The 111,928-nt window shown below is 61.0% G+C and carries 104 protein-coding genes, 1 tRNA gene and 7 pseudogenes (1 of these 112 cut by a window edge); 46 read left to right on the forward strand and 66 right to left on the reverse strand.

Translation table 11 applies throughout. The features are described 5' to 3' along the window. Positions 1 to 347: 347 nt before the first annotated feature. The 6 genes from V3W40_RS28850 to V3W40_RS28875 all read right to left on the reverse strand — a co-directional run bounded on the left by V3W40_RS28850 (position 348) and on the right by V3W40_RS28875 (position 6,290). Positions 348 to 1,679 (reverse strand): ABC transporter substrate-binding protein, encoded by a 1,332-nt coding sequence (locus tag V3W40_RS28850; protein ID WP_027608469.1) that lies wholly within the window; start codon positions 1,677 to 1,679, stop codon positions 348 to 350. A 28-nt stretch (positions 1,680 to 1,707) separates the two neighbouring features. Next, entirely contained in the window at positions 1,708 to 2,775 is a 1,068-nt protein-coding gene (locus V3W40_RS28855) for a branched-chain amino acid ABC transporter permease (protein WP_253490603.1), read from the reverse strand. Positions 2,776 to 2,797: 22 nt separating this feature from the next. Next, on the reverse strand, positions 2,798 to 3,679 hold the full coding sequence (locus V3W40_RS28860) for a branched-chain amino acid ABC transporter permease (RefSeq protein ID WP_065928064.1): 882 nt from the start codon (positions 3,677 to 3,679) through the stop codon (positions 2,798 to 2,800). A 2-nt stretch (positions 3,680 to 3,681) separates the two neighbouring features. Beyond that, positions 3,682 to 4,458, reverse strand: coding sequence for an ABC transporter ATP-binding protein (locus tag V3W40_RS28865; RefSeq protein ID WP_092485007.1), 777 nt, complete (start codon positions 4,456 to 4,458; stop codon positions 3,682 to 3,684). A 10-nt stretch (positions 4,459 to 4,468) separates the two neighbouring features. Further along, on the reverse strand, positions 4,469 to 5,524 hold the full coding sequence (locus tag V3W40_RS28870; protein WP_330216135.1) for an AMP-binding protein: 1,056 nt from the start codon (positions 5,522 to 5,524) through the stop codon (positions 4,469 to 4,471). A gap of 202 nt (positions 5,525 to 5,726) precedes the next feature. Further along, entirely contained in the window at positions 5,727 to 6,290 is a 564-nt protein-coding gene (locus tag V3W40_RS28875) for a TetR/AcrR family transcriptional regulator (protein WP_065928067.1), read from the reverse strand. A gap of 139 nt (positions 6,291 to 6,429) precedes the next feature. On the opposite strand from V3W40_RS28875, the gene V3W40_RS28880 reads away from it, so the two are divergent. Then, positions 6,430 to 7,122, forward strand: a complete 693-nt coding sequence (locus V3W40_RS28880; protein ID WP_330216136.1) for a glutathione S-transferase — start codon at positions 6,430 to 6,432, stop codon at positions 7,120 to 7,122. Here the strand turns inward: V3W40_RS28880 and V3W40_RS28885 are convergent. After that, positions 7,079 to 7,756 (reverse strand): aspartate/glutamate racemase family protein, encoded by a 678-nt coding sequence (locus V3W40_RS28885; RefSeq protein WP_065928069.1) that lies wholly within the window; start codon positions 7,754 to 7,756, stop codon positions 7,079 to 7,081. The two genes, V3W40_RS28880 and V3W40_RS28885, sit on opposite strands and share 44 nt — an antisense overlap. Before the next feature lie 74 nt (positions 7,757 to 7,830). Here V3W40_RS28885 and V3W40_RS28890 point away from each other — a divergent pair, with 74 nt between their 5' ends. Continuing rightward, positions 7,831 to 8,262: an HIT family protein gene (locus tag V3W40_RS28890; RefSeq protein WP_065948272.1), complete on the forward strand. Its 432-nt coding sequence runs from the start codon at positions 7,831 to 7,833 to the stop codon at positions 8,260 to 8,262. A 5-nt stretch (positions 8,263 to 8,267) separates the two neighbouring features. Here V3W40_RS28890 and V3W40_RS28895 read toward each other — a convergent pair whose 3' ends face one another. Further along, on the reverse strand, positions 8,268 to 9,134 hold the full coding sequence (locus V3W40_RS28895) for an aldo/keto reductase family oxidoreductase (protein WP_065942111.1): 867 nt from the start codon (positions 9,132 to 9,134) through the stop codon (positions 8,268 to 8,270). A 72-nt stretch (positions 9,135 to 9,206) separates the two neighbouring features. On the opposite strand from V3W40_RS28895, the gene V3W40_RS28900 reads away from it, so the two are divergent. Continuing rightward, positions 9,207 to 9,857 carry a TetR/AcrR family transcriptional regulator gene (locus V3W40_RS28900; protein WP_065942112.1) on the forward strand — a complete coding sequence of 217 codons (651 nt, stop codon included), beginning with the start codon at positions 9,207 to 9,209 and terminating at the stop codon, positions 9,855 to 9,857. Continuing rightward, on the forward strand, positions 9,850 to 10,305 hold the full coding sequence (locus tag V3W40_RS28905) for an NUDIX hydrolase (RefSeq protein ID WP_330216137.1): 456 nt from the start codon (positions 9,850 to 9,852) through the stop codon (positions 10,303 to 10,305). The genes V3W40_RS28900 and V3W40_RS28905 overlap by 8 nt, the downstream gene beginning before the upstream one ends. On the opposite strand, the gene V3W40_RS28910 is transcribed toward V3W40_RS28905, so the two are convergent. After that, complete coding sequence (locus V3W40_RS28910) at positions 10,295 to 10,858, reverse strand: cysteine hydrolase family protein (protein WP_092484984.1); 564 nt, start codon at positions 10,856 to 10,858, stop codon at positions 10,295 to 10,297. The two genes, V3W40_RS28905 and V3W40_RS28910, sit on opposite strands and share 11 nt — an antisense overlap. A 128-nt stretch (positions 10,859 to 10,986) precedes the next feature. On the opposite strand from V3W40_RS28910, the gene V3W40_RS28915 reads away from it, so the two are divergent. The 3 genes from V3W40_RS28915 (at position 10,987) to V3W40_RS28925 (ending at position 14,152) form a co-directional block, all read left to right on the forward strand. Next, a complete protein-coding gene (locus V3W40_RS28915) occupies positions 10,987 to 12,393 on the forward strand; it encodes an XAC2610-related protein (protein ID WP_330216138.1) in 1,407 nt (468 codons plus the stop codon). 130 nt (positions 12,394 to 12,523) lie between these two features. Then, positions 12,524 to 13,651 (forward strand): saccharopine dehydrogenase family protein, encoded by a 1,128-nt coding sequence (locus V3W40_RS28920; RefSeq protein ID WP_065928076.1) that lies wholly within the window; start codon positions 12,524 to 12,526, stop codon positions 13,649 to 13,651. 3 nt (positions 13,652 to 13,654) lie between these two features. After that, positions 13,655 to 14,152 (forward strand): DUF2269 family protein, encoded by a 498-nt coding sequence (locus V3W40_RS28925; protein ID WP_330216139.1) that lies wholly within the window; start codon positions 13,655 to 13,657, stop codon positions 14,150 to 14,152. A 124-nt stretch (positions 14,153 to 14,276) separates the two neighbouring features. Here V3W40_RS28925 and V3W40_RS28930 read toward each other — a convergent pair whose 3' ends face one another. The 6 genes and pseudogenes from V3W40_RS28930 to V3W40_RS28950 form a co-directional block, all read right to left on the reverse strand. Next, on the reverse strand, positions 14,277 to 15,614 hold the full coding sequence (locus V3W40_RS28930; protein WP_074846931.1) for an MFS transporter: 1,338 nt from the start codon (positions 15,612 to 15,614) through the stop codon (positions 14,277 to 14,279). Positions 15,615 to 15,762: 148 nt separating this feature from the next. Then, entirely contained in the window at positions 15,763 to 16,698 is a 936-nt protein-coding gene (locus V3W40_RS28935) for an EamA family transporter (RefSeq protein WP_137212574.1), read from the reverse strand. Between the two features lie 132 nt (positions 16,699 to 16,830). Further along, positions 16,831 to 17,451 carry a LysE family translocator gene (locus V3W40_RS28940; protein WP_137212575.1) on the reverse strand — a complete coding sequence of 207 codons (621 nt, stop codon included), beginning with the start codon at positions 17,449 to 17,451 and terminating at the stop codon, positions 16,831 to 16,833. Between the two features lie 482 nt (positions 17,452 to 17,933). Then, positions 17,934 to 19,031, reverse strand: coding sequence for a methyl-accepting chemotaxis protein (locus tag V3W40_RS28945; RefSeq protein WP_419790228.1), 1,098 nt, complete (start codon positions 19,029 to 19,031; stop codon positions 17,934 to 17,936). Positions 19,032 to 19,226: 195 nt separating this feature from the next. Further along, positions 19,227 to 19,523, reverse strand: a pseudogene (locus V3W40_RS34935) (PAS domain-containing protein); the annotation flags it as partial. Between the two features lie 82 nt (positions 19,524 to 19,605). Continuing rightward, positions 19,606 to 20,760, reverse strand: coding sequence for a GGDEF domain-containing protein (locus tag V3W40_RS28950; protein WP_065925184.1), 1,155 nt, complete (start codon positions 20,758 to 20,760; stop codon positions 19,606 to 19,608). 266 nt (positions 20,761 to 21,026) lie between these two features. On the opposite strand from V3W40_RS28950, the gene V3W40_RS28955 reads away from it, so the two are divergent. After that, on the forward strand, positions 21,027 to 23,225 hold the full coding sequence (locus V3W40_RS28955; protein ID WP_330216141.1) for an OsmC domain/YcaO domain-containing protein: 2,199 nt from the start codon (positions 21,027 to 21,029) through the stop codon (positions 23,223 to 23,225). A 63-nt stretch (positions 23,226 to 23,288) separates the two neighbouring features. Here the strand turns inward: V3W40_RS28955 and V3W40_RS28960 are convergent, their stop codons facing one another. Together V3W40_RS28960 and V3W40_RS28965 are read right to left on the reverse strand one after the other, a co-directional pair. Beyond that, complete coding sequence (locus V3W40_RS28960) at positions 23,289 to 24,455, reverse strand: cystathionine gamma-synthase (protein WP_065925186.1); 1,167 nt, start codon at positions 24,453 to 24,455, stop codon at positions 23,289 to 23,291. Continuing rightward, on the reverse strand, positions 24,452 to 25,828 hold the full coding sequence (locus tag V3W40_RS28965; RefSeq protein WP_027608450.1) for a pyridoxal-phosphate dependent enzyme: 1,377 nt from the start codon (positions 25,826 to 25,828) through the stop codon (positions 24,452 to 24,454). The genes V3W40_RS28960 and V3W40_RS28965 overlap by 4 nt, the downstream gene beginning before the upstream one ends. A gap of 246 nt (positions 25,829 to 26,074) precedes the next feature. On the opposite strand from V3W40_RS28965, the gene atzF reads away from it, so the two are divergent. Then, the gene (gene atzF / locus V3W40_RS28970) at positions 26,075 to 27,871 is read left to right on the forward strand and encodes an allophanate hydrolase (RefSeq protein WP_330216142.1); all 1,797 of its coding nucleotides are present in this window, start codon (positions 26,075 to 26,077) and stop codon (positions 27,869 to 27,871) included. 2 nt (positions 27,872 to 27,873) lie between these two features. Next, the gene (locus tag V3W40_RS28975; RefSeq protein ID WP_065925188.1) at positions 27,874 to 28,566 is read left to right on the forward strand and encodes a GntR family transcriptional regulator; all 693 of its coding nucleotides are present in this window, start codon (positions 27,874 to 27,876) and stop codon (positions 28,564 to 28,566) included. A 402-nt stretch (positions 28,567 to 28,968) separates the two neighbouring features. On the opposite strand, the gene dapA is transcribed toward V3W40_RS28975, so the two are convergent. The 7 genes and pseudogenes from dapA to V3W40_RS29005 form a co-directional block, all read right to left on the reverse strand. Beyond that, entirely contained in the window at positions 28,969 to 29,832 is an 864-nt protein-coding gene (dapA, locus tag V3W40_RS28980; RefSeq protein ID WP_330216143.1) for a 4-hydroxy-tetrahydrodipicolinate synthase, read from the reverse strand. Positions 29,833 to 30,153: 321 nt separating this feature from the next. After that, positions 30,154 to 30,633, reverse strand: a complete 480-nt coding sequence (locus V3W40_RS28985; protein ID WP_330216144.1) for a VOC family protein — start codon at positions 30,631 to 30,633, stop codon at positions 30,154 to 30,156. Between the two features lie 33 nt (positions 30,634 to 30,666). Next, a complete protein-coding gene (locus V3W40_RS28990) occupies positions 30,667 to 31,059 on the reverse strand; it encodes an ester cyclase (protein WP_330216145.1) in 393 nt (130 codons plus the stop codon). A gap of 10 nt (positions 31,060 to 31,069) precedes the next feature. Next, entirely contained in the window at positions 31,070 to 31,690 is a 621-nt protein-coding gene (locus V3W40_RS28995; protein ID WP_330216146.1) for a LysE family translocator, read from the reverse strand. Between the two features lie 136 nt (positions 31,691 to 31,826). Further along, entirely contained in the window at positions 31,827 to 32,264 is a 438-nt protein-coding gene (locus tag V3W40_RS34940; protein ID WP_370671255.1) for a methyl-accepting chemotaxis protein, read from the reverse strand. A gap of 99 nt (positions 32,265 to 32,363) precedes the next feature. Then, positions 32,364 to 33,140 (reverse strand): annotated as a pseudogene (locus V3W40_RS34945) (PAS domain-containing protein); the annotation flags it as partial. 41 nt (positions 33,141 to 33,181) lie between these two features. Next, positions 33,182 to 34,036: an AraC family transcriptional regulator gene (locus V3W40_RS29005; protein WP_330216147.1), complete on the reverse strand. Its 855-nt coding sequence runs from the start codon at positions 34,034 to 34,036 to the stop codon at positions 33,182 to 33,184. 116 nt (positions 34,037 to 34,152) lie between these two features. Here V3W40_RS29005 and V3W40_RS29010 point away from each other — a divergent pair, with 116 nt between their 5' ends. The 4 genes from V3W40_RS29010 to V3W40_RS29025 are packed head-to-tail and all read left to right on the forward strand — an operon-like array spanning position 34,153 to position 37,409. Next, on the forward strand, positions 34,153 to 34,341 hold the full coding sequence (locus tag V3W40_RS29010; protein ID WP_065925194.1) for a DUF1656 domain-containing protein: 189 nt from the start codon (positions 34,153 to 34,155) through the stop codon (positions 34,339 to 34,341). Positions 34,342 to 34,351: 10 nt separating this feature from the next. Continuing rightward, positions 34,352 to 35,260, forward strand: coding sequence for an HlyD family secretion protein (locus V3W40_RS29015; protein ID WP_330216148.1), 909 nt, complete (start codon positions 34,352 to 34,354; stop codon positions 35,258 to 35,260). After that, on the forward strand, positions 35,260 to 37,215 hold the full coding sequence (locus V3W40_RS29020; protein ID WP_330216149.1) for an FUSC family protein: 1,956 nt from the start codon (positions 35,260 to 35,262) through the stop codon (positions 37,213 to 37,215). Before V3W40_RS29015 ends, V3W40_RS29020 begins: the two co-directional genes overlap by 1 nt. Beyond that, entirely contained in the window at positions 37,212 to 37,409 is a 198-nt protein-coding gene (locus V3W40_RS29025; RefSeq protein WP_065925197.1) for a hypothetical protein, read from the forward strand. The genes V3W40_RS29020 and V3W40_RS29025 overlap by 4 nt, the downstream gene beginning before the upstream one ends. Positions 37,410 to 37,494: 85 nt before the next feature. Here the strand turns inward: V3W40_RS29025 and V3W40_RS29030 are convergent, their stop codons facing one another. Further along, positions 37,495 to 38,079: a DUF6630 family protein gene (locus tag V3W40_RS29030; RefSeq protein ID WP_065948290.1), complete on the reverse strand. Its 585-nt coding sequence runs from the start codon at positions 38,077 to 38,079 to the stop codon at positions 37,495 to 37,497. Between the two features lie 74 nt (positions 38,080 to 38,153). Continuing rightward, complete coding sequence (locus V3W40_RS29035; RefSeq protein ID WP_065925198.1) at positions 38,154 to 38,792, reverse strand: hypothetical protein; 639 nt, start codon at positions 38,790 to 38,792, stop codon at positions 38,154 to 38,156. A 198-nt stretch (positions 38,793 to 38,990) separates the two neighbouring features. Between V3W40_RS29035 and V3W40_RS29040 the strand changes: the two genes are divergently transcribed. Beyond that, positions 38,991 to 39,473 (forward strand): DUF2867 domain-containing protein, encoded by a 483-nt coding sequence (locus tag V3W40_RS29040; protein WP_330216150.1) that lies wholly within the window; start codon positions 38,991 to 38,993, stop codon positions 39,471 to 39,473. Positions 39,474 to 39,527: 54 nt separating this feature from the next. Here V3W40_RS29040 and V3W40_RS29045 read toward each other — a convergent pair whose 3' ends face one another. Then, on the reverse strand, positions 39,528 to 40,457 hold the full coding sequence (locus V3W40_RS29045) for a LysR family transcriptional regulator (protein ID WP_330216151.1): 930 nt from the start codon (positions 40,455 to 40,457) through the stop codon (positions 39,528 to 39,530). Positions 40,458 to 40,594: 137 nt separating this feature from the next. On the opposite strand from V3W40_RS29045, the gene V3W40_RS29050 reads away from it, so the two are divergent. Continuing rightward, positions 40,595 to 40,987 carry a RidA family protein gene (locus V3W40_RS29050; protein WP_065941717.1) on the forward strand — a complete coding sequence of 131 codons (393 nt, stop codon included), beginning with the start codon at positions 40,595 to 40,597 and terminating at the stop codon, positions 40,985 to 40,987. A 95-nt stretch (positions 40,988 to 41,082) separates the two neighbouring features. Beyond that, complete coding sequence (locus tag V3W40_RS29055; RefSeq protein ID WP_065925202.1) at positions 41,083 to 41,952, forward strand: AraC family transcriptional regulator; 870 nt, start codon at positions 41,083 to 41,085, stop codon at positions 41,950 to 41,952. A 58-nt stretch (positions 41,953 to 42,010) separates the two neighbouring features. On the opposite strand, the gene V3W40_RS29060 is transcribed toward V3W40_RS29055, so the two are convergent. Continuing rightward, on the reverse strand, positions 42,011 to 42,367 hold the full coding sequence (locus V3W40_RS29060; protein ID WP_330216152.1) for a VOC family protein: 357 nt from the start codon (positions 42,365 to 42,367) through the stop codon (positions 42,011 to 42,013). Positions 42,368 to 42,470: 103 nt separating this feature from the next. On the opposite strand from V3W40_RS29060, the gene V3W40_RS29065 reads away from it, so the two are divergent. Continuing rightward, the gene (locus tag V3W40_RS29065) at positions 42,471 to 43,214 is read left to right on the forward strand and encodes a class I SAM-dependent DNA methyltransferase (protein WP_330216198.1); all 744 of its coding nucleotides are present in this window, start codon (positions 42,471 to 42,473) and stop codon (positions 43,212 to 43,214) included. A gap of 179 nt (positions 43,215 to 43,393) precedes the next feature. Here V3W40_RS29065 and V3W40_RS29070 read toward each other — a convergent pair whose 3' ends face one another. Further along, on the reverse strand, positions 43,394 to 44,041 hold the full coding sequence (locus tag V3W40_RS29070) for a hydrolase (RefSeq protein WP_065941713.1): 648 nt from the start codon (positions 44,039 to 44,041) through the stop codon (positions 43,394 to 43,396). A gap of 175 nt (positions 44,042 to 44,216) precedes the next feature. On the opposite strand from V3W40_RS29070, the gene V3W40_RS29075 reads away from it, so the two are divergent. Together V3W40_RS29075 and alaE are read left to right on the forward strand one after the other, a co-directional pair. Further along, entirely contained in the window at positions 44,217 to 45,140 is a 924-nt protein-coding gene (locus V3W40_RS29075) for a LysR family transcriptional regulator (protein WP_065941712.1), read from the forward strand. Between the two features lie 113 nt (positions 45,141 to 45,253). Continuing rightward, the gene (gene alaE, locus V3W40_RS29080) at positions 45,254 to 45,715 is read left to right on the forward strand and encodes an L-alanine exporter AlaE (protein ID WP_092484909.1); all 462 of its coding nucleotides are present in this window, start codon (positions 45,254 to 45,256) and stop codon (positions 45,713 to 45,715) included. Positions 45,716 to 45,792: 77 nt separating this feature from the next. Here alaE and V3W40_RS29085 read toward each other — a convergent pair whose 3' ends face one another. Then, positions 45,793 to 47,409: an ATP-binding response regulator gene (locus V3W40_RS29085; protein ID WP_442962872.1), complete on the reverse strand. Its 1,617-nt coding sequence runs from the start codon at positions 47,407 to 47,409 to the stop codon at positions 45,793 to 45,795. 96 nt (positions 47,410 to 47,505) lie between these two features. Between V3W40_RS29085 and V3W40_RS29090 the strand changes: the two genes are divergently transcribed. Then, positions 47,506 to 48,144 (forward strand): response regulator transcription factor, encoded by a 639-nt coding sequence (locus tag V3W40_RS29090; protein WP_330216153.1) that lies wholly within the window; start codon positions 47,506 to 47,508, stop codon positions 48,142 to 48,144. Positions 48,145 to 48,165: 21 nt separating this feature from the next. Here V3W40_RS29090 and V3W40_RS29095 read toward each other — a convergent pair whose 3' ends face one another. Then, positions 48,166 to 48,573, reverse strand: a complete 408-nt coding sequence (locus tag V3W40_RS29095; RefSeq protein ID WP_027608114.1) for a hypothetical protein — start codon at positions 48,571 to 48,573, stop codon at positions 48,166 to 48,168. A gap of 459 nt (positions 48,574 to 49,032) precedes the next feature. Between V3W40_RS29095 and V3W40_RS29100 the strand changes: the two genes are divergently transcribed. Together V3W40_RS29100 and V3W40_RS29105 are read left to right on the forward strand one after the other, a co-directional pair. Beyond that, positions 49,033 to 49,428 carry a hypothetical protein gene (locus V3W40_RS29100; RefSeq protein WP_092485590.1) on the forward strand — a complete coding sequence of 132 codons (396 nt, stop codon included), beginning with the start codon at positions 49,033 to 49,035 and terminating at the stop codon, positions 49,426 to 49,428. Positions 49,429 to 49,531: 103 nt separating this feature from the next. Continuing rightward, positions 49,532 to 51,166, forward strand: a pseudogene (locus V3W40_RS29105) (ATP-binding response regulator). 13 nt (positions 51,167 to 51,179) lie between these two features. On the opposite strand, the gene V3W40_RS29110 reads toward V3W40_RS29105, so the two are convergent. Both V3W40_RS29110 and V3W40_RS29115 read right to left on the reverse strand, forming a co-directional pair. Then, positions 51,180 to 51,800 (reverse strand): LuxR C-terminal-related transcriptional regulator, encoded by a 621-nt coding sequence (locus V3W40_RS29110; RefSeq protein WP_074846917.1) that lies wholly within the window; start codon positions 51,798 to 51,800, stop codon positions 51,180 to 51,182. Between the two features lie 230 nt (positions 51,801 to 52,030). Continuing rightward, complete coding sequence (locus V3W40_RS29115) at positions 52,031 to 52,744, reverse strand: hypothetical protein (RefSeq protein WP_442962873.1); 714 nt, start codon at positions 52,742 to 52,744, stop codon at positions 52,031 to 52,033. Between the two features lie 267 nt (positions 52,745 to 53,011). On the opposite strand from V3W40_RS29115, the gene V3W40_RS29120 reads away from it, so the two are divergent. Beyond that, a complete protein-coding gene (locus V3W40_RS29120; RefSeq protein WP_330216155.1) occupies positions 53,012 to 53,980 on the forward strand; it encodes an OmpA family protein in 969 nt (322 codons plus the stop codon). Between the two features lie 82 nt (positions 53,981 to 54,062). Here the strand turns inward: V3W40_RS29120 and V3W40_RS29125 are convergent, their stop codons facing one another. The 3 genes from V3W40_RS29125 to V3W40_RS29135 form a co-directional block, all read right to left on the reverse strand. Further along, positions 54,063 to 55,556, reverse strand: a complete 1,494-nt coding sequence (locus V3W40_RS29125; protein WP_065925211.1) for a methyl-accepting chemotaxis protein — start codon at positions 55,554 to 55,556, stop codon at positions 54,063 to 54,065. A 231-nt stretch (positions 55,557 to 55,787) separates the two neighbouring features. Then, entirely contained in the window at positions 55,788 to 57,950 is a 2,163-nt protein-coding gene (locus V3W40_RS29130; protein WP_330216156.1) for a TonB-dependent siderophore receptor, read from the reverse strand. Between the two features lie 186 nt (positions 57,951 to 58,136). Next, complete coding sequence (locus V3W40_RS29135; RefSeq protein ID WP_027606753.1) at positions 58,137 to 58,628, reverse strand: Lrp/AsnC family transcriptional regulator; 492 nt, start codon at positions 58,626 to 58,628, stop codon at positions 58,137 to 58,139. 121 nt (positions 58,629 to 58,749) lie between these two features. On the opposite strand from V3W40_RS29135, the gene V3W40_RS29140 reads away from it, so the two are divergent. Both V3W40_RS29140 and V3W40_RS29145 read left to right on the forward strand, forming a co-directional pair. Next, positions 58,750 to 59,784, forward strand: coding sequence for a histone deacetylase family protein (locus V3W40_RS29140; protein WP_330216157.1), 1,035 nt, complete (start codon positions 58,750 to 58,752; stop codon positions 59,782 to 59,784). Between the two features lie 67 nt (positions 59,785 to 59,851). Beyond that, on the forward strand, positions 59,852 to 61,258 hold the full coding sequence (locus tag V3W40_RS29145) for an amino acid permease (protein WP_330216158.1): 1,407 nt from the start codon (positions 59,852 to 59,854) through the stop codon (positions 61,256 to 61,258). A 12-nt stretch (positions 61,259 to 61,270) separates the two neighbouring features. On the opposite strand, the gene V3W40_RS29150 is transcribed toward V3W40_RS29145, so the two are convergent. The 20 genes from V3W40_RS29150 to V3W40_RS29245 form a co-directional block, all read right to left on the reverse strand. Further along, positions 61,271 to 63,814 carry an autotransporter family protein gene (locus V3W40_RS29150; RefSeq protein ID WP_330216159.1) on the reverse strand — a complete coding sequence of 848 codons (2,544 nt, stop codon included), beginning with the start codon at positions 63,812 to 63,814 and terminating at the stop codon, positions 61,271 to 61,273. A gap of 249 nt (positions 63,815 to 64,063) precedes the next feature. Continuing rightward, a complete protein-coding gene (locus V3W40_RS29155; RefSeq protein ID WP_141606504.1) occupies positions 64,064 to 64,825 on the reverse strand; it encodes a PIG-L deacetylase family protein in 762 nt (253 codons plus the stop codon). Positions 64,826 to 65,002: 177 nt separating this feature from the next. Further along, positions 65,003 to 65,662 carry a glycosyltransferase gene (locus tag V3W40_RS29160; protein WP_330216160.1) on the reverse strand — a complete coding sequence of 220 codons (660 nt, stop codon included), beginning with the start codon at positions 65,660 to 65,662 and terminating at the stop codon, positions 65,003 to 65,005. Next, positions 65,659 to 66,258 (reverse strand): SAM-dependent methyltransferase, encoded by a 600-nt coding sequence (locus V3W40_RS29165; protein WP_115487433.1) that lies wholly within the window; start codon positions 66,256 to 66,258, stop codon positions 65,659 to 65,661. Before V3W40_RS29165 ends, V3W40_RS29160 begins: the two co-directional genes overlap by 4 nt. Further along, positions 66,255 to 67,013 carry a PIG-L deacetylase family protein gene (locus V3W40_RS29170; RefSeq protein ID WP_330216161.1) on the reverse strand — a complete coding sequence of 253 codons (759 nt, stop codon included), beginning with the start codon at positions 67,011 to 67,013 and terminating at the stop codon, positions 66,255 to 66,257. The genes V3W40_RS29165 and V3W40_RS29170 overlap by 4 nt, the downstream gene beginning before the upstream one ends. Next, positions 67,010 to 68,008, reverse strand: a complete 999-nt coding sequence (locus V3W40_RS29175) for an acyl-CoA dehydrogenase family protein (protein ID WP_065948302.1) — start codon at positions 68,006 to 68,008, stop codon at positions 67,010 to 67,012. Before V3W40_RS29175 ends, V3W40_RS29170 begins: the two co-directional genes overlap by 4 nt. A gap of 1 nt (position 68,009) precedes the next feature. Next, positions 68,010 to 70,169: a glycogen debranching protein GlgX gene (gene glgX / locus V3W40_RS29180; RefSeq protein ID WP_065948303.1), complete on the reverse strand. Its 2,160-nt coding sequence runs from the start codon at positions 70,167 to 70,169 to the stop codon at positions 68,010 to 68,012. 130 nt (positions 70,170 to 70,299) lie between these two features. Next, positions 70,300 to 70,569, reverse strand: coding sequence for a DUF2934 domain-containing protein (locus tag V3W40_RS29185; RefSeq protein ID WP_065925222.1), 270 nt, complete (start codon positions 70,567 to 70,569; stop codon positions 70,300 to 70,302). A gap of 24 nt (positions 70,570 to 70,593) precedes the next feature. Continuing rightward, complete coding sequence (locus V3W40_RS29190; protein ID WP_074846906.1) at positions 70,594 to 73,344, reverse strand: malto-oligosyltrehalose synthase; 2,751 nt, start codon at positions 73,342 to 73,344, stop codon at positions 70,594 to 70,596. Then, positions 73,341 to 75,425 carry a 4-alpha-glucanotransferase gene (gene malQ / locus V3W40_RS29195; RefSeq protein ID WP_330216162.1) on the reverse strand — a complete coding sequence of 695 codons (2,085 nt, stop codon included), beginning with the start codon at positions 75,423 to 75,425 and terminating at the stop codon, positions 73,341 to 73,343. The genes V3W40_RS29190 and malQ overlap by 4 nt, the downstream gene beginning before the upstream one ends. Next, positions 75,422 to 77,167 carry a malto-oligosyltrehalose trehalohydrolase gene (gene treZ, locus V3W40_RS29200; protein ID WP_092484858.1) on the reverse strand — a complete coding sequence of 582 codons (1,746 nt, stop codon included), beginning with the start codon at positions 77,165 to 77,167 and terminating at the stop codon, positions 75,422 to 75,424. The genes malQ and treZ overlap by 4 nt, the downstream gene beginning before the upstream one ends. Before the next feature lie 19 nt (positions 77,168 to 77,186). Further along, positions 77,187 to 78,743, reverse strand: a complete 1,557-nt coding sequence (gene glgA, locus V3W40_RS29205) for a glycogen synthase GlgA (RefSeq protein ID WP_074846904.1) — start codon at positions 78,741 to 78,743, stop codon at positions 77,187 to 77,189. A 467-nt stretch (positions 78,744 to 79,210) separates the two neighbouring features. Continuing rightward, a complete protein-coding gene (locus tag V3W40_RS29210; RefSeq protein ID WP_330216163.1) occupies positions 79,211 to 80,164 on the reverse strand; it encodes a D-2-hydroxyacid dehydrogenase family protein in 954 nt (317 codons plus the stop codon). 24 nt (positions 80,165 to 80,188) lie between these two features. Further along, positions 80,189 to 81,190 (reverse strand): alpha/beta fold hydrolase, encoded by a 1,002-nt coding sequence (locus V3W40_RS29215; RefSeq protein ID WP_065948307.1) that lies wholly within the window; start codon positions 81,188 to 81,190, stop codon positions 80,189 to 80,191. Positions 81,191 to 81,234: 44 nt separating this feature from the next. Beyond that, positions 81,235 to 81,672, reverse strand: coding sequence for a YqaA family protein (locus V3W40_RS29220; RefSeq protein ID WP_027606736.1), 438 nt, complete (start codon positions 81,670 to 81,672; stop codon positions 81,235 to 81,237). A 9-nt stretch (positions 81,673 to 81,681) separates the two neighbouring features. After that, a complete protein-coding gene (locus V3W40_RS29225; RefSeq protein ID WP_065927328.1) occupies positions 81,682 to 82,128 on the reverse strand; it encodes a DUF411 domain-containing protein in 447 nt (148 codons plus the stop codon). 81 nt (positions 82,129 to 82,209) lie between these two features. After that, the gene (locus V3W40_RS29230; RefSeq protein WP_065948308.1) at positions 82,210 to 82,668 is read right to left on the reverse strand and encodes an SRPBCC family protein; all 459 of its coding nucleotides are present in this window, start codon (positions 82,666 to 82,668) and stop codon (positions 82,210 to 82,212) included. Between the two features lie 78 nt (positions 82,669 to 82,746). After that, positions 82,747 to 84,741, reverse strand: coding sequence for a methyl-accepting chemotaxis protein (locus V3W40_RS29235; protein WP_092484838.1), 1,995 nt, complete (start codon positions 84,739 to 84,741; stop codon positions 82,747 to 82,749). A gap of 293 nt (positions 84,742 to 85,034) precedes the next feature. After that, positions 85,035 to 86,492, reverse strand: coding sequence for a M91 family zinc metallopeptidase (locus tag V3W40_RS29240; RefSeq protein ID WP_330216164.1), 1,458 nt, complete (start codon positions 86,490 to 86,492; stop codon positions 85,035 to 85,037). A gap of 164 nt (positions 86,493 to 86,656) precedes the next feature. Next, positions 86,657 to 87,652, reverse strand: a complete 996-nt coding sequence (locus tag V3W40_RS29245) for an aldo/keto reductase (protein WP_065927331.1) — start codon at positions 87,650 to 87,652, stop codon at positions 86,657 to 86,659. Positions 87,653 to 87,768: 116 nt separating this feature from the next. Between V3W40_RS29245 and V3W40_RS29250 the strand changes: the two genes are divergently transcribed. Then, positions 87,769 to 88,680 carry a LysR family transcriptional regulator gene (locus V3W40_RS29250; RefSeq protein ID WP_065927332.1) on the forward strand — a complete coding sequence of 304 codons (912 nt, stop codon included), beginning with the start codon at positions 87,769 to 87,771 and terminating at the stop codon, positions 88,678 to 88,680. On the opposite strand, the gene V3W40_RS29255 is transcribed toward V3W40_RS29250, so the two are convergent. Further along, positions 88,677 to 89,582 (reverse strand): AraC family transcriptional regulator, encoded by a 906-nt coding sequence (locus V3W40_RS29255; RefSeq protein ID WP_065927333.1) that lies wholly within the window; start codon positions 89,580 to 89,582, stop codon positions 88,677 to 88,679. The two genes, V3W40_RS29250 and V3W40_RS29255, sit on opposite strands and share 4 nt — an antisense overlap. Before the next feature lie 101 nt (positions 89,583 to 89,683). On the opposite strand from V3W40_RS29255, the gene V3W40_RS29260 reads away from it, so the two are divergent. The 6 genes from V3W40_RS29260 (at position 89,684) to V3W40_RS29285 (ending at position 94,465) form a co-directional block, all read left to right on the forward strand. Beyond that, complete coding sequence (locus tag V3W40_RS29260) at positions 89,684 to 90,244, forward strand: carboxymuconolactone decarboxylase family protein (RefSeq protein ID WP_065927334.1); 561 nt, start codon at positions 89,684 to 89,686, stop codon at positions 90,242 to 90,244. A 40-nt stretch (positions 90,245 to 90,284) separates the two neighbouring features. Further along, a complete protein-coding gene (locus V3W40_RS29265; protein WP_092484821.1) occupies positions 90,285 to 91,346 on the forward strand; it encodes an acyl-CoA dehydrogenase family protein in 1,062 nt (353 codons plus the stop codon). Beyond that, positions 91,343 to 92,146: an ABC transporter ATP-binding protein gene (locus V3W40_RS29270; RefSeq protein WP_330216165.1), complete on the forward strand. Its 804-nt coding sequence runs from the start codon at positions 91,343 to 91,345 to the stop codon at positions 92,144 to 92,146. Before V3W40_RS29265 ends, V3W40_RS29270 begins: the two co-directional genes overlap by 4 nt. Next, complete coding sequence (locus V3W40_RS29275) at positions 92,133 to 93,332, forward strand: ABC transporter substrate-binding protein (protein ID WP_065927337.1); 1,200 nt, start codon at positions 92,133 to 92,135, stop codon at positions 93,330 to 93,332. The genes V3W40_RS29270 and V3W40_RS29275 overlap by 14 nt, the downstream gene beginning before the upstream one ends. Beyond that, complete coding sequence (locus V3W40_RS29280) at positions 93,329 to 94,096, forward strand: ABC transporter permease (RefSeq protein WP_065927338.1); 768 nt, start codon at positions 93,329 to 93,331, stop codon at positions 94,094 to 94,096. Before V3W40_RS29275 ends, V3W40_RS29280 begins: the two co-directional genes overlap by 4 nt. A 180-nt stretch (positions 94,097 to 94,276) precedes the next feature. Further along, positions 94,277 to 94,465 (forward strand): hypothetical protein, encoded by a 189-nt coding sequence (locus V3W40_RS29285; protein ID WP_330216166.1) that lies wholly within the window; start codon positions 94,277 to 94,279, stop codon positions 94,463 to 94,465. Positions 94,466 to 94,473: 8 nt separating this feature from the next. Here the strand turns inward: V3W40_RS29285 and V3W40_RS29290 are convergent, their stop codons facing one another. After that, complete coding sequence (locus V3W40_RS29290) at positions 94,474 to 94,854, reverse strand: fe2+ zn2+ uptake regulation protein (RefSeq protein ID WP_074846870.1); 381 nt, start codon at positions 94,852 to 94,854, stop codon at positions 94,474 to 94,476. 236 nt (positions 94,855 to 95,090) lie between these two features. On the opposite strand from V3W40_RS29290, the gene pvdQ reads away from it, so the two are divergent. Both pvdQ and V3W40_RS29300 read left to right on the forward strand, forming a co-directional pair. After that, the gene (gene pvdQ, locus V3W40_RS29295) at positions 95,091 to 97,379 is read left to right on the forward strand and encodes a bifunctional acylase PvdQ (RefSeq protein ID WP_330216167.1); all 2,289 of its coding nucleotides are present in this window, start codon (positions 95,091 to 95,093) and stop codon (positions 97,377 to 97,379) included. 211 nt (positions 97,380 to 97,590) lie between these two features. After that, positions 97,591 to 97,664, forward strand: a tRNA-Cys gene (locus tag V3W40_RS29300). 156 nt (positions 97,665 to 97,820) lie between these two features. Here the strand turns inward: V3W40_RS29300 and V3W40_RS29305 are convergent. The 4 genes and pseudogenes from V3W40_RS29305 to V3W40_RS29320 form a co-directional block, all read right to left on the reverse strand. Then, a pseudogene (locus V3W40_RS29305) lies at positions 97,821 to 98,562 on the reverse strand (tyrosine-type recombinase/integrase). A 3-nt stretch (positions 98,563 to 98,565) separates the two neighbouring features. Next, positions 98,566 to 98,802 carry a DUF4224 domain-containing protein gene (locus tag V3W40_RS29310; protein WP_003207583.1) on the reverse strand — a complete coding sequence of 79 codons (237 nt, stop codon included), beginning with the start codon at positions 98,800 to 98,802 and terminating at the stop codon, positions 98,566 to 98,568. Beyond that, on the reverse strand, positions 98,802 to 99,122 hold the full coding sequence (locus tag V3W40_RS29315) for a hypothetical protein (RefSeq protein WP_330216168.1): 321 nt from the start codon (positions 99,120 to 99,122) through the stop codon (positions 98,802 to 98,804). The genes V3W40_RS29310 and V3W40_RS29315 overlap by 1 nt, the downstream gene beginning before the upstream one ends. Beyond that, positions 99,119 to 99,661, reverse strand: coding sequence for a phosphohydrolase (locus V3W40_RS29320; RefSeq protein ID WP_330216169.1), 543 nt, complete (start codon positions 99,659 to 99,661; stop codon positions 99,119 to 99,121). The genes V3W40_RS29315 and V3W40_RS29320 overlap by 4 nt, the downstream gene beginning before the upstream one ends. Positions 99,662 to 99,726: 65 nt before the next feature. Here V3W40_RS29320 and V3W40_RS29325 point away from each other — a divergent pair, with 65 nt between their 5' ends. The 8 genes and pseudogenes from V3W40_RS29325 (at position 99,727) to V3W40_RS29355 (ending at position 105,311) form a co-directional block, all read left to right on the forward strand. After that, entirely contained in the window at positions 99,727 to 100,062 is a 336-nt protein-coding gene (locus V3W40_RS29325; protein ID WP_330216170.1) for a hypothetical protein, read from the forward strand. Then, on the forward strand, positions 100,062 to 100,187 hold the full coding sequence (locus V3W40_RS29330) for a hypothetical protein (protein WP_330216171.1): 126 nt from the start codon (positions 100,062 to 100,064) through the stop codon (positions 100,185 to 100,187). The genes V3W40_RS29325 and V3W40_RS29330 overlap by 1 nt, the downstream gene beginning before the upstream one ends. Before the next feature lie 74 nt (positions 100,188 to 100,261). Beyond that, positions 100,262 to 100,771 (forward strand): glycoside hydrolase family 24 protein, encoded by a 510-nt coding sequence (locus V3W40_RS29335; protein ID WP_330216172.1) that lies wholly within the window; start codon positions 100,262 to 100,264, stop codon positions 100,769 to 100,771. Next, complete coding sequence (locus V3W40_RS29340; RefSeq protein WP_330216173.1) at positions 100,768 to 101,082, forward strand: DUF6527 family protein; 315 nt, start codon at positions 100,768 to 100,770, stop codon at positions 101,080 to 101,082. The genes V3W40_RS29335 and V3W40_RS29340 overlap by 4 nt, the downstream gene beginning before the upstream one ends. Continuing rightward, positions 101,079 to 101,558, forward strand: coding sequence for a lysis system i-spanin subunit Rz (locus tag V3W40_RS29345; protein ID WP_330216200.1), 480 nt, complete (start codon positions 101,079 to 101,081; stop codon positions 101,556 to 101,558). Before V3W40_RS29340 ends, V3W40_RS29345 begins: the two co-directional genes overlap by 4 nt. A 969-nt stretch (positions 101,559 to 102,527) precedes the next feature. Then, positions 102,528 to 103,067, forward strand: a pseudogene (locus V3W40_RS34950) (MCP four helix bundle domain-containing protein); the annotation flags it as partial. A 30-nt stretch (positions 103,068 to 103,097) separates the two neighbouring features. Then, a complete protein-coding gene (locus V3W40_RS34955; protein WP_442962874.1) occupies positions 103,098 to 104,165 on the forward strand; it encodes a methyl-accepting chemotaxis protein in 1,068 nt (355 codons plus the stop codon). Between the two features lie 351 nt (positions 104,166 to 104,516). Then, the gene (locus V3W40_RS29355; protein WP_330216175.1) at positions 104,517 to 105,311 is read left to right on the forward strand and encodes a DNA adenine methylase; all 795 of its coding nucleotides are present in this window, start codon (positions 104,517 to 104,519) and stop codon (positions 105,309 to 105,311) included. A 195-nt stretch (positions 105,312 to 105,506) separates the two neighbouring features. On the opposite strand, the pseudogene V3W40_RS29360 reads toward V3W40_RS29355, so the two are convergent. Next, a pseudogene (locus tag V3W40_RS29360) lies at positions 105,507 to 105,692 on the reverse strand (SOS response-associated peptidase family protein); the annotation flags it as partial. A gap of 163 nt (positions 105,693 to 105,855) precedes the next feature. On the opposite strand from V3W40_RS29360, the gene V3W40_RS29365 reads away from it, so the two are divergent. Then, the gene (locus V3W40_RS29365) at positions 105,856 to 107,481 is read left to right on the forward strand and encodes a methyl-accepting chemotaxis protein (RefSeq protein WP_330216176.1); all 1,626 of its coding nucleotides are present in this window, start codon (positions 105,856 to 105,858) and stop codon (positions 107,479 to 107,481) included. A gap of 11 nt (positions 107,482 to 107,492) precedes the next feature. Here V3W40_RS29365 and V3W40_RS29370 read toward each other — a convergent pair. Beyond that, positions 107,493 to 107,873: pseudogene (locus V3W40_RS29370) on the reverse strand (aminotransferase class I/II-fold pyridoxal phosphate-dependent enzyme); the annotation flags it as partial. 331 nt (positions 107,874 to 108,204) lie between these two features. On the opposite strand from V3W40_RS29370, the gene V3W40_RS29375 reads away from it, so the two are divergent. Continuing rightward, positions 108,205 to 108,852, forward strand: a complete 648-nt coding sequence (locus V3W40_RS29375) for a hypothetical protein (protein ID WP_330216177.1) — start codon at positions 108,205 to 108,207, stop codon at positions 108,850 to 108,852. Between the two features lie 381 nt (positions 108,853 to 109,233). Further along, positions 109,234 to 109,569 (forward strand): hypothetical protein, encoded by a 336-nt coding sequence (locus tag V3W40_RS29380; RefSeq protein ID WP_330216178.1) that lies wholly within the window; start codon positions 109,234 to 109,236, stop codon positions 109,567 to 109,569. Positions 109,570 to 110,083: 514 nt separating this feature from the next. Here V3W40_RS29380 and V3W40_RS29390 read toward each other — a convergent pair. Together V3W40_RS29390 and tnpC are read right to left on the reverse strand one after the other, a co-directional pair. Continuing rightward, entirely contained in the window at positions 110,084 to 110,797 is a 714-nt protein-coding gene (locus V3W40_RS29390) for a sulfite exporter TauE/SafE family protein (protein WP_063321015.1), read from the reverse strand. Positions 110,798 to 110,879: 82 nt separating this feature from the next. Then, positions 110,880 to 111,928, reverse strand: partial view of an IS66 family transposase gene (gene tnpC / locus V3W40_RS29395; RefSeq protein WP_330216179.1) — the 3' portion only. It continues 478 nt past the right edge of the window; 1,049 of the gene's 1,527 nt are visible here — the last part of the coding sequence; its start codon lies beyond the right edge, outside the window; it ends in the stop codon at positions 110,880 to 110,882.

The following is a 111,928-nucleotide window of genomic DNA, read 5'->3' on the forward strand; positions in this document are numbered from 1 at the left end:
AGGCGGCTGCCAAAAGTCGCGTGTTGGAAGTAGGCATGGGCTGACACACCTCGGTCTGAATGTGGGAGGGGGCTTGCTCCCGATAGCAGTGTGTCAGCTAACAGATTCACTAGCTGACCCACCGCCATCGGGAGCAAGCCCCCTCCCACAGTTGAGCCGTTTACATCCGGCAGATTTCGGTCGCATGGGCGGCTGCCAAAAGTTGCTTGTTTGAAGTAGGCATGAGCTGACACACCTCGGTCTAAATGTGGGAGGGGGCTTGCTCCCGATAGCAGTGTGTCAGCCAACAGATTCACTAGCTGACCCACCGTCATCGGGAGCAAGCCCCCTCCCACAGTTGGGTCGTTTTACTGCTCTTTGCTGCAATCCCGCGGCGTGATGCCTTTCTCCTTGGCGTACTGCGCCGCCGAGGCTTCGATGATCGGCCGCAGCAAGGCGCGGTCGGCCTGTACCCAGTCGCTGATCAGGTTCCAGCGTTGGCCATCCCATTGCTGGAAGCGCACGGCGCCGCCGCCTTCGTGGTCGGCGCAGGAGAGTTTCAGCGGTTGCACCAGGCCCTTGGCGCCCAGGGCCTGCAGGCGTGCGTCGTCGAGGTTCAGGTGTTCGAAGCCCCAGCGTACCTGCTCGCCGGTCAGTGGTTTTTGCCCGTATTTTTCCTGGGCCAGGCGCAGGGCTTCGACGTTGAGGATGCCGTTGACCACGCCCAGGTTGTAATACACGGTGCCGAAACGCTTGGGGTCGGCCAGGTTGCCCTTGCCGGCGTCTACCACGCTTTGCTTGATACCTTGCAGCACCGGGAAGTCGGTGCCCGACGGGTGGGTGGTGATCGAGATAAAGCCCTTGGCGGCGGCACCGGCCGGTACCACGTCTTCTTCGGAGTTGCTCCAGATATTGCCGATGATGTGATCGGCCGGGTAGCCGACTTTCTGCGCGGACTTGAGCGCCACCGGGTTCATCACACCCCAGCCGCGCAGGATCACCCAGTCAGGCTTGAGACGCCGGATGTTCAGCCACTGCGATTGCTGCTCGTTGCCGGGGTGCGGCACTTCCAGCAGGGTCAGTTCGAAGCCGGCGTTTTTCGCCAGGGTTTCGAGCACGCCATTGGTTTCCTTGCCGTAGGGCGAGCCGTGGTAGAGCACGGCGATTTTCTTGCCCTTGAGCTTGTCGGCGCCGCCTTCGCGTTGGCCGATGTAGTTGATGATCGCCGAGACTTCCGAATAGGGGTTGAGCTGCAGCGGGAACACGTAGGGGAACACGCTGCCATCGGTGGAATCGGTGCGGCCATGGTTGATGGTGATCAGCGGCAGCTTGTCGGCGGTGGAGCGGTCCAGGGTGGCATAGGCGATGCCGACTGACAGCGGGTTGGTGGCGGCGGCCGGTGCACCGTTGAGCCCACCCTTGAGGCGCTCGTAGCATTCGACGCCTTTTTCCACCACGTACTCGGTCTCGCACTCGCTCCAGGTCAGCTTGACGCCGTTCACCCCGCCCTTGGCATTGATGTATTGCAGGTAGTCGATAAAGCCACCGAAGAAACCGGTGCCGCCGGCGGCGTACGGGCCGACCCGGTAGCTCTGCAACGGGAAGTATTGTTCGTTGGCAGCCTGGGCGCCGGCCGTGAGCCCGGCGGTGATCAGGGCCAGGCCCAAGGCCAGGCGGCGCAGCGATAAGCGGTGTGTCATGGAGGTCATTCCTGGGGGGTTATTGAGTTCAGTAACGCAGCGGCCAAACCCTGGCCCGTTGACGAAAGCGCTGCCACAGACGGGCCAGCCCCTCCGGTTCCTTGATCAAAAACGCGATGATCAGCGCGCCAAACAGCATCTTCTGGATGTTCTCCAGCTGTCCGGCATCCATCAGTCCAGCGGGCAACAGCGCGAAGAGATTGGCCAGCAGGATCGGGAACAACACGATGAATGCCGCGCCAAGGACGTTGCCGAGCACGCTGCCCAGGCCGCCGATAATGATGATGAACAGCACCTGGAACGAGCGGCTCAGGTCAAAGCCGTGGGGCTCGACCGTGCCGAGGTAGGCGAACGCCCACAGTGAACCGGCGACGCCCAGGTAGAAGCCGCTGATGGCAAACGCCAGCAGCTTGGCCTTCAACAGGCGAATGCCGATGACGGCAGCGGCGGTGTCCATGTCGCGCACCGCCATCCAGTTGCGGCCCAGTTCGCTGCGCACCAGGTTCTTGCCCAGCCAGAACAGCGTCACCACCACGGCCAGCGTCAGCACGTAGCGGCCGCGCGGTGAGCTGAAATCCAGCCCGGCAATCAGCAGCGGCGGTGAGGTGATCACGCCCGAGGCGTTGTCGTTGGTAAACCAGCTGAAGCGGGTGAGCACCCACTCCACCACGAACTGCGCGGCCAGGGTCGCCACCAGCAGGTAAAAGCCCTTGATGCGCAGGCTCGGCAAGCCGAAGAACACCGCCACCGCGGCGGCGATCACGCCACCCAGGGCAAAGCTCACCAGCAGCGGCAGGCCGGGCACCCGCAACTGCAGGTTGTAGGCGGCAAACGCGCCCACCGCCATGAACGCCGCCGAGCCGAGTGAAAGTTGCCCGGCGTAGCCCGTCAGCAGGTTGAGCCCAAGCCCTGCCAGCGACAGCACCAGCAGCGGCACCAGGATTGCGCTGAACCAGTAGTCATTGCCCAGCCAGGGCACCGCAAAAAACGCCACGCCCAGTAGCAGCCACAGCGCGACGCGGTCCTGGCGCAGGCGAAAGGTGCGGCGCTCGGCCGCGTAGGAGGTGCTGATTTGACCGACTTCTTGATACAACATGCAGGCATTTCCCCAAGGACAATCAAACCCGTTCGATGGCGCGCTCGCCGAACAACCCGGCAGGCCGCACCAGCAGGAACAGCAAGGCGAGGACGTAGGGCACCCAGTTCTCGATGCCGCTGCCGATGATCGGGCCGAGGTAGATCTCGGCGATCTTCTCCGCTGCGCCGATGATCAAGCCACCGACAATCGCCCCGCCGATGGACGAGAACCCGCCGATGATCAGCACCGGCAGGGCCTTGAGCACCACCAGCGAGAGCGAGAACTGCACCCCCAGGCGTGCGCCCCAGAGCAACCCGGCCACCAGCCCGACGAACCCGGCCACCGCCCACACCAACGCCCAGATGCGCGGCAGGCGAATACCGATGGCCATGGACGCCAGCGGGTCATCGGCCACCGCACGCAACGACAGGCCCGCCCGGGTCTTGTTGAACAGCAGCGACAGCACGATCACCAGCGCGGCGGCGGTGCCGGCGGCAAACAGGTCGAATTGCGAAAGCAGCATGCCGCGGATTTCCAGCGGCTCGTCGGCGATGCCCAGGTCGAGCCCGTGCACCTGCGCACCCCACAGGAACTGCGCAAAGCCCTCGATCATGTAGGACAGCCCGAGGGTGGCCATGAAGAGGATGATCGGTGGACGATTGACCAAGGGCCGCAGCACCACTTTTTCGATCAGCAGCGCCAGTACCACCATGCTCGCCAGGGTGATCAGGAACGCCCAGGCAAACGGGAAGCCGCGCTCCAACAAACTGACAAACGTCAGCGCGGCGAACAGCACCATGGCGCCCTGGGCAAAATTGAACACGCCGGAGGCCTTGTAGATCAGCACAAAACCAATCGCCACCAGGGCATACATCACGCCCGCCAGCAGCCCGCCGATCAGCACTTCGAAGAAAAATTCCATGTTCAGGTACCCAGGTAGGCGGCGATGACATCGGGGTTGGCGCGCACCTGTTGCGGGGTGCCGTCGCCGATCTTGCGACCGTAGTCGAGGACCACCACGTGGTCGCACAAGCCCATGACCACGCCGATGTCGTGTTCGATCAGCACCACGGTGGTGCCGAACTCGCGGTTGATGTCGCGGATGAACTGGCTCATCTGGGCTTTCTCCTGGGCGTTCATGCCGGCCATGGGTTCATCCAGCAACAGCAGGGTCGGTTCGGCGGCCAGGGCGCGGGCCAGCTCGACACGTTTTTGCAGGCCATAGGGCAGGGTGCCCACCAGCACGTGGCGCCAGGGATGGATCTGCAGGAAGGCAATCACCTTTTCCGCGTGCAGGCGGTGGGCGTCGTCCTCCCGTGGCGCGCGGCCCAGGCGCAGCATCTGTTCCAGCCAACTGCTGCGGCGCTTGAGGTTGCGCCCGGTGAGTACGTTGTCGAGCACGCTCATGCCCTTGAACAGCGCGATATTCTGGAAGGTCCGCGCAATCCCGCCTTCGGCCGCCTGGTGCGCGCGCATGCGCCGCCGGGTCTGGCCGGCGTAGCGGATGCTGCCGCCCTGGGGGTGGTAGACCCCGTTGATCACATTGAGCAGCGAGCTTTTACCCGCGCCGTTGGGGCCGATCAGGCCGCAGATGTCACCGGCCTTGACCTCGAAACTGATGGAGGTGATGGCCTTGATACCCTTGAACGACAGGGAGATGTCATCGAGCCGCAGTAATACCGCTTCAGTGGGTGTGTGCATGGAAGGCTCGTCAGGCAGATTGAGACAGCAAGTGGTCGCTGGGTTCGTGGCGGGTGGACGGCTCTTGCCAATGGCCGGGACGAATGCCCAGGGCCGCAAAGAAGGCGGCACTTTCCGGATGCAGTGGCGGCCCGACCAGCAAGGGCACGCGCAGGCGGCTCATGCCCAGCACATCCAGCAACGGCCGACGCACCAGCCAATGGCCCAGCCAGCGGCGCACGGGGGAGGGGGTCGGCTGCATGGCCCAGTCGTATAAACGATGGCTGAAGCTGCCCGGCAGTGGCAGGCGTTCACGCACCCATTGCTCCAGGCGCCCATAGGATTCGCGGGTGCCCAGCACCAGGGTCGGGCCCAGCTCGCGGCGGTCGGTGTCGCGGGTGGCGAGGGCCTCGGGGAAGTTCAGCCGAAAGCCGGCGTGCAGCCAGGGCGCGAGCAGGTAGCGTGCCTGCCCGCTGGCGGCAAACACCCGTGCGGCGAGGGCTTCGTCGTCGGCGCCGAGGTGTTCGCGGTCGACCAGCGTTCGGGCGCCCGCGAGCAGTTGCCCATGGGTCAAGTGCAGGGAGGTGTCGGCATGAAAGACGAAGGCGGTGTCGCTCGGCTGCGGGGCGTGGGCGGGTGGCGGTGCATCGGCACGCAGCTCGGCATAGTCGATCAAATCGGCGTCTGCGAACTGGCTCAGGCCACGCCCGTCAAGAAACACCACCACCCCGCGTTCACCGAGTTGTTGCAGCGCTTCCAGGTCTTGCACGAGCACAAAGCGCGGTCGCAGCCCGGCCAGCAGCGCCCGGTTGTCGCGGTCCGGGTCGAGCAACGTGACGTTGGCGCCCAGCCATTGCGCGGCCAGCGCCAGCAGCAACGCTTCGGGGCGCGCCTGGCTGAGGATCAACAGGTTATCGTCAGGCCCGAAGCGGCGCTGATGCAAGGCGGCGGCGAGCTGGCTGACCTCGTGCGCCACCGCGCTCCAGCTGCGCTCGTGCCAGATACCCAGGCGCTTGAAGCGCAAAGCAATTGCCGACCCTCGGGTGTGGGCTTGGCGCAACAGCGCTTGGGGCAGTGTCTGGGGCATGGGGGTATCCTTCGTCAGTATGCGAAGGCGATTGCACGCGTCATGCCAGAGGATTAAATGCTTTTATTTCAAGGGGATATGTGGATTTTTGGGGGAGGAGGCGTGTGTTGATTCAGCACAAGCTGTCCAAGCAGTGTTGTTGGGCCAACAGCGATGGGGCCATTGCTGGAGCGCTACCTGTCGCCGACAGGGCTCCAGCTTGTCACGCCGGGATAAGCCCCGCGTCCCGATAACTCTGGACCAGTTCGTCGTACAAACCGAGATCGGCCCGGGTGCGGGCAATCAACTGCGCGCCGGCAATGGCGGTGTAGATGGCACGCGCGCGACGCTCGCAGGCCTCTGTATTGCCGGGTTCGATCTCGGCAAGCAGCGCCGCCAGCCAGGCTACGTTGATATTGGCAAACGTCAGTATCTCTTCCTTCACCGGCTCCGGCAGGTCCTTATATTCGGCCGCCATAAAACTGGACAGGCACAAGCGGTTGCCGTCTTCGAGTGATTTTCGAAAGATGCTCGGATAAGCACGCAGGCATTGCAGCGGATCCGGGTTCTCGCTGCGTATCGCCGCGAGGGCGCTGGCGGCGTCTTCCCAATAGCGCCTGGCGACGGCCGCGCCGAGATCGGCTTTGCTCGGGAAGTGGTAATAGATACTGGCGTTCTTGATCCCCACCGTTTCGCCGATGCTGCGGAAGTTGATGCCACTGTAGCCGTAGTGCTGAGCGGCGAGTCTGGCGGCTTCCAGAATCGCTTCGCGGGCATTTTCACTCACGTGGGGATTGCTCTTCAGTGGGGGGAGGGGCGAATTCTACGCTGATAAGGTTTTACCTGCCAACTGGTAGGTAATGCTTGACGGCTTGAAATAATGCCTTCAGTCTTTACCTACCATTTGACAGGTAGGCGAGCAGATCATGACGTTCCAACAACCACAACCCGACGTATCCCAACCTCAGTTGATGCGGATTTATGATTGGTACAACGGCCCCTATCCAGCGCGTGTTCGTATCGCGCTGGCCGAGAAAAATATGTTGCCGCGCGTTGAGTTCGTGTCGGTCAACCTCTGGAAAGGGGAGCACAAACAACCTGAGTTCCTGGCCCTCAACTACTCCGGCACCCTGCCAGTGCTGCAACTGGAAGACGGCACGTTCATCGCTGAATGCACGGCTATCACCCAGTACCTGGACACGCTCGATGGCAACCCGACCCTCACCGGCAGGACGCCGACCGAGCAAGGCTTGATCCACATGATGACCAAGCGCGCAGAGATTGAATTGATGGATGCGGTCAGCGTGTATTTCCATCATGCCACCCCTGGGCTTGGGCCTGAGGTAGAGCTTTACCAGAACGCCGAATGGGGCATGCGCATGCGGGACAAGGCGGTCAGGGGGATGCACTATTTCGATAAGGTGCTCAAGACCCGCGCCTTTGTGGCTGGCGATGCCTTCTCAATGGCCGATATCGCGTTACTCGGCGGCATGATCTTCGCGGACCTGGTGCAATTGCCGCTGCCGCAGACGTGTGAAGCCCTGCGCGCCTGGCAGGCCAGGGTCGACGAGCGACCTAGCGTTCAAGCCTGGCGTGCAATGGTTGCACAACCGCACTGAGGGCAACGGCCCGCATAGCTGCCGCCAGCCCGGCCGCTGCGCTGGTGAGGGGCAGCGGGCCGGCCGTTACCTGCACGGCGGCCGCGCTCATCGACGCCTGGCCCAGCGCAACCCGTGTCATTCCGTCCCGATAGGCGGCATCGGCAGCTTTGGCGATTGTCGCCAGGTAGCCGTCGATGTCACCCGCCTTGAACAAGCGCCATGCCCCCGGAACCAGCCGCACTTCGACGACCGCGTTCGATTGCAGCGCGGCCTTGTGAAACAGCCGCGCGGTCGGTTCGAGGGTGGTTTCCACCGCGCACAGCACCGCAATTTTTCCGCCCGCCTGCACCGCCGAGGCGGCCAGCGCTTCGTCTGTTCTCAGGATCGGGACACTGCTGGAGATACCTTCAACGGCCGGGCCCAGGGTCGAACAGGTGAGCACCACGGCGTCGGCCTGTTCAGCCAGTGCAAGCAGGGCTGATGCGGTGGATGCGCAGATCTCGGCGCTTAGATGACCGGCGTTTTCGGCAGCAGCCAACAGGTCGGCGCGCACTTCATGACGTAGCACATCAGCGCCGATACCCAGTGCTTTCGCGGCGGTTTCAAACACGCTGATATTGCTGGCGGCGGTATGAAGGCAGGCAATGCGCATGGGCTGTTTCCAGTGCTGAAAATGTCGACGATGGTTAAGATGCAGCCCGCACTCACCTAACGCAAGGACAGGGTATGCCGCTGATCATGGAACGCGTAGAGCAGGCCCGCAACGGCACCAACCACAAGATCATCTGTCGCATGCCCTCAGGCTGGGCAGTGATGGGCGATGTGCAATTCCTGCCTGGCTACTGCCTGCTATTGCCCGACCCGGTGGTCGCCAGCCTGAACGACCTGGATGCCGACGCCCGCGCGATCTACCTGCTCGATATGGCGCGCATCGGCGACGCGGTGCTGCAAGCCAGCGGTGCGTCGCGCATTAACTACGAGATCCTGGGCAATTCGGAGCCGGAGTTGCATTGCCATATTTTTCCGCGCTACGCCTCGGAGCCGGATGACAAGCGCAAGATGCCCGTCTGGTTTTATGACTGGAAAAATGCGTTGCCGTACGCGGAAGACGTGCATGGGGATCTGCGTAAGGCTATCGCGCAATTACTGGCAGGCTGATGCGTTTACCCTGCGATGTCGTTCAGTTCTGCCAGCACGTCGTCCGTCAGGTCCAGTTCGGCTACGGCGAGGTTTTCTCGCAAATGAGCGACCGATGAGGTCCCCGGAATCAGCAGGATATTCGCTGAGCGACGCAGCAACCACGCCAGGGCCAGTTGCTTTGGCGTAACGCCCAGGCGCTGGGCAACGTTGGTCAGTGTCGATGATTGGACCGGGGTAAATCCGCCTAGGGGGAAGAACGGTACATAGGCGATGCCGTCCCTGGCCAGCTCATCGATCAAGGCGTTGTCGTGTTGGTGGGCGATGTTGTACAGGTTCTGCACGCAGACGAACTCAATCAGGCCACGGGCTTCGGCCACTTGCGTCGGCGTGACGTTGCTGATGCCGATATGGCGTACCAGGCCCTGCTGTTGCAGTTCGGCGAGTGCGGCCAGGGGCGCTGCGATCGAGCCTTCTGCCGTGCCCATCAGGTTGTGGGTGCAACGGAAATTGACCACATCCAGCACGTCCAGGCCCAGGTTACGCAAGTTGTCATGCACGGCCTGGGTCAGTTCCGCCTTCGATGCTGCGCCATGCCATCCACCTTGATCGTCGCGACGGGCGCCGATCTTGGTGACGATCGTGAGGTCGTCCCGGTAAGGATGCAGCGCCTCGCGGATAATTTGGTTGGTGACGTGCGGTCCGTAGAAATCGCTGGTATCGATATGGTTCACACCGGCTGCGACGGCCTCACGCAGTACCGCCAGGGCCGCATCCCGGTCCTTGGGCGGGCCGAATACACCCGGCCCAGCCAGTTGCATTGTGCCGTAGCCGATGCGGTTGACCTTATGGTCGCCAAGGGTGAAGGTGCCGCTGCTTGCCAGGTTGCTCATGACTGCTGCTCTTGCTTGAACTGAATAAGGCCCTAATATGAAGGATCCTTCAGATTTTGGAATTCGCATTCTATGAGCACCGTCAAAGCGTCATTGAAACCAAGAAAATCAGCGGTTCAAGCACGCTCTGCGGCAACCGTCGAAGCATTGCATGAGGCAACCCTTCAGGTTTTGACCCAGCAGGGCCTGGTGCGCTGCACCACTACGCGGGTGGCGGAGCGCGCGGGAATGTCGGTGGGCAGTCTCTACCAGTACTACCCAAATCGCGATGCGTTGCTCGCCGCCATTCTGGAAAAACACCTGGTGCGCGTGGCCGATAGCGTCGAGCTGGCGTGTTCCGGGCTTCAGGGCGCGTCGGTTGCGGAGATGGCGGGCGGCCTGGTCAAGGCATTACTCACCGCAAAATTGCGCGAACAGGCGGTATCCAAGGCGCTGTATGCGATCGCAGCCGAACGCGGCGGGCCGGAGTTGGTCGCACGTATCAACCTGCGCATGGTGGGCGCGATTGCAGCCATGCTGGCAACGGCGTCCGACGCCCACTTTGACGACCCAGGCCTGGTCGCGGCGATCTCGCTGAGTGCCATCGTCGGCCCGGTGCGCACCCTGCTTGAGGGGAACGCCGCGCCTGCGTTCGAGGCTGCGCTGGAGCAGCAAACCACCTTGATGCTGAGGGCGTATCTGCAGGCTCATCAACCCCCGACCCCAAGGAAGACCCATGCGTGAACGAAAGGCCGCACGACTGCTGGTGATCAACCCCGCGCACGAGGTGCTGTTGTTCAGGTTCATCCATAAAGACGGCGCATTGGCCGGTAAAAATTACTGGGCTACCCCTGGCGGCGGTGTCGAACCGGGGGAGACTTTCGAGGCCGCTGCCATCCGCGAGCTGCGCGAGGAAACCGGTATCCAGGTGCAGGCCGTTGCCGCGCCTATCGCCGAGCGCCGGTTTGCGCTGATGCTGCCCAGCGGTGAAACGGTGTCGGCCGTCGAGCACTACTTTGTGGTGCGCACCGCCAGCACCGAACTGTCCAGGGCAGAATGGACGCTGGAAGAAACCCAGGTAATGGCGGACCATCATTGGTGGTCGGCTCAGGCGTTGCGCGCCACCGAGGAAACGGTCTGGCCTGAAGCGCTGGTTGACATGCTGGTGCAAGCCGGCGTGTTCAGCGCATAGCGCCGATAATTCCGGCCGTCTCGACCACCCTGGCGTAGTCCATGGCCAGGTTGCTCAGCGACAGCGCGTGCACGTCCTCCGCCGGCCACAGGCGCCCGGACCCATCGGTTTGATCGAAGGTGTAGCAGGCGTCTGCGGCGACGAGCACGTCAAAGCCCAGGTTGCCGCCTGTGCGTGCCGTTGCTTCGACGGAGTTGTTGGTGATCACCCCGGCGATCACCAGTTGCTTGATCGAACGCGCGTGCAGCCAGCGTTCCAGCCCGGTGGCGATGAAGGCACAGGGTACGTTCTTTTCCACCACATGTTCGTGGGCCAGCGGTTGCAGCGCAGGCTGAAATTCGCAGCCCGGCTGGCCCGGCCAGAATACCGAACCGGGGGTACGGGAGATGTGCCTGACGTGCACCACAGGTCGCCCCGACTGCCGCCAGGCGCCGAGCAACTGCTGCAACTGCTGCTCGGCCTGCGGATTATTGCGGCGCCCGAGCTTGGGGTCATTCATGCCCTGCTGCATGTCGATGAGCACCAGTGCAGCGTTGGTGGCTAAGGGTTCCATGGCACATCCTTTGGCTCGTGAGGCACAAAACATAGCAGCCATTGAGTGGGCCTAAACAGCGATTTGTTCGAAGCCTTCGCCGTTTGCCTTTACACTGCCGCCCCCGAATTTCAGCAAGGATGCGTTGGATGCGTACGCGACTCAGCGGTGTACTCCTCTCCCTGGCCCTGGCCGCTCCCGTCATGGCCGAGCCCCGTTCGTTCTCGGTCAATGACCCCAGCGGTCAATACCTGGTCGAAGTGTTGTTCCCGGACGTGCCGCAGGACTTGCAGCACCTGGCGCCGGCGCTCATCACCCTGCGCGACAAACGCTCCCTCGAAATCCTTCAGCAATTGCAGACCCCGGATGCCCAGGTGCCGCTGGACCAGCAAGGCAGAACCGTGGACTGGCGCCTGATGGGGGAGAACGGCGTGGTGTACTTCGCCGATATCAACCAGGATGGCCGCCAGGACCTGGCGATCCGCAATGGCACCGGTGCGGACAAGGACTTCCAGTCCAGTTACGACGTGTATCTGCAAGACCCGCACACGTCCCACTGGGTGCTGAATGGCCCCTTGACCGACCTGGCCAACGAGACCTCCGGCGGGATGTTTTCGATCAATCCCAAGGACGGCATTATCCATTCGCAGACCGACCGGGGGTGCTGCTGGACCCGCGCCAGCCGCTATCAGATGCGCGATGGCAAACTGGTGCGACTCAGCGCGTACACCCAGGCAGAAGTGCCGGCGACGGACGATGACGCCAACAACAGCATGCCCAGCGGCTACATGCTGCGCACCACCGGTGAGTGGAAGGACGGCCAGTGGCTGGAAACGCCCAGGCTGGAAGGGCCGGTCAACGAAGACCCCGAGTTCCTGACCGGCACCCTCAACGGCAAGATCCCGGTGCAGCTCTGGTACCAGCAACAAGGCGCGGTGCTGATCGGTGAGTTGCGCTACACCAAAAGCGGCAGCGGCAAGCCGATCAAGCTGGTGGGCGACCAGGGTGAGTACGGCGACCAGTCGTTTATCTACCTGCACGAATATGCCGATGATGGCCGTCAAACCGGCATCTGGCGCATCACGCGGGAAACCGTCGAACCCTATGCCTACGCGGGCACCTGGGTCAGTGGCGCCAAGGGCGACCAGCCCGAGCTGCAGATTCAACTGCACAGGCAGGACCGGGAGCCTGAGTACGACAAGCTCGGCGACGTGGCCCGCGACCAGCGCGATGGCCATTACCAGATGCGCGATGACTTCCTCGGCCGCGACGGTGACCTGGACCTGAAAATCCTTCCCGAACGCGACGCCCAGGGCCGGGAAGTGGCGGAACTCAGCGTGACGCTCAAAGACACCGGCACCGACAAGATCATCATCACTACGCACCAAAGCGTGCCGATGGAAACCGAAAACCTGATCATCGTGCGCGCACCCCAGGCGCCCCCTCGGGCCGGGCCGTATCACATCCAACTGGTGAAGGGCTTTGCCGTGATCGAGCACAACTCGGCGCCGGACAGCCAGGACTACCTGACCGGGTTTTATCGTAAGCAGCCCTGAGGCTTGGGAGCAATGCTGCCTGAGTGTCGATCCTGGCTCAGGCGATTAAGCAAATCGGGTATCTTTAGCCGTTTCAGCTGCTGGCCTGTCTCAGGCCCCGCGCACAATTGATTGATCAGGGAAGCATGCAATGGCACTCAGGGTGATGGTGATCGGCGGCTACGGCAACTTTGGCAGCATCATTTGCCAGCACCTGGCGGGCGCGCCGGGCATTGAACTGGTGGTCTCGGGCCGCCACCCACACAAGTTGCAGGGCAAAGTCGATGCGTTGAAAACATCCTCCGGCCGCGTGTGCGAAAGCTGGTGCGGCGATGCCATGGCGGCCGGGTTCGCTGGCGTCTTGCAGTCGATGGACATCCAGTTGGTGATCCACACCGGCGGCCCGTTCCAGGGGCAATCCTATGCCGTCGCCCAGCACTGCATTGACGCGGGCGTGAACTACTGCGACCTGTCGGATTGCCGGACCTTCGTCAATGGCGTCGGCGTGCTGGATGCGAAAGCCCGGCAGGCGAGCGTGGCCGTCCTCAGCGGTTGCAGCTCTGTACCGACGTTGTCGTCCGCCATCATCGATCAGTACCGCGATCGCTTTACGCGCATCGACACCATCGAGCATGGCATTTCCTCTTCGGCGAAGATGCCGGGGCTGTCGACCATCGAAGGTGTGCTTGCCTACGCGGGCAAACCGATCAAGCAACTCAAGCAGGGCCAGGTGCACGAAGTGCTGGGCTGGCAGGACCTGACCCTGCGCAGGATGCCCCAGCTCGGCACGCGGGTGCTGGCCAATGTGGACGTGCCCGACATGGATATATTCGCTGGTCGTTATGGCGCCCATACCTTGCGCTTCAAGGCCGGTGCGGGGCTCAAACTGGGCGGTGTCGCCAATTATCTGCTGGCGCAAGCGCTACGCATGGGCATTGTGCGCGACCACCTTGCATGGGCCGCCAGACTGCATCGCCTGGGCACCTGGTTCGAACGATTGGGTGATGGCAAAAGCGCGATGTACATCGACGTGCAAGGCCTGGGCATGCACGGTCAGCCGCTGTCCCTGGCGGTGCAACTCACGGCCCTGGACGACAAGGGCCCGGAAATCCCCAGCTGTGCAGCCGTTGCCCTTGCCACCAAAATGGCCCACGGTTACGTGCCCGAGCCCGGTGCCCGCCCGTGCGTAGGCGAAATCAGCGTCGACGAATACATGGCCGCCATCAACGAACCGACGAAGCTGAGCCTGACGGTGCGCTTCTCTGACGGGCAGGCCTGACGGATGCTCTACCTGTGCCTGAAGTACCTGCACATCATCGCGGCGATTTTCCTGTTCGGCTTCGGCATGGGCTCGTACCTCTACCTGATCGCCGCCAGTCGCACGGCCAACCCGCAAGTGATCGCCCATGTGGCGCGCATGGTCGTACGGTTTGATACCTGGATTACCACGCCGGCGGGCGTTATTCAGATCATCACGGGCTTGCTGCTGATCCAGCTTGCCGGGCTGTCTGTGACCACGGAATGGGTACTGACCGCGTTGATCATCTTCCTCTGCGTGGGCTCGCTGTGGCTGCCGGTGCTGGTACTGCAGAAGCGCTTGCAGCAGATGGCCTCGCGGGCGGTCGAGACCGACACGGTGCTGGATGATGGATACCGTGGTGTGTACCGGCAATGGTTCTGGCTGGGCGTCTTCGGGTTCTTGGGGATGTTTGTGATCGTGATGATCATGGTGACGAAGATGACGCCGTGGCAGTTGGTCGGGCTGTTGGCGGGGGGCTGAGTGCCCGCTCAAGGCTTGGCATCCCAAACCGGTGCAACGATGCATACCGCTGTGTTCATAGCGGCCCCCCCAAAAAGCGCTGCTCATGCGTCGGCCGCTGCTACGGTTTGGACGGTGTGAGTGCTTAACGCGAGAGCAGCGGCGCCGGGCTTTTGTCCTCAGCGCCCACGTCGTGCAGGGAAATCCTCGACGTCTCCGGCAACGCCAGTCCGCCCGCCAACGCCAGCAATGCCACGGCAATCAGGTAGAACGCCGGTGACAGGTTGCTGCCGGTGGTGCTGATCAACCACGTGGCCATCAGCGGCGCGGTACCGCCGAAGATCGTATACGCCATGTTGTAGGTAATCGCCGAGGCGGTATAGCGCGTGCGGGTCGGAAAGGTCTCCGACAGCAACGCCGCCGTCACCACACCACACAGTACTGCGCCGACCGCCAGCAACATCACCCCGACAATTGACGCCGTGAACGAACCGGAACTGGCCATCAGGAACGACGGATACACCACCACCATCAACAACACGCACGCCGTCATCACCGTGACCCGACGCCCCACGCGATCCGAATACAGCCCCGCCAGCGGGCAAATCGCCGCGGCGAAGATCAACGCGATCAGCGACACCAGCAACGCCATCGCCCGACTCAGCCCACCGGCCACTTGCAGGTACGTCGCGAAGTAGGTGGTGAACATATAAAACGACAGCGCCGTCAGTGACACAAAAGCGCCCAGGCAGCAGATCGCCGCACCATGGTTGCGCAAGGTTTCCTTGAGTGGCGAGTGGGCCACCGCGTGCTCCTGCTTCACGGCCTGGAAGGCGGGCGTCTCATCCAGCTTCCAGCGCAGGTAAAGGCCCACCAGGCCCAGCGGCGCGGCGATCAGGAACGGCAGGCGCCAACCCCAATTGCCCATGGCCTCGGCGGACAACGACGCTTCAAGGGCGTACGCCACCACGGCGGCGGCGGCGAAGGCGGAGAACGTCGACACCGGCACGAAGCTGCCGTACCAGGCGCGTTTGTCCCGGGGCGCGTGCTCCATCAGGTAGGCACAGGCGCCGGCGTATTCGCCGCCGGCGGAGAAACCCTGGGCACAGCGGATCAGCGACAACAGGATCGGCGCCGTGACGCCGATGGCGGCGTAGGTGGGCAGCAGGCCGATCAAGGTGGTGGCGCCGGCCATCAGCAGGATGGTCATGGCCAGGGTGCGCTTGCGCCCGATACGGTCGCCGAGCATACCGAAGAAAATCCCGCCCAGGGGCCGGAAGGCGAAGGCGACGGCGAACACCGCGAAGGTTTTGAGCAAGGCCGCGCTGGCATCGCCGCTGGGGAAGAACTGTTGGGCGATGGTGGTGGCGAGGAAGCCGTACACGGCGAAGTCAAACCATTCGACGAAGTTACCGATGCCGGCGGCGATGATGACCTTGCGCAGGGTTTGGGGGCTTACCTGTTCGGTGGAGGGGCTCGTCATGGGGAAGGCCTCGGAAGGGGTCGGGGATGCTGGATTATCCGGGGAGGGTGTTGGGCGGCCGGGCTCAAAAGAGTCGTCCGCGTAGTCAGTAGCGACCGGGTGGGATTGGGGAGGCAGGAATTGGGCCAGGTCAGGCGGGGATTTATCGTTACCGGGCAGACTTGCGATAGGTCAGCAGCACAATCCCGGTCACCACGATGACGCCGCCGACTATCTGGCCGGCGCTGAGCATTTGATCGAGCACGATCCAGCCCATCAGCAACGTCGCCAGCGGCTCAATGTTCATGACCGGCGCATTGCGCGGCATGTCCAGGCGCGGGACCGACATGAACAGCACGATAAAACCGGTGCCGTACAGCACCACCAACGTTGCGAGTGCCAGCCAGCCGGTACCCGTGGCCGGCGGGTTCAGGCCGCCGGGAAGGGCGCCGCTGAGGCCGGCGAGGTTGACACTGCTGAATACGATGAAGATGGTCAGCAGGCTGCGCACGGAGCCGCGTACCTGGGACAACTTGTGGTCGGTGATCCACAGCGCGCAGGCGAACACGAACGCGGCGCAGAAGGCCAGGCCGACGCCGAGCAGCCATTGCGGGCCGATATCGGCACTGCCTGAGAGGCGGCCGGGTACGTCCAGCACAAACACCAGGCCCACCAGGATCAAGCCCATCAGCAAGGCGGTGCGCGCCGTCGGACGTGGGCCGCCGAATGCCCAGGTGAGCAGGGCAAGCAGAATCGGGAACACGTTGCCCACCAGCAGCGCCAGCGCCACCGGCACGCGGGCCACTGCGGAGTAGAGGCACAGGCTCTGGGTAGTGATAAGCAGGCCCAGCAGCACTTGCCAGCGCCATGCACCTGCGGGCAGGCGCAGGCTTTGGCGTTGCCACAGTACCAGCACCGCCAGCACCAGCAAGGTGCCACCCGAGCGCAGCAGAATGGCCAACAGCACACCGGCGCCATCATCGAAGGCGACCCGAGCGGCGATGTGATTGCCGGCGAAGGCACAGCCCATGCAGAGCAGAATCAACACGGCAATGGGGCGGGAGAACAGGGCGGGGGCAGTTTGCGTCGGGGCAGGCGGAGTCATGCTGGGGCTCGGGCGGTTGGCGCCATCGTCGGGGATGGCGATTTATTTTTAGGTTGTCGTACAACTTCGTGAAGGGGGATTTGTAGCGTGTTTGCGCCGAGGGGGCAAGGGGGGATTTGGCATGGGGAAAACTCAGCGCTTGCTGAACGCCAGCTTTGCGGCAAACAGCACGAAGATCACGCCGGTGGTGCGATCCATCCACTGGATGACCTTTTCGCGGCGCAGGAACCCGGACAGCGACTGCGTGGCGCCGATCAATACCAGCGACCACAGCAGCCCGAGCAACACATGGATGCTCACCAGGCCGAAGGTCCAGGCAATCAGCGAATGCCCTTGGGGGATAAATTGCGGCAGGAACGACACGTAGAAAATCCCCACCTTGGGGTTCAGCACATTGCCCAGCATGCCCTTGATAAACCAGTTGCCGCCGGGCTTGCCATCGGCTGAAGCGGGTGCCAATGAGCGGCGCGGACACACCAGCATGTTCAGCCCCAGCCAGGCCAGGTAAGCCGCGCCGCAGTACTTGAGCAGGTTGAACGCCATCTCCGACACCGCGATCAACGCGCCCAGGCCAAAGGCAACCGCGGCGCCCCACACCAGGCAACCCGCGTTGATGCCCAGCGTGGCCTGCAGCGCCTGGCGCTTGCCTTCCACCGTGGCGGTGCGCAGGACCAAGGCGGTGTCGAGCCCGGGCGTGAGGGTCAGCAGGGTGGCGGCGAAGGTGAAGGCGATGAGGTTCTCGGCGATGGACATGAGCGGGCTTCATGCAGAGGGATGAGTGGACGTTAACCCAAGCTTGGCATGAGTGGTTATCTTGTTGCGAGCGGGCTTGTTGTGGTGAGCGGGCTTGCCCCGCGCTGGGCTGCGAAGCAGCCCCAAAACCAGGCACTGCGGTTTGTCTGATGGAGCACAGTGATCTTTATTGGGGCCGCTTCGCAGCCCAGCGCGGGGCAAGCCCGCTCACCACAATAAGCTTGCGCAGGCTCACCCGATAACCCATTCGAGATTGCACCTCCACGCCCCACGTGATCTGAGGACTACTCCTAACCTGTGGTGAGCGGGCTTGTCCCGCGCTGGGCTGCGCAGCAGACCCAAAACCAGGCGCTGCGGTTTACCTGACAGAACACAGGGAGCCTGATTGGGGCTGCTTCGCAGCCCAGCGCGGGGCAAGCCCGCTCACCACAGCAAGCCCGCTCACCACAGTAAGCGGGCTTACTAGAGAAGCTTGTCTGCCTCTAGCGGTTGAAGCGCTCAACCAGCGCGTATTGGGTGGCCGCGGTATTGGTCAGTTCCTTGCTCAGGTCCGTGGATTGATGGGCTTGTATCGAGGTCTGGTCGGCCAGTTCGGCGATGGTGGTGATGTTGCGGCTGATCTCCTCGGCGACGGCACTTTGTTCTTCGGTGGCGGCGGCGATCTGGGTGGTCATGTCGGTGATATGCGACACCGCTTCGCTGATCCCCACCAGGGCCTGGTCCGCTTCCAGCACCCAGGCTACGCCTTCCTGGGCCTGGCGCTGGCCGTTTTCCATGCTTTGCACCGCGTTGCTGGAGGATGCCTGGAGCTTGGTGATCAGCCCATGGATCTGGGTGGTCGATTGTGACGTGCGCTGGGCCAGTTGGCGCACTTCGTCGGCTACCACTGCAAAGCCTCGGCCTTGTTCGCCGGCTCGCGCTGCTTCGATTGCGGCGTTGAGGGCGAGCAGGTTGGTTTGGTCGGCGATGCCCTTGATCACATCCACCACGCTGCCGATTTCGTCGCTGTCCCTGGCCAGTTGCGCCACGGTCACCCCGGTCTCGCCGACCATGGTGGACAGACGCTCGATGGCTTCACGGGTATCGCGCGCCACTTCGCGGCCGCGCCCGGTCAGCACGTTGGCCTGTTGGGTGGCGTCGGCGGTGCGTTGTACATGGCTGGCGACTTCCTGGGTGGTCGCGGCCATCTGGTTGACGGCCGCCGAGACCTGTTCGGTTTCCACGCGCTGGCGGTTCAGGCCTTTGGCGCTGGCGGCAGCCAACTGATCGGATTGCCCCGCCAGGGTACTCAGTTGTTCGGCGCTGTCCTGCAGGCGGGTGAGGCAGGTTTTCAGGCGCGCGGTCTGGCTGAGAAACGCGGTTTCCAAACGCGACTGTGGGCCGCGTGCGTCACTGTACATCTGCGCGATCAAGGCATCCGACGTCGAGGGTTCGACCCCCTCCAATAGACGCAGGGTACTGCCCTGGCGCCAGCGCGAGCACAGCAGGCCCACCGGCAGCGCGACCGCCACGGCCACTGCGACGGCCACCGGTGCACTGAGGAACAGCCCGGCGACGCTGCCAGCCACACCGGTGGCCATGTACGGCACGCAACTCACTGCCGCCGGCAGCCAGGCATCCTGGCGCGGCACGCCCGGCTTGCCTTGGCTCAGACGCCGGTAGAGGGCCTGGGCGCGGCGGATTTCATCGGCCGTAGGCTTGACCCGCACCGACTCGAAGCCAACGACCCGGCTGCCGTCGAAGATCGGCGTGACGTAGGCATTGACCCAATAGTGGTCGCCGTTTTTCGAGCGGTTCTTGACGATGCCCATCCACGGCAGGCCTTGCTTGAGCGCGCTCCACATGTGGGCGAAAACGGCGGGTGGCACGTCGGGGTGCCGCACGATGTTCTGGGGCGTGCCGATCAGGTCGGCGCGTTCAAAACCGCTGATATCGACGAAGGCGTCGTTGCAGTAAGTGATCATCCCTTGAACATCGGTGGCGGAGATGAGTTTTTGCGAAGGCGCGAGTGAAATCTCGCGCTGTGTTACGGGCTGGTTGTTGCGCATTCCGACTACTCCCTGAATTGCCATAAGTTCATCGGCATCACACGGAATAAGTTGATGGCGATTGTTTGATATAAACCGGGACGTGACGAATGGCGTTCAGGAGGGCCTAAGTGGCGAATTGTCCTGGTGCGATACGAAAACAGTTTTTGCCTGCGCGCTTGGCTTCATATAACGCACCATCCGCATGGGCAATCACTGTTTGTGCGCAGGTATGTGACGTACTGTCGGCGCCTTCAAAGAGGGCAATGCCGATGCTGGCTTGCAAGGCATAGGGAAGAGCGCAACGCTCAGAGGCCTGTCGCAATGTTTCTATAATTCGTTGCGCTGCCAGGGTGGCAGAGGTCATGCCGGAATTATTCATCAGCAGAATAAATTCGTCTCCACCCAAGCGGCCGGCGCAATCCTGATTTAGCCTGACAATCGATTTAAGTGTTGCACCAAATTCGGCTAACGCCTTGTCACCTTCGGCATGTCCGTGGTTATCGTTGATGCTCTTGAAACCATCCAGATCTATATAGAGCACCGCAAAGTGTTTATCGGCATGCCGGCTGCGGGCCAGGGTGTTTTCAATCAGTTCGAGTATCCCCATACGGTTGTACAGGCCGGTGAGGGGGTCATGGGTCGCGCGGATTTCGTTTTTGGCCTCGGCCAGTAACGCGCGCACCAGGTTATCGTTCAACGTGTTGAGCAGTAGCCACATGCCCGTCAAGTACAGCGGGGCCTGGAGCAGGAATATCCTCAGCAGCGGTTCCGGCTGAAACAAGGTGGCGAGCTTCATGGGCACATCCGTCAGCAATATTTGAGTAAATGCATAGCGCGGTACACCTTGATTACGCATGGCGATCGCGGCATTCACGCTCACCATTGAGGTGCACCCGAGAACTTGAAGAATCGCATCGCCGCTGATCAGGCAACCAGCGGTACCCAGGCCCAGCTCCGCCGCCCAGACCAGGCCCAGTAATAACGATAGGTCAATGACATAAGGATATTTTTGGCCGCCGTATTTATTGATCCAATACAGCAGTGCTAACCGTGAGAGCCAGATCATCGAATCAATGATGAGCCAGGCAATGAAGAATTGGCTCGGGTGCAGTGTAACCGCGACTGTGCATATCACCAGGCTGTTAAACCAACCGACCCAGAGCACCCCCTTGGAAGAAAAAGGCCCGGCTATAAGTTCGCTGCGTATGCGCGTGTCATACGGTGCGTCTGCATTCGTCAGCCATCTCATCGCCTTTGTCGCAGGGAGTTGATATTCCATATTGACCCTCACCTGAAGCCCTGAAATCAAATAGTGGCACATGGCCATGCTGGCACCGTTCCAGCGGCTTTTCAAATGCTATGAGATAAAATTTGCGGGGCATTGATTCATGAAATATTCACTTGTTATTCAGCACATCCGTCGGGGAATCGCGCCGGTAGAACCGCTATCCATCACCCCGCATGATTGAAAAGCCTGAAACTTCCCGATGAAAAACCTCATAATGGCGGCCATTTTTGTTTAGCCCGTTATTCTGGTGTGCCCCCATGGAAATCAAGGTCAACTTTCTCGACAACCTCCGGCTTGAAGCCAAGTTCGATGACTTCACGGTGATTGCCGACCAGCCTATTCGCTATAAAGGCGATGGCTCGGCACCGGGGCCGTTCGATTACTTCCTGGCTTCGTCGGCGTTGTGTGCGGCGTACTTCGTCAAGTTGTACTGCAGCACGCGCAACATCCCCACGGACAATATTCGCCTGTCGCAGAACAATATTGTCGATCCGGAAAACCGCTATAACCAGATCTTCAAGATCCAGGTGGAGTTGCCGGCCGATATTTCCGATAAGGACCGCCAGGGCATCCTGCGCTCCATCGACCGTTGCACCGTGAAGAAAGTGGTGCAGGCCGGGCCGCAGTTCGTGATCGAAGAAGTGGACAACCTCGACGCTGATGCCCAGGCCCTGTTGATGCCGAGCGCGGGCAGCGAGGCGGGCACTTATATTGCTGGCAAGGACCTGCCGCTGGAGCAGACCATCGCCAACATGTCCGGGATCCTTGCCGGCCTGGGCATGAAGATCGAGATCGCCTCGTGGCGCAATATCGTGCCGAACGTGTGGTCGCTGCATATCCGCGACGCCCATTCACCGATGTGCTTTACCAACGGCAAGGGCGCGACCAAGGAGGGCGCCCTGGCGTCGGCGTTGGGCGAGTTCATCGAGCGGCTCAACTGCAACTTCTTCTACAACGACCAATTCTGGGGTGAGGAACTGGCCAATGCGCCGTTCGTGCATTACCCGGACGAACGCTGGTTCCAGCCGGGCCCGAATGACGAGCTGCCCGGGGAAATCCTCGACGCCTACTGCCTGAAGGTCTACAACCGCGACGGCGAGCTGCGCGGTTCGCACCTGTTCGACACCAACTCCGGCAATGAAGCGCGCGGCATCGTTTCGCTGCCGTTCGTGCGCCAGTCGGATGGCGAGGTGGTGTATTTCCCGTCCAATCTGATCGAGAACCTCTACCTCAGCAACGGCATGAGCGCGGGCAACACCCTGGCCGAGGCCCAGGTGCAGTGCCTGTCGGAGATTTTCGAGCGGGCAGTGAAGCGCGAAATCATCGAGGGCGAATTTGCCCTGCCGGACGTGCCGGCTGACGTGCTCGCGAAGTACCCGAGCATCCTGGCGGGTATTGCAGGCCTGGAAGCCCAGGGCTTCCCGGTGCTGGTCAAGGACGCGTCCCTGGGCGGCGAATTCCCGGTGATGTGCGTGACCTTGATGAACCCGCGCACCGGCGGCGTGTTCGCCTCGTTCGGTGCCCACCCGAGCCTGGAAGTGGCGCTGGAACGCAGTCTCACCGAACTGCTGCAAGGCCGCAGCTTCGAAGGCTTGAACGACCTGCCGCAGCCGACCTTCGAAGGCCAGGCGGTGACCGAGCCGAACAACTTCGTCGAGCACTTTATCGACTCCAGCGGTGTGGTGTCGTGGCGCTTCTTCAGCGCCCAATCGGACTACGAATTTGTCGAGTGGGACTTCTCAGGCGAAGGTGAAGACTCCAACGCCCAAGAGGCCGCGACCTTGTTCGGCATCCTCGAAGGCATGGGCAAGGAAGCCTATATGGCGGTGTACGAACACCTCGGCGCAACCGCCTGCCGCATCCTGGTGCCGGACTACTCGGAAATCTACCCGGTGGACGACCTGATCTGGGACAACACCAACAAGGCGCTGTGTTTCCGCGAGGACATCCTCAATCTGCACCGCCTGGACGAAGCGGAATTGCAGGGGTTGGTCGAGCGCCTGATCGAAAGCGAGCTGGACGACTACACCGACATCACCACCCTGATCGGCATCGAGTTTGACGACAACACGGCCTGGGGCCAACTGACCATCCTCGAATTGAAGCTGCTGATCTTCCTCGCCTTGCAGCAGTACGAGGAGGCCAAGGAGTGCGTGGAGATGTTCCTGCAGTACAACGACAACACCGCTGAGCGTGGCCTGTTCTACCAGGCGATGAATGCGGTGCTGGAGATGGAGCTGGACGACGACCTGGAACTGGCGGACTACGAAGCCAACTTCCGCCGCATGTTCGGCAATGAGCGGATGGATGCGGTGATCGGCTCGGTCAACGGCAGTGTGCGTTTCCATGGGCTGACACCGACCAGCATGAAGCTGGAAGGGCTGGACCGGCATTTGCGCTTGATCGAGAGCTACAAGAAGCTGCATTCGGCGCGTGCCAACATCGTCCAGGGGTGACGCGTACCCAATGTGGGAGGGGGCAAGCCCCCTCCCACAGTTGATCCCTGTTGCCTGGGGGATTTATATACGGGCCAAGGCTTGCGCCAGGTCCGCCCGTAGATCCTCCACGTCCTCAACCCCCACCGACAACCGTACCAGCCCGTCGCCAATCCCCAACTGCGCACGGGTCGCCGCCGGGATGCTGGCGTGGGTCATGATCGCCGGGTGTTCGATCAGGCTTTCCACACCCCCCAGGCTCTCGGCCAGGGCGAAGAGCTTGACGGTTTCCAGGAAGCGCGTGGCGCCGGCCAGGTCGCTGTTCAAGTCGACTGAAATCATCCCGCCAAACCCGCGCATCTGCCTGTGTGCCAGTTCGTGCTGCGGGTGGGACGCCAGGCCTGGGTAATAGACCCGGGATACTTGCGGTTGCTGTTCCAGCCAGGTGGCCAGGTCGAGGGCGTTGCTGCAATGGCGCTCCATGCGCAGGGCCAGGGTTTTCACGCCGCGCAGGGTGAGGAAGGCATCGAACGGGCCGGCGATGGCACCAACCGAGTTTTGCAAAAATCCCACGCGCTCGGCCAACTCGGGGTTGTCGCCGACGATGGCGATGCCGCCGATCACATCGGAGTGACCATTGAGGTACTTGGTGCTGGAGTGCACCACGATGTCGAAACCCAACTCCAGCGGACGCTGGATCCACGGGCTGGCGAAGGTGTTGTCGGCCACGCAGAGAATGCCGCGGCTGCGGCAGATACGGGCGATGGCGCCGAGGTCGGTGAGGCTCAGCAGCGGGTTGCTCGGGGTTTCGACCCAAACCATGCGCGTGTCGTCCTGCAAGGACGCTTCGAACGCCGCCACATCACTCAGGTCGACAAAGCTGAAACGGTGCCCGGCACTGCGCTGGCGCACCTTGTCGAACAGGCGGAAGGTGCCGCCGTAGAGGTCGTTGCCGGACACGATATGGGCGCCGGCATCCAGCAACTCCAGCACCGTGGAGATTGCTGCCAGCCCGGACGCGAAGGCAAACGCCTGGCTGCCGCCTTCGAGGTCGGCCACGCAGCGCTCCAGGGCAAACCGCGTGGGGTTGTGGGAGCGGCCGTAGTCGAAGCCCTTGTGTACGCCGGGGCTGTCTTGCAGGTAGGTGGAGTTGGCGTAGATCGGCGGCATCAGCGCGCCCGTGGTCGGGTCAGGTGACTGCCCGGCGTGGATCACACGGGTGGCAAACGCGCTTTTATCGGGCTGGCTCATGCAAGGGATCTCCGCAGGTGGTTGAGCAGGTCGACGCGGGTGATCAGGCCGTGAAAGCCCGCCGCGTCGGCAATGATGGCGACCAGGCCGCGGTCCAGTTCAGCCTGCAATTCGGCCAGGCTGGCGCCGGGGGCCAGGGTGTGGACTTTGTCGCTCATGGCGCTGGCGACCATCATGGAGAAGTCCGCCGCGTCATGGTGCAGGCCCAGCAGGATGTCGGACTCATCGATCACCCCCACCAGTTCGCGGCCGTCCACCAGCACCGGCAGTTGCGACACGTCCGCCAGGCGCATGCGCTGGAAGGCGGTGAGCAGGGTGTCGTCGGGGCTCACGCTGATCACGCGACCATCTTCGAAGCGCCGCGCGATCAAGTCGCGCAGGTCGCCGTAGTGCTTGTAGTGCAGCAAGCCTGCATCGGTCATCCATTGGTCGTTGTAGACCTTCGACAAATAGCGGGTGCCGGTGTCGCAGACAAAGGTGACCACGCGCTTGGGCACCGTTTGTTCGCGGCAATACCGCAGCGCGGCCGCGAACAGGGTGCCGGTGGATGAACCGCCGAGAATGCCCTCGGCCTTGAGCAGCTGGCGGGCGTGGTCGAAGCTGTCTTCATCGCTGATGGAGTAGGCGTGGCGTACGCTGGACAGGTCGGCAATCGACGGGATGAAGTCCTCGCCGATGCCTTCCACCGCCCACGAGCCGGGTGTTTCCAGCTTGCCGCTGCGGCTGTATTCGGCCATCACCGAACCCACCGGGTCGGCGAGGACCATTTCCAGCTCGGGCTGCACCCGTTTGAAGAAGCGCGTCAGGCCGGTGAGGGTGCCGGCCGAGCCGACGCCCACCACAATCGCGTCTACATCGTGTTGGGTCTGGGCCCATATCTCCGGCGCGGTGCTGGTCTCGTGGGCCAGGGGGTTGGCCGGGTTGTTGAATTGGTCGGCGAAGAAACAGCCGTCAATCTCCTTGGCCAGCCGCGCGGCCATGTCCTGGTAATACTCGGGATGGCCCTTGCCCACATCGGAGCGGGTGATATGCACCTCGGCGCCCATGGCCTTGAGGTGCAGCACTTTTTCCGTGGACATCTTGTCGGGCACCACCAGCACCACCCGATAACCTTTCGCCCGGCCCACCAGCGCCAGGCCCAGGCCGGTGTTGCCGGCGGTGGCTTCAATGATGGTGCCGCCGGGGCGCAGGCGGCCGTCGCGTTCGGCGGCGTCGATCATGGCCAGGCCGATGCGGTCCTTGATGGAGCCGCCGGGGTTTTGGGATTCAAGCTTGAGGAACAGCGTGCAGGGGCCGGTATCGAAACGGCTGACCCGAACCAGCGGCGTGTTGCCGATCAGCTCGAGTACGGCAGGGCGGGGTAGTGTGGGCATGTCGTCACCTGGGGGCCTAGGGTGGGGGACAGCAAATCGCAGAGCATGGTCTGGAACAGTAGGTCGGTATTGGGTCGGTCGCAACCGAGGGGTCGATTGAATGACTTTTTTTGGCGCATGGGCGATGCCCGGGTGCGCCATCTACGCGCATGTTTTGCGGCGATACCCTTGTATTCATTGGCAGAGTGACCTGGCGTGGGCTTTGCTTTAGATAAATCCAAACTTGGATACAAGATGGAGTTTCCCATGCACAACGTTGTTGGCTGGACCCTCGGTGAATGGCAGGCTGCTTACCGCAGCGGCACGATCACGCCGGACATTTTGCTCACCCTGGCCGCGCAATACCCCGCCGAGGACAGCGCCTGGATCGCCCGCGCTCAACCGCAGGCATTGGCCGAGCAACTGGCGCAGTTGAGCGAACGATTGGCAGCCCAGGGCGGCGATATGACCCGGCTGCCGTTGTATGGCGTGCCGTTTGCGATCAAGGACAACATCGATGCGGCCGGCTGGTACACCACTGCCGCCTGCCCCGAATTTGCCTACCGCGCGACCCGGGATGCCTCGGTCGTGCAGAAGCTGCGCGCCGCCGGCGCAATCCTGATGGGCAAGACCAACCTCGATCAGTTCGCCACCGGCCTGGTGGGCACCCGCTCGCCGTATGGCGCGGTGGGCAACAGTTTCAATGGCGATTACGTCAGCGGCGGCTCCAGCTCCGGTTCTGCGTCGGTGGTCGCCCGTGGGCTGGTGGCGTTTTCCCTGGGCACCGACACGGCGGGCTCCGGGCGTGTACCGGCGGGGTTCAACAATATCGTCGGCTTGAAGCCGACCAAGGGGCGTTTGTCCAATACCGGCCTGGTGCCGGCTTGCCGCACGGTGGATTGCGTCTCGGTGTTTGCGTTGACCGTGGAAGATGCCGAGACCGTCGCGCACGTTGCGGCGGGATACGACGCCAGTGATGCCTATTCCCGCGCCAACCCCAACACGGCGCCGGTGGCGGTGGGCGCTTCGATCAAGCTGGCCATCCCGGAGGTCCTGGAGTTTTTCGGCGATACCCAGAACCAGGCCGTGTTCGAACAGGCGGTGGAGCGCTTCAAGGCGCTGGGGGCGGTGATCACCCCGGTGGATTTCACTGCGTTCAAGGAACTGGCGGACCAGCTGTACTTCGGCCCTTGGGTTGCCGAACGCACCGTGGCCCTGGAAAGCATGCTGGAAAACCAGCCGGAGGCAATCAACCCGGTGGTGCGCGGCATTGTCGAGAATGGCCGCCAGTACAGCGCCTGCGACGCCTTCAAAGCCGAATACCTGCGGGCCGAACTGAGCCGCCGCATCAACGACAGCCTGGCCGGTTTCGATGCCTTGCTGGTGCCGACTTCGCCAACCCTGCGCACCATGGCCGAGATGGCGGAAGAGCCGGTGCGCTACAACTCGCAGTTCGGCTACTACACCAACTTCACCAACCTGGCCGACCTCTCGGCCCTGGCGCTGCCGGCCGGTATCCGCGCCGATGGCTTGCCCAGCGGCATTACCTTGCTCGCACCGGCCTGGCATGACACGGCGCTGGCGCACCTGGGCAAGCGCTGGCAATCCAGCCTGGAGCTGCCTTTAGGTGCCACCCAGCGCTATCTGCCGGCACCGTCCGCACCCGCCCAAGCCCCCGGCTGCGTGCGCGTGGCGGTGGTGGGCGCGCACCTCACCGGCATGCCGCTGAACGTCCAGCTGACGACGCGCAACGCGGTGCTGGTGGAGCAAACCCTGACGGCCGACACCTACCGCCTGTACGCGCTGCCGGGCACGGTGCCGCCCAAGCCCGGGCTGGCCAAGGCGGACAGCGGTCGGGCGATCATCGTCGAGCTGTGGGACATGCCCCTCGCACGCTTTGGCGAGTTCGTCGCCGAGATCCCCGCGCCGCTGGGGATCGGCAACCTGCTGCTGGCCGATGGGCGCAGCGTCAAAGGCTTCATCTGCGAGCCCTGGGCCCTGGCCGACGCCCTCGACATCACCGAGTTCGGTGGCTGGCGCGCCTTTATTGCGAGTCGCGGTTAAGCATGGGGGCCAAGACACGCCCCGACAGCCTGGCCGAGCAGATCTACGCGCAGCTCAAGGCGGATATTTTCGACTTCCGACTGCTGCCGGGCGATCGTTTCAGCGAAGGCGAGGTGGCCGAACGCATGCACGCCAGCCGCACGCCGGTGCGTCAGGCGCTGTATCGCTTGGAACGGGAAGGGTATCTCGAGGTGTATTTTCGCAGCGGCTGGCAGGTGAAACCGTTCGATTTCGCCTACTTCGAAGAGCTCTACGACGTGCGCATCGTATTGGAACTGGCGGCTGTCGGCCGGTTATGTGCGATGGACGAACCGAACCCGATGCTGCAAGCGTTGCAGGCCACCTGGCAGGTGCAGGAGGGCGAGCGCCTGGAGGACGCCCAGGCCGTATCGGCGCTGGATGAGCGTTTTCATTGCGCGTTGGTGGAAGCCACCGGCAACCGTGAAATGGCGCGCATGCACTACGCCATCACCGAGCAGATCCGCATCATCCGGCGGCTCGACTTTACCCAGGCGCCCCGCATTGCGGCGACGTACGAAGAGCATGGGCAACTGCTCTCGGCCATCGTGCAACGCCAGGCTGACCAGGCGCAGCACCTGCTGCAGCGGCATATCGAACTGAGCAAGCAGGCGGTGCGCGAGATCACGTTGCACCGGTTGCATACCGCCCGGCAGGTGGGGGGGCAGATTTCCTGATGCCCTGAGCTTCTGTGGTGAGCGGGCTTGCTGTGGTGAGCGGGCTTGCCCCGCGCTGGGCTGCGCAGCAGCCCCAATCAGGCTCCCTGTGTTCTGTCGGGTAAACCACAGCGCCTGGTTTTGGGGCTGCTTCGCAGCCCAACGCGGGGCAAGCCCGCTCGCCACAGGTTAGGAGTAGTCCTCAGATCACGTGGGGTGTGGAGGTGCACTCTCGAATGCGTTATTGGGTGAGCCTGCGCAAGCTTATTGTGGTGAGCGGGCTTGCTGTGGTGAGCGGGCTTGCCCCGCGCCGGGCTGCGAAGCAGCCCCAATCAGGCTCCCTGTGTTCTGTCAGGTAAACCACAGCGCCTGGTTTTGGGTCTGCTTCGCAGCCCAACGCGGGGCAAGCCCGCTCGCCACAGGTTACTGGGCCTGGCGTGAAAGCCTTTGCAGCTTTGCGATGACCGCCTCGGTTGCCCGCTGCATCGGCGCCCGCAACTCACTCTCGATCAAGCCCTCCAGCGCCAGTGCGGCTTTCACCGGCGCCGGGTTGGGCTCCATGAACAGTGTGTTGATCAACGGCACCAAGCCAAGGAACGTCGCCCGCGCCTCAGCCAACTGGTTATCCCGTACCTGTTGCCACAGCGCCACAAACTGTTCGGTGCACACATGGGCCGACGCGGCAATCGCACCGCTGGCACCCAGGCACAGCGCATTGAGGATCTGCAGGTCCTCGCCACACAACACATCGGCCTCACCGCTGGCCAACACCGCCAGGGTATTGCCCAGGTTGCCGCCGCAGTCCTTGATCGCCACGATCTGCGGGTGCGCGACGATGTTCAGCAAGGTCGCCTGCTCGAAGGTCACGCCGGTACGGTAGGGAATGTCGTAGAGAATGATCGGCACGCTGGACGCATCGGCCACCGTGCGAAAGAACGCTTCAAGGCCGGCCTGGGAAGGGCGGATGTAACTCGGCGCCGGCACCAGCAAACCCGCCAGCGGGCGCTTGAGGACCTCGGCCTGGAATTGCAGCAGCTCAATCTGGTTGTTGCCCGCCAGGCCCATCACCACACGGTGGGCGGGCACCTGTTGCAATACCGCATCCAGCACGGCCAGTTGTTCCTGGCGGCTGAGCGATGCGGCTTCGCCGGTGGTGGTGCACACCATGATCCCGGCCACGTGCTTGCCCAGCAGGTGGCTGACCAGGCGGTGCAGGCCGACAAAATCGATGGCGCCATCCTGGAACGGCGTGACCACGGGAACCCAGATACCTTGAAACGATGACATGCACTTTCTCCTGATGATTGACCGCTTGAGTCACCGTCAGAAGGGCATGGGCAATTGTGCAAGGGGGAGGGAGTCCGCGCTCAATGTCCTGTCAGCTCATCTGACGGGACAGCGCGCCCCGGTCACATGAGCGACTGTTTCTTCGATTTGAGGGCGTGCGCCACGCAACCTTGCGCCTTGGCAATCAAGCCAATGACGGAAAGGTTAACCACTGAGGTTGCGGACATAAGCTGACACACCCATGAAGACTGGGGCTATCTTCATGGAATATTACGAGGTGTGTCAACTTCCCCGTACCTTGAATGCACCGGTGCAGGTGGATCAGCCTTTTATCGCTGCTTCAATCGCCGCAATGTCGATTTTGGTCATGGTCATCATCGCGTCGAAAGCACGTTTGGCTATTGTCGGCTCAGGGTTGGCCACCGCATCGGTCAACACCCGAGGCGTGATCTGCCACGACAATCCCCATTTATCCTTGCACCAACCGCAGGCGCTGGCCTGGCCGCCGTTGTCGATAATGGCGTTCCAGTAGCGATCGGTTTCGGCCTGGTCATCGGTGGCGACCTGGAAGGAAAACGCTTCGCTGTGGGGGAATATCGGGCCGCCATTGAGGCCAATGCACGGGATGCCCATCACGGTGAATTCCACCGTGAGCACATCGCCCTGTTTGCCGGACGGGTAGTCACCGGGGGCCAGGTGCACGGCGTCGAGCGTACTGTCGGGGAAGGTGCTGGCGTAGAAGCGCGCAGCCTCCTCGGCGGTGTCGTTGTACCAGAGGCAGAGGGTGTTCTTGCGTTTCATGATCGGTCTCCACGGACAATGGGTCCATGGAGTTTAGACGGCCAACTGCCGTTCGATCGCCGCCTTGTCGATCACCGACCAGACCTGGGCGATTTTGCCGTCGACGAACGTGTAGAAAACGTTCTCCGAGAACGCCACTTGGCGACCATTGATCGCCAGCCCGAAAAACTCGCCCCGGGGCGTGACATTGAAGTTCAGCCGGCAGGCGACGGTGGGCGGGTCGGCGATCAGCAACTGGATGTGGAACACCAGGTCGGGGATCTCGCGGAAGTCGCGCTCCAGCATGGCGCGGTAGCCCTCCAGGCCGACCACCTGGGCGTTGTAGCACACGTCCGGGTGGACGAAGTCGCCCAGGCGGTTCCAATCCTGCCGGTTGAGGCAGTCGATGTAGCCGAGGTAAAGGTCGGCAAGTTGGTTGCGGGTCATGTTTTTTTCCTCAAGCCCTGCGCGCGGTCAACAACACCGTCGCCGCCGCCGACAACAACCCCGCACAGCAGCGATTGAATATCCGCTTGCCACGCGGCTCGGCAAACCAGCGGCGCATGTGCAGGCCCATATAAGCGTAGAGGCTGATGGCGACCCATTCCAACACCAGGAAAAGCGCGCCCAGCACGGCGAATTGCGGGGTGATGGGTTGGCCGGGGACCACGAATTGCGGGAGGAACGCGGTGAAGATCAGGATCGCCTTGGGGTTGCCCGCCGCCACCAGGAACTCCTGTCGCGCCAGTGCCCACAAACCCACCTTCGCGCCTGCCGATTGCGCCTCAGCCTGCGGATCAGCCCGCCACATCTGAAATGCCAGATAAAACAGATACGCCGCGCCCACAATCTTGATCGCGTAGAACAACAGTTCCGAGGTTTGCAACACCACCGCCAACCCCGCAGAGGCGAGGGCGATCATCCCGGCGAACGCCAGCAGACGGCCGATACCGGCCAGGCACGAGGTGCGGTAGCCGTAGCGCGTGGCGTTGCTGACGGACAGCAGGTTGTTCGGACCGGGCGCCATGTTCAGGGCGAAGCAGGCGGGGAGGAACAGGGCGAGGGTGGCGAGGTCCATGGCGGCTCCGGTTTTGGACGGACGGGGAGCGTCGAGGATAAGGGGAGTGGAGGTGGTTGGACAATGTGCGGCTTGATTCCCATGTCCGGCGTGCAGTTCGCCGCCTCATGCACAGGCGGCCCTGTGACTGCTCCGGCTAAGCCACCTGATTCGCAAACCTGCCCACCGCGTCGACCACCCGCTTGGCGCCGTCCTGAATTTCCACAATGACCTGGCCTGCCTGCGTGGCGAGTTCAAGACCTTGCTCTGCCTGGGATTTGCTGTTGGCCATTTCGGCGACGGTCTCATCCACCAGTTTCTGGTTCTGCAGCACCACCGAGGCGATTTCTTCCGTCGCCGTGCTGGTGCGCCCGGCCAGTTGTCGCACTTCATCAGCCACCACCGCAAAGCCGCGACCTTGCTCGCCTGCACGGGCGGCTTCAATCGCGGCATTCAATGCCAGCAGATTGGTTTGCTGGGCAATGCTGCTGATGGTCTGAATGATCGAACTGATCAGCAGTGACTGTTTTCCGAGGGCTTCGACTCCGCCGGCAGCCGCCTGCATATCAGCGGCGATTTTATGCATGGTATGCATCGTGTCGTTGACCACGACGGCTCCGCGCTCGGCACTGACATCGGTCTGCCGGGAAATTTCAAATGCGGTTTGCGCCGCGCCACTGACTTCCTGTTCCCGGGCAACCTGGTCGGAGACCACCGTGGCGAACTTGACCACCTTGCACAGTGTGCCTTCAGTGTCATACACCGGGTTGTAGGTTGCTTCCAGCCACACGGTCTGGCCGCGGCTGTCAACGCGTTCAAATCGGCCGGCTACAAACTCGCCCCTGTTCAGGGTTGCCCAGAAATCCTTGTAGTGCTGCGACGAGGTTTCCTCCGGCTTGCAGAAAATCCGGTGGTGGCTGCCTTTGGCTTGCTCCAGGCTGTAGCCCATGGCGTGCAGGAACTGTTCATTGGCGGTGATGACATGCCCGGAGAGGTCGAACTCGATCACCGCCGTCGAGCGCAGCAATGCCTGGATGAAAGAGGTGTTTTCCGAGGCTTTTTCTACCCGGGCGGTAATGTTCGTTGCATAGCAGGTGACATGACTCAGCTGGCCGCTCGCATCCGTAATCGGCTGCCAATGTGCATGCAGCCATATCAATGAACCGTCGGCATGCAGGTAGCGGTAATCGTCGGTAATGGACTTGCCAGCGGCGACCGCCGCTCGAAAATTATGAAAGCAGGGCAGCTTGGAGACGTACTGCGGCACGATCTCGGCCATGGCACGGCCTCGAAGTTGCTCCGGGGTGTAGCCCAACGACTTGGCAAAGTTGTCGTTGCATGCGGTGATCTTGAATGTCGAGTCGATACTCAACGTCAGCATTTCACGGTTCAGGCCATCGCGCAGTTGGCGCAGTTCCAACAGCTCGGCTGCCTGGGCGTGAAGCTGGTTCTTGGCTTTTGTATTGAACATGGGAAACCGCCTCCTTGGGTTACATCCAGCCTATCGGCACGTCATTCTGCAAATTTAGACCGTTCGACGGGTAACGCTTCACCAGGCAGGCGAGGTTCCCGCTGATGTGTTGCGGTCCGCCGCATGTACCGCGCTGGCGGCGAGCCCAGTGTCTTGCGAAACATACTGATGAACGAACTGACCGACTCGTACCCGAGGGCTTCGGCGGTGCGTTGCACGGATTCGCCCTCGGCCAGGCTCTGCAAGGCCACGATGATTTGCCATTGCTTGCGCCATTGGCCAAAGGTTAGCCCAGTTTCGCTTTTGACCAAGCGCGCCAGGGAGCGCTCGCTCATGGCGACCTGGCGTGCCCATTGGGCCATGGTGCAGCGATTTGACGGGTCCTGGGCCAACCCCCGTGCGATGAAACGCAGCTGCGTTGTGGCCGGAAGCGGCAGGTACAGCTGTTCCGAGGGGGCCAGTTCCAACTGTTCGAGGAGCACGCTCGCCACGCGTGCATTGGCAGACGCCGGCGGATAGTCCTGGGCTTGGGCGCTCAGGTGCAGGATCAATTCCAGGACCAGCGGTGACAGCACCAGCGTGCAGCATGTGTGCGGTAATGCTGCGGCACCGGGCTCTACGAACAGATAGCCGATCTTGCCGTTGGCGGTCACCCGGTTGCTGTGGGCAATACCGCCCGGAATCCATACGCCGAACCCCGATGGCACCATCCACACGCCATCCTCTACGGTGCACACGATGCCGCCGTGATACGCCACCACCAGTTGGCCTTTGCGGTGCGTATGGACGGGGAATTCGGTGTCGTTTCGCTGGCTTCCCAGCATCAACGCCACTGCGGGTTGGTCGAAACTGTCCAGTTCGAATTGATCCACCCCGTAGAGATGTGTCTCGTCCACGTCGCGCACCTCGATTGTCTGAATTTGATTATATCTTGGCAGAATACTCAATATCGGCACGGCCTTGCAGTCCCTACCATCGTCAGCAAGGCCATTGCCGACTGCGAGATTCAACGATGCTGAGCGAAATCACGATTGCCCACCTCTACCTGCCGCCTTTCTTGCTCTACCTGGGCGTTACCGCCGTGGTTTACGCACTGCTGGAGCGGATCGTGCGGCCCTGGCTGGACTGGGCCTGGCACCCGAGCATGGCGCGTTTCTGCATGTCGTTGATCGTTCTCTCGATCCTCGTGCTGAAGTTTTGAGGCGCGGGCGATGACGATCAAACACCTGCTCAAGACCCTCGTCACCCTGATGCTCGGCTTGACCGCGCTGCTGTTGTGTACGCAGTTGTGGCGCGCCTATGAGCTGGCCCCCTGGACACGGGACGGGCGGGTCAGCGCGCAAGTCATCCGCATTGCCCCCGAAGTGTCCGGCCAGGTTGAACAACTGCTGGTCGAGGACAACCAGTGGGTCTCCAAGGGCGCGTTGTTGTATCAGATCGACCGCAGCGCCTATCTGCTGGCCCGGCAACAGCGAACGGCCGAGCTTGCCGAGGCGCGCAGCGTGTTCGAACAGCGCCGCTCACAGCTCAGCCGTCGCCAGCAACTCGGCGATGCCATTGCGCGGGAGGAGACCGACAATGCGGCCCGCGACCTGGCGGTGGCCAGGGCGCGGGTGGACGCGGCCCAGAGCCAGTTGGCCCACGCGCAGCTGGATCTGCAGCGCACGACGGTTCGTTCACCGGTCGACGGGTATGTGACCCAGCTGCGGCTGCAGCCGGGTGACTACGCGGCGGCGGGCGATACCAATATCTATGTGGTCGACAGCCATAGCTTCTGGGTCACCGGTTACTTCGAGGAGACCAAGCTGCCCGGTGTTCGCGTGGGGGCCGCAGCGTCCATCAAGCTCATGGGCTTTGCGCCGCTGCTTGAAGGGCATGTGGCGAGTCTCGGCAGAGGCATTGCCGACGGCAACGAGCTGCGCAGTAACAGTGGCTTGCCCCAGGTGGCTCCTACGTTCAGCTGGATACGCCTGGCCCAGCGTGTGCCGGTTCGGATTGAGCTGGACAAGGTGCCACCGGGCGTGGAGCTGGCGGCGGGAATGACTGCGAGTATCGAGGTCGCCGAGGCGGGGGCCGCCCCCCATTGGCGGCTTACCCAGTGGCTGCAGGATTTCATGTGATGGCCCGTGCACTGCGAATGCTCGGGGCATGGTCGCCCGAGACCTCGGGGTATGTGCTGCGCAGTCTTGCGGCGGCCACATTGGCCCTGTGGCTGGGTTTCCAATTGCACCTGGAGGCGCCGTTCTCGGCGGCTTCGACCGTGTTGCTGCTGATCCATCCGCTGCAGGGCGCGGTGGTCGGCAAGGGCTTCAATCGCGTACTGGGAACCCTGGTGGGGTTGCTCGCCGCCCTGGTCCTGACCGGCCTGTTCGCGCAAAAAATGCTGCTGTTCATCCTCGGGGTCGGGGTGTGGCTCGGCCTTTGTGTCGGTGCCATGACCGTGCTTCGGCACTACCAGGCCACGGCGGCAGTGGTCGCAGGCTATACGGTTTGCCTTGCCCTGGGCCCGGCCATTATCGCCCCGCAGCAAGGTTTCGAGCATATCGTGGCGCGGGGCACGGCCGTGGTCCTCGGGGTGTTGAGCCTGAGTCTGGTGGCGACGCTGTTCAGCCGCAAGACCGTCGAGTCCAAACTGAACAAGGCGCTTGAGGACATCGCCGCCCGTACCTTGGGATTGCTGGCCTTGCGAATGGAGGGGGAGCAGGGCGCGCAACTGGCTAGTGTGCAGGGCCAGCTGGCCATCGATGTGGGTAAGGTGGACGAGCTTCTCGGGATCGGCCGAGGTGAGTCCCGCCTGATCCGTTCCAGGCTTGCGCCCCTGCAGGCAGGGCTTGCGTATGTGCATGGGGTGATCCTGGACGAGTCACCGCTCAACCGCAGTGGCTTGCCTTCCCTCGTTCGGATGGGCGCGCAGCTGCAACAGTTGGCCGAAGCAAAGCCGGGTTTTTCCGCGGCAGCCGAGCATGTCCGGGAGATGCAGCACTGCCTCGCCCAGGCCCATGAAAACTGTCAAAGCCAGCAGTGCTTGAGTGAACAATTGGCAGACCTGTCCAGCGCCTTGCTGAGCTTTGCTTGCCTTGAACGCGCGCCCCGGACGCCGGCCCGCGCCGTGGGGTTCCACCGCCATTACGGCGACGCGCTGCGCAACGGTCTACGCGCCCTGGTGGCCACGCTTGCAACCGCTGCGGTCTGGTACCTGACCGCCTGGGACCAGGGGCCAACCTTGCTGGCGGTGTTGGGCCCGTGCTGCACCTTGCTGGCCACCAGCCCGGCGCCCGCTCAAGGCATCGGCCGCTTCTTCGAGGGGACGCTCTACGGCATCGTAACGGCAGCGGCGTGCAAGTTCCTGGTGTTGCCGCACATCAGCGGGTTCGCGTTGCTCAGCATCGTGCTGATCGCCTTCTGGACCGTCGGCATTCATGCCACCACCCGGCCGCGCCACGCCTTGCAGGGCATTGCCTACCTGATCGCGTTCAACACCCTCGTCGGCACCGGCGGCACGGCCCAGTACGACTTCACGGACTTCGCCAATCAAGCGCTCGCCTGGCTGGCAGCGCTTGCCATCTGCCTGCTGGCCTTCCAGCTACTGCCGGGGAAATCCGCCCGCCATGTACACGTCCTCACCCAGGCGCTGCACAGGGACACCCGGCGCTTACTCCGGCACGGGCGCCGCATGGACCTGCTCAAGTGGCAGGCCCGGCAACAGCACCGATTGGTCGCCTTGCAGGCACTCTTGGGCGCTGGTCACCAACCGGCGGGCGGCGCCGGCTCTGTGTCCCTTCAATTGAGTCGCCGGCTGCTGACTTTACAACGCCAGACACGCGAGCTGGAACCTGACTCGGCGATCGCCACGTGCGCGCAAAGGGGCGAACAGCGTATTTCACGGTATGCCTCCACTCCCGCGATCAGCGCGGCTCAGGCACGTCGGACGTCGAGATCATTGACCCGGCTGGGGGCTCACGCTCTGGCGGCTGGCTACCAGGAGTTAGCCGGGCTGCTCGACACCTATTCAAGCATTACCAACGCGGATATCCGCATCCGTTCCAGTTCAAACAACCAAGGTGAGATGAAATGAAGCAACTCCTTATCTGGACGCTTTTCGGCATGATCGCGTCGACGCCATGGGCCGTGCAGGCATCGGACGGGGCTGAGGCGCTGGTGCGCTGGCAGCAGCAATTCAAGCAGGAGCAAAAACAGCGGGCTGAACGCCCGAGGGGGGATCAGGGCTCCAGGTCCAAGGCCGCAATGACCGGGAAAGGGAAAACCTGATCGGATAGCGGCCGGGTCAGGGACATTCCTCGGACGAGGGCTTGATTGAACAGGTTTTGCAGAAGCCCCTCACCCCGCCGCAGAGTCAGAAGCTCTCAAGACGCACGTGGATTCCCGCTCGTCCAGCCAGCTCGATAACGTCTTCCAGTCGATCCGCGTCAACAATGAAACCGTCGTAATTTTCACCTCCGGAGTCCAGGTGAAGAAACCGTTTACCGAACCGGGCGAGCCACTGATCAAAGTTATCGAGAACCTGTGGCATGGAGGTAGCGTCTTCCCGTACATAGGCGTAGGGCGCCTTCAAGCCACTGGCGCTGACCAGAAAGGGCGCTTGATACTCAAACACGTCATAGCCCTTCCAATCCACGCTGAGGAGTACAAGGTGTTCAAGTTTTTGCCCCTTGGCGTCATTCAGGAAACCTTCGGTGAGGGCACTGCAGGGGTCATCTCCCATCGCGTATCTGCGCATAACGCGGCGGACAAGTCTGGCGCCTTCTTTTTCCGCAGTGGTCGCCACCAGCGCCTGGGCAAAGGCTTCGAGGGCTTTTTTCTGGGTGGGGTCGCTGCGCTCGGGCCGTAGCTCTTTCATGATCGCTGAAGCGCTGAGGTTGGTTTCCTCGGGAGGCGGCATGGTAAAGCGTCCACCAAACAACCGATCCAAAATGCCCATGTCTGTCCCTGTATGAGTGTGAGGAAAACCATTGAGTCAAGCACAACTGCCGTTCAACAACTGTCCCGGGACGATCAAGGCAAGGACGCTGGGGTCACGGTGTACCAGCCCGACGGCGTTTTGGCACACACCTGGGGTTTCAGCGGCGTTTCTACGGTGGTGTCGGCCTGGGTGGAGAGTTGGCGAACGGCAATCACGCAGCCGGCCTTGAACGTGCTGATTTTCATCATTTGAAGTTCCATTTCGTAGTCTTTACCGGGCTCGGGGATGAGCGTGACAGGCGCGGGAAAGCAGGAGAGTTGCGATCCCCCCATGGCGAACCCTGCAATAAACGGTTTACCGGCCGGGATGACATGTTCGTCAAACACCTTGGGCGATTGATTGATGGCTTTGCTCGCCTTGCTGGCAGGCATGCCAATCACGCTGTTCTGGCGGTCTGTCGCCCGGAAAGGGTAGAGTCCCGCCGAGTCGACATGGGCTGTTTGCCATCCGGCTTCTTCAGGGGTTTTGGTCAGCAGGGACTCGTTGTAGAACATCTCGCAGGTCTGGCCACTGATAAAGCCTGCGTGGGTGGTGTCACCGGTGATCAGGCGGACACGCGCCGTATTGGCCGGGTCATATCGACTGATTTGTGCTTCGTTGCGAACGTCGGTCTTGGTGGTGGCGCAGCCGATCAGCGTCAAGCTGACGGCCAGGGGAAACAGTAAACGCATGGGTAACCTTCATATCCTGTGAGGGTTGGGGGCCGCAACCATACTATGGCGGGGATATGTTCGCCCACTTGCGATACACGGGGGAAGGGACAGGGAGGGGACGTTCATGGCGGCTGTACATTGACGTAACATAGCCGCATAACACTCAGCCTCGGATGTTATCGGGAATGAAAACTGGCCCACTGGACGGGATGAAAATTGCCTATCACATCACCAGCTCACACGTTGCGTGCACTGTTGGAGCTCGATTACTACCACATTAGGTCGGTTCAGCTCCCCGTTGAAATCACCATGCTTGACGCGTGGAACATCGCAACGGCTGAGCCGGGGCTGGCCATGCGGCTGGCTTTCCGAATAAGGGACGCAATTTCTTCGTTATTCGGTGTGAGGCGAATCGGCGGGTTCTCGGGCGTTGCGCGAAAAACGGTACACGCAGGCGAACACCTGGATTTCTTTCTGGTGGAGCACAGCGCCTCCAATATCCTGGTTCTTACCGAGCGTGACAGGCATCTGGATGTCATGATCTGCCTTTCGATAACAGATCGTGTGCTCACCATCACATCATCGGTCGTCACGCATAACCTCTATGGACGCATCTACATGTTACCGGTAGGGCTCGCCCATAAAGTGATCGTCAGTAGTCATCTGCGCCGACTGAAGAGAAGCCTTGAAGGGCAGTAGAGGTTGGTTGTTCCGGCTGCATTTCATCGATCAGCGAACCCGTACACGAGTCCATCAGCACCCATCCTGTCGCCCACTGACAGGCGCATGCACGGCCATCAACTCAGCCACCCATTCGATAAACACACGCAGCTTGAGGCTGATATGCCGGTTCGGCGGAAAGGCCACGTAAAGCGGCATCGGATCAAGGTGCCAGTCCTTGAACAAGGGCACTAATTCGCCCCGGTCCTCGAAGGCTTTCGACATGTAGGTGGGCAGCCACAGCACGCCAAGGCCCGCCAGGCCGGCAGCAAGGTAGGCATTGCCATCATCGACCGCCAGGGCGTAGCGGCCCTTGATCTGGAGACTTTCCTGGTGCTTGCCCATGGCATAGGGCAAGGGCTTGCCGGTGCGGGCCCACAGGAAGCCGACGATACGATGGTTGGCGTCTTCCAGTTCCCGTGGGTGGGCGGGCGTACCTACGCGTGCCAGGTAGCTCGGCGCGGCAAACACGCCGAGCGCCAGGTCGCCTACACGTCGGGCCATCAGGGATTGGTCGGTGAGTTCACCGCCACGCACCACGCAATCGACGTTCTCATCGATCATGTCGACGATACGGTCGCTGACGCCCATGTCGATCTGGATGTCCGGGTAGCGGGCGTAAAACCCAGGCAACGCGGGGACGAGGATCATGCTGGCCAGTGGGCTCGGCACATCCACGCGGAGGCGGCCCCTGGGCAGGGTTGCTGCGCCGGACAGGCTGGTCTCGGCGTCGTCCATATCGGCCAGCAGCTGCAGCACGCGTTCGTAGTACACGGCGCCGTCGGCCGTGACGTTGACTTTGCGCGTGGTGCGGTTAAGCAATTTGACCCGCAGGCGTGCCTCCAACTGCTGCACCAGTTGCGTCACGGTGGTCTTGCTCATGTGCAGGGTCTCGGCGGCCTTGGTGAAGCTGCCGGCTTCCACCACGCGAGCAAATGCCTGCATTGCATCAAAACGGTCCATGACGGCCTCGGCGATCGATTGTTTGGGTTTCACAAACAGTGCTGGCTAAGGTTGCTGGTTTATCGCCCTGGCACAAGCCCCTAGAGTCTGCCTATCGTTAATTGCGGGTCAATCTCGACCCTTTGATGGAGGCTTCCATGACGCAGCGTAATGTGGTTTTTCCGCCTGGACGCCAGGCGCTGTATGAGCGCAATCGCTATTCACCGGCCATTAAGTCCAATGGCTTTTTATTCGTGTCGGGGCAGGTCGGCAGCCATGCAGACGGCTCGCCCGAGCCCGATCTGGAGGATCAGGTCCGTCTGGCGTTCAACAACCTGAATGCGATCCTGGGGTCTGCCGGCTGCACCTTTGACGATGTGATCGATGTGACGGTGTTTATCGTCGATCCCGAATCCAGGTTCGAGACGATCTGGAAGGTGGTGCCGGAGTTCTGGGGCGAAGCGCCGCACCCGACGCTGACTGGCGTGGGGGTTACCTGGCTGTATGGGTACCAGTTCGAGATCAAGGTGATCGCCAGGCTTCCTTTGTAATCCGTGCTGGCATATCCACCTCAGCAAGCACGGCTAGGCGCAGGCTGTCGGTATAGTCGATCCTATTCCAACGCCTATCCCGGAGCTTGCAACCCGTGTCTGACTTGCCAGGCAACGCCGCCTACACACAGCGTTTCGACGCCGTACTCGCCTATATCGACGCGAATCTTGAAGGTGACTTGTCGGTGAAGACGCTGAGCGGGGTGGCGCATTTTTCGGTGTTTCACTTCCATCGGCAATTCACCGCGTTCGTGGGCATGCCGGTTGCGCGCTATGTGCAACTGATGCGCCTGCGCCGCGCGGCACATGACTTGTCTTCCCGCGCTGATTATTCGGTGCTGGAGGCGGCGCTGGGGGCCGGCTTCGAAAGTCCTGAAGCCTTTGCCAGGGCGTTCAGGCGAGCGTTCGGCATGGCGCCGAGCGCATTCCGGAAACGACCGGATTGGCAGCTCTGGCGCGCGGTATTCAGCGTCCCTTACTTTTCCAGGAGCATCATCATGCAGGTACGAATTGTGGAGTTTCCTGCGGTCAAGGTGGCCGCATTCGAGCACCGCGGCGCCCCAGGGCGCGTGAATGAAAGCGTGCAGACATTCATTGCGTGGCGCATGCACAGCGGGCAGTCGCCGGTGGCTTCAAGTCGCAGCTTCGGTATTCCCTTCGACAATCCTGATACGACCCCGGCCGATGAGTTCCGGTTTGCCATTTGCGGCGAGATTCACCAGGCGCTGGCCGCGAATGAGTTCGGCGTCACTGAACGCGTCATCCCCGGCGGGCGCTGTGTGGTGGTGCGTCACGTGGGTTCGCCGGATCACATCGCAGAGTCGATCTATCCGATCTACCGCGACTGGCTGCCTGGCAGCGGCGAGGAGCTTCGGGACCAGCCGTTGTTTTTCGAATACCTGAGCATTTTCCCCGAAACACCGCAGGATCAATGGCAGACCGATATTTATGTGCCGTTGCAGTAGCGGCGCTCGCCAGCCTGTGGGAGCGCGACTGCGCTTCCACGCCCGGTGTTGCGGCCGGCTACAGCTGAGCGGTCCACACCGCCAGCTCATAACCATCCGGGTCAATGAAGTGAAACCTGCTGCCACCGGGGAACGAAAAGGTCTCGCGGCTGATCACGGCGCCGACGGATTTGAGCCGCTGCTGCGTGGCTTCAAGATCATCCGCGTACAGGATCACCAGCGGGCCACCCGGTCGAACGGGCTCTGCGGTAGTGAACCCGCCGGTCAGCCTGCCATCGCTGAACTCGGTGTAGGTGGGGCCGTAGTCGACGAATGCCCAGCCGAACACTGCGCCGTAGAAGGCTTTGCTGCGGGCGATATCGCCCACGTTGAACTCGATATTGTCGATCTGTCGGTCTGGACCGCGAACGCTCATGGTTGCCTCCTTGGCGGATGGTTGAGGGGCGAGTGTAGCGGTTTACACCCGGGACTGGGTTACCATGCCGGCGCGAAATTCCCGCCGAACCCTCTGGCCACTTATGTTCTCCAACGCGCTGTACACCGACCTGTCCATCTACTACGACCTGATGTGCGCCGACATCGACTACCGCGCGCAGAGCCACAGCGTGCGCCGGCTGCACCAGTTGTTCGGCAATGACGGGCGCCGCCATCTGGACCTTGCCTGTGGCACCGGGCCCCATGTGCGCCACTTCCTCGACTTCGGCTACCGCAGCACCGGCCTGGACATCAGCCAACCGATGCTGGACCTCGCCCAACTGCGTTGCCCCGAGGCAGGGTTCAGCCGCCAGGACATGGCCGGTTTCCAGGTGGACGAACCGCAAGACCTGATCACCTGCTTCCTGTACTCGACTCACTACAACCCCGGGCTGGCCCAACTGCGTGCCTGCCTCGCCAGCGTGCACGGCGCACTCGCCGACAACGGCGTGTTCTGCTTCAACGCGGTGGACAAACTGCATATCGACAACCGCTTGCTGGTACGCCATAGCGTGGAGTTTGAAGGCAGTCATTTCACCTTCGGTTCCGGCTGGCATTACCGCGGAGAAGGGGAGCAGCAGGCACTGCGCCTGAGTATCGAGAAGACCACGGCGGGGGTGACCCAGGCCTGGCAGGATGAGCACACCATGGTGGCGCTGAGTTTCACGGAGTTGCAGGGGCTGTTACAGCCGTATTTTGAGGTGCAGGTGTTCGAGCATGACTATGAGCGGATCACGCCCTGGGCGGGCGTGACCGGCAATGCGTTGTTTGTGTGTGTGAAGCGGTAATGAACTGCCAGGCGGCCCTGATGCTGACGCGCTGGATCGCAATGATGCCAGCGCGGGTTCAGTTGATTTGATTTAACTTGCTGGCGCTTCTTCTGCGGCTGAAACCTGGGCACGCAAGCGTTGACCGATGATCGCCACATCAGGCCAGGGCCATCACGCAATCATCAACTGCCCTTTGATCAGGTTTTCTTGCCCGCTTCCTCCAGAGCCTTTTCAGCGTTGAACCCGTCGAAGTTCTCGAACACGCCCATAAAGCCCGGCACGGTCACTTCTCGCGCCCAGTCGCGCTGCAGCTCGCAATACATCTGCACGCGACTGATGAGCTTCGCGCCCGCCTGCTCCATTCTGCGTAGCGCCGCCTCGTGTGCGGCGAGCGATGTGCCGCCAACCGCGTCGACCGGCACATACACTTCATAGCCTTCCTGGATAGCGTCGAGCACCGGGAATGTCAGGCAGGCCTCGGTCCAGAGCGCCGTCATGATGAGTTTCCTACGCCCAAGCGCCTTGACCGCCTGTTTGAATTCCATGTCCTCCCAACTGTTGATCGAGGTGCGGTCATAGGTCGGCAGGTGGCCGAGTACCTCTTGCAGTTCCTGGATCGGCGGTTTGTTGCGACCGGTCGCTACATTGACGGTCGAATGGATGATCGGAAGGTTGTAGTTGACCGCCGCCCTGGCGACGCTGGTGATGTTGAAGACGAGTTCGTCACGCGGCATCGAGCGGATCGAGGAAACCTGAACAGGCTGATAATCGATGATGATCAACGCTGAGTTTTCCGGGGTCAGTAGTGGGTCGGTATGGGGGTTGCGCAGAGTCTCGCTTGCCATGGGCAAATCCTTTTTATGGGTGCACGTTGGTAAAAAGGCCTGAGCCCGTGCGGGTAATGGATTCCAGGACACGGGTAGAGGATGCTGTGCCTGGAAAATCCATTGTGCTGTTCCCATGTTCGACACAGTAGTAGCATCCTGCGATGTGCTGTGTCGCATGACGGGGAACGCAAGCATGGATATCGAAGAACTACAGACCTTCGTGGAGGTGGCTGATGCCGGGGGCATTTCGCAGGCAGCAGTGCGTCTTGGCGTATCGAAGTCGATCGTCAGTCGTCGCCTGGCTCGGCTTGAAAGCGAACTCGGCGTGCAACTGCTGGCACGCTCCACTCGCGGCGCGGCACTCACTGAGTCCGGCGCGACATTCAGGGACTACGCCGCCAGAGTCTGCACCGAGATCGACATCGCCAAGGAAACGATCCTGCCTGCCGGCGCTCTTCGCGGCCGCCTGCGCGTGGCCGTCCCGCTGTCGTTTGGCCCGACTCATTTCGCACCGGTGCTGGCGGAAATGGCACGCCGTCACCCTCAGTTGCATATGCAGACTTGCTACAGCGATCGCTTCGTTGACCTCATCACCGAGGGCTACGATTGCGCCATTCGCGTGGGGTATCTGAAGGACTCCAACCTGATCGCAAGGCGCATTGGCCCGGTCTATACCAAGCTCGTCGCGAGCACGGATTACATCAAGGCGCACGGTGCCCCCGCGACGCCGGACGACCTGGTCGACCATCAGGCGCTTCTGCAAGGCACTGAAGCCTGGCAGTTCATGGACGGCGACAAGATCATCACGGTTCGTCCACAAGGACGCTTCAAGGCCGACAACGGCATCGCCCTTGTTGCCGCCGCGATCGCTGGCCTCGGCGTCGCCTACCTGCCTGACTGCCTCACCCATGAACACGTGGCATCCGGCGCACTGGTACCGATCATGACAAACCATCCACCACCACCGGCCGGGGCCTACATCCTCCGCCCGCCGGGTCCGCATCCCGCCCGGAAAATACGCGTGCTCACCGAACTGCTGATCGAGTTCTTCGGCGAATCCCCGCACCTGGCGGTGCAGCCGCTGTCACATCGGGAAGATGCGCCGCCGAATAGCTGAATCATGGTGGGCCGAGTAACCGGGCTGAAGGTTGGCACTGTTGGCTGAGCTGGCGCCGTGCGTGAATCAAGGTCCAGCGCTTTGTTTGTCCAAGCCAGGACAGGAGATGTGATGTGCTTCAACGCTCGCGACAGTCAATGGGCCGGACTGCGTTTTTTGCAGACACAACAGCGCTGATCGTGTTTTTCACAATCACCGGCATCATCAATGAACGTTTCATTGCCGGCATGGCGTGGGATCAGGTCCTTCATGCGCGCCTTCTGGGCGCAGTGCTGATGGTGCCGGTCGCGAGACCTTACGGTCTATGGCGGGATTGGGTGATGACGCGCGCCAGTCAGGGTCGGGTTTCCAGATTGCTATGGGACAGTCTCGCCCTCGTCAGTTTCCAGGTTCCTATCTATGCAGCGATCATTGCCTTCAGTGGTGCATCGGGAAGTGGGCTGGTGCGCGGCACGCTCGGTGCAGCATTGATGATGCTGGTTCTGGGCCGGCCTTATGGGGCGTTTCTCAATGGGGTGCGCAAGGTGTTTGGATTGCCTCCGGGTGGAGACAAGCCGATGTCGCTGAACAGCTGAGTGACCGCTGCTGGGCGATTCTGTTGCGGTGGTCGGACGGACGTTCTTCGATATATCCGGGCATGGACATCCTCCAGCTAACCCATTTCCCTGGCGAAATGCTTGGTCAGTTCGAGCAAGGTCGTTCGCAATTCAGGCGGACGCACGGGCTTGGACAGGATGGAGATATTCATGTGGATCAATGTGCTGCGGATACGCTCGATTTCATGGCCGGTCATGATCATGGCCGGTACTTCCCAGCCACGCTGTTCGCGAATCGCGGCGATACACTCGGCGCCTGAAATCCTAGGGCCCAGGTCGAAGTCGGCAATGATGATGTCGCATTCCGTGGTCACGTTCAGTCCATCGCTATGACTTTCTACCTCGCATCCCCATTTTTCCAGCAAGGCCGAGGTCGCCATCAGTACGTTGGAATCGTCTTCCACCAGGCATACCAGCAGACCCTGCAGACGGCTTTGCGTGGGCGCTGGCCGTTGCGTCTCGGTGCCCGGCGCGACGCTTTCCAGGCGTTGGATAGTGGCACGGGTGCCTTGGCCGAGTCGGGAGTCCAACTGGATATCCAGATTGAGCAACTGGCTGATGCGTTTGACGATGGACAAGCCCAACCCCAGGCCCTCGACATCCTTGTCGCGTGCGTGGCGCACCCGGTAAAACTCCTTGAATACGTCCGGCAGATGTTCAGCGGCGATGCCGCGTCCCTTGTCGTAGATAACAATGGCCAAGCCCTTGCCTCTGGGACGCACACCGATCAAGACCGGTTGGCCGGACGCGTATTTGAGTGTATTTGACACCAGGTTCTGCACCATGGTGGTCAACAGCCCCGCATTGACATTCACCCAGTGCTCGCAAGGGCGCAGGCGCAGTTGAACCCCGGCCCAGCGCGCGGCCTCGGTGTTCTGTTTGACGACGTCCCGCAGCAGCGCGCCCAGGTTCACCGGCTCCGCTTGCGGCTCCAGCTTTCCGTTGTCGAGGGTGTAGATATCCAGGATCGAACGGAACAATTGAGAGACGGTATGCAGCGAGCGGTCGATATTGTCCACCAGCCGCAGTTCTTCGCCGCCCAGATTCGCGTCACGCAGGCACGCGGTGAACAGGCCGATGGAGTGGATGGGCTGGCGCAGGTCGTGGCTGGCCTGGGCGAGAAAGCGTGATTTCTCCTGATTGGCGGCGATTGCCTCTTCCGATGCGATACGCGTGCGCTTGAGCAGAATGTGCGCATAGGCCGGCACGACGATGGTGGTCACGATCAGCATCAGGAACATGTAGGGCTGCGCGCGCCAGAAGGGGGTAAGCATGAAGATCATGACCAGCATGCTCAGCGCGATGAGTGTCGCGGCGGTCAAGTAGCGCGAGCCAAAGCGCATGCCATTGCCCAATGTGACCCAGAGCAACGCTGCATAAACCGGCAACGCGCCTTCTCCACCCACGATCATGGCGAAAGCGATGCCGGTATAGTCATGGGCCATGGCGAACAATCGGCGCCAGAAAAAGTGCCCTGGCCAGCGCTTGATCGCCATGCGCAGGGGGACTGCCACACTGATGAAAAACGCCATGTACCACATGATCGGTACATAGGTGGCGAAGTCACTTGAAGGAAGGAGGGCCACCACAAAGATGTACAGCGAAGCACAGGTGCTGACCGTCAACCGCAACGTGGCCTGGTCCAGTTCACTGTTCTTTTCCGTCATGTTCATTGCGATTCTCCAGGGTAAGAAGTCGCTTAAAAGTTGAAACCTGGCGTTACAGTTTGCGTTACGATGCGCCGGACCTGAGGTGAGATGGACCTTGACATGACGCACAGAATCATAGTGGCAGATGACCATCCTCTGTTTCGCGAAGGTATGCTGAGAACCATAGAACGGCTTATGCCGACAGCGATGATAGAGCAGGCGGGCAATCTGGATGAAGTACTGGCGCTGGCGCGTGCGGGCGCAGAAGTTGATTCGTTGATTCTGGACCTGCGCTTTCCCGGTATCACGTCTATGCAGGTCATAGGCCAGCTGCGCAACGAGTTCAAGCGCACCTCGATCATTGTGGTGTCGATGGTCGATGACCTGGACGTTATTTCCCAGGTCATCGCCCAAGGTGCTGATGGCTTTATCGGCAAAAACGTTGATCCGGCAGGCATTGCCGAAGCCATCCTGGCGATTCGGGAAGGGGAGGTCGTGGTGAAGTACAACCCCGAAAATCCCCTGCTGGACCCAAGCCTTGCCTCACTCACCGCCCGCCAGCGGCAAGTGCTCGGCCTGGTTGCAGCGGGCAAGACCAATAAGGAAATAGCCAAGCAACTGGGGATCTCCCCGTTCACCGTACGCATCCATGTTTCCACTCTGCTTAAATCCCTGGGTGTGCCCACCCGTGCGGCGGCGGCGGCTCAATTCAGTAACTTTCCCGGTGCCAGTGGGTGGCCGGGCAAGCTCGATACTTGAATCAAGACGGTGCAATGACCATTAGAGCGTGGGTTGGGGCACGGGGGTGTTACCGGGGATCAACTTGGCGCCTTTAGGCCTTTTTGGACAGTCGCCAGATGAATACCAGCGGGTCACCACGCCCTTTTCAATCATGAACCGCTGTTCGCAACGGGCGTAATCAGGCACATAACCCCATTCCATCGAATGGCTGCCGTTTGTAAGCCATACGTAGTCGTAGCCGATGATTTTCGAGTTGCCATCACTGAGGCCATGGCTGTTTTTTGGCGCTCCCCATGACGTCACCAACTCATCTTCGGATGCACCTACCCATGAAGCAGTAATGTCCGATGTCGTTTGATAACGCTGGTTCATGACCAGATTACTCAAGGGAGAACCCGCACACCCGGACAGCATCAGAATGGATAAGACGGTGATCCATGATTTCATATTTCGACTCCATTCATGCGGCTTCAATAATCGGGCATTACATCAACTGGCGAGTAATTTATTACATTGATTCAAGCCATTAATGTCCATCTGGCTATGCTAGACAAGTCCCTGTTGGCCGCCTATAGCACACTTGTACTATGGCGTCAGCTCACGTGCCCTCATAAGCTGTACACGCTCGAAAAAGTCTTAAAGGCTTTGAGCCAGAGCGCACACCGGAATGCACTTTAACTTCAGCGCTGAAGTGTCCCAGTGTGTTTGCCCGCCTGTGAATCCAAAGGCTCGATTAGTTGCACTACGTTGTGTCAACTTCACCGTGCATCCGGTCGAAATGGAATGGTATTAATCACAACTTAAGGTAAGTCTATGTGCTTGAAATATGGAAAACTACTTGGAATCGGATTCACGCTGTGCTTACTGACCGCAGGCCTGGGAGGCTGTGCTAACACTGGGGATTTGATGAATTCCTTAAATCCTGGAGCACAAAAGTACGATGTTGCTTACCTGAAGAAAACCATCATCCCGGGAAAAACTACCAAGACTCAGGTGACGCAATTGTTCGGCGCTCCAGCCGAAGAGCAACTTGATTCAACGAGCAGAAGCAACGGATCCAACTGGACCTATGATAAAAACCAGGAGGGTCTGGAAAAGTACATGACCCTGGCCCACAAATATGTCTCGACCGAGACAAGCCTGAAGATGTACGACGCCTCGTCGCAAGTGTCCAAGGCACAGGGTGTCGCCAATGATGTCGGCAGTGTGACGGGCACGAAAAAAGCTCAAAGCCAGACCCAGGGAACGAAGTTGATAATTTACTTCGTGGATGACGTGGTGGATTACTACAGGCTTTACTGACACGTTCCGCTTCTGATACGACACGCCGTGTCGTTTGATGCCTTAACACGCCAACCTACGCCTTATTGTTCTCAAGGGGGCGGCATCCAGCGATGCATCCCCCATGGTCCATGAGGTTGAACGCGTGGAAAAGAACAGCGAACTCAATCAGGCCACGTTGCGCCTGACCGTCAGCGCCTGCGCGCTGCTGTACATCATCGTACTGAGCGGGCTGCGCCCCAGCGATACCGCAGCCTACACGCCCATCATCGTGTATATCTCGACCTTCATCGTGGTGTCGATATTCCTGCGCATGGCGATCAAGCGCTGGCCAGGACACTTTTTTTGGCGGCGCTTGCTCTCCATGCTCCATGACTACACCGGTATCGCTTTCGCCATGGTGCTGGGAGGCGAAGGTGCATTGCCTATCTATGCCGCGCTGCTCTGGGTGACCCTGGGTAATGGCATGCGTTTCGGCTCACACTATCTGGCCCTGGCAACCGTGATCGCGTTGTCTACCCTTATCGTTATTTTCTTGTTCAACCCCTTCTGGCGCGCGCAGCCCTACATGTTCCTGATGCTGATCGTGACCACCATCGTCGTGCCGACCTATGCACACATTCTGCTCAAGCGCACGCGTATCGCATCGGAAGAGGCAATCGCCGCCAATCAGGAGAAATCACGCTTTCTCGCCCAGGCCAGCCACGACCTGCGCCAGCCCATCCACTCCATCGGCCTGGTCACCGCGTGCCTGCGGGACGCGAATCTGGGCGGCGAAGAACTGCGCCTGGTGGACAACATCGACCGCTCGCTGCATACCGTCTCTCAACTGTTCCGTTCGATTTTGGATATCTACACCCTCGACAACGGAAAGCTGGAGCCGCAAGCGGAACCGGTGAACCTGGGCGCGCTGCTGCGGGACGTCGTCAAACAGAACACCGAGGCCGCGCGCTGGGCCGGGGTTTAACTGCGCCTGCGCCCTTGCGAGCACTGGGTTAATGTCAATGGGGGGCTGTTGACCACCATGGTGCAGAACCTGGTGTCCAATGCGATCAAGTACGCATCGGGAGAGCCCGTGCTGATCGGTGTCAGACGCCAGGCAAAAGGCTTGGCCGTGGTGGTTTACGATAAGGGCTGCGGTATCGCCGCCGAACATTTACCGGACGTGTTCAAAGAGTTTTACCGGGTGCGCCACGCACGCGACAAGGATGTCGAGGGCCTGGGATTGGGCTTGTCCATCGTCAAGCGCATCAGCCAATTGCTCAATGTCGATGTACATATTCGCTCCACGCCCGGGCGCGGCACCCAGGTGGCAATCAGCGGGTTGAAACACGCCGCCCCAAAGGTCATCGCGCCTCGGATGAAAAGCACCCATGAGCGCCTGAACGGACTACGGATATGCCTGATTGAAGACGACGCCAATGTGTTGCTGGCCACCAAGGCCCTGCTGGAGAAATGGGGCTGCGTCGTCGAGACCCACAGTGATGCGGATACCCTGGCCAGCGATTGCGACATCATCATTGCCGACTTCGACCTGGGCACAAAGGTCTCGGGGTCCGAATGTATCGCGGCAATACGCGAGTTCCGGGGTCAAGAGATACCGGCATTGGTCATCACCGGGCACGAAATCGAGCGCATCCGTCAATCACTGCACGCATTCAATATCTCGGTACTGGCCAAACCGGTGCGACCGCCGGAACTGCGTAACGTGTTGCTTGAGCAGGTCAAGTCAATGAAGTGCGGTGCGAGTTACCCGTAGATCCATCAAGGGACTAGCAGGTGTAGCGCCCCGCGAAACGCGCGGCGGCTACTGCTCTATTGGGTACGTTCAAGGCACGTATCAGCGAAGACACGTGAATACGCACGGTATAGGGAGAGATTTCCAGTTCAGCGGCAATTTCCTTGTTGGTTTTACCTTGTGCGATCAAATGCCAGACTTCCCGCTGCCGCGACGTCAGTTTGCCCATCGCATGATCACTTTCAAATGATGGTGATTCGGCCGGTTCGTATTTGACCACTACTTGGCCATTCCGAATATCATTGATGGCGTTACGTACCTCTTCGGCTGAAATGTTCTTGCCAATAAAGCCATTGGCGCCGGCCTCCATCACTCGCGTAATGACCACGCTGTCATCGACTGTCGAAACAACAACGACTGCAGTAGTGCCTCTTTCCCCGCACAGTTTCGCAAGCTCTTTCAAGGAGCAAAGCCCTGGCAAATATACTTCGATAAACAGCATGGCGACAGGTTGCCAGCGTTCCAGGAGAACCCAGACTTCCTCCAGGTTTCCTGCCTGTTTTATCGTTGCTTCAGGTATTAAGCACTCCAGTAGCCCTGTCATGCCCTCTCGATAAAGTGGGTGTTCGTCCGCCACCACAATTCGGCAACTCATATCAGCAAGCACAACCCGTCCAGATCAATGAAAACACGCTTTGATCATGTCCGACTCATACAACTTATGATATAGAACAGCTGAACTAGTACACCTGTGCTAGTTACTAAAGGCCATTAAGCAATTAAGTACATTTTGCTCGATGCAATTGCGGCACAAACAGCGTGCTTGAACCCGTTGCCAGGAAGGGCAGTGCTATCCTCCTTCTCATCGCCTGGGCATAAAGCTACCTAGTTGGCTCGCGTCTCATATCGCATCTTGACCACTTCAACGAGCCGCTCCTGTCCTCCATTGGTTCCGGAGAGGCTGGCCGACCTGATTGATTGCCCACGGTAGGGCCCTTCGGCAGCAAACCAATTCTGCACCACGACCTTCTGGGTCGGTTGCTGACCGGACGTTGATCCAGTGGAAATTTCATTGGTGAAGCGACAGGTCTCGAACGTCCCGAGTGCTGTCTTGATCGTCTCGCGGCCGTTGTAGGTCAGCTTTTCTGATACCCCAAACTCAAGCGTGGTGCCGCCGCTGACGACCTGGTTCTTGTAACTGACGGCGACTGTCTGCCCGGGTTGTAAATCCAGCGGCGTGGTGGGAGGAGGGGTGTAAAGGGTCGTGGTCAACGAAGGCCCGGCACCGTGTCGATCACCATAGCGAATCAACTGGCCGTCCTTGATTTGCGCAAAGGTGGTCGTTAAATACACCGGCGAATTGCTTATGAACGTGGTGTGTAACGACGCCACCGGGTTGGCCCCGGCGAAGTCTTCATGGCCCAGCGTTTCGGTTTTACTTCGATTGGTTACTGCAGAGGTGTTGTCGCGACTTTCAGACTCCACAACGGTGCCGGCCTGGAAATCCGCTTCATTGGTACACGGTGCCGAGGAGGCCGTTGCACCAACGGCTGCCTCGGTCCAGGTAGCGCTGGTGGTTAACAGCGAGATCAAGGCCATCGCCAGCGCAGCGTTCATTTCAATTTTTCTGGTGGTTATAGGTTTCAAAAAAAGCATCCCTGTTCAATACGATCGGCAGCGTCGAATAGCGTAGAAAAGACCTGTTAGAGCGTGAACAACTGTGATCCAGCGCTAAAGCGCGATGCAATAGGGCAGCTGTGCTATTGAGTTATCTCGATTGCCCCGGTTTTATAAGCAGCCACGACAGCAGCACCCTATATCCGCTCGACTATCACACCCTGGGTGTTAAGGATTTGCGGGAAGAACATGACGTTATTGAAAAAAACAGCAGCGACTACCCTAGTTTTAATCGTCACCCTGGGGCTTAGCGTTCAAGCCTCGTCATTCGAGCAGGGAGCAGACAACACTGTATTCGATGCCGCGAGCCTTGAGGTGTCGAACGTGCCGTTGGGCGCCTTTCCCTACATCGCTCTTCCCGACGGATATGTCATCGCCACCGCGCCCGATGTCTCCGACTTTGATCAGGTACCCTTCTGGACCGGTGATCGCCTGGCAGTGGTAGAAGGCAAGGTCTGGTCAGCCCATATCGACGCCGCGCAGGGCAAGGCGTTCTCCGACCTGGAATTGCAGCGCAACCTCGAGTCCGTCGTGTCCTCGTTGGGCGGCAGCAAGATCTTCGATGGCAGGATTCCGGAAGACCCTGGCCAGAAGATCAAAGAATGGCCGCGGGACTTCGCGCTCAAATACAACAGTGGCCTGGGGGACATTTGGAATAACGCCGCGCAGGTGTTTGTTATCCATCGCGTCGACCGCGATATCTGGATTCATTTGTGCAGCTACGCGTTCGGCGGCGGCCTGCTGATTGCCGAAACCAAACCGCTGCAAATAACGGCCAGCCTGTTGCCGGCCAGTGAACTGAAAGCGCAGATAGATAAAACCGGCAAGGTGGCATTGCACATCAACTTTGCGACTGACCAGACCCGCATCCTTCCGGGTTCACAGCCACAGATCGAGCAGGTGTCGTTGTTACTCAAGCAAAATACATCGTTGAAACTGGCCATTAACGGCTACACCGATCACACCGGTGATCCCGCGCACAACAAGACACTGTCATACGGCCGCGCCAAGGCCGTCGAGGCCGCCATCACCGCCAAGGGTATCGACACGGCGAGGTTATCTGCGGCCGGATTTGGCGAGGCTGACCCGGTGGCCGACAACGCCACCGAGGCAGGCAAAGCTGAAAACCGCAGGGTCGAGCTGGTCAAGCAAGACTAAGCGAACGCTCAGGACCAGGGGCGGCCCGGGCCGCCAAGACGAGACCCGTGATGGCTTCCGGCTGATGGCGAGCCCCAAATTATCACGGGTGAAACCGCCTCCCCAACGCATCCAACCGCACCGCAATCGGCGGCAACTGCTTGCTGCTCCTGGCCAACATCTCCACATCCTCCGCCGTGCTCTGCGCAATGCTCTGCACCGACTGCAAGCGCCCGACAATCTCCAGGTTCGCCGAGGTCTGTTCGCGTGTGGTGGAGACAATCCGCCCATTCAGCGCATCGATCTGGGTAATGTCATTGCCCACCGCTCGCAGCATTTCCACTGCCAGCTGACTGTCCTCTACACACCGTTCCACGCCCTGGCGGCTGTCGTGCATGGCTTCCACGGCCTGGCGGCTGCCTTGCTGCAGGCCTTCGATGATGGTTTTGATTTCCTGGGTGGAGACGGCGGTGCGTTGCGCCAGGCTGCGCACTTCGTCGGCGACGACGGCGAAGCCGCGGCCTTGTTCGCCGGCGCGGGCGGCTTCGATGGCGGCGTTGAGGGCGAGGAGGTTGGTCTGGTTGGCGATGCTGCTGATGACTTCCAGGACCGAGCCGATTTGTTCGGCCTGGACCGCCAGGCCTTGGACGGTGTGGTTGGTGCCTTCCAAGCGTGTGGCCAGTTGGGTGATTTCGTGTTGGGCGCGACCGACGCTTTCCTGGCCACGCAGGATTTGTTGGCTGGCGACGCCCGCGTGTTCAACCGCTTCTTCGACGTGCACCGTAATGTGGCCCATGGCGTCTTCCATGCGCTGCATGGAGTCGGTCATTTGCGCGATTTCGGCCAGTTGGTGGCGAGCACCTTTTTCCAGGGTGCCGCTGGCGTGGGCCAGTTCCTGGCCGAGTTGGCCGAGGCCGTGGGAGTCGCGGGCGACGCCGTCGATGAGGTGGGTGATTTGTTGCAGGAAATGGTCAAAGCGCTTGGCAAGGGAGACGTGCACCTTGCCTTCACCTTTGGCGCTTTCCACGGTGAATTGGGTGGTGACGGCGAGCATTTTTTCCAGCATCTCCTCGCTTTCCACCGCCTCGGCCTGGCTGTTTACCGCGAGGTAGAGCAGGGCGATGGTTTCCATCACTACGTAGAAGGCGTGGACAAACACCATGGTCCAACCGCCGTGATGTGCCATCACGAACACCGGGAAGCCTTGATGCTGCAACGCATGGAACACCACGTGGTGCACGGCAATCGTCAGGGCGGCCACCAGGATCGGCAGCCAGTCTCGATAGAACGTCAGCACCGCCAGCAGCGCGAAAATCCCGAAGTGCGCTTCGATCACGCCCTGGGCCTGATTGATGTGCAGCGCCGCCATGACCATCAAGCCCGCGCCCAGTGCGCAACGCATCACCCGTGTGCCGCCGATGGCGCGGTAGAGCGCGGTGAGCACCGTGCTGGTGCCTCCTCCCACGACAATCGCCTGGGTCAGGGTGTCGTGCCAGAACGCAAGCCCGACGGAGAACAGCGTCATCAGCCAGATCAATGCCAGCATGATGCGGTCGGCCTTGCGGTAGTGCTCCAGGAAACGTGCGCGTGCGGGCATTCACTCTTACTCCATGTGGTCTGGCAAGGATCAAAGCATGCGGCGTGCCACTACGGCCCGCGTTCAGGCACTTTGCGGGTGCAGGGAAACCAAAAAGTTTATCGGCTTTGCGGGAGGGGACTTTAAGCGCGAATGCGTCCGGAGGGGGCAGAACACATTCGTGGTGACAAGCCGGGGGGCAATGTGGGAGGGAGCAAGCCCCCACATCAGGACCCCCGTTCGCCAGGTGGATCAGAAGCTGTATTTGGCCGTCAGCATCATGTTGCGTGGGGTGCCGTAGGCGTCGCCGCCATAGCTCACGGAGTTGGCGATGGTGGAGTAATAGCGGCGGTCGAAGATGTTGTTGGCGTTGAGCTGCAGGTCGAGGTGGTCGTTGACCTTGTAGCCGGCCATCAGGTCGGTGACGGCGTAGGCGTCCTGTTGGAGGCGGTAGGTGCTGCCGTCAGCCAGCTTGACGTCGTTGTACAGGCGGCTTTGCCAGGAGATGTTGCCGCCCACGCGCAGTTTCTCCAGCGGGCCCTGGAAGTTGTAGCGGGTGGTCAGCTTGAACAGGTGCTCCGGAACGTCCGTGTCGTACTGCTTGTTGACCTTCTGCGGGTTGGCTTCATCCTTGATGGTGTGGGTACGCGCGTAGGTGTAGCCACCGCCGACCTGCCAGTTCTCGGTCAGCGCGCCTTGCAGTTCGAAGTCGATCCCCTGGCTGCGAATCTCTCCGGAGGCCTCATAGCACTCCGTCTGTGGGCAGTTTTGCACGGTCACCTGGGTGGCGCGGTTTTCCTGGTCGACACGGAACAGCGCCACGCTCGCATTCAGCGCGCCACCCAGGTATTCGCCCTTGATGCCGACCTCGTAGTTTTTGCCGACAATCGGCTTGACCGGGGTACCGGACGTGTCCTTGGAACTCTGCGGCGTAAAGATGTCGCTGTAGCTGACGTACACCGAGTGGTGATCGTCCAGCTCGTAGATCAGCCCCGCGTAGCGGGTAAGGTTGCGGGTGACGTGATAGTCGCCGTCGTTGCTGCCGTGGGCATCGTAGTCATACCAGTCCAGGCGCCCGCCGAGGATCAGCTTCAAGGGGTCCGCCAGGCTCAGGCGCGTGGTCACGTAGACACCGTCCTGGGTGGTGACCTCGCGATCGTCCGTGGTGTGGACGAAGTCCGGTTTGCCCGCGGTGAGGGGCCAGTTGGTGTCGTAGGGGCTGTAGTTGTGGGTGGTCATGTCGTAGATGCGTCGGCTGGCACCCACCACCAGTTCATGGGTGCGCCCGAATGCCTGGAACGGGCCGCTGGCAAAGGCGTCGACACCGGCCTGGTTTTCATCGTAGGCGGCCTGGTAGACCGTGCGCGCCAGGGTGTTGTTGACCCAGCGCGACTGGTAGGAACCGGAAAACAACGCGTTCTGTTCGGCGTAGTTGGCGTTGACCTGAAGCTTCCAGTCATTGGCCAGGCGCTGGCGCAGTTCGGCGAAGACCGTGTTGATTTCCTGGTCCTTGTTCTCCCAGTCGGTACCGGGATTGTAGGAGCGCGGCAGGTCCAGGTGATGGCCGTCCTGGCCGATCATCGACGAGCCCCAGAAGTAGTTGGTCTTGTCCTTCTGGTTCGAGAAGCCGAGGGTGAGGGTGGTGTCTTCGCTCAAGTCGGCTTCGGTGACGGCATAGAACAGGCCGTGATAGGACTCGGCGTTGTCGATGAAGCTGTTGGCGTCGCGGTAGGAGGTGACCACCCGGCCGCGCCAGGTGCCGCTGTCATTGAGCGGGCTGGAGGCGTCGAGCTCGCCACGGTAGTCGTCCCAGCTGCCGGCGGCACCGGTGAGGGTGACTTTCTGTTCGTCCAGCGGCCGCTTGCGGACCAGGTTGATGGCCGCCGACGGGTTGCCCGCACCGGTCACCAGGCCGGTGGCGCCACGCACGACCTCGACACGGTCGAACATCGCCAGGTTCGGCTGGTCGCCTACGGAAACGCCGTTGTAGCCGCTGGGGATGCCGTCGTACATCAGGTTGTCGATGTCGAAACCGCGTGAGGTGTAGGACTGCCGGCCCGGGCCGCTGGAATAGTTGAGGAATAGCCCAGGCGTGGCATTGACCACGTCGTTGATGCTGGTCATCCCCTGGTCATCCATGCGCTGGCGTGTGATGACGGTGACGGCCTGCGGGGTTTCACGCAGGGTGAGGGGCAGTTTGGTCGCGGTTTTCATCGCGCCGGTGGTGTAGGACTGCGTACCCTCGGTGGTTTCGCCCAGTTGTTGCTCGCCGGAGATCTGGGTCGCACCCAGTTCCAAGGTGGTTGCCGGCGTTTCAGCGTCGGCGGCGAAGGCCGCGTGCGAGGTGGCGAGACACACCGCCAAAGCGATCAGACTGGGTGTAAAACCTTTACCGCCGTGTTGTTGCACAGACATGGAACGGACTCTCCCCTAAGTGCCGTCCGTGGCGAATAATAAATCTGTTGATAATTATTCGCATTAGTTTGGCAGATTAAATCTGTCGGAAAAAGCCTTTGGGGAGAATTAGTTAACGAATTTTTCACATCTGCAGGGCAGGCTTTTTGCCATTACCTGCCGTCGGCGAGTTGTTTTTTTGCGTGTTCAATCGCGTTTCGGAATCGCCATCCGACTCGTCGCTTTCACCTCCCGCAGCGCCAGGCTCGACTGGATCGACGCAATCCCCAACTGCCGCCGCAGCACGCTTTCGACAAATTCGCTGTAGCTGTCCAGATCCTCCGCCAGCACCTGCAACAGGTAATCCGCGTCGCCGGTGATCTTGTGGCACGCCAGCACCTGAGGAAGCTCCTTCACCACCGCTTCGAACGCATCCGGAGCATGGTCGGTGTGGATCGCAAAACGCACATGCACAAACGCCATGATGTCCAGGCCGAGCAACTTGCGATCGAGGTTGGCCTGGTAGTCCTTGATCACGCCTTCTTCCTCCAGGCGTTTGCGCCGCCGCCAGCAGGGGGTGAGGCTCAGGGCCAGGCGCTCGCTCAGTTGGGCGTTGGAAATACTCGCGTCTTCCTGCAGCAGGGCGAGGATGGCGAGATCGGTGTCGTCAAGAACGACCTGCTTGGTTTTATTTTTCATATTTGGCTGTAACCAGGGTAAAAACACCCGATAAAGCTATCAGTGTCAGAAGTAAAAGCAAAGAAAGCCCTGCGCAGCCAGAACAAAATAGACCCTGTCTTTTTCTGGCGGATGTATCCAAATGCTGACTGTTTTTAGTGATGACCACCGTTTGCACCACGGCACCGAACTCAAGGACGGCGTGCTCAAGCCCTCATTCGAACAACCCAGCCGCGCCGACACCGTGCGTGACCGCGTCCGGCACGTCGGGCTGGGCGATATCATCGTGCCGCGCAGCTTCGAGCGCGCCTGCTACGTCAACGCCCACAGCGAGCGCTACGTCAGCTTCCTCGAAACCGCCTGGGCCGAATGGACCGCCATCGGCCGCCGCCATGATGCGCTGCCGCTGGTATGGCCGGTGCGCGACCTCGCCAATGAGCAGGTGCCGGACTTTATCGACGGCAAGCTGGGTTTCTTCGCCATGGACGCCGGCTCGCCGATCACCGCCACCACCTGGCAGGCGGTCAAGACCAGCGCGGACATAGCCCTCACCGGACTGGCGCTGATCGACGAAGGCCATCACAGCGCCTTCGCCCTGTGCCGCCCACCGGGGCACCACGCGGCCCGCGAATACATGGGCGGTTATTGCTACCTCAACAATGCCGCGATTGCCGCGCAACAGGCCATCACCCAGGGCGCCAGGCGCGTGGCGGTGCTGGATGTGGATTTCCACCACGGTAATGGCACGCAGAATATTTTCTACGACCGCGCGGATGTGCTGTTCATCTCCCTGCACGGCGACCCGTCGGTGTCCTATCCGTATTTTTCCGGCGCCGGCAGCGAACGCGGCGCAGGTACGGGGGAGGGCTTCAACCTGAACTACCCCTTGCCGAAAAACACCACGTGGGCCCAGTACAAAACCGCGCTGATCCACGCCTGCCAGCAACTCAAACACTTCGCCCCCGAGGTGCTGGTGATCTCCCTCGGCGTCGACACCTTCAAGGACGACCCCATCAGCCACTTCCTCCTCGACAGCCAGGACTTCCTCAGCATGGGCGAGATCATCGCCGGGGTGGGCGTGCCGACGCTGTTCGTGATGGAAGGCGGCTACATGGTCGACGAGATCGGCATCAACGCCGTCAACGTCCTGCACGGCTTCGAAAGCAAGACTGCCTGACCTAATAACAACACTCGCTCGATTCTTTTTTCTGCCAAAACTCAAAAACATAACAAGAGGTTTTGTGATGAAAACAACCACGTCCGGGCTGTGTGAAAAGCCTGCGTTGCAACGCACCCTGAGCAACCGCCACATCCAGCTGATGGCCATGGGCGGTGCGATCGGCACCGGCCTGTTCATGGGCTCCGGCAAGATCATCGCGTTGTCCGGCACCTCGATCATCCTGATCTACATGATCATCGGGCTGTTCGTGTACTTCGTGATGCGCGCCATGGGTGAGCTGCTGCTGTCCAACCTCAACTTCAAGAGCTTCGCCGACTTTGCCGGCGCCTACCTGGGCCCGCGTGCGGCGTTCTTTCTCGGCTGGTCGTACTGGCTGAGCTGGAGCGTGGCGGTGGTGGGGGACGCGGTGGTGGTCGGCGGGTTTTTCCAGTACTGGTTCCCGCATGTGCCAGCGTGGATGCCGGCGGTGGGCATGCTGTTGACGCTGTTCGCGTTGAACGTGCTGACGGTCAGGCTGTTCGGCGAAGTGGAGTTCTGGTTCGCGATCATCAAGATCATCGCGGTGCTGACCCTGATCGGTGTCAGCGTGGTGCTGATTGCCAGCTCGTTTGTCTCGCCCACCGGGGTCACGGCCTCCGTGAGCCACTTGCTGGACAAACAGGCGGCGTTTCCCAATGGCCTGTTCGGTTTTTTCGCCGGCTTCCAGATGGCGATCTTTTCCTTTGCCGGCACCGAACTGATCGGCACCGCAGCCGCCGAAACCCGAGCACCGGAAAGGACCTTGCCCAAGGCGATCAACTCGATTCCGCTGCGCATCATCCTGTTCTACGTGCTGGCCCTGGGGTGCATCATCGCGGTCACCTCGTGGCAACAGGTGTCGCCGAGCAAGAGCCCGTTCGTGGAACTGTTCCTGGTGGCGGGCTTTCCAGCTGCGGCGGGGATCGTCAATTTCGTGGTGCTGACCTCGGCGGCATCGTCGGCCAACAGTGGGGTGTTCTCCGCCAGCCGCATGTTGTTCGGCCTGGCTGACCTGGGGGACGCCCCGGGTATCTTTGCACGCTTGTCGAAAAGCAGCGTGCCGTTTATCAGCCTGGCCTTCACCACCTTGCTGATGCTGCTGGGCCTGGTGTTGCTGTTTGTGGTGCCGGAGGTGATGACTGCCTTCACGATTGTGTCGACGGTGTCGGCGATCCTGGTGATTTTCACCTGGTCGACCATCCTCGCGTCCTACATTGCCTACCGCAAAAAGCGCCCGGACCTGCACGCCAGATCTCTCTACAAGATGCCAGGCGGTGTGCCGATGGCCTGGTTTTCCCTGGCCTTCATGGCCTGCGTCCTCGGCCTGCTGGCGTTGCGGCCGGATACACGCCTGGCGCTGTACGTGATGCCGGCCTGGTTTATCTGGCTGGGCATTGCCTTTCAGTTTTCACGCTTCAAGGCGGCCGGGGTGGTCAATCCCGGTCATAGGTGATTCACGGGTTCCCTAGAACTCCATTCTCAAGCCCACCGTGCCCTGGCGGCCGTTGAAGGTGTTACTGTCCAGGTTGCGGTTGTAGCCCACCTCGCCGTACAGGCTGATGCCCGTGGTCACCTTCAGCGTGGCGCCGGCGGTCAGGTCCAGGGTGGTGGACTTCTGCTCGGTGTCGATGGCCGTCACACCGTTGAAGGTGACGGTGTTCTGCCCGGCGCTGGTGCGCCAGACATTCGCCCGTACGTAGGGTTGCAGCGGCATGCTGCGGACCTGGTAGTCGCCGCGCAGGCGCACACCCAGGCGGCTGGTGACCTGGGTGTCGGCGTCATAGGAAACGTCGGAGATCCCGTCGTTTTGCTTAGCCAGCTTGGTCTTGCCGACGATCAGTTGCGCCTGGGGTTCAACCACCCAGTTACCCACCCACGCAAACGGCCAGCCGACTTCGGCGGACGCCGTGACATTGTGCCCCCGGGTGTCCATCTTCACGCCACGATCCGACTCGTTATTGCCGTCGAAGCGGGTGCCCATCAGTACCAGGTCGAGGTAGGCCTGGTTGGCGCCAATCAGCGTCCAGTAGACCCCCAGGCTGTCCCCGCGCAAGGTGGTCTTGCCGGCGTCCTTGTCCTGCCAGCCGCCGTTGAAGCCCTTGATGTTGCCTTTGAGGGTGCTGTGGCCGACAAAGAACCCGCTCCGTTGGGTCAGACCATTGTCGTAGGTGCTGGCGTACAGGTCGGTACCCACCTGGAAGCCGGTCACCGAACTGTCGAGCGACGGGCTGACCGTTCCGGTGAAGCTCTGGCGCGTGCTGTTGCCGTAGGTCCGTCCCCAGCCCGACGTGAATGGGCCGGTGTGCAACTGCTGGCTTTGGTCACCCATACGCTGGTGGAAGGTGCCGAGCATGCCCTGCACGAGTTGTTGTGCGGCGGGAAACAACGCAGCGTAGATCGGCACTTCCGGGCGATAAATAGGGATCGGTTCGGTCCCGGGATTGGGCGGCAGCGGTGGTTCACCGGGAACGGGGGTGGGTAACGGCACGATAATCACCGGGCCAGGCGGCACCACGGGGACCGTCGAGCGCAGGTAGTAGTTCTCCGCCGTACCGGCCGTGACACCGCCTTTGAACAGGTAGTAGTCGAACGCGCCGGCAGACACCGGGCCCGCCAGTGTAAACGCGCTGCCACTGCCAGACGCGCCGTTGAGGGCCTGCACCACCTGGATGCCGTCCTGCAGGGTGGCCGCACCCGCGCCGCCGAGGTTGGTGACGCTGATGGCGGTGGTACCGGCGAGGGTGCCCTGGTTGATGATCAGTTTGTCGCTGGGGGAATCATCCGCGCCCAGGGCGCTTTGCAATGCAAGCCGCCCGTTGTCGCCGGTGTAATTGCCATTGATGGTCAAGGTGTCGCTGGTGCGGGTGTTGCCGGTGGTCATGTTGAGGGTGCCGCTGTTGGTGACGTTCACCCGTTGGCCGGCCGTAAACGGGTCGATCACCCCCGTGCCGATCAACAGTTCACTGGTTCCGTCGATGCTCAGGCTGCCCGTGCCGGTGTCGCTGTCACCCAGTTTCAGCGTTCCGCCCAGGATCAACTGCGACTGGTTGTCCAGCCGAATGCTTTCCCAGTTGGGAAACAGGCCCGGATCGCCTGCCTTGGTATTGTCCAGTGTGAGCGTGTCGACACCCAGGCCAGCGTCGATCAACTGCGCCGCGGCCAGTTGGGTGTTGACCAGGTTCTGCAGCACCGCCGTGTCGTCACCGGCGCCCAGCAGTACGAACGAATGCAGGTTGCCACCGGTCCATTCGAAGTGATCGTCGCCAAAGCTGAGGAGTATCTGGCCGTTGACGTCGCCACCGGACACCGCCACGTGATCGTTGCCCCCGCTGACACTGATATTGCCGCCGACAAAGGCCGAGCCCGAGATCAGGATGGTGTCGTTGCCGAAGCCGGTCACCAGGTTGCCGATGATCCTGCCACCCGACATGTCGAACAGGTTGTTGTCGAGCTTCATGTCGACCCGGCCGATGGTGCCGCCGCTCATCCTGGCCTGGTCGCCATCCTCGAAGGCTCCGGTGATGGTGCCGCCACTCATGTTGAAGGTGTCCAGGCCATCGCCCTGGGCCAGTGAGGCAATGGTGCCGCCGCTCTGGGCGTAGCTGTCGACGCCTGCGCCCTGGCTGACGGCGCCGGCCTGTCCGCCGGTGATCTGCGCCACATCCGCGCCCGAGCCCTGGCTGACGCTGCCGGTGATGCTGCCCAGGTTGAGCCGGAAAATATTACTGCCATCGCCCTGGTTGAGGTTGCCATCAATCCCGGCACTGGGCCCGTTCACATCCACCAGATCGTTGCCGGCGCCGTAGGTGACATTCCCGGTAATCCGCCCCGTGGCGCTGAGGTTCAGGGTGTTGTTGCCGGCACTGTCGGTAAAGCCCGGTGCCGTGCCGCTGTCGCAGGAAGAGAGGTCGTCGCCGGCGGTGTTGCTGATGGTGCACGCCCCGTAAGAGGTGCTCGGCAGTGCCGCCAGGGCAATCAGGTACAACAGGGTCAGAGTCCGTGAGCGCATGATCCATCCTCGTGCGAGGGGAAAGTTGCCCCGGCACCGGCAAAGGCCGGTGCAGGCCAGACCATGACAACGTGACACGCGATACGGAGCAGGGAGTGCGGGTTACCTGTTCGAAAACACCGGCCAATGCAAGGAGTTGGCATGGCTTTCTCGACTGCACCTCAACGGGTGCAGCGCTGTTTGCACCCTAGCCATACATCGTGCAGGGCGCTACTGTCAGAGTTGACAGGTATAGACGAGCTGCCGGTCTTACGAAAACACGATCTCGTAAGGCTCGCGCATACGCTCCAGCAGCACCTGGGCCAATATCGGCGCCAGGCCGATCTGCGGGTCGCCCGCCAACTGGCTGGCATACGCATGGACGGCGTGGAGTTTGCGCGCCACGGTCCAGGTGTCCAGGCGTACCTTGCGCGCCCGTTGCCAGGGGATCGTCGCACCCTCGCGGGCGGGGCAGTGCCAGGCCCAGATCGGCAGTTCATAGAGTTGCGCGCCCACCAGCCTGCAGGCGTTGGCGCTGGCACGGCCGACGGCCTCATGGTCGTCATTGCCGTCGTTGCGCCAGGTGGAAAACACCACGTCGCCCGGTTGCAGGTAGCGCGCGATAAATTGGCTCAGTTGCGGCTCGCGAGCGGCGAGGGCGTTGTCGCAGAAACCGCCGCGAATCCACTTCAGGCTGTGCAAGGGCATGCCCAGGCGGCGCAGCGCCTCGGCGCTTTCCTGGGGCCGCACCACACTCAGGCGGCTGGCCGGCCATACGTGGGAACCCGGGTGGCTGGCACTGCCGTCCGTGATGGAGATCATTTGCAGGGGGTGTTCCAGGGTGCTGAGCAATTGCAGTAGACCGCCGCAGGCCACCACCTCGTCGCCGGGATGCGGCGCGATGATCACCACGCGCGCGCCAGCGGGCACCAGGGAGGCGGTAGAGATAGGCGGGATTTGCGCCAACTGCGGTGCGCTGTTCCAGATTTGCGCGGGGCCGCGACGGCCTTCACTGAGGGAGGCAGGCTTCATGGGCGTTACGTCCTTGTCGGTTGATGCTGGGTCGTGCCCCGTTGACGGGACGACTCTATTTATTCACCACAGACTCCGCCGTGGTGCACGCGTGGTAATCCAACCCTGAATTACCAGCAAGGCGTCATCAGCATAGACAAGGATTGGTCGCTTTTACATTTTGCAATGTCGTTTTTTTCAAGACGCGCACATCAGGCTCTTCAAATAATCGCCGAACCCGCCCTGGGCACGGGCCTCCAGGCGCGCGCTGGTGATGACTTGCGGGGCGTGGCTCCAGGCGATGGACGCCCCGCAGCGCTCGAGGTCGCGCACCAATTGCACGTCTTCGTGACAGGGCAGCGGCTCGAACCCTCCGGCCCGCACATAGGCCCCGGCACTGATGCCCAGGTTGGCACCATGGATATGGCGATGACCGTCACGGGCGTGGTACGCCGCCTGATAACGGATCTGCGCCGCCGGGTCGAACCCTTCGCTCCAGGTGTCGACGGTCACGGTGCCGCACACCGCGTCGGCGCCCAGTGCCAACTGGGCCACCAGCCAATCGGGGGCCACGCGGCTGTCGGCGTCAGTGCACGAAATCCAGCGTGCACCCTGGTTGAGCAGGTGCCGCGCGCCCACCCCGCGTACATGGCCCACATTGCGCGCCTGCACCTCCAGGCGCTGCACCGGGAACCCCTCGGCAATCGCCGCACTGGCATCGCTGCAACTGTCGAGCAGCACCAGGATCTGCACCGCTTCACCCAGCAGGCCTGGATGACGGGCAGCCACCAATGCGGCCTCCAGACACTCGCCGAGCAGCGCCTCTTCGTTATGTACCGGGATCAGAATGCCGATCATCGCAGGCCCTCAAGGGTGGCAACCGAAGTGCCGTCACGGCTCCACAGGTCGAGTAGAAAGTCGGGTTCGTGGTGGGTGGCGACCAGGGGCATCCCCAGCCGCTCATGGAGCAGGGCATGCACCTGTTCAGCGGTCTGCGGGCACCCGTCGATCGTCGGGCGCCAGTGGCAGGCCAACACCTGGCCGTTGGCGGTGAGGCTGCCGAGGGCGCGATCGATCAAGCGGCACAGGTCATCGCGGTCGAGGTAGTAGCACAGCTCGCTCAAGACGATCAGATCGAATTCGCCGGTCGGCCATTGCCCGGGCAGGCGGCTCTGCTCCACCCGGGCATGGGCAAAGCCCAGCAAGCGGCTGCGTGCCAGGGCGACGGCGGCCGAGGCGGTGTCGCAACACAAAAGGTGATCACAGCGCGGGGCCAGCTCGAAGCTCAATTCGCCATTGGCGCAACCGGGCTCGAACACCGAGGCATAGCGCGGCCGGGTCAAGAGTGCCAGGGTCAGCGCCCGTTTGCGGCGCTCGTACCAGCGTTGGCGAAAGGCCCAGGGGTCGTCGTTACCGGCAAACAGTTGATCGAAATACGGCGTCGCCACACTCATACGAATACCACTTCAAAAGGTTGTAGCAGACGCTCCACCACATAGGGCGCCAGCACCGGCGGCAGGCCGATCTGCGGGTCACCCTCCAGCTGGCTGGCGAACGCATGGATGGCGTGGCGCTTGCGCGCGACGGCTTCACAGCTCAGGGGGATTTTGCGGGCACGGTGCCAGGGCACTTGGCTGTTCTCGGGAGACGCCCAGTGCCAGGTCCACACCGGCAGTTCATAGAGGGTCGCAGCCACCGCATGCGCCGCCCTGGCGCTCGCGCGGCCGACGGCCTCGTGGTCGCAATGGCCATCTTCGCGCCAGGTGGTAAACACCACATCCGTGGGTTTGAGGTGGCGCTGGATAAAGGCGCTGAGCTGGTCTTCCCGCGCTGCCACCTGGCTGTCGCTGAAGCCGGCCCGCAACCATTTCAGGCTGTGCAACGGCACACCGAGGCGGTGCAGGGCCTGGGCCGACTCCTGGGGGCGCACCACGCTCAAGCGCTCCACCGACCAGTGGGTGGAGCCGGGGTGACTGGCGCTGCCATCGGTTACCGAAATCAATTGAATGGGCCGGCCCAGTTCGGCCAAGCCTTGCAACAGGCCGCCACAGCCCAGCACTTCGTCATCCGGGTGTGGGGCGATGATCACCGCGCGGTGGCCCTCGGGTACCAATTGTTCGACGCTGATCTGCGGCAGTTCGGCCATCAGCGGCGAGTCCTGCCAGCGCTGCAGGGGCGTGCCCTGGCCGACGATCGGGTTGGGTTTCATAACTGCCACCTCCCTGTGGGTTCCCCTGCGACCAGTTCGCCGAGGCCGGCCAGGTCGCGTTCGGCATGGCTCTGGCGGACATACACCGGCAGGTCCGCCATCAACTGGGCGAAGTGCGGATCCTTGCAGTACGGACCCGCGCCCACGGCTCTGCCCACGTGCCGCATGACCTGCTCGACGGTGTCCTCGATGCTCGCGCGCACCTGCTGGGCCAGGTGCCGGGCATCGGCCCTGGGGTAGCGGTCGATCTGCTCCGCACTGGCCCGCAGCACGCAGGCAGCGCTGTTCAAGGCGCTGTCGACCGCCCCCAGATGGGCGAGGGCGTGAGGCTCCGAGCGCTTGCTGCAGTGATCGCGCAACACCTCGGCCAGGCGTTGTGCCGCACCGTACCAGCAGGCGGCGATACCGATGCCGCCTTGCCAGAATCCGGGACGCCCGAGGTAGTCGCCGGGGCCGCCCACGGCAAGGCCATGGGCGCCGTCAAAGACGACCTCGACGCTGCCGGTGGCGGCCATGCCCACGGCATTCCAACCGTCGTGGGTGACCGTGATGCCCGGTTGGTCCATCTGCACCGCCACCAATTGCTGGCCGCCTTGTTCATCCCACGCCGTCAGCAAACCATGGCTGAGCACCGCCGCCCCGGAACACCAGGCTTTACGCCCGTCCAGACGCAGGCGATGGCCCTCGCAGCGCACCTGCACCTTGGCATTCGGCGGTTCTGCGGCCCACATGCCCCACAGACTGCCCAAAGGCGGCGCCGGGCTACGCAGCTCGGCAATGATGGCCAACGCATCGGTGTGGCCTTCGAACAGCTTGCACAAGCGCAGGTCATGACCCGCCACCTGCGCCAGGCGGCTGAACCGCCCCAGGGTGTCGCCGCTGCCAGGCAGCGGCAACTGATCGAGGCCTTCCTCCTGAAATGCCCTCAGGGCCTTGGCCAGGTCCTGCGTGTCCGCATAGCCCTGGAAGCCTTGAAGGAATCCATGCAGTGCCATGTCACACCTCGTCGTCACGCTGCAGTTCGAACAGCAGCAGCGAGCGGCCGGTCACACCGTACTCGTGGTCGAACTCGAAGCGTTCCTGGCCACGTACCGCCGGCTCGTTGGTGTCGAGCATGCAGGTCCAGAACTCACCCTCCGGCACCGGCGGCAGGCGGAAATTGACCACGTCGTGGTGGGCGTTCACCACCAGCAACAGGGTGGCGTCGGCACCGGCGCGGCGAATCCCGGTTTCCTGGGCGCGGCCATCCATCAGCATGCCCAGGCAACGGCCGTGGCTGTCTTCCCACTGTTCGGTGGTCATCTCGGTGCCATCCGGCGACAACCAGGTGACGTCCTTGACGCCGATGTCTTCGTTGTAGTCGCCTACCAGGAAGCGCCCACGACGCAGGATCGGGTAGGCCAGGCGCAGCTTGATCAGGCGCTTGACGAACTTGAGCAACGCCTTGCCATCCTCGTCCAGGTCCCAGTTGACCCAGCCGATCTCGCTGTCCTGGCAGTAGGCATTGTTGTTGCCGTGCTGGGTCCGCGCGAACTCGTCACCGGCGACCAGCATCGGCGTGCCCTGGGCCAGCAGCAGCGTGGCGAAGAAGTTGCGCATCTGGCGCAGGCGCAGTGCGTTGATTTCCGGGTCGTCGGTGGGGCCCTCGACGCCGTGGTTCCAGGACAGGTTGTTATTGCTGCCGTCCTGGTTGTTTTCGTCGTTGGCTTCGTTGTGCTTGTCGTTGTACGACACCAGGTCATGCAGGGTGAAACCGTCATGGGCGGTGATGAAGTTCACCGAACTGTACGGGCGGCGGCCACGGTGGTTGAACATCTCGCCCGAGGCGGTCATGCGCCCGGCGAAGTCCGCCAGTTGGCCGTCATCGCCTTTCCAGAAAGCCCTTACGGTGTCACGGAAGCGGTCGTTCCATTCAACCCAGCCTGGCGGGAAGTTGCCCACCTGGTAGCCACCGGGGCCGCAGTCCCAGGGCTCGGCAATCAGTTTCAGCTGGCGCAGCACCGGGTCCTGGCGGCAGGCCACGAGGAAGCTGTGGCGTTCATCGAAGCCATCGCGGTAGCGGCCCAGGATGGTCGCCAGGTCGAAGCGGAAGCCGTCGACGTGCATCTCGTTGGCCCAGTAACGCAGGGAGTCGGTGACCATCTGCAGTACGCACGGGTGGCTCAGGTCCAGGGTGTTGCCGGTGCCTGAGTCGTTGATGTAGAAGCGCTTGTCATCGGGCATCAGCCGGTAGTACGAAGCGTTGTCGATGCCGCGCATGGACAGGGTCGGGCCGCGCTCGTTGCCTTCGGCGGTGTGGTTGTAGACCACGTCGAGGATCACTTCCAGCTTCTGCTCGTGCAGGTGCGCGACCATCTCCTTGAACTCGGCGATCTTGCCGCTGGCCAGGTAGCGCGGGTCGGGGGCGAAGAACGCAATGCTGTTGTAGCCCCAGTAGTTGGTCATGCCTTTTTCCAGCAGGTGCTGGTCGTTGACGAAGGCGTGCACCGGCAGCAACTCCACCGACGAGATGCCCAACTGGCGGATGTGCTTGAGCACATCATCTTCCATCAACCCGGCACAGGTGCCGCGCACGTCTTCGCCCACCGAAGGGTGGCGCATGCTGATGCCGCGCAGGTGGGTTTCGTAGATGATCGTACGGTCCCACGGCACCCGCACCGGCTGGTCGTTGCCCCAGGTGTGCGCCGGGTCGATGACCTTGCACTTGGGCACGAAGGGCGCACTGTCACGCTCGTCGAAACTGAGGTCGTCGTCCGGGTGGCCGATGGTGTAGCCGAACAGCGCTTCGGACCATTTGAGTTCGCCCACCAGTTGCTTGGCGTAGGGGTCGATCAGCAATTTGTGATGGTTGAAGCGATGACCATTGGCCGGGTCATAAGGCCCGTACACACGGTAGCCGTAGATCAGCCCAGGGTGGGCGTCGGGCAAGTAACCGTGGAAAATTTCGTCGGTGTATTCGGGCAGTTCGATGCGCTCGAGTTCCACTTCGCCGGTGTCGTCGAACAGGCACAGTTCGACTTTCTCGGCGTTGGCCGAGAACAGCGCAAAGTTGACACCCAGGCCATCCCAGGTAGCGCCGAGGGGGAAGGGCAAACCTTCACGAATCCGCGACGGCTCGCTGCCCGGCGTCGAAGGGGTCTTATGGGGTTTGCTCATTGAGTTGCTCCTGCAAGGCTATTTTTTCGGGCCGAACGCGGCCGTGCTGACGAGTTTTCAGCTGATGATAAGAAGAGTGAAGTCACCTTTTGCCGACCGCGCCGGCAAAAGGTTGATGGCGCCGTGCGCGTTAAGCCTTGGGCTTTTTCGGCGCGGGTGGCTTCTTGGCCGCCGGCGGCGCCGGCTTGCTTGCGGCTGGCGCCGGTGGCTTGGCCTTCGCCGCCGGCTTGGGTGCGGTCTTGGGCTTCGCGGCGGGTTTGGGTTTGCTCGGCGTCAGCGCTTCGGCTTCGGCCAGCTTGCGCGCCATCTCCCAGTGGCGCGCGTCTTCCCCGTGGGGTTTGCCTTCAGACTCCCAGATCTGATGCGCCAGTTCGCGTATGCGTTTGTCTTCAGTACTCATCACAATGCTCCTCACAGAAAATTTTCAGCTTTCTTGATCATCAGGATTGATAAAGACATTGACCGGGAAATCCCCCAGGGCAGTGCTGATCAACAGCTCCTTGTCTGGTGTGACTGCGCCTGTATGAAAAAGTCCCTTCCAGTTTTGCGTTGGTGCGGCGAACGGTAATTTCACCCGTGTATCGCCCCAAACCCGCGCATTGATCTGGGGACGCACACCGTTTTCAAGCAGCTCATGGGACCAGCGTGGCACCACCACCAGCACGCGTTTGCCTTGGTGTTCGCGGCAGAATGCGACCACCCGCTCGGCGTGTTGGCCGACCACTTCCAACGCTGTATAGCGGCCGCTGCGGAACACCTGCGGATGGGCCTTGCGCAAGGCCAGTACGTGGGCAATCAAGGTTTGCTTGATACGCCCATCACGCCAGTTGAACAACAGTTCGCCGATGTCCGGCGGGGTATTGAGTGCCTGTTGCCGCGCGGTGAAATCCACCGGGCGACGGTTGTCCGGATCCACCAGGCTGAAGTCCCAGAACTCATCGCCCTGGTACAGGTCCGGCACACCCGGCACGGTAAGGCGAAGCAAGGTTTGCGCCAGTCCATTCAGTGCGCCGGCGGGGGCGATGGCCTGGGCTGCGTTATTGATCGCACTGCGCAGGGGCCGACCTTCCTCCGTGAGCAGCAGGCGGGTGAGAAAAGCCTCGACACCCTGTTCATAGGCCTCATTGGGCGCGCTCCAGCTGCTCTGCAACTTGGCTTCGCGCAGGGCTTTTTGTTGCCACTGCCACAGGCGCTGGTGATAGCCCTCGAAGTCCTCGGCCTGGTCCAGCGGCCAACTGCCCAGCAACACCTGGTACAGGATCAGTTCATCACCGGCCGACGGTGTGGCCGCGTCGTCGCGCAAGGGCGCCGCCAGGGTACGCCAATGCTCCACTTGCTCGACGTACCACGGCGCGCACTCGCTGAGCACGGCCAGGCGTGCCCGGGTGTCTTCGCCGCGCTTGTGGTCATGGGTGGCGGTGGCCAGCAGGTTGTCGGGGAAGGCCTGCAAGCGCTGTTGGTTGATGGCATGAAACTCGGCCAACGGCGCGCTGAACTGCTCAGTACTGAAGCCCACATCGTTGCGCGACAGCAGCACGGCCGAGCGGTAGAACGCGGTGTCTTCCACGGCCTTGGCCGCTGCCGGCGAGGTCAGTTGCTGGAAGCGCACACAGGCATGCTTGAGCATCTTGCGCTCGCGGCCCACCGGACGATTGCGCCAGGGCTGGCCGCCGAGCCAATTTTCCAGATGCTCGAGCACCGGCCAGTCGCCCTCGCCAAGGGTCGTGCGGGCGCCGTCCAGGGCCTGCTGGAACACCTTGTCGTCATCTGCGCTGCGACCACGGGCACTGATATAGGTGCGGTACACCGGGAAGTGCACGATCAGTTCCTGCAATGCGCGACGGATCGCGCCGAGGGTCAGGTCGCGGGTCATCACGTCGTCGCGGGCCACCTGCAACAGGGCCTGGGCCACGCTTTCAAAGTCGCCGCCCAGGGAGCCGTTGAGGATTTGCTGGCGGGCCAGCCGCGCCTCTTCGATAAACGCCGAGGGCCGTTCGCTGTGGCGTGTCCACACCTCGGCCAGCGGCGCAAAGCCCTCGGGATGGTGTTGCAGCAACGACAACTGGTTCATGAATTCGTAGCCGGTGGTGCCGTCCACTTGCCAGTCTTCGCGAAGGGTTTCCCCCTCGCCGAGGATTTTTTCGACGAAGATCGGCAAGTGCCGCTCGGGCGACAGCGAATCCACCCGACGACGCAGCTTGCGGCAGTAACCGCGCGGGTCGGCCAGGCCGTCGATGTGGTCGATGCGCAGGCCATCCACCAGGCCTTGGCTGATCAGTTCGAAGATCTTGCCATGGGTGGCTTCGAACACCGCCGTGCGCTCCACGCGCAGCCCGCCCAGTTCGTTGACGTCGAAGAAGCGCCGCCAGTTGATATCGTCCGCCGCCGTGCGCCAGCTGGCCAGGCGGTAGGCCTGTTGCTCGAGCAAGTGGTGCAGACGCTTGAAGCCCTCCGGCGTGCGTCCGTCGAACTCGGTCAGTCGGCGTTCGATAAGCTCGAGGACTTCGGTGGCACGCTCGGCCAATGCCTGCTTGAGCCAGGCGGCTTCGGCGTAGGCGTCATCCTGATACGCCAGGGCGCTGAAACGGTCGGCCAGGGGTTTAAGCAGCTCGTCGGCGCCGAGGATCGCCGCGTAATCCCGTGGGCAGATCGGGAAGCGATGTTCGTAATGCTCGACATGAAACGCGCCGTGGGCGGCATCGAAATGCAGCGTCAGCGTGCCGCTCTGCAAGGCTTCGCCGTAGTCGCTGCCGAGGAAGGGCATGAGCAATTGGCCCTTGAGCAGCGGGTCGGGGGAGTGCCACTGGATATCGAAGAATTCGCTGTAGGGGCTCAGCCGGCCCCATTCCAACAGGTCCAGCCACCAGGGGTTGTCGGCGCCGCCCACGGCCATATGGTTGGAGACGATATCGAGGATCAGCCCCATATCGTGCTCGCGCAGGGCCGCGACCAGGCGACGCAGGGCCGGTTCGCCGCCCAGCTCGGGGTTAACGCTGGTGGGGTCGACCACATCGTAGCCGTGCATGGAACCGGCACGCGCACTCAGCAAGGGCGAGGCATATAGATGGCTGATGCCCAATTGGGCGAAATACGGTACCAGGGGGACCGCGTCATCCAGGGTAAAACCTTTGTGGAATTGCAGGCGCTGGGTCGCGCGCAGGGGCAGGGCTTTCATCGGTCACGCTCATAGGCTTGGTTACGCGCGACGGCCAGCAGTTCAAGGCGGCGCGCGGCACCGGCGTTGTCGAGCAGGCTGGAGGCCTCGCCCGGCAAACGGCGGCGCCAATTGGGGTGGGTGTCGGTGGTGCCGGGCAGGTTGGCCTGTTCTTCCAGGCCCAGGGCGTCTTCCAGCGGCAACAACACCAGCGGCGCACGGGTGTGGCCGAGGTAGCGCACGCTGGCGTCGATCATGTGGTCGGTTTCATTGCGGATCTCATCGACGAAGTTCTGCGGGTCCTGGCTCAAGGCCTGGCGCAGCGCCTGGCGTTCACGCAGGCGGTGCTCGCTCCATTGCTCCACGGTGGGCGCATCGATCAGGCCCAGCTGGACGTTCCAGTCAATATCGCGGCTGTGCCACCAACCGTTGAGGGTCGGTAAGTCGTGGGTGCTGGTGGTGGCCAGGGCGTTGTCCGGCCAGTCGAGGATCGGCTTGAACTGGCCATCGTGGCCCTGTTCGAACAACAGCACGCGCATGCCGAGGATCGAGCGGGCGATGAGTTTTTCGCGCAGCCCATCGGGCACTGTGCCGAGGTCTTCGCCGAGCACGATGGCCTGGTGGCGGTGGGATTCCAGCGCCAGAAGGCGCAACAGGTCGTCCACCGGGTAATACAGGTAAGCGCCCTCACGCGGCGAGGCGTCCATGGGGATCACCCACAGGCGTTGCAGGCCCATCACATGGTCGATGCGCAAGCCGCCGGCATGGGCGAAGTTGGCCCGCAGCATCTCGATAAACGCGCGGAAACCGTTGCGCTTGAGACCTTCGGGCGAGAACGCGGAAATGCCCCAGCCCTGGCCGGCGCGGTTAAGGATGTCGGGTGGCGCGCCCACGGTCAGGTCGGCCAGCAACTCATCCTGGCGGCTCCAGGCCTGGCTGCCACCGCCGTCGGCACCGACGGCCAGGTCAGCGATCAAGCCGACGCCCATGCCGCTGCCTTTGGCGGCTTGTTGGGCGCGCTCCAGGCAACGGGCGATCAGCCATTGACCAAAGGCGTAGAAGCCGATCTCGACGTGGTGCTCTTCTGCGAACGCCACTAGCGCCGGGCTTTGCGGCGAGCGCCACTCTTCAGGCCAGTGGCGCCAGTCAAGGTCCTCGCCTGCAGCGGCGCGCACGGCCTGCACGGCTTCGAAGCGACAATGGTTTTCCAGCGCCTCGCCACCAGCCTGGCGAAAGCTCAGGAAGTCGGCGTGCTGCGGGTGATGGCCGTGGCGGAAGTCTTCATACAGAACGCGCAACAGCCGTTGTTTGGCCCGCGCAGCGGCCGGCCAGTCGATCAGGCTGTGCTGTTCCAGCGCGTGCAGCTCTTCTTCCAGGCCAAGGGCTTCAATCGCGTTGCGCACCTCACGTTCACCGAGAATGCAGGCGGGCGAGGCATACAGGCTGTTGAGGAACAGGCGGCTGGACGGCGAGTACGGGCTGTAGCGCTCGGTATCGGCGCTGAACATCGCGTGCATCGGGCTGATCGCCAGGGCATCGGCGCCGCGTTCGGCGGCGGAACGGACCAGGTGTTCCAGGGCCAGGGTGTCGCCGAAACCGCCATCGCCCAAGCGGCGCAGTGAATACAGCTGGGCGCTCAGGCCCCAGGCGCGGGCGGGGCGGTTGTCTACCGCTTCGGCCACGCTGTAGCAATGGGTGGGCGCGACGGCCAAGGTGAAGCTTTGATCGTCGATATGCACCTGGTGGTAGCCCAGGGCGATAACGCCGGGCAGCACGGAGTCGCCGTCGAGGCGTAGCTCCAGAGTCTCGCCGTCTTCGAGGTTGACCCGGCACAGGGTGTCGGGTTCGAAGTAGCGCGCCAGGTCGAGGCCTTCACCGCTGTCGACGGTCATCAGGGGCGGCAGGTGCTTGTCTTGTTGCACCCGCTCCAATTCAAGCAGGCTGGCGTTGATGTCGGCATCGTTGTCGGCCGGGTGGCCCAGGCCTTTGAGAACCGCGCGCAGGGCGTCGGGTGTCACTCGTTGCGGGCGGCCGTTTGCGTCGATCCAATCGACGGCCAGGCCCGCGCGGCTGGCGAGGATTTCCAGGTTCGCTTCGCTCAAGGGTGCTCTCCAACAGGGGATAAGGTGACGCGGGCGCTGAAGGGCGGCAGTTGCGCACCTTGCAGGGCCGGCGTTTCGAACAGGACCGGCGCGGTGGCCGGGTGATCCAGCGGCGTGGCGCTCAGGTTCAGGTCGATCTGCAACAGGCTGCCGTTGCCCAGGCGCCAGCGCGCACTGACGGCGGCGTAGGCCAGCACCTGCGCGCCCAATGCCACGGCGCCAGGCAGGTGCGGCACAATATGGCGATGGCGCAGGCCCAGCAGTTGGCGGTAGAGCTCGGCGTGCGGGTTATCGGCGATCACCGGGGCCGATTGCGCGAATGTCGACAGTGCGTTGGGATCCGGGATGCGTTCACGACGCTCGGGGTCATGGAACGCGGCGAAGTCGGCAAATTCATTGCGTCGGCCTTCGCGTACCGCTTCGGCCAGTTCACCGTGGTGGTCGGTAAAAAACAGGAACGGCTCGCTCGCGTTCGCCTCATCCCCCATGAACATCAGCGGAATCATCGGCGACAGCAGCAGCAGGGCGGTTGCAGCCTTGAGCGCCTGGGGCGAGCAGAGCTGGTGCAGGCGTTCGCCCAGGGCGCGATTGCCGATCTGGTCATGGTTCTGCAGGAATGCGACGAAGGCCGTGGGCGGTAGTTCAGCGCTCGGTTCGCCGCGCTCGTGGCCATGGCGGGTGGTGTGGCCCTGGTAGATGAACCCTTCGCCCAGGCACCGGGCGAGTTTGGTGGTGGGATCCTGGGCAAAGTCGCTGTAATAGGCATCGGTTTCGCCGGTCAGCAACACGTGCAGCACGTTATGGAAGTCATCATTCCATTGCGCGTCGAAATCCTCCTTGAGCAGGCTGGCCTGGTTCAGCTCGTTTTCCAGCACCAGCCACACATGCCGACCGGTATCCACCTGCTGGCGTACCCGATGCGCGAGTTCCTGGAGGAAACCGGGGTTGTCGATGGCGTGTACGGCGTCCAGGCGCAGGCCGTCGAAGCGATATTCGAGCAGCCACATCAGTGCGTTATCGAGGAAGAAATTCCGCACTTCACGGCGCTCGAAGTCGATCCCGGCGCCCCACGGCGTATGCACGTCTTCCTGGAAGAAGCCTTTGGCGTACTGGCCCAGGTAATTGCCGTCGGGGCCGAAGTGGTTGTAGACCACGTCGAGGATCACAGCGAGCCCGTGTGCGTGGGCGCTGTCGACCAGGTGCTTGAGTTGCTCGGGCGAGCCGTAGGAGGACTGTGGTGCGTAGGGCAGCACACCGTCGTACCCCCAATTGCGCTCACCGGGAAATTGCGCCAGCGGCATCAATTCAATCGCGGTGACGCCCAGCTCGGCCAGGCGTGGCAGGTGCTTTTCGACTTCGGCGTAGCCCCCCATCGCGCCGACGTGCACTTCGTAGATCACGGCTTCGTGCCAGGGGCGGCCTTGCCAGTTGGCGTGACGCCAGGTGTAGGCGAGCGGGTCGACCACCAGGCTCCAGCCATGCACGTCCGAGGCCTGGGCCCTGGACGCGGGGTCGGGAACATCCATTTCCCCATCGATGTTATAGCGGTAGCGGGTGCCCGCCGGGCACTTCACTTCAGTCTCGAACCAGCCATCTGCCTGGGGCAGCATGGCGATGGATTTACCGTTTTCCAATTCAACGCTGACATAAAACGCGTCTGGCGCCCACAAGGCAAAACGCGTGTGTTGCGCGTCCAGCATGATTGCGCCGTGGGGCCAGGTTTCCAAAGTCCGTAACGGCATCTATGAAGACCTCCCTTGATTATTTAGTCGATTTCCCCAAGGCCTTGGCCACCAGTTGTTCATACAGCTCGGCGTAGGGTTCCACCGCCTGGCACCAGTTGAAGGGTTGGGTCATGGCACGGCTGCGCATGGCGTTGAGCAGGCCTTTATTGGCGAAGACCCGGAACGCACGGCTCAGGGCTTCTTCGTAGCTCTCTACGGTGGATTCATTGAACAGGAAGCCGGTGACGCCATTCTCGATGGTGTCCGCCAGCCCGCCGGTGTTGCGAGCCACGGGCAGCGAGCCGAAGCGCTGGGCATACATCTGGCTGAGGCCGCAGGGCTCGTAGCGCGATGGCATCAGCAGGAAGTCACTGCCGGCAAACATGCGCCGCGCGTCGGTCTCGTTGAAGCCGATGCGCACACCGACCTGGCCCGGGAAGCGCAGCGCCAGTTCACGCATGGCCTGTTCTTCTTCCGGCTCGCCGCGCCCGATAATGGCGATCTGGCCGCCGTTCTCGACGATAAAGCTCGCCACCGCTTCGGTGAGGTCGAGGCCTTTCTGGTAGACCAGGCGCGAGACCACCGCGAACAGCGGGCCGGTGGAGTCATGCAGGCCGAACAGTTCGCGCACGTGGTCGGCGTTGATGGCCTTGCCTTCCCAGTCACCGATATTGAAGTTGTGGGTCAGGTGCGTGTCGGTGGAGGTTTCCCAACTTTCATCGATGCCGTTGGGGATGCCACTGAGCAGGCCCTGCTGGGTCTTGGCGGCGAGGAAACCGTCGAGGCCGCAGCCGAATTCCGGCGTGGTGATTTCCTGGGCGTAGGTGGCACTCACGGTGGTGATGTGGCTGGAATACGCCATGCCCGCCTTGAGGAACGACATCTTGCCGTAGAACTCCATGCCTTCCTGCTGCAAGGCGTGGGGCGGAATGCCTAGCTCCGGCGTCGAGGCCAGGCTGACCACGCCTTGATAGGCGAGGTTATGGATGGTGAACAGGGTCGGTGTGCGTGACCCACGCCAGTGCATATAGGCGGGGGCCAGGCCGGCGGGCCAGTCGTGGGCGTGCACCAGGTCCGGGCACCAGTGGATCTGGGCCAGGTTGGCGGCCATGTCGGCGGCGGCCAGGCCCAGGCGGGCGAAGCGAATATGGTTGTCCGGCCAGTCGCGGCCGTTGTTGGCGCCGTAGGGCGTGCCTTCGCGCTCGTAGAGCTCGGGGCAGATCAGCACATAGATGACCAGGCCGTCCTTGAGGTCCATGCGCCCGATCTTGCACGGCGGCAGCGCGGCGTGGCCACCCAGCTCACCGATGATATGGATCGGGTTGTCGCTTTCCATCACCTGCGGGTAACCGGGGATCAGGACGCGCACATCATGCAAGTGGGCCATGGCGCGGGGCAGGGCCGCGGACACGTCGCCCAGGCCACCGGTTTTCACCAGGTCGGCGAACTCGGAGGTGACGAACAATACCTTCTTTCGATTGGGATTATTACTCACGATCGGCCGCACAGTGTTGGGCAGGTCGGCCAGTGACGTTGGCCCCTCTGCCGCCTTACTAAAACGCTCTCCCTGAGTATCTACAGCGGCACTGATCATAGTTCTCTCCCAATGTTGGTTGGCTAATGGCCCGCTGCCACTAGCTCCGAAGACCGCATCCTGCGGCCAGGCGCACAAGCGCTATACAAACTGGCAAGGCTTATGCCAGTTGCACGGTCGGCTTAAATAGATTGGATGGACGGGCATCGGGTGTGAACCGCGTGCACTCGCCCTACCTTAAAACTGGACCTACGGCAGAGTTCGAAAGTTTAGATTTTTTGCGGGGTTTTTGTTTTGGAAGGGACCCATCGGTCATCAGTCTAGGACAGATTCCAGAGCCTGTAGGGTTTGTGCGGGAATTTTGTAGGACAAAAAACTTGTAACCATATGCAATTGAGGAAGGCGATAGGGTGTGGTGAGCAGGCTTGCGCCGGTTCAGGGCCGCTTCGCGCCCCAGCGCAGGGCAAGCCTGCTCACCACAAAAATTACGCTCACACCCTTAGTGCGGACCGCACCTGATTGGTGCGTCAGCCCAGCACCCGAATGGGCGCGCCCTTGGTCCAGGCCTGGATATCTTCAATCATCTGCTCATAGAACTGCCGGTAGTTCTGCTCACTCACGTAGCCCACATGGGGCGTGGCGAGTACGTTGGGCAAGTGGCGAAACGGGTGATCGACCGGCAGCGGCTCCTCGGCGAATACATCGAGTGCCGCGCCCGCCAGGCGACCAGTGGTCAATGCCTGCACCAGCGCCTGCTCATCCACAATCGGCCCGCGCGCGGTATTCACCAACCGGGCCGTCGGCTTCATCCAACTCAATGCTTCGGCATCGACCAGGCCACGGCTGCGGTCGCTGAGTACCAAATGAATCGTGAGAATGTCGGCCTGCTCAAACAGCTCGCGCTTGCTGACCCAGGTCGCCCCGGCCTGCGCGGCGCGCTCCGGCGTGAGGTTTTCACTCCAGGCAATCACCCGCATGCCGAATACCTGGGCAAACTGCGCGACCTTCTGGCCAATACTGCCCAACCCGAGAATTCCCAGGGTCTTGCCATGCAGGTCGCCACCCAGTCCCACCTGCCAGCCACCCGCGCGCAGTGAGTTGGCTTCGGTCAGCAGATTGCGCGTAGACGCCATGATCAGTGCCCAGGTCAGCTCCGGCGCCGCCTGCTTGTAGCTGTCGGTGCCGCACACCTGGATGCCCATGGCCTTGGCGGCGGCAATGTCGAGGGCGGCATTGCGCATGCCGCCGGTCACCAGCAACTTGAGGTTGGGCAAACCCTGTAACAGCGCTTGGTCGAAGGTCGAGCGTTCGCGCATGACGCAAATGACCTCGAACGCCTTCAAACGCTCGATCATCGTGGCGGTATCTGCCGGGTAATCGTGCAGGAAGTGCACCTGCCCAACCGCCTCCAGCACCGACCAATCCACCACGCCCTTGGCCACATTTTGCCAATCATCAATGACTGCGATCTGTACCGACATGCACGCGTGCCTCGAAAAGTTGGATTAAAGGGCGCTCAAGCCCTGCAACAGCGCCTGGTGAAACTTCGCCGGTTCTTCCATCTGCGGTGCATGGCCCAGGCCCGGGAACTCCACCAGTGTGGCATGGGGAATCAGTTTGGCCACTTGCTTGCCCAGTACCGCGTAGTTGCCGATCCTGGCCTTGACCGCCGGCGGCGCAACGTCTTTGCCTATGGCGGTGGTGTCGGCGGTGCCGATGAGCAACAGGGTGGGCATCTGCAGATGCTTGAACTCGTAGTACACCGGCTGGGTGAAGATCATGTCGTAAATCAACGCCGAGTTCCATGCGACCAGCGCGTGGCCGGGGCCATTGCTCAGGCCCGCATACATGTCTACCCAGCGCTCGTACTCCGGCTTCCAGCGTCCGACGTAATAAGTATTGAGCTGGTACTTGCGAATCCCCTCGGCGCTGACTTTCTGTTCTCGCGCATACCATTGGTCGACGCTGAGCGTGGGCACGCCCAGGGCTTTCCAGTCTTCCAGGCCGATGGGATTCACCAGCCCGAGCTGCTCGGTCTGCTCGGGGTACATCAACGCGTAACGGGTGGCGAGCATGCCGCCGGTGGAATGGCCTATGAGCGTGGCCTTTTGAATGCCGAGTTTTTCCAGCAATTGATGGGTGTTGAGGGCCAATTGCTGGAAGCTGTACTGGTAGTGGTCGGGCTTGCTGGCACTGCAGAAACCGATCTGGTCCGGTGCAATCACCCGATAACCGGCGTCGCTCAGGGCCTTGATCGTGCCTTCCCAGGTTGCGCCGCAAAAGTTCTTGCCGTGCATCAGCACCACATTGCGCCCGTTCGGCTGGCCCTTGGCCGGCACGTCCATGTAGCCCATTTGCAGGGCTTTGCCTTGGGATTGGAATTGGAAATGTTCGAGGGGATAGGGGTATTGGAAACCTTGCAGCTCAGGGCCATAGCTGGCGGCGAACGCCGGGGCGGCGCCGGCCGTCAGCAGGCCGGCGATGCAAAAAACGCGGGATAGAGGCATGGGCGGGGCTCCGGACAGAATGCTCGGATGCTGTTTGCGCGGGATTAACGGGGGATTAACACCCATTGCAGGGTCACGGCGGCGAGCACCGCGTATCGCAGGCCCTTGGCCAGGGTCACCAGCAGCAGGAACCGCCACAACGGTTCACGCATCACCCCGGCCACCAACGTCAGCGGGTCGCCAATGACCGGCAGCCAACTGAGCAGCAGCGTCCAGTGCCCCCAGCGCTGGTAATGATGGCGGGCCTTTTCCAGCTGCTTGTCGCTGACCGGAAACCAGCGACGCTGCTTGAAGTGCTCCACCCAGCGCCCCAGCCACCAATTGACCAGCGAGCCGAGGACGTTGCCCAGGGTGGCGATACCCAGCAGCAGCCACAGGCTGTAGTGCCCGCTGATCAAGAGGCCGACCAGCACCGCTTCCGATTGCAGGGGCAGTAACGTCGCCGCGCCGAATGCGGCAAGAAACAGCCCCAGGTAACCCATCGGCACCGATCAGTGCGCCGGGTAGTCCGCCAACACCACATCCTGGCCATCGCGGGTCAGGCCGATGACTTGATAGGCCTCGGCATGGCCGTCCATTTCCATGCCGGGCGAACCCATGGGCATGCCCGGTGCGGCAATACCCAGCAGGTCGTCGCGCTTGCGCAAGGCCAGTACCTGCTCGGCGGGCACATGGCCTTCGACGAACTTGCCGTCGATCACGGCGGTATGGCACGAGCCCAGGCGCGGGGCCACGCCCAGCCGTTGCTTGACTGCACTCATGTCGGCTTCGACATGGTCTTTGACCTTGAAGCCGTTGCTTTCCAGGTGGCTGATCCACTTTTTGCAGCAGCCACAATTGGCGTCGCGGTGCACATCGATGGGGATCAGGTCGGCGGCCTGGGCCAGGGTGGTGGTGAACAGCACTGAAAGCAGGGCCAATCGCAATGGAATTTTCATGGAGGTCTCGTCCAATACCGGGCAGTAAGCCGGGCATTCTCCCTGCTTTTATCCGTGGGACGTCGGGTTAATGTTTCAAAATTATACGGAGAGCGAGTTTTCCATCCGCTGCTTGAGCCGGTCCAGTGCAATCGCCGACAGCGCGATCATGCGTTCATGGAGGCTGGCCAACTGCAATTCGGTTTCATAGGTCAGCACGCGCTTGAACAGGGTGCCGTCGCGAAAGGGCTGCAAAAAGTAATGAATCGAGCCGTCGACGGCCAGTGAGGTGAACACCGTCTTGAACTCGTCGGGACGCCGGGCGATCTGCACGCGGTAGCTCATGGGCACGCGCACGCCCAGCAAGTCGATCATTTCGGTAAAACGTGCGCCGGCGGGGAGGGGGCCGCTGGTGCCGGTGTCGGCACCGAGGGAGGTGGGGTGCCATTCGTGCCAGCGATCCGGTTGGGTCACATAGTCGTAGACGGCATCGATAGGGGCCTGGATAAAACGTTCCTGACTGATCCGATCCAAGCGGACCGACTGCTCGACAGCGCGCATGGCACACCTCCTGTGTGGCTGTGAACTGTCAGAATAGTCCCACTCCCGCACATTGCACGGGAGTGTTTCAGCCATTTATCAGCGCACCTTGAACCGGCCCATCAACGCAATCACCCGGCCATTGGCGTCCAGCAGGCTTTGTGTATTGGTTTGCGTGGCATGGCCGCTCTGCACCAGCTCTTCGACCATATGTCGGATATGCACCATGCTGCGGTTGATCTCCTCGGTCACCGCGCTTTGCTGTTCGGCAGCGGTGGCGATCTGGGTGCTGAGGTCATTGATATGGCTGACCGAACCGGCCATCTCGTCGAGGCCGGTGTTCACCCGTGCCGTGGCATCCGCCGCCGACTGGCAGCTGGCCTGGGTGTTTTCCATGGCCGCCACCGACGAACTGACACCGGTGGTCAGGCGTGCGAGCATTTCATTGATCTGCGAAGTGCTGGCCTGGGTACGCGCCGCCAGGGCGCGGACTTCGTCGGCCACCACCGCAAAACCACGACCCTGCTCGCCGGCCCGCGCGGCTTCAATCGCGGCGTTGAGGGCCAGCAGGTTGGTCTGGCCGGCAATCGCGCCGATCACGCCGAGGGTTTCGGTGATGCGCGCGGCGTCCTGGCGCATGTTCTCCACGGTGTGAGTGGCACTGGCGACTTCGCCGATCAGCGCACTGACGCTGGTGGACGCTTCCCCCACCACCACGCGGGAGCGGTCGGCGTGTTCGTTGGCGCGCTGGGTGAACGAAGCGGTTTGCGCCGCGTTCTGCGCCACCGTATCGGCGGTGGAGCTCATCTCGGTGATGGCGGTAACGGTCTGGTCGGTCTCCGAGGCGTGGCGCACCAGGATGCTGTTGGTGTGCGCCGAGGTTTGCTGCAATTGCTCAAGGCCCGATGACATGGCACCGGTGGCCTGGGTCACTTCGCCGATCATGTCTTGCAGGTAGACGATAAAGCGGTTCACCGAATGACCGATGGCGCCCAGTTCGTCTTCGGCGCGGATGGTAATGCGCCGCGTCAGGTCGGCATCGCCGGTGGACAGTGCGTCGATGTTGGCCTTCAGGATTTTCATGCGCTGCACCAATTGGCGGATCGCATACACCGCCAGCAGCACCAGCAGCAACACCATGGGGATCTGCAACAGGGCCAGGCTGCCGAGTACGTCATCGCGCTGGGCGGTGATCAGCGAGGTGGGCAGGGCGGTGGCGAGGAACCACGGCGTGCCTTCGATGGGGCGCATGTAGAAGGTGCTGGCCACGCCCTGGTTGTCGAACTCGTTGCGCTGCAAGGCCTGGTCGCGATGGGCCAGGGCCTTGCTGACCTGGGCGGCAAAGGCCGAGGTGCCGGTCAATTCACTGATGTTCTTCAATACCACCGGGCTGCTCAGGCGCGTGCTGTTGCTGATGATCTTGCCATCGCCTTCGACGATCAGCATTTGCCCGCCGATGTCCTTTTCCTTGCTGGCTACCAGTTCGTTGAAGAAGCCCAGGGTCACGTCGATGGTGGCCACGCCGTACGCCGCGCCGTCACGCTGGATCGCCATGGCGCAGTTGGTGCGCGGCTCCTGGCTGGCGTCGTCCTTGTAGGCCGCGGCCCAGGCACATTGGCCGCGTGGCGACGCGAGACCGCCCTTGTACCAGCTCTGGTCGTAATAGTTGGGGGCGGGGTCGCTGTTCCAGAAGGTGTTCACTGCCAGCTTGCCCGAGGCATCGCGGTGCCAGAAGGTGCTGTGCTTGTTGCGCCCCGGCGTGCGCTGGTTGGGCAGCGGCCAGATACCGCCGCCGAAGACCTTCAGCTCACCATATTGGTCGACCAGGCCCGGCAGGACCTTGTCGATGGCATCGCTGTCGAGCAGGGGAATGGTCTGGGTGATGGTGCGTTGCTGGGACTGAACCTTGTTGAGTTCGCCCTGGATCTGCTCGGCCACCTCACTGATGCGGTTGAGCACCACCTGTTCCTCGGTATGGCGCAGCGTGGGCGCGACCAGTTGGCCGATGCCGACGACCGTCAACACGAACAACACCAGGACGAACAGCACCAGGAACAGGGTATAGCGGGCTTGGATGGAACGCAGTGGGGGCATGGGGGTCGTCCTTACGAAGCGTTTATTATCGACGCGGCTGTTTTGGAGCTTCGTAGGGCTATCGGCTTGGCGAGGAAGAGCTTTAGGTACGGAGGTGCCAAATCAGGTTTTTAACATGGCGAGGCCAGCAGTTGCCTCGCCATGGGGATTACCGCTTATCGAATCAATGCCTGGCTTGCCGGCGCTGTATCACTCGCCGCGACCTTGAGGGCTGGGTGTCCATAAGTAGGACTGCCTCAAGGGTTTGCCCATTTCTGCATTCAGGGCGTTCTCGATGAAGTGTTTCGGATTGGTTACACGCGCTGATGTCGAGGGGGGGTGCCGTCCTCGGAAGGTTCTTCAACGTAGGGTAAACCGATGACTTGACGTTCACCATTCTCGACAAGGCCGTCGTCCCCCGGCGCTTCGCGGGTGTACCCATGCTCGGTTGTACCGGTTGCGTAGGTGTAGGCGTGGTTTATCTCATGGGCTAGACCGGTTACGGGCACGATTGTGTGGGTACGCTCGGCGTTTTCGATAATAGATGGCGGGTCATAGTGAATGATGCCGCGAGTGACGCGGAAACCGGGAACGCCATCCGTGATATGCCCGTAGGTTCCGGCTTCTGCGCTTTCGCGCTCCTCGGGCGTCAATTCATCCAGTTCACTACTGCCAGGAACGTATTGGGTACCGCCGTTACCGATCGGCTTGATGGTAACCTTGCCGCCATTTGCCACCGCGAGCTCATCCATTTGTTTGAGTGCTTGTTGCCCTATGGGTGAACTGCGCAGAAATTCAAAATCGTCGGCGACGCGCTGCTTGAAAGCCTGTGCGTCCTCCTCCGGGGTATCAGGGGGAGTTTCTACACTGAATCCCAGGTTGCCGGCATTGCTTGGCTTCACTTCGGTGAAAGTCGAACCCCTGGTGCGGTCGAAACCATCCCTGGCCTTGGCGTAGATAAGGTCCTTGGGCTGGTTGTTCCAGATAGTGTCGTTTCCTTTGCCGGTGTAGAAGGTCGTGCGCTCGTACCCTGCAAGGACGTCATCGCCATTGCCCCCATGTGCAACGGTATGTCCGCTGCCTGCAAGAAGTACATCGTTGTCGTCGCCACCGTCCAGACAGGTCTGCCTGGTGGAGGGGCCAAAGCCTGCAATGAGCAGGTCCTTGCCTTTATTACCGTACATTACGCCATTGCCGGGACCTCCCATGATTGTGTCATCGCCGTCGTTGCCCTCGGCATAACCCAGGCCGCTGCCCACCTGCAGGATATCGTTGCCAGCCCCTCCGAAAAGCCTGCTGCGACCTCCGCCCGCCTGGAGATAATCGTTGCCGTCGCCGCCTTTCACGCTCACGCGAAGCTTGACGTCATCGTCGATGATGACCGTGTCGTCACCGCCGTGGCTGTCGATGAAAAGCTCGTGCTCGCTTCTTTCCTTTGTATTGATATCGACTAAATGCGGTTTATCGTTGATGAAGATCTGCAGCTTGTCCACCGACCAACTGCGCACGTGGATACGGTCGGCGGCATTACCGGTTTCCACGTGGAGATAACTGGTCAGGATCTTCGGTCCCTTGAGGTCATCTGGGTTCCAGTCAACGACCCTGCTGATTTTGGTGTCACCGTCGACAAGCAGCGTGTGGGTGCGGCGGTTCACGATGCCTGGCGTCAGGTCGGTGGGAGGGGTGAAGTGCGAAGCGTTTGTTTCAGCGAAAGGCTGGGGGAGTTGGGCGTAGAGTCCGGATGTCAGGGAATGGGCAAGTGCAGATAGCATCGGCATGTCCTCTTGGGTGTGCGTGTAAGGGCACCCTGATTACGTATCAGGGTTGCTATTACGTGGAACTCCGACTGAGAAGGTTCCCCGCCCCCGGAGGGGCTTTAGTGCTAAACGTGTTGGCGTCGGAGCACCGCAAACCGGGTGCCCCTTGAGCTTGGCCGTCAGATATCCAGCATGGCCATCACCTCTGCGGGATAGCGCAGGCCGGCACTTGCATCGGCCGGAAAGATCCTCTCCAGTGCCGCCAGTTCAGCCGCGCCGAGTCGTATCGACACGGCCGCCACGTTCTCCTGCAGGTACTTGCGCTGCTTGGTGCCAGGAATCGGAATAATGAAGTCGCCTTGTGCCAACACCCACGCCAGCGCCAGTTGCCCGGCAGTGACGCCTTTGTCTGCCGCGAGGGTTTGAACCTGCTTGACCAGTTGCAGGTTCTTCGCGAAGTTTTCGCCCTGGAAGCGTGGGTTGGCGCGGCGGTAGTCATCGGCATCGAAATCCTCCGGGCTTTTCAGTGCGCCCGTCAGGAAGCCTCGGCCCAGCGGGCTGTAAGGCACAAACGCAATCCCCAGGCGTTGGCAGGCCGCGAGGCAGCCGTTGCTTTCCTGGTCGCGGCTCCACAGGGAATATTCGCTTTGCAGGGCGCTGATCGGGTGCACCTTATGGGCGCGCTCCAGCGTGGCGGCGGATGCTTCGCTCAGCCCCAGGTAACGCACCTTGCCTTGCTGCACCAGCTCGGCCATGGCACCGACGGTTTCTTCGATGGCTACCTGCGGGTCGATTCGGTGCTGGTAGTACAGGTCCAGGGTGTCCACGCCCAGGCGCTGCAAGGTACCGTTGATGGCATCGCGAATGTACTCGGGGCGACCGTTCACTCCACGCACCGCCGAATTGGCCGGGTCACGCACAATGCCGAACTTGCTCGCCAGGAACACTTGGTCACGTTTGCCGGCAATGGCTTTGCCGATCAGTTGCTCATTGGTGTGGGGGCCGTACATATCGGCGGTATCCAGAAAATTGACGCCCAACTCCAAGGCGCGATGCAGGGTGGCAGTGGCCTCCGTGGTGTCGGTGCCGGGGGTATAGAAGTCACTCATGCCCATGCAGCCGAGGCCGATGGCACTGACGTGGGGACCGTTCTTACCGAGTTGACGAGTGTGCATGGGTGCAGCTCCTGATGAGGTAGGACGCCATTGTTACCCTCGACAAAACCTGGATAAACCGGCTAAAAGCACTATCACTATTGGTAATTTCTAAATAATCCTCCTGGAGTCGGCCCTTGGATCGTTTTAACGCCATGCGTGTGTTTACCCGGATTGTCGAGTTGGGTGGATTTGCCAAGGCCGCCGACAGCCTGCAACTGCCGCGCGCGTCGGTGACCATCCTGATCAAGCAACTGGAAGCGCACCTGGGCGTGCAGTTGCTGCAGCGCACCACGCGCCAGGTCAGCCCGACCCTGGACGGCGCTGCGTATTACCAGCGTTGCGTACAGCTGCTCACCGATCTGGAGGAAACCGAGGCGGTGTTCTCCACCCGCCGCCAGAACCCACGCGGCACCTTGAGCGTGGATATGCCCTCGGGGATCGGGCGCTTGATTGTGATTCCCGCGTTGCCGGCGTTCACCGCGCGCTATCCGCAGATCGAATTGGACATCGGCCTGAACGACCGCCCGGTGGACCTGATCCGCGAAGGTGTGGATTGCGTGCTGCGCGGCGGTCCGGCCCTGGATGAGTCGCTGGTGGCCAGGCCTTTGGCAATGATGGACCAGTTGACCCTGGCGAGTCCTGTGTACCTGGAGCGCATGGGCATACCGGCGGGCCTCGACGACCTGGCCAATCACCAGATGGTCGAGTATGTCTCCACGGCCAGTGGCAAGCGGTTCGGCCTGGAGTTCCTGGTCGACAACGCCGTGCACTCGATCCAGTTGCCCAAGCGCGTGGCGGTCAACAGCTCCGATGGTTATTTCGCTGCGTGCGAAGCCGGCTATGGCCTGATTCAGGCGCCGCACTATCATGCGATGCGGCAACTGGCCGAGGGCCGCCTGGTGCCCGTGCTGGCGCAGTTGCCGGTGCCGAAAATGGCGCTGACGGCGCTGTATCCGCCCCATCGCCAGTTGTCACAGCGGGTGAGGGTGTTTGTGGATTGGCTGGTTGAGCTGTGTGGTCGGCCGGGCACCGGTTTGCAACGCTAGGCCTGGGCCTTGCGATAAGCGCCGGGTTGCTGCCCGGTCACTTTGTGGAAGGCTCGGGTAAACGCCGCCACAGACTGATAACCCACCGCCACTGCGACATCCGCGACCGTCTGGTCCTGCTTGAACAATTGGCAGGCGTGGCGCATGCGCATCATCAGCAGCACCTGGCCGGGCGACTGCCCGCACAATTCAGTGAAGCGCTTGAAAAAAGCCGAGCGCGACAAGCCGGTGCAGGCCGCCATGCTTTCCAGGGTCCAGGCGTCTGCCGGGCGAGCAATCAGGTGTTCCAGCAGGTTCGCGAATGCCGGCTGGCGACCCAGCGCGGCCAGGCCACCGAGTTGGTTGTTATCGAGCACTTGCTGGCGCAGTACATACAGGAACAACAGGTGGCACAGGCGCTCGAGCAAGGCCGCGGAAGGCGCCGGGTCGCGCTGGCACTCCTGCAGGATCAGCTCGAACAGGTTGCGGGCGGCCGTCAGCGAGGGGTCGCCGGCCCGCAGGACGATCCACGCGGGCAGGGTATCGACGATCATCGCCGACAAGCCCGACTGGAAGTGAAAGAACCCGCACACCAGCCCCACGCCGTCACTGGCGCTGCTGTCCAGGGGCAGCATCGGGCGTCGCGGACATTCCCGCGCGCCGGCCGCCGTGGCTTCTCCGGACAACCGATACTCAAGGTCACGGAGCAGGAACACCGCGTCGCCGTTGTTCAACTCGACGGGCGTGGGTTCGCCGGCGATATGCAGCCAGCACTCGCCCTGCACGATCAGGTGGAAACTCGCTCGCGCCAGGCCGTGGGTGCTGGCATGCCAATCGCCGCAATAGCGCCCGACATGGAACAGGCTGGTGTTGAGTTCGAGGCTGTCTAATAACCAATCGACAAGGGCACTGGAAGAATTCATCTAATGGAAAGACTCAAGAGCAAGTAATCGCTACTTTAGCCTATTGAGAGGATTTCTTATAACCAACAGACTGGATACACGACCCCTCAGGAGACCGCTCCATGTCCCGTGTACCGCTGCTCACCCCGCAAACCGCGCCACCCGCCGCCAAGCCGCTGCTGGAAAATGCGCTGAAAGCCTCGGGTTTCATCCCCAATCTGCTGGCCGTGTTGGCCAATGCCCCGGCGGCGCTGGAAACCTACATCACCGTCTCGGGCCTGAACGCCAAGGCCGAGCTGAGCCTGGCCGATCGCGAAGTGGTGCAGTTGATTGCCGCCACCACCCACGGCTGCGATTTCTGCGTCGCCGGCCACACCGCCGTGGCGCGCAACAAGGCCAAGCTGCCGGAAGAGGTGATCGACGCCCTGCGCCAGCGCGGCGAATTGCCCAATGCCCGTTATGAGACACTCGCTGCCTTTACCCGGGAAGTCATTGCCACCCGTGGCGATGTCAGCGATGCCGGTTTCGAGGCGTTCCGCGCCGCCGGGTACACCGAAGGCCAGGCCCTGGAAGTTATTTTGGGGGTGAGCCTGGCAACCCTGTGCAACTTCGCTAACGTGTTTGCCCGTACCCCGCTGAACCCGGAGCTGGCGCAATACCGTTGGGAAAAACCGGCCAGCTGAAGGGCAGGTGGCCCTGCTGCTTTGACAAGGAGAAACATGAATGCTTGACCCGATCTTGAGCCGTTGGCTCGATGTTCAAGCGCAGGCCCTGGATGTGGGCAGTTGCGATCCCCAGGAAGTGCTGCCACGGCTGGCAGAGGCCAACGTACTGCGTATCGGTGTGCCAAAAGCCTTCGGCGGCCTGGGCGGCGATGTGGCCGGCGCCGTCGAGGCCATCGCCAATGTCGCCAGCCATTCGTTGGCGGCGGCGTTTGTGTGCTGGGGCCAGCGCTCGTTTATCGAGTATTTGCTGCAGAGCCCGAATGAGCGGCTGCGCGAGCAATTGCTGCCGGACCTGCTCAGCGGCAGGTTGGCGGGGGCCACCGGTTTGTCGAATGCAATGAAGTTCCTGTCGGGCATCGAGACGCTGCAAATCAGCGCCGAGCCGAACGACCATGGCTGGACCCTCAACGGTCGCTTGCACTGGGTGACCAATCTGCGCAAGAACGGCTTTGTCGCGGCAGCGGCGATCGAGCATGCCGGCGGCGGCGCGCCGTTTATCCTGGCGATTCCGGATTCGGTGGCGGGCCTGCAACGTTCCGGCGACCTGGAGCTGCTCGGCCTGCAATCGAGCAACACCGCAGCCCTGGGCCTCGAAGGTGTCGAGCTGAGTCGCGAGTGGTTGCTGCACGAGGATGCACGCAAGTTCCTGCCGGCCGTGCGCCCGGCGTTCCTGGGTTTGCAGTGCGGTATGTCGATCGGCCTGGCCCGGCGCTCGCTGGCGGAAGTCGCCCATCACCTGGGCGCGGCCCGCACGGTGCTGCGCGAAGAACTCGAAGGGTTGCGCGGGACCTTGGATCACCTGGTGACCGAGCTGCAGAATGGCCTGCTCGCCGGGCGCTTCGCCGCTGAGCCGGTGGCGTTGTTCAAGTTGCGCATCGGCCTGGCCGAGACCGCCGCCAGCGCAGTGCAGCTGGAACTGCAGGCCAGTGGCGGCAAGGCTTACCTCACGGCCCATGGCAGTGGGTTTGCGCGGCGCTGGCGGGAATCGGCGTTTGTGCCGATCGTTACGCCCAGCCTGGTGCAATTGCGCACCGAGTTGCAACGCCAGGCCAACCTGTGAGCCCGGTGGTATTGAGTGCCCGGGGCATTGGCCTGGGGTACGGCGGCGGCCCGGTGTTGCAAGGCTTCGACCTGCAATTGCAGCGCGGTGAAGTGGTGTCGATCCTAGGGCCCAGCGGGGTCGGCAAGTCCAGCCTGTTGCGGGTGCTCGCCGGCTTGCAGGCGCCCCAGGATGGCAAGGTGCAGGTGTTGGGCGAGCCGTTGAACGGACCCCATCCACGTGTCGCCGTAGCGTTCCAGGACCCCAGCCTGTTGCCGTGGTTGAGCCTGGAAAAGAACGTCGCGTTCGGCCTGGATTTCGCCCGCCAGCCGCACCTGGGCGCTGATGAGCGCCGCCGGCGCGTCGACCACGCCATCGCGGCGGTTGGCCTGGAGCACGCCCGCCAGCAATTTCCGGCGCAGCTGTCCGGCGGCATGGCCCAGCGCACCGCGTTGGCCCGTTGCCTGGCACGCCAGCCCCAGGTGCTGTTGCTGGATGAGCCCTTCGGTGCGCTGGATGAAGTGACCCGTGCCGATATGCAGCACCTGTTGCTCAAGGTCAACCGTGAGCAGGGTTCGGCGGCGGTGTTGATCACCCATGACATCGACGAAGCGCTGCTGTTGTCCGACCGCATCCTGCTGCTGGGCAACCGCCCGGCGCGGACGCTGGGCGAATGGCGCATCGACCTGCCGCAACCACGGGAAGAACAGGTGGAAGCCATCGGCGCGCTGCGCATCGAGATTCTTAAAACCCTACGGCAGGCGAGCCGCCCTCAACCCCAACCCCTTGACCTGCTGGAGCCCAGCCATGTGCCTGGATGACCTGACCCACTCGCGCCGTGACTTTCTCAAACTTTCCGCAGTCCTCAGTGCCGCCGGCGCCTTGCCGCTGCTGGGCAGCCTGCAGGCCCGCGCCGCCAGCGAGCCGGATGCGCCGGTGCGCATCGGCTACCTGCCGATCACCGACGCGACGCCCTTGCTGGTGGCGCATAACAACGGCCTGTTCGAAGCCGAAGGCATCAAGGCCGAGCGCCCGGTATTGCTGCGCAGTTGGGCGCAGGTGATCGAGGCGTTTATCTCCGGGCAAGTCAACGTGATTCACTTGCTGTCGCCGATGACCGTGTGGGCACGCTATGGCAGCCAGGTGCCGGCCAAGGTGGTGGCGTGGAACCATGTGGGCGGTTCGGGGCTCACCGTGGCACCAGGCATTACCGAGGTGAAGCAACTGGGCGGCAAGTCGGTGGCGATCCCGTTCTGGTATTCGATCCATAACGTGGTGGTGCAGCAACTGTTCCGCGACAACGGCCTGACCCCGGTGGCGCGTGCCGCCGGCAGTGCGATCGGCGCCAATGAGGTCAACCTGATCGTGCTGCCGCCTTCGGACATGCCGCCGGCCCTGGCCAGCCAGCGCATCGACGGCTATATCGTCGCCGAGCCGTTCAACGCCCTGGCGGAGAACCTCAAGGTCGGGCGTGTGCAGCGGTTTACCGGCGACGTGTGGCGCAATCACGCGTGCTGCGTGGTGTTCATGCACGAACACGACCTGAACAATCGCCCGGAGTGGTCGCAGAAAGTCGTGAATGCGATCGTCAAGGCCCAGGTGTGGACCCGTGATAACCGCGCAGAGGCGGTGAAACTGCTGTCCAAGGACGGCCCGAACCGCTACACGCCACATGCCGAGCCGGTGTTGAGCAAAGTCCTGGCGCCAGCCGCTGCCGACCGCGCGGCCTACCTGGCCGATGGCGCGATCCGGCATGCCGACTGGGACGAGCACCGCATCGACTTCCAGCCCTATCCATTCCCCAGCTACACCGAGGAATTGGTGCGACGTTTGAAGGACACGCTGATCGAGGGGGACAAGAAATTCCTCGCCGATCTGGACCCGGCCTTTGTCGCCAAGGATCTGGTGGATGACCGCTTTGTGCGCAACGCCATCGAAGCGGTGGGCGGCATGGGCACCTTCGGCTTGCCCGAGGGCTTTGAGCGGACCGAGGAGATTGGCGTTTGAACAACCGCAGAGTCCCGGGCTGGTTGCTCGGGTTGAGTGGCCTGGCCGGCCTGTTGTTGCTGTGGTGGCTGGGAGTGAAGGTGTGGGGCGATGGGGGCGGCCTGGCGGCGCGCTTTTCGCTGGCCGCCACCTTCAGCAGCCTGTGGGAATTGCTGGGGCGCGGTGAGCTGTATCTGCATATTGTCGTGAGCCTCAAGCGCATCTTCGTCGGGCTGTTCCTGGCCTTGCTGGTGGGGGTGCCGCTGGGGCTGCTGGTGGGCAGTTCGCGCAACCTGGAAGCGGCGACCACGCCGGCCTTCCAGTTTCTGCGGATGATCTCGCCGCTGTCCTGGATGCCCATCGTGGTGATGCTGATGGGGGTAGGGGACCAACCGATCTACTTCCTGCTGGCGTTTGCTGCGGTGTGGCCGATCATGCTCAACACCGCCGCCGGCGTGCGCCAGCTCGACCCGCGCTGGCTGCAGTTGAGCAGCAGCCTGAGCGCCACGCGCTGGGAAACCTTGCGCCGGGTGATCATCCCCGGCGTGGTGGGGCACGTGCTGACTGGCGTGCGGCTGGCCATTGGGATCCTGTGGATCGTGCTGGTGCCGTGCGAAATGCTCGGGGTCAGCGCGGGGCTTGGCTACTACATCCTGGATACCCGTGATCGCCTGGCCTATTCGGAACTGATGGCGATGGTGTTGCTGATCGGGCTGCTGGGGTTTGCCCTGGATGCGCTTGCACGCGGGTTGCATCAGCGGTGGGTGCATGGGGGGAGCCAGTGAAGGCATGGCCTGAGCCCGGCGGCCCACCGCCGTCGGGGTGAGCGGCACACTGGAGGAGCCAAAGCTTTTCATCACCTGTAACATAAGACCCTGTCGACCCCGTGCATCCCGTCGCCGGGTATGTGCCTGGCGTGTTCGGCGATACACAGTAAATACATTCTTCCGGTTCAGGAACCCGTCATGACCCAAAAGCAACGCTTGAAATACTCGATCCTGATCGCCCTGGCGGTACTGGCGACGATGTTTGGCCTGTCCTACCTGCAGAACATCGGGTTTATCAGTGAGAAGACATTCCAGACCATCGCCATCGCCGTCGCGGTCATCGTGGTGGTGATCAACGGCATCATGCGCCGCAAGGTCAAGCTTTAAGGTCCGCCTCAGCTTCGAGCGTCGAGTACCTTGGCAGCCTCTTCATGGAGGCTGTAGCTTTTATCCGCGTTAAGGGTGATCACGCCTTCGCTGCACAGGCGCTTGAGCACCTCGCGCACACTCAGGAACGACAACGGGATCCCCAGCTCCAGCAAATGGCTGTGCACGCCACGTACCCCCAGGGTGCGCTGGTTGTTGGCGGCGGTGAGCAGGGCGTCGATGACCTTCAGCCGGATCAGGCTGGTGCGCAGGCCGAAACACTTGAGCAGGTGGCGAATACGCTGGTTGCCTTGCTGTTCGGGGGTTTTGCCGAACGCTTGGGCGCCGTTGCCAAATTGGCTGTCGGCTGCGGGTGAATGTCCGTCCGTGGGCACTTGCGGGTTGTACATGCAAAAACTCCTTATCAGAGCCTGATCAGGAAAATGATGGCGCTCTTAGTCAATAAGACGAACGAGCGTGCAAAATCATGAAGGGTGTGATGTAGAAAATTTGTCGGTATCGGCTTTGTCACATCTGCAGCGCCTCGGATAAACCCGCTCCAGGGTTAAATTTCTCCCGGTTTTTTGCGTCCTTACGGTGGGGTGGTTACCCCTGTGAGGGTGTTCAATTTGACTGCGGAGTCTGTGTGATTATTTCCAACGGGTTGGCCAAGGTGTGCGTGACGGGGCTGTTGCTGGGGGCGAGCCTGGCTGCAACAGCACGGGAATCGACAACGCAGGCGTCGGCGGATATCCGCCGCACCAGTTTCGGCGTGCCGCATATTCGCGCCAATGACGAGCGTGGCCTGGGCTTGGGGATCGGTTATGCCTATGCCCAGGACAACCTGTGCCTGCTGGCCAATGAAGTGGTTACCGTAAACGGCGAGCGGGCCCGGTACTTCGGCCCCGAGCAGTCGACCCTGGAAGAGCGCAACAACCTGGCCAGCGATGTGTTTTTCACCTGGCTGAATACACCGGGCGCGGTGGCGGCTTTCTGGAAGGCGCAAAGCCCGCAGATCCAACAGCGCATGCAAGGCTACGTGGCCGGCTACAACCGTTACCTGAAAGAGCAGGGCGCACCCGCCCAGTGCCAGGCGGCCTGGGTGCGGCCGCTGGTGGTTGAAGACCTGGTGAAATTGACCCGCAGGTTGTTGGTGGAGGGCGGTGTCGGCCAGTTCGCCGAAGCCCTGGTCGGCGCCGCGTCGCCCCAGGCCACCGCGAGTGTGCCACCCAGCGCCAAGGCATTCGAATTGGCCGCCGCCAATCAACAGCGCTTCAGCCTGGATCGCGGCAGCAATGCCGTGGCGGTGGGCCGCGACCGCTCGTTCAATGGCCGTGGCATGTTGCTGGCCAACCCGCATTTCCCGTGGGTGGGCGGCATGCGCTTTTATGAAATGCACCTGACCATCCCCGGCCAGTTGGATGTGATGGGCGCCGCGCTGCCCGGCCTGCCAGTGATCAATATCGGCTTCAACCAGCATGTGGCGTGGACCCATACGGTGGACACGTCCAAGCACTTCACCCTGTATCGCCTGACGTTGGATCCCAAGGACTCCACGCGCTATATGCTGGATGGAAAATCCATCCCCCTGGAAAAAACCTCGGTGACGGTCCAGGCCCGGCAAGCGGACGGCAGCGTGACGCCGGTAACCCACTCGGTCTACAGCTCGCAGTTCGGCCCCGTGGTGCAATGGCCCGGCAAGCTGGATTGGGACACTCACCACGCCTTCAGCCTGCGCGATGCCAACCTGGGCAACGACCGCGTCCTTCAACAGTGGTACGCCATGAACCGTGCCACGAGCCTCAAGGACCTGCAAACCTCGGTGCACACCCTGCAAGGCATCCCGTGGGTCAATACCCTGGCCGCCGATGACCAGGGCCAGAGCCTGTACATGAACCTGTCGGTGGTGCCCAACGTCAGCGCGGCCAAACTGGCGCAATGCAGCGACCCGCGTGCCGGCCTGCAGATGATCATGCTCGACGGTGCCCGCAGTGCCTGTGCCTGGGACGTCGACCCGCGTGCCGCCCAGGCCGGCATCTTCCCCGCCGACCAGTTGCCGCAGCTGGAGCGTAGCGACTACGTGCAGCACTCTAACGATTCGGCGTGGCTGGCCAACCCCAAGGCACCGTTGACCGGCTTCTCCCCGGTGATCAGCCAGGACCACATCGGCCTCGGCCCGCGCGCACGCTTCGCCCTGCAACGCTTGCAATCCCTGGAGGCGCAACCGATCAGCGTCGCCGACCTGCAAAACATGGTCATGGACAACGAGGTGTACCTGGCCGGCCAGGTCATGCCCGACCTGCTGGAATTCTGCGCCAAACACCTCGGCACCGACGCGACTGCGCTCAAGCCACTGTGCACCAACCTCACCGATTGGGACCGGCACGCCAACCTCGACAGCGGCCTGGGCCTGGTGCACTTCATCAATTTGGTTGAAGACCTGCAGCACCTCCCCGATGCCTGGCGCGTCGCGTTCGACCCGGCCCAACCCCTGACCACCCCACGGGGCCTGGCCATCGAGCGCGCCCCCGTGGCCAAGGCCCTGCGCGAAGCCATGCTGGCCTCCACCGCAGCCGTGGCCAAACTCGGCCTCAACGCCGACAGCAAATGGGGCGATATCCAGGTCAGCGGCCAAACCCCGATCCACGGCGGCCCGCAAGCGCTGGGGATCTACAACGCCATGCAAACCGTGCCCCGGGCCGACGGCAAGCGCGAAGTGGTCAGCGGCAGCAGCTACCTGCAGATCGTCACCTTCGACGACCAGGGCCCCCACGCCCAGGGCGTGCTCGCGTTTTCCCTGTCCAGCAACCCGGCATCCCCCTACGCCAAGGACCAGACCCAAGCCTTCGCGCAGAAAAAACTCCGCCCACTGCCGTTCACCGACGCCCAGATCAAGGCCGACCCGCAGTACCAGCAGCAGCTCATCAAGGAGTAGGGCAGGCGCGCAACCCCTTGATGCCAATGCGAAATATTTTTGAAATCAAGGGGTTGCAGCCAAAAGCAAATGAGTACATAATGGCGCCCATGAACGCAACGAAGCATTAAAAACTTCAATGTATTCAATGAGTTAGAGTAGAGGCAGGGCTTTATGGCCCACTCAAGTTTTTATGCGGTGAATGCCAGTGGCAAGGGCATTGATCGTTTGAGGCCGAGTAGCAAAATGGTTATGCAGCGGATTGCAAATCCGCCTACGCCGGTTCGATTCCGACCTCGGCCTCCACTCTTAAAGCCCCGTAGATCAATAGTCTACGGGGTTTTTTATTGCCTGCGATTTGGTAATCGCTTCCGCAACTTTTGGGATGTGTTCCGCAACCCTACGCGTTTTTGATCGCAATGAGGCGGCAGAACAGCGCCGAGTGAGGGTGTGGTTGGCCTCTTACTTCGTGGGGTTAACGATCTCACCGACGCGCCGATAGACCTTCTTTGTCATCTCCTCAGTGGAGTGGCCGAGCAGCCGACTTGCATGCGCAAGTTCTATCTCGCTGGCGGCTTTGGGGCGGATGTCTTTGAACTGAAACTGACGGATTAGTACAGCAAGGGCGGGATCGCCGTCGGCACCGGCCTTGATGGCTGCTTTATCCCGGGCTTCATCCCAGCGGTTTCGTAACATCTGCTGGCTCATCCTAAGGCCGGACGCGTTCGTGATAAGCGTTGAAGTCTTAATCCCATTTAACGATCTGCGTTCGAGCAGGTTGTCTAGGAATAGACTAAGCGCAGATTGTTCGCCGGCATCGTCCAGGCGAATACGCAGAAGTTTGCCGCCCTTGCCCTGGCGAACCCCTACAAAGCCGTTGGCCAGATCGGTAGTTGCCACCTTCAGTACATCTGCAGGGCGCTGGCCGGTCAGGTAGGCAAGGTCCATGGCATCCTTTAGTTCCTGCACTGTCGAACAGCGCACCCATTAGATGATTGGGCTTTAGTGGTTCGCGGCGTTCCAGTCGAGCCCACTCGACCTTCGCCGCGTCCAGATCACTGCCCAGCGGTATTTCTTTTCGGTTACCGTCGGCATCCCTGCCGTTGTAGTAGAACGAGGTCCACACGGCGCCGCTTTTACGCTTGCGAATGCGCCGTATCATTCGAGGCGGAAGATCGCGATTGGCTATGCTTTTCTGGCGCATGAGTCAGCTCACGTTCGCTAGGTCGAGCGACCAGGTTTCAGTTACGGCGTTGACCCCAGAAGGTTTGACGCCCGCGAGCTTCAGTCGGGCGTAAACCCGACCCACTATTGGGCGGCGAGCGCCTGTCAGAACAAACTCCCAGCGATTTTCGGTCAACCATAGAATTTGTTTGGACGGGATCTGATATCCGGTGATGGTCGCCAGTTCTTCGTCGGCGAGGGTTTCGCTTTGGAATTCCATCATGCGGCTCTCCCGATCAGGTCTGTCGGCCCATAACTTCGGCGTGCGTTCTCCTTAGGAGGCAACTCGATAGTGCCAGGAGCATGCGTATACCCCACGGCAGGCTGCGCGGGTGGGCGTTCCTGAGCGCTTAGCATTGCATCATCGACCGCTGCCCCGCGCAGCTTTTCGAGGGGTATAAGCGCCTCGTTTGGGGCGCTGGAAGGAGCAATAATACCTGCTGCTGCGCACCAGAGACTGTTTGTTTCTGAGGTGTCGACACCACTGGTGATACGGAGCAAAGCGGCCTCGGCGCCGGCGTTTTTCTGTTGGTTCTTCATGCCGCTTTCCTCCGGTGTTCGATGGCGAGTTGGTCCATCAGGCGCTGGTGGTAGGTGAGTCGGGCTTCTGCGGCAGACCATGGCCGGATGGTTTCAGCCATGGGTTGTATGCCGACCAAGCAATCCCAGATAACCGGATCGGTTGGCATGAGGTCGCGGCGTTCGGTGGCAAGCGCAATCAAGTCGGCCTGGTGAACGCAAGCAGGAAGTTCTGCAGCGATGTCGAAGCGCTGGCACACGCGTTGCCATACCCAGTCTTCGAAGTCTTGGTATGCATGTATCCGCTGCTTAAGAGGCTTGGTCATGTCGCCTAGGTACGCCTCTGGCGCGTCGTGGAGCAAGGCTGCGAGCTTGTGTTCTTCCGGCACCAGCTCGGCGACGATGCAGCTGTGTTGCGCCACACTGTAGAACTCGCGGGTGTGTCCGTTGAGGCGGCAGAGGTGTGCCAGTGAGTGGGAAATATCGCGTGGATCGATCATGTCGGCGTCAGGTTCGAACAGGTCAAAACGCTTACCGGTGTGGGTGAGGATCCAGTTCATGCTGCCTCCTTCACGAGGTCGGCCAGCAGCAGGGCGTCAAGGCCGACATCCGGGCGATGGTGGGGGTGCAGAAAACCGTTGAAAAGCGCTACCTGATCATCACGCCGCCGCTTGGCGGCAACCCGACACCGGGCACGTCGACGGGGGAGGGGGTCGGTACCGCCACCTACAACAACTGTGTCGCGCTGGAAGATTGGGCCACCACCGAGTACGGCGATCGCGTGATCAAGATCCGCGAGTGGCTGATGCAGTTCAACGACGGCAGCGCCGACGATCTCGACGACGTGGCCAAGGGCGTGGTTCCGCGTTCGCTGCGGCTGGACATCATTCACAACACCACGATCAGCAACGGGCATATCGCTCGTCGCATTGCCTATGAAATTAACCGGAGGTCCTGGTAATGGCCGGACAAAAAACCGTACTGGATGGCATCACCTTCACCGATACGACGTTGCCCATTCTGCGCTCCGATGCGTTGCTGAGTGCCGGGTTCTGGCCCCATTCGTTTGAGTGCAGCACCGTCTAAAACGAACTCAACAGAGTTTATTCCACCTCTAATCCCCGCCGTTGTGCGGGTTTTTTTCGTCTGGAGAAAAGGCTATGGCACGACTTTCTACCACCCAAGCGGGCAGCCGCAATGCTCTGGCTTTCCTCGACATGCTCGCTTGGTCCGAGGGGACCAGCACATCGCCGGCCACTGCCCTGGATGGCTACGACGTCATCGTGACGGGCATCGACAGAAAGCCTGAGGTCTTCACAGATTTCAGTGATCACCCCTTCGCAAAGGGACGCCGCTCGAAGGTCATCAATAGCAAGGGCCTGACCTCAAATGCCTCGGGCCGGTACCAGCAGATGCTCAAGGACTGGCCGCATTACCGAACGTTTTTGGCCTTGCCTGACTTCAGCCCTATCAGCCAGGACCTGCTGGCTATGCAGCACATCCGCGAGTGCCGCGCACTACCGGATGTGCATGCCGGCCGGGTCGAATCCGCAATCGCAAAGTGCCGGAATATTTGGGCAAGCCTGCCTGGCGCAGGGTATGGCCAGCGTGAACACCGGCTTGATGATTTGATCCAGCGGTACCGCCTTGCGGGTGGGGCGCTGTCATGACGGCATTACGGAAAGTATCCCGGTGCCTGGCCCAAGCCGAGGCGGATCGTCTGTATTTTGAGTGTCCAGGTTGCGGCCTGGCTCATGGCATTTCGCACGGCGCAGGGGTTGGTCCACGGTGGGGGTGGAATGGGAGCTTGGAAGCTCCGACGTTCACGCCGAGCATTTTGGTTCGATACACCTGGTCGGACGGCCCGAGGGTTTGCCATTCGTTCGTGACCGGTGGGCGCATTCAGTTTCTCGATGACTGCACCCACCAGTTGTCCGGGCAGACCGTCGACCTGCCTGATTGGGAGGAGGAGCAATGTTGACCACACAACAGAAATTAGCAGTTTTGTTGGTCGCTATGGCCATCGCGTTCGGCGCGGCCTGGCAGGTGCAAGCGTGGCGTTATACGGGCAGGCTCGCGAGCCAGGCCGCGCTTCAGGCTGACGATCTGAACAATCTGACCCAGGCCGCGCTCCGCCAGCAGCAGACCGAACAGGACAAGCGCCTGGCCACAGAGCAACAACTCGCCGTCTCCGATCAACAGCACACCCGAGAACTGTCCGATGCCAAACGTAATCAGGCTCTATTGCGTGACCGCCTTGCTACTGCTGATGTGCGGCTGTCAGTCCTTCTCGACGCCTCGGATTCAGCCAGTGGCTGTAAAGTGTCTGCCGCCCCCAGCTCCATCGGCGTGGTTCATGCAGCCGGTCGAGCCCAACTTGACCCTGCGCATGCTCAACGAATTATCGGCATCACCGATGCCGGCGACCAAGGACTGATCGCTTTAAAAGCGTGCTAGGCATATATAAATGCCGTAATGCGATAACCTATACGTATGCTGCGAGTACGATAGTAATAGTTCTACGTAGAAATAGAGTTTGCGTGCTGTGTAAATGAAGGGCGCTGTTTGGTCAACGTAAAATCAGTTCAAGCTCCGGCTACTGTTTCTCTGCACGCGAAATCTTTCCATCACCCACCTCATCTGAATAGCTTAATAATTTAACTTCCATGTCATGATAGTTTAACGCCATCGTCATGATTTCGTTCGCACCTGTCTCATCCCCCTGTGTAAGAAGGGTTTCCGCTATCCTTAGAAGGTCGATGCTGGCCCATTTTAGAAGAGCGGCCGCTTCTCTGAGGTCTCGGCTAAGCTGCTGACATGGTTTAGGGAGCGACATAGGCTATGTGCTCATCAGACCTCTTAACTCAGCTACTGCAAGCTTTAACTTCTCTGCTTGGGACAAAACAGCCTCTCCCAGGCTGTCAAGTCCGTTATCTTTTAACACTGTACCCTCACGTGTCAAGCCTTCAGCCGCCTGTTCGAGTTTTCTTGCATATAGCTCAACCTGAAAGTTAGCCGAATGCCCCATAAACGTTCTCCAACTTAGGTGATTTGGACCAATACAGTCCTATGCGAATACATAATCTAATACGCTATTTAGTACGCTGCAACAACCTCTGCCCTTTGCCAATAGTTGTAAGTTTTTTGTAAATAGTTAGCCTTTGCGCTGTTTTGGTGCGCATGCTCAAGTCTGGTGCGCTATGCTTTTTGTGCGGGTGATCAACGTTTTTTTGGCGCCATAAAAAGTGCAAAAGATTTTGCCAGCCCGTCATGTGTTTTCTTGTTTTTATTATTTGCAGATTTGGTTGTTTTTAGGCTAAAGATAGTTCGTCGTCCGTCGACATAAGAGGTGACACGCCTTTAGCGTGAACGCTCCGTTATCTAATGATGCTTCGTTAGGAGAAGGTCATGACCAGCAGCAATCAAATGGCTCGTTCGGGGTTGACCGTTAAGTGGCGGTTAATGCTCTCTACTTTCATCATCATTGCCGCTTTCTTTGGATTGTCGGCTTATCTGATTTATCAGATAAAAGTAGCGACTGATAATACCGGTGCGTTGTTTAATCAGGACTTTGCTAATATGGAGAAAGTCGATGGTATTGATGGTCTGCTCACTAGGGCAGATATCAATATTCTACGGATGATTGCAATAGGTGACCCCATACAGATTCCTGAATGGAAAAAGCAGAACGAAAGTTCATTTGTTCAGATTGATGATTTAGTTTCTTCTCTGGCAGGACGAGCATCCGGCGCACCTTCAAATAATGATGCTGAAAAACTTAAAAGTGATTATGAAAAGATGCGTGACGGTATGCGCCATCAAACTGCTGTTATTGAGTCGGGAGATATTGCTGGTGCTGCGACGGTTAACCGAGAGGAAGTGAAGCCTTTTGCGGAGCGGGTTTTCCAGACGCTTCACTCGATGCGCGAACTGGGCAAAAATCAAGCAGGTCAGAGGTATAAGGAGCAATTAGCGAGCGCTGATTTCACTCGCACAATGGCCTTAGCTACGACGCTGTTAATAGTGGTGCTTAGCGTTATTATAACACTGTTAACCACGCGTAGTATTATTGGATCAATCGGCGGTGAGCCTAGTATGGTTGCTGATTTTACTCGCAATATTGCTCAAGGCGATCTTACCAAGTCGATCACGGTTTCGAAAGGCGATGAAAGCAGCGTCGTATTTGCAGTAGGTGTAATGCAGGAACAGCTAAGACAAACGCTACAGCAAATTTTTAATTCGTCAGTACAACTCTCTGATGCTGCCGAAAAATTGACGACTGTTACTGAAGTTAGTGCTAGTAGCATGAAGCGGCAAAATGATGAGTTGGATATGGCTGCAACAGCGGTGAACGAGATGACCAGCGCCGTCGAAGAGGTTGCGCGTAACGCTGAACATACTGCTCGTTCCTCGGGTAGTGCTACCGGCGCAGCAGAGGAGGGTATGGCACTAGTTAGGCAAACCTCTATAGCAGTCGACAATGTGGGGGGGGATATCGCTAAGACATCGAATTTGCTCGGCGATTTGGCGGAGCAGTCTCGTGATATAGGCAAGGTTTTAGATGTCATTCGGGGCCTTGCAGAACAAACAAATCTGCTTGCATTAAACGCTGCAATCGAAGCGGCGCGAGCGGGGGAGGCAGGTCGAGGCTTCGCGGTGGTAGCCGATGAAGTCCGTGCGCTTGCCCATCGCACACAACAGTCAACTACCGAGATAGAGCGTTTGGTAACTAATGTTCAGAATGGTACAGAGCTTGCTGTAGATTCTATGCTTAGTAATACTGAACTGGTGACAAAAACACTTAGCATTGCAGAAGGCGCCAACGAAGCGCTGGGTAGAATTAATTCAGCTGTAAGTGAAATCAATGATCTAAACCTTGTGATTGCCAGTGCATCGCAAGAGCAGGCGCATGTTGCGCGAGAGGTCGATCGCAATCTGGTAAATATCCGTGATCTGTCCGCTCAGTCAACTCAAGGCGCTGCTCACACGATGGGAGCGAGTCAAGAGTTGTCGCGCTTGGCTACAGATCTTAGTGCAATTGTTAGTCGTTTTCGACTGAGCTAACAAGTCAGGATGATTTGGGAGTTACCTGTTAAAGACTTTTCTTGGGCTAATGGGTGACCTCTACATTTGTGGGGGCTCGCCCAAGAGCTACCTATCCCAGCAGAACTGGATATCAGCATCTATCAGATTGCAGTTTTACCACTAGCCCAGTTCCGCCAGTCTGAGGGCATATCAGGTTCTCAAAGAAGTATTTACAACGAAGTAAAGGAGCGGCCGGGCAAGATGCGTCAACATCTAACCCGGTCACTTTCCCCGCAGACCATACCTGCAAGTCCAGCCAAGGCTCCTGCTTCGTGCACAAAGCGATATGAGCCTAGCACTGTTTATCCATACAGCAAAGGTCTTGCTTTTATGTCTACACCCATCGTTCCTTGGATGGGCGGCAAACGCCGCTTGGCCGATCGCCTTATCCCTCTCTTCCCACCCCACGAATGCTACGTTGAAGTCTTTGCCGGCGGTGCCGCGCTTTATTTCATGCGTCCCCAGGCAGCGCCTGTTGAAGTTCTCAATGACATCAATGGCGACCTGGTTACGCTGTACCGCGTCGCGCAGAACCACCTGGAAGAATTTGTGCGTCAGTTCAAATGGGCGCTTAGCTCCCGCCAGGTGTTCGAGTGGCAGAAGATTACCCGCCCTGAAACCCTCACCGACATCCAGCGCGCCGCCCGGTTCTTCTTCCTGCAGCATCATGCCTTTGCCGGCAAGGTGACTGGGCAGACTTTTGGTACCGCGACTACAGGCCCGGCCATCAACCTGCTTCGGATCGAGGAGAACCTCTCAGCAGCGTGGCAGCGGTTGTCCGGCACCTACGTCGAAAACCTCCCTTGGCTTGAATGTGCTGAACGCTACGACCGTGCGCACACCTTTCACTATATGGATCCGCCTTACTGGCAGACGGCTGGCTATGGCGTGGACTTTCCCTTTGAGAACTACGAGCGGATGTCCGATTTTATGCGCCGTTGTAAGGGCAAGGTGATGGTCAGCATCAACGATCATCCTGAGATCCGGCGCGTATTTGATGGGTTTCACTTCGAGATGATTGATATTCGATATAGCACCGCCAATCAGCGGCAGGGGAAAGCGGAAGTCAGCGGAGAGTTGGTCATCATGAATTGGGAGCCGGCAGCATTGGGCAGCCTGTTCTAATAGGAGCACGCCGCCGTGTTGAGCAGTGGCGCGTTGTCCTCATTGAACTAACGTTGCCCCTTTAGCTCGTATTGCAGTCTTTCAATCTCACATTGGGTAACGGATGGATAAGCAACTCGCAGGTCTTTCATTTCTGCTTACCCTCGTGTGAATCTCCGCAGTCGCCTTTGTCATGTGGTACCTCAGTTGATGGGCCGGCTCGATCAGTTCTGACCCCTGATTTCTAACATTACCCACGGCCTTGCCTACGGGGAACCATTCAAACTCTTCCGTGGGTTAGCACAACTCCTTTGCAATTTCCTCCGCTCGCGACGGAGTTATGGTGGGGTCAAGCCACTCGTTGGCATGCTCTGGGGTCAGTACTAAGTGGCGTCGGTCGTGGCGTGCGCATCAACACCGGTGGCCAAGAGCGGACGCAAAAATATACGGCGAACGTCCCCCAAACTGTGCGCTGATCGCCCAGGTTCTCTGCAAACCGCTCAAGTTTCAACGCCTGGCGTGGATAGCGTATTACAACCATTTACTCGCAGTCCGGAGCTTCTACATGTTTGCCCACTTGAAAGTCCGCACAGGCATGATCGGCGTGTTGGTGTTATTCGTCATCGCGCTGATGTTCTCGATCGTCAACAGTTGGTCATCTGCTGTGCGCAGCTATGATCAGGTCGACGAGCTCAGACACACTTCACAACAGATTGACGGCATCAACAATTCGCTGTTGTTGGCCATTCGTACCAGTGCCAATGTGTCATCGGCCTTTATTGAAACGGTAGGTGGTCGATTTGAGGATGCAGAAGCCCGGCTGGTGCGCAGTGAAGGCATCTGGAACGATGCCATCGCCAAACTCAATGCATCAACGGCCGACATTAGCGACCCAAAACTTCAAGCGCTAGCCAGCGAACTGAAGGCCGCGTTCGCCGAGTACGGTACCGCCATCGTCGGCCAACGCGCCGCGACGCGTGCACGCTCGGCGGACCAGTATTTTGTGGTCAACATCAGCGCTGGCAAGGGCATGACCAAACTTCAGGAGATCCGGGTGAATCTGGTCGGCGCCCTGGATGCCCGCGCCGCTGAAATCAATCAAGAGGCCAGTGACCGCCTGGCAACTGCCAAGCGGCTATCCCTGGCACTGGCATGTATCACCCTGGCGCTGGCGGTGATTTGCTGGATGTTCATCTCCGGCCGTGTACTGCGTCCGCTTCGTGAAGCCGGTGAGCATTTCAAGCGCATCGCCAACGGCGACCTGACCCAAGAGGTCGTGGCCCCGAGCCGCAACGAAATCGGTGACTTGTTCGTTGAACTTCAGCGCATGCAAGCCAGCCAGCGGAACACCTTGATCCTGATTTCCGGTTCTGCGACTCAGTTGGCCTCGGCGGCCGAAGAACTCAACGCAGTGACCGAGGAAAGCAACCGTGGCCTGCAGCAACAAGACATGCAACTTGAACAAGCCGCCACGGCGGTTAACCAGATGACCAGCGCCGTCGAAGAAGTAGCGCGCAATGCCGTCTCCACTTCGCAAGCGGCGACAGCGTCAAACACGCTGTCGGAGAAAAGTCGTCGACAAGTTCGCGAAAACATCGCGGGTACTCAGTTGATGACAACTGAAATCCAGGGCAGCGCAGAGCGTATCCAGCACTTGGCCGGCGAAGTGCGCAACATCGGCAAGGTGTTGGACGTGATCCGTGCCGTGTCGGAGCAGACTAACCTGCTCGCCCTCAATGCCGCTATCGAGGCCGCCCGCGCCGGCGAGGCGGGGCGCGGCTTTGCCGTGGTCGCCGATGAAGTCCGAACACTCGCCTATCGCACTCAGGAGTCCACTCGCGAGATCGAGCAGATGATCGGCAGCGTGCAGACCACCGCCGAGCAAGCTGTTGAGTCGATGCGCGATAGCACCCTGCGCGCGCAAGGTACTCTGGAAATCACTCAAGCCTCCGGCGCGGTACTTGAAGACATCTTTGCTGCCATCGGCCAGATCAACGAACGCAATCTGGTCATCGCCAGTGCCGCGGAAGAGCAGGCTCAAGTTGCCCGTGAAGTGGACAGCAACCTGGTTGCCATCCGTGACCTGTCCGCGCAGTCTGCAGCCGGCGCTCTGCAGACCAACGCGGCGAGTTACGAGTTGTCGCGTCTGGCGGTCGAGTTGAACAACCTCGTGTCCCGTTTTCGTACCTGAGTGAACCGAGATCAGATATAGGCTCCGACCACCCGCTTTACGGTGGTCAGCGCTTCACACAGGGTCTCCATGCTCACCGAGCCGAGCGCCAGCCGTATGGCATGAGGTACGTGAGCCGAGGTGCAAAACGGCTCGGCCGTCGAGACCGACACGTGCTCGCGCATCAATTCCAGCGCGACTTGGTCCGCCCTTGCATCCTCTGCCAGCGGCAGCCACAGAAAGTACGAAGCGGGGTGACGTATCACTGGCAACCCTGACAGCACCAAGTCGGCCAAGGCCTGTTGGGCTCGGGCATCGGCGCGTTTTTGCGTTTCCAGTGCGGCGACCGTGCCATCGTCGAGCCAGGCGCAGGTGATGGCCGTCATGACGCCGGGTGTGTTCCAGGTCGTGGCCTTGCCCACTCGATAACTGTCCCATCATGCTGCGTACTCTCCCGCTGGCCGATGAGCAGATTTTGCCCCAGGCCATTCATAGGAAACAAAGCGCGTTTGGGCAGACCTGGTGTGGGGCAAAAATGGGGCAAATCGTACGCCAACCTATGCCACCCAATGCCATTTATGCATCTATGCAACCTGCTGTGAACAGCCGCCGTAGCCAATAACCACGGGCCTATGCCTCAAAATCACAGACATACTCTTACACAATCGGGGTGTGTAGCACGCGGCGCTGGACCAAATTTTGAAACCCAGTCAAGCTCCGATTTTCTCCGTGGACCATTCGAAAATGAAAGCGTTGATAGTCCCTGAAAGCATGAAGCTGGCTTCAATATGGGTGGTATGGAGTTTTATCTCAATGGGCTTTTTGGGCTGGACTCTCTGGGTGGTAATAAAAGCTGTCGGATCGACTGAAAACATGAGTGCATGGGTGCAAGCCATAGGAAGCATCGGCGCGATTTTAGCCGCAGTCGCGATTGCGCGTCGGGGAGTGATGCAACAAAAAGAGGACAAGCTATTTGAGGGCTACGGCTATATGGAGAAAGCTTTCGGAGTCGCTGCCTATGCGAGCGAAGTGATTGCGGGAGCAAGTCAGTACATCTTGCAGGGGGTGCCCACCCCAGCGATGCTAAAATATCACTCAAATTTGTTGGAAATATGTCTTGAGGACTTAAAAGAAATTGAATATACCCGACTTGAAGATTTAGATGTTGCAAATGCATTCCTCTCGCTCAAGCGTAGTGTCAATTTGACGCGGTCTGCAATATTGCTGCAGCTCGAAACCAGTGGAGGGTTTGCTAAAAGCCAAGTCGCGGCTTGGGGACAAAGCGCAGATAGAGAATCAAAAACAATGAGTGCTGCGATAATCCGTTATTTGGGAAGGCATCCCTGGTTACTTGATGAGGCCCACGCGCATCACCAGAGCCGGCGTGCTTGAATGAGAGTTAGACGTGTTGCTGCTCCCTCAGAAGGCCAGGAGGCCCATATGATCCTTGTTAAAACAACTGCTGCTCCAATACTGCAACAAATAGGAGAGCAGGTGTTGGACCTCGTCGCCGACAATGTAACAGACCTCTCTATGCGACACCCTCCGGTATCGCACCCTCTGTTCAGCGCATATCGGCTCAGTCTGCTTACCGAGGTGAGGGCGTACTTGGCGCGGCCAGCTCCCTCCCAGATAGAGCTAGTTACTGCTACTGATGATGGTCAACTTGTCGGGTTCGCCCTTTGTGGCCTATCTCCCGGGTCGCGGCCCGAGTGCGGCATCTACTACGCGGCAGTTTCCAAGCCTCGTAGATGCGAGGGGATTCTTAGCTTAATGGTGCTTGAGATCATATCCAGGTATGCGGTGGTCAGCCTGTCTTGTGACGTTCGCTTGGTGTCTGTCTACAAGGGTTATGGATTTGAACCTATATCCCTACGCAAACAGCAGATCGTTATGGCTATAGGTCAGCCGCGTGAGGAAACTCCCATCCTTGACCCGGACGAACTCGCACGTCAGCCTCCAATCATTCGGGAGCAAATGGAAGCGTCTGCTCGGTCCACAGAGCAAGCAGTGAAGGCGGCGAACAAAGCGATGGAAAAAACGTGGAAAGCCGAGAAGACTAAAGCGAAAAATTTCCTAGCCCAATACATGAAGGCGAAACGTATGTGAGCATTGGGGGGAGTCGCATCGTTTTAGGGCAGAAAATGGGCCGCTGTAGCGCGCGTTGCGCTTTCTAATACCAAGCAATTAGCCGTAATTGCTTGCCTATAGCTGCCTGTATGAATGAGGAAGGGGTCCGAATCCCTATCTCAGACCTTTGAATGGAAGGCTTGATAGGGCCAGCCGTAGGGCGATTCGGCTGTACTCGACGAAGCATAGAAATCCATTCCGCAACCGAAATAGAACTTCCCGATTTTAGAGGGCTCCAGCGAGAAATAAATGTTGGTGATGCGGAATAGATTCTCAGTAACCGTCCGGGCAACACACCTTCCTGATGCCATCGCTTAAGGCGATGGTGGCGGCTACAAGGCCAGCTTTGAACTCGGCGTGACCGAGATCGGCTGCATGGCCCATGCACGGCGCAAGTTCTTCGTAAGCGTCTGGTTAAACCAGGTTGACGACGGGATTGGGTCGGAGGGGTCGTCATGGCTGACTTTTTCTCCGTGTCGTAATTTTTGGATGCTTACCCGAGCAGCAGTTTGAGTCCTGACATCAGAAGAATCGCTCCAAGTATCTTCTGCACCGCATTTGTCGGTAGGAACTTGGTTCCGAGGTGGGAACCGATCAACGCTCCCAAGAGTGCAATCATCGCTAACCCCCAGACGTTCTCGGGGAGTTGACTGGTGCTGCCCCAATGTCCTGCCAGAGCAGCTAAAGAGTTGAGAAGAATGAACGGAGCAGAAATTGCCGCTGCCGTTTTCACGCTAGCCCATCTGCAATAGATCAGCAGGGGCGTAATCAGAACGCCACCTCCCACTCCGGTTAATCCAGATAGAACCCCTATTACGCTACCAACGAGTAAGGCCACCGCAACTCTGGGTGGCTTAATGCTTTCCTCATTAGGTTTTTTCAAAAAGAAGGGGATTCCGGCGACCAGTAAGAGCGAACCTAGTAGCCGGTCAAACCAAAGCACTGGCAGAGTCAGAGCACCGCCTAGCAGTGCCATGGGCACCGCTGCTAAAGCAAAGGGCCACAGTAATTTCCAATCCACCCGGCCTGAGCGCATGAAGCGCCAAGTAACCAGTAGAGAAACCAATGTGTTCAGAACTAATGCAGTTGGTTTAATACTTTCCGGGGCAAACTCAAGCAGCGCCATGACTGCTATATAACCTGAAGCCCCCGCCTGGCCGACGCTGGCGTAGAGCAATGCGATCAAAAGGAAGGATGCATAAACCATAAAGGAACGCGACTAGCCTTAGGAAACTGAATTGTGGGTCGACGAGGCGGAGCAATTTCAAATCTTCAAAAACGTCCCATGGTTACAGAGCTTGCCATTGATGCGGTAGCAAATTTGTCACCTCATGTGCTTTTTGGGTCGGCAGACGATTCAACACGTCTTTAAGGTAAGCATAGGGATCATGCCCGTTGAGTCGTGCCGATTGGATTAAACTCATGATCGCCGCTGCCCGTTTTCCGCTACGTAACGAACCCGCGAACAGCCAGTTCGAGCGTCCAAGAGCCCACGGTCGGATTTGATTCTCGCACCAGTTATTGTCGATGGGCACAGCACCATCATCTAGATAGCGCGTCAGCGCTATCCAGCGTTTAAGGCTGTAATCCAAGGCTTTCGCGATGGCTGACCCCTCAGGCACAAGCTGCCTCTGAGCGATCATCCAGGTATAAAGTGCATCGATGATCGGCGATGCTTTTTCCTGCCGTATGAGCTGCCGGATACTCGGCTCCAGCTCGCGCGCCTCTCGTTCAACTTCGTACAAGGACGCGATGTAGTGCAGCGCTTTTTCGGCAATCTGGCTCTTATTAGTCGCGTGCAAGTCGAAGAACTTTCGGCGTGCATGGGCCATGCAGCCGATCTCCGTGACGCCTAGTTCAAAGCCTGCCTTATAGCCAGCAAAGTCATCGCAGACCAGCTTGCCGTTCCAGTGGCCGAGGAAGTTTCGAGCATGTTCGCCAGCACGGCTCGGGCTGAAGTCGTAAACGACCGCAGCCAGATCCGAGAACTGACTGGTGGCATAGGCCCAGACGTAAGCGCGATGAGTTTTCTTCGCGCCAGGCGTCAGCATTTGTACCGGCGTTTCGTCAGCGTGGACGACGCCGTGCGTCAGTACGGCTTCGCGCAGCGCATCAACCAGCGGCTGTAATTGTACGCCGCAGTTGCCCACCCACTGCGCCAAGGTCGAACGGGCGATGGGCAGCCCGGCGCGACCGAAGATTTTCTCTTGGCGATACAGAGGCAGATGGTCGGCGAACTTGGCTACCATGATGTGGGCCAGCAGGCCCGCTGTCGGAATGCCTTTGTCGATGACGTGCGCCGGTACCGGCGCCTGTATCAGCGTTTCGCACTGTTCGC

Origin of the sequence: Pseudomonas sp. AM8, assembly GCF_036346475.1 — a bacterium.
Lineage (GTDB): Bacteria > Pseudomonadota > Gammaproteobacteria > Pseudomonadales > Pseudomonadaceae > Aquipseudomonas > Aquipseudomonas marginalis.

Excerpts from the sequence above, each read along its gene's own strand:
- V3W40_RS28850 (WP_027608469.1), bottom strand. The coding sequence starts at position 1,679 with ATGACACACCGCTTATCGCTGCGCCGCCTGGCCTTGGGCCTGGCCCTG.
- V3W40_RS28855 (WP_253490603.1), bottom strand. The coding sequence starts at position 2,775 with ATGTTGTATCAAGAAGTCGGTCAAATCAGCACCTCCTACGCGGCCGAG.
- V3W40_RS28860 (WP_065928064.1), bottom strand. The coding sequence starts at position 3,679 with ATGGAATTTTTCTTCGAAGTGCTGATCGGCGGGCTGCTGGCGGGCGTG.
- V3W40_RS28865 (WP_092485007.1), bottom strand. The coding sequence starts at position 4,458 with ATGCACACACCCACTGAAGCGGTATTACTGCGGCTCGATGACATCTCC.
- V3W40_RS28870 (WP_330216135.1), bottom strand. The coding sequence starts at position 5,524 with ATGCCCCAGACACTGCCCCAAGCGCTGTTGCGCCAAGCCCACACCCGA.
- V3W40_RS28880 (WP_330216136.1), top strand. The coding sequence starts at position 6,430 with ATGACGTTCCAACAACCACAACCCGACGTATCCCAACCTCAGTTGATG.
- V3W40_RS28885 (WP_065928069.1), bottom strand. The coding sequence starts at position 7,756 with ATGCGCATTGCCTGCCTTCATACCGCCGCCAGCAATATCAGCGTGTTT.
- V3W40_RS28890 (WP_065948272.1), top strand. The coding sequence starts at position 7,831 with ATGCCGCTGATCATGGAACGCGTAGAGCAGGCCCGCAACGGCACCAAC.
- V3W40_RS28895 (WP_065942111.1), bottom strand. The coding sequence starts at position 9,134 with ATGAGCAACCTGGCAAGCAGCGGCACCTTCACCCTTGGCGACCATAAG.
- V3W40_RS28900 (WP_065942112.1), top strand. The coding sequence starts at position 9,207 with ATGAGCACCGTCAAAGCGTCATTGAAACCAAGAAAATCAGCGGTTCAA.
- V3W40_RS28905 (WP_330216137.1), top strand. The coding sequence starts at position 9,850 with ATGCGTGAACGAAAGGCCGCACGACTGCTGGTGATCAACCCCGCGCAC.
- V3W40_RS28910 (WP_092484984.1), bottom strand. The coding sequence starts at position 10,858 with ATGGAACCCTTAGCCACCAACGCTGCACTGGTGCTCATCGACATGCAG.
- V3W40_RS28915 (WP_330216138.1), top strand. The coding sequence starts at position 10,987 with ATGCGTACGCGACTCAGCGGTGTACTCCTCTCCCTGGCCCTGGCCGCT.
- V3W40_RS28920 (WP_065928076.1), top strand. The coding sequence starts at position 12,524 with ATGGCACTCAGGGTGATGGTGATCGGCGGCTACGGCAACTTTGGCAGC.
- V3W40_RS28925 (WP_330216139.1), top strand. The coding sequence starts at position 13,655 with ATGCTCTACCTGTGCCTGAAGTACCTGCACATCATCGCGGCGATTTTC.
- V3W40_RS28930 (WP_074846931.1), bottom strand. The coding sequence starts at position 15,614 with ATGACGAGCCCCTCCACCGAACAGGTAAGCCCCCAAACCCTGCGCAAG.
- V3W40_RS28935 (WP_137212574.1), bottom strand. The coding sequence starts at position 16,698 with ATGACTCCGCCTGCCCCGACGCAAACTGCCCCCGCCCTGTTCTCCCGC.
- V3W40_RS28940 (WP_137212575.1), bottom strand. The coding sequence starts at position 17,451 with ATGTCCATCGCCGAGAACCTCATCGCCTTCACCTTCGCCGCCACCCTG.
- V3W40_RS28945 (WP_419790228.1), bottom strand. The coding sequence starts at position 19,031 with ATGGCCACCGGTGTGGCTGGCAGCGTCGCCGGGCTGTTCCTCAGTGCA.
- V3W40_RS28950 (WP_065925184.1), bottom strand. The coding sequence starts at position 20,760 with ATGGAATATCAACTCCCTGCGACAAAGGCGATGAGATGGCTGACGAAT.
- V3W40_RS28955 (WP_330216141.1), top strand. The coding sequence starts at position 21,027 with ATGGAAATCAAGGTCAACTTTCTCGACAACCTCCGGCTTGAAGCCAAG.
- V3W40_RS28960 (WP_065925186.1), bottom strand. The coding sequence starts at position 24,455 with ATGAGCCAGCCCGATAAAAGCGCGTTTGCCACCCGTGTGATCCACGCC.
- V3W40_RS28965 (WP_027608450.1), bottom strand. The coding sequence starts at position 25,828 with ATGCCCACACTACCCCGCCCTGCCGTACTCGAGCTGATCGGCAACACG.
- atzF (WP_330216142.1), top strand. The coding sequence starts at position 26,075 with ATGCACAACGTTGTTGGCTGGACCCTCGGTGAATGGCAGGCTGCTTAC.
- V3W40_RS28975 (WP_065925188.1), top strand. The coding sequence starts at position 27,874 with ATGGGGGCCAAGACACGCCCCGACAGCCTGGCCGAGCAGATCTACGCG.
- dapA (WP_330216143.1), bottom strand. The coding sequence starts at position 29,832 with ATGTCATCGTTTCAAGGTATCTGGGTTCCCGTGGTCACGCCGTTCCAG.
- V3W40_RS28985 (WP_330216144.1), bottom strand. The coding sequence starts at position 30,633 with ATGAAACGCAAGAACACCCTCTGCCTCTGGTACAACGACACCGCCGAG.
- V3W40_RS28990 (WP_330216145.1), bottom strand. The coding sequence starts at position 31,059 with ATGACCCGCAACCAACTTGCCGACCTTTACCTCGGCTACATCGACTGC.
- V3W40_RS28995 (WP_330216146.1), bottom strand. The coding sequence starts at position 31,690 with ATGGACCTCGCCACCCTCGCCCTGTTCCTCCCCGCCTGCTTCGCCCTG.
- V3W40_RS34940 (WP_370671255.1), bottom strand. The coding sequence starts at position 32,264 with ATGCATACCATGCATAAAATCGCCGCTGATATGCAGGCGGCTGCCGGC.
- V3W40_RS29010 (WP_065925194.1), top strand. The coding sequence starts at position 34,153 with ATGCTGAGCGAAATCACGATTGCCCACCTCTACCTGCCGCCTTTCTTG.
- V3W40_RS29015 (WP_330216148.1), top strand. The coding sequence starts at position 34,352 with ATGACGATCAAACACCTGCTCAAGACCCTCGTCACCCTGATGCTCGGC.
- V3W40_RS29020 (WP_330216149.1), top strand. The coding sequence starts at position 35,260 with ATGGCCCGTGCACTGCGAATGCTCGGGGCATGGTCGCCCGAGACCTCG.
- V3W40_RS29025 (WP_065925197.1), top strand. The coding sequence starts at position 37,212 with ATGAAGCAACTCCTTATCTGGACGCTTTTCGGCATGATCGCGTCGACG.
- V3W40_RS29030 (WP_065948290.1), bottom strand. The coding sequence starts at position 38,079 with ATGGGCATTTTGGATCGGTTGTTTGGTGGACGCTTTACCATGCCGCCT.
- V3W40_RS29035 (WP_065925198.1), bottom strand. The coding sequence starts at position 38,792 with ATGCGTTTACTGTTTCCCCTGGCCGTCAGCTTGACGCTGATCGGCTGC.
- V3W40_RS29045 (WP_330216151.1), bottom strand. The coding sequence starts at position 40,457 with ATGGACCGTTTTGATGCAATGCAGGCATTTGCTCGCGTGGTGGAAGCC.
- V3W40_RS29050 (WP_065941717.1), top strand. The coding sequence starts at position 40,595 with ATGACGCAGCGTAATGTGGTTTTTCCGCCTGGACGCCAGGCGCTGTAT.
- V3W40_RS29060 (WP_330216152.1), bottom strand. The coding sequence starts at position 42,367 with ATGAGCGTTCGCGGTCCAGACCGACAGATCGACAATATCGAGTTCAAC.
- V3W40_RS29065 (WP_330216198.1), top strand. The coding sequence starts at position 42,471 with ATGTTCTCCAACGCGCTGTACACCGACCTGTCCATCTACTACGACCTG.
- V3W40_RS29070 (WP_065941713.1), bottom strand. The coding sequence starts at position 44,041 with ATGGCAAGCGAGACTCTGCGCAACCCCCATACCGACCCACTACTGACC.
- V3W40_RS29075 (WP_065941712.1), top strand. The coding sequence starts at position 44,217 with ATGGATATCGAAGAACTACAGACCTTCGTGGAGGTGGCTGATGCCGGG.
- V3W40_RS29085 (WP_442962872.1), bottom strand. The coding sequence starts at position 47,409 with ATGAACATGACGGAAAAGAACAGTGAACTGGACCAGGCCACGTTGCGG.
- V3W40_RS29090 (WP_330216153.1), top strand. The coding sequence starts at position 47,506 with ATGACGCACAGAATCATAGTGGCAGATGACCATCCTCTGTTTCGCGAA.
- V3W40_RS29095 (WP_027608114.1), bottom strand. The coding sequence starts at position 48,573 with ATGAAATCATGGATCACCGTCTTATCCATTCTGATGCTGTCCGGGTGT.
- V3W40_RS29100 (WP_092485590.1), top strand. The coding sequence starts at position 49,033 with ATGAATTCCTTAAATCCTGGAGCACAAAAGTACGATGTTGCTTACCTG.
- V3W40_RS29110 (WP_074846917.1), bottom strand. The coding sequence starts at position 51,800 with ATGAGTTGCCGAATTGTGGTGGCGGACGAACACCCACTTTATCGAGAG.
- V3W40_RS29115 (WP_442962873.1), bottom strand. The coding sequence starts at position 52,744 with ATGGCCTTGATCTCGCTGTTAACCACCAGCGCTACCTGGACCGAGGCA.
- V3W40_RS29120 (WP_330216155.1), top strand. The coding sequence starts at position 53,012 with ATGACGTTATTGAAAAAAACAGCAGCGACTACCCTAGTTTTAATCGTC.
- V3W40_RS29125 (WP_065925211.1), bottom strand. The coding sequence starts at position 55,556 with ATGCCCGCACGCGCACGTTTCCTGGAGCACTACCGCAAGGCCGACCGC.
- V3W40_RS29130 (WP_330216156.1), bottom strand. The coding sequence starts at position 57,950 with ATGTCTGTGCAACAACACGGCGGTAAAGGTTTTACACCCAGTCTGATC.
- V3W40_RS29135 (WP_027606753.1), bottom strand. The coding sequence starts at position 58,628 with ATGAAAAATAAAACCAAGCAGGTCGTTCTTGACGACACCGATCTCGCC.
- V3W40_RS29140 (WP_330216157.1), top strand. The coding sequence starts at position 58,750 with ATGCTGACTGTTTTTAGTGATGACCACCGTTTGCACCACGGCACCGAA.
- V3W40_RS29145 (WP_330216158.1), top strand. The coding sequence starts at position 59,852 with ATGAAAACAACCACGTCCGGGCTGTGTGAAAAGCCTGCGTTGCAACGC.
- V3W40_RS29150 (WP_330216159.1), bottom strand. The coding sequence starts at position 63,814 with ATGCGCTCACGGACTCTGACCCTGTTGTACCTGATTGCCCTGGCGGCA.
- V3W40_RS29155 (WP_141606504.1), bottom strand. The coding sequence starts at position 64,825 with ATGAAGCCTGCCTCCCTCAGTGAAGGCCGTCGCGGCCCCGCGCAAATC.
- V3W40_RS29160 (WP_330216160.1), bottom strand. The coding sequence starts at position 65,662 with ATGATCGGCATTCTGATCCCGGTACATAACGAAGAGGCGCTGCTCGGC.
- V3W40_RS29165 (WP_115487433.1), bottom strand. The coding sequence starts at position 66,258 with ATGAGTGTGGCGACGCCGTATTTCGATCAACTGTTTGCCGGTAACGAC.
- V3W40_RS29170 (WP_330216161.1), bottom strand. The coding sequence starts at position 67,013 with ATGAAACCCAACCCGATCGTCGGCCAGGGCACGCCCCTGCAGCGCTGG.
- V3W40_RS29175 (WP_065948302.1), bottom strand. The coding sequence starts at position 68,008 with ATGGCACTGCATGGATTCCTTCAAGGCTTCCAGGGCTATGCGGACACG.
- glgX (WP_065948303.1), bottom strand. The coding sequence starts at position 70,169 with ATGAGCAAACCCCATAAGACCCCTTCGACGCCGGGCAGCGAGCCGTCG.
- V3W40_RS29185 (WP_065925222.1), bottom strand. The coding sequence starts at position 70,569 with ATGAGTACTGAAGACAAACGCATACGCGAACTGGCGCATCAGATCTGG.
- V3W40_RS29190 (WP_074846906.1), bottom strand. The coding sequence starts at position 73,344 with ATGAAAGCCCTGCCCCTGCGCGCGACCCAGCGCCTGCAATTCCACAAA.
- treZ (WP_092484858.1), bottom strand. The coding sequence starts at position 77,167 with ATGCCGTTACGGACTTTGGAAACCTGGCCCCACGGCGCAATCATGCTG.
- glgA (WP_074846904.1), bottom strand. The coding sequence starts at position 78,743 with ATGATCAGTGCCGCTGTAGATACTCAGGGAGAGCGTTTTAGTAAGGCG.
- V3W40_RS29210 (WP_330216163.1), bottom strand. The coding sequence starts at position 80,164 with ATGTCGGTACAGATCGCAGTCATTGATGATTGGCAAAATGTGGCCAAG.
- V3W40_RS29215 (WP_065948307.1), bottom strand. The coding sequence starts at position 81,190 with ATGCCTCTATCCCGCGTTTTTTGCATCGCCGGCCTGCTGACGGCCGGC.
- V3W40_RS29220 (WP_027606736.1), bottom strand. The coding sequence starts at position 81,672 with ATGGGTTACCTGGGGCTGTTTCTTGCCGCATTCGGCGCGGCGACGTTA.
- V3W40_RS29225 (WP_065927328.1), bottom strand. The coding sequence starts at position 82,128 with ATGAAAATTCCATTGCGATTGGCCCTGCTTTCAGTGCTGTTCACCACC.
- V3W40_RS29230 (WP_065948308.1), bottom strand. The coding sequence starts at position 82,668 with ATGCGCGCTGTCGAGCAGTCGGTCCGCTTGGATCGGATCAGTCAGGAA.
- V3W40_RS29235 (WP_092484838.1), bottom strand. The coding sequence starts at position 84,741 with ATGCCCCCACTGCGTTCCATCCAAGCCCGCTATACCCTGTTCCTGGTG.
- V3W40_RS29240 (WP_330216164.1), bottom strand. The coding sequence starts at position 86,492 with ATGCTATCTGCACTTGCCCATTCCCTGACATCCGGACTCTACGCCCAA.
- V3W40_RS29245 (WP_065927331.1), bottom strand. The coding sequence starts at position 87,652 with ATGCACACTCGTCAACTCGGTAAGAACGGTCCCCACGTCAGTGCCATC.
- V3W40_RS29255 (WP_065927333.1), bottom strand. The coding sequence starts at position 89,582 with ATGAATTCTTCCAGTGCCCTTGTCGATTGGTTATTAGACAGCCTCGAA.
- V3W40_RS29260 (WP_065927334.1), top strand. The coding sequence starts at position 89,684 with ATGTCCCGTGTACCGCTGCTCACCCCGCAAACCGCGCCACCCGCCGCC.
- V3W40_RS29265 (WP_092484821.1), top strand. The coding sequence starts at position 90,285 with ATGCTTGACCCGATCTTGAGCCGTTGGCTCGATGTTCAAGCGCAGGCC.
- V3W40_RS29275 (WP_065927337.1), top strand. The coding sequence starts at position 92,133 with ATGTGCCTGGATGACCTGACCCACTCGCGCCGTGACTTTCTCAAACTT.
- V3W40_RS29285 (WP_330216166.1), top strand. The coding sequence starts at position 94,277 with ATGACCCAAAAGCAACGCTTGAAATACTCGATCCTGATCGCCCTGGCG.
- V3W40_RS29290 (WP_074846870.1), bottom strand. The coding sequence starts at position 94,854 with ATGTACAACCCGCAAGTGCCCACGGACGGACATTCACCCGCAGCCGAC.
- V3W40_RS29310 (WP_003207583.1), bottom strand. The coding sequence starts at position 98,802 with ATGGAATTCCAAAGCGAAACCCTCGCCGACGAAGAACTGGCGACCATC.
- V3W40_RS29315 (WP_330216168.1), bottom strand. The coding sequence starts at position 99,122 with ATGAAGAACCAACAGAAAAACGCCGGCGCCGAGGCCGCTTTGCTCCGT.
- V3W40_RS29320 (WP_330216169.1), bottom strand. The coding sequence starts at position 99,661 with ATGAACTGGATCCTCACCCACACCGGTAAGCGTTTTGACCTGTTCGAA.
- V3W40_RS29330 (WP_330216171.1), top strand. The coding sequence starts at position 100,062 with ATGGCCGGACAAAAAACCGTACTGGATGGCATCACCTTCACCGATACG.
- V3W40_RS29335 (WP_330216172.1), top strand. The coding sequence starts at position 100,262 with ATGGCACGACTTTCTACCACCCAAGCGGGCAGCCGCAATGCTCTGGCT.
- V3W40_RS29340 (WP_330216173.1), top strand. The coding sequence starts at position 100,768 with ATGACGGCATTACGGAAAGTATCCCGGTGCCTGGCCCAAGCCGAGGCG.
- V3W40_RS34955 (WP_442962874.1), top strand. The coding sequence starts at position 103,098 with ATGGCCTTAGCTACGACGCTGTTAATAGTGGTGCTTAGCGTTATTATA.
- V3W40_RS29355 (WP_330216175.1), top strand. The coding sequence starts at position 104,517 with ATGTCTACACCCATCGTTCCTTGGATGGGCGGCAAACGCCGCTTGGCC.
- V3W40_RS29365 (WP_330216176.1), top strand. The coding sequence starts at position 105,856 with ATGTTTGCCCACTTGAAAGTCCGCACAGGCATGATCGGCGTGTTGGTG.
- V3W40_RS29375 (WP_330216177.1), top strand. The coding sequence starts at position 108,205 with ATGAAAGCGTTGATAGTCCCTGAAAGCATGAAGCTGGCTTCAATATGG.
- V3W40_RS29380 (WP_330216178.1), top strand. The coding sequence starts at position 109,234 with ATGGTGCTTGAGATCATATCCAGGTATGCGGTGGTCAGCCTGTCTTGT.
- V3W40_RS29390 (WP_063321015.1), bottom strand. The coding sequence starts at position 110,797 with ATGGTTTATGCATCCTTCCTTTTGATCGCATTGCTCTACGCCAGCGTC.